The organism is Sinomonas notoginsengisoli (genome assembly GCF_021554725.1).
GTDB lineage: Bacteria > Actinomycetota > Actinomycetes > Actinomycetales > Micrococcaceae > Sinomonas > Sinomonas notoginsengisoli.
The window spans coordinates 1-88,011 of sequence record NZ_JAIZDP010000011.1; the positions used below are offsets into that span (position 1 = coordinate 1).

General features: G+C 66.3%; 79 protein-coding genes, 1 tRNA gene, 1 pseudogene and 1 other annotated feature. Of the genes and pseudogenes, 49 read left to right on the forward strand and 32 right to left on the reverse strand.

Features of this window, described 5'->3' with window-relative positions:
* Positions 1-438 precede the first annotated feature (438 nt).
* On the reverse strand, positions 439-1,188 hold the full coding sequence (locus tag LF262_RS14430; protein WP_235781103.1) for a hypothetical protein: 750 nt from the start codon (positions 1,186-1,188) through the stop codon (positions 439-441).
* A gap of 18 nt (positions 1,189-1,206) precedes the next feature.
* Between LF262_RS14430 and LF262_RS14435 the strand changes: the two genes are divergently transcribed.
* The 10 genes from LF262_RS14435 to LF262_RS14480 all read left to right on the forward strand — a co-directional run bounded on the left by LF262_RS14435 (position 1,207) and on the right by LF262_RS14480 (position 11,176).
* Positions 1,207-2,265, forward strand: coding sequence for a tetratricopeptide repeat protein (locus LF262_RS14435; protein ID WP_235781104.1), 1,059 nt, complete (start codon positions 1,207-1,209; stop codon positions 2,263-2,265).
* Between the two features lies 1 nt (position 2,266).
* The gene (locus LF262_RS14440) at positions 2,267-3,247 is read left to right on the forward strand and encodes an HAD-IIA family hydrolase (RefSeq protein ID WP_235781105.1); all 981 of its coding nucleotides are present in this window, start codon (positions 2,267-2,269) and stop codon (positions 3,245-3,247) included.
* Between the two features lie 41 nt (positions 3,248-3,288).
* Positions 3,289-3,444 carry a hypothetical protein gene (locus tag LF262_RS14445; RefSeq protein ID WP_235781106.1) on the forward strand — a complete coding sequence of 52 codons (156 nt, stop codon included), beginning with the start codon at positions 3,289-3,291 and terminating at the stop codon, positions 3,442-3,444.
* A 2-nt stretch (positions 3,445-3,446) separates the two neighbouring features.
* Positions 3,447-4,277 carry a TlyA family RNA methyltransferase gene (locus tag LF262_RS14450; RefSeq protein WP_235781107.1) on the forward strand — a complete coding sequence of 277 codons (831 nt, stop codon included), beginning with the start codon at positions 3,447-3,449 and terminating at the stop codon, positions 4,275-4,277.
* Entirely contained in the window at positions 4,274-5,293 is a 1,020-nt protein-coding gene (locus tag LF262_RS14455; protein ID WP_235781108.1) for an NAD kinase, read from the forward strand. Before LF262_RS14450 ends, LF262_RS14455 begins: the two co-directional genes overlap by 4 nt.
* The gene (recN, locus tag LF262_RS14460; RefSeq protein ID WP_235781109.1) at positions 5,290-7,038 is read left to right on the forward strand and encodes a DNA repair protein RecN; all 1,749 of its coding nucleotides are present in this window, start codon (positions 5,290-5,292) and stop codon (positions 7,036-7,038) included. The genes LF262_RS14455 and recN overlap by 4 nt, the downstream gene beginning before the upstream one ends.
* 84 nt (positions 7,039-7,122) lie before the next feature.
* Positions 7,123-8,949, forward strand: coding sequence for a CTP synthase (gene pyrG / locus LF262_RS14465; RefSeq protein ID WP_308190542.1), 1,827 nt, complete (start codon positions 7,123-7,125; stop codon positions 8,947-8,949).
* Between the two features lie 4 nt (positions 8,950-8,953).
* A complete protein-coding gene (locus tag LF262_RS14470; RefSeq protein ID WP_372462784.1) occupies positions 8,954-9,631 on the forward strand; it encodes an NUDIX domain-containing protein in 678 nt (225 codons plus the stop codon).
* Between the two features lie 80 nt (positions 9,632-9,711).
* Positions 9,712-10,680: a site-specific tyrosine recombinase XerD gene (gene xerD / locus LF262_RS14475; protein WP_235781176.1), complete on the forward strand. Its 969-nt coding sequence runs from the start codon at positions 9,712-9,714 to the stop codon at positions 10,678-10,680.
* Between the two features lie 13 nt (positions 10,681-10,693).
* Entirely contained in the window at positions 10,694-11,176 is a 483-nt protein-coding gene (locus LF262_RS14480; RefSeq protein WP_235781177.1) for an 8-oxo-dGTP diphosphatase, read from the forward strand.
* 27 nt (positions 11,177-11,203) lie between these two features.
* Here the strand turns inward: LF262_RS14480 and LF262_RS14485 are convergent, their stop codons facing one another.
* The 4 genes from LF262_RS14485 to LF262_RS14500 are packed head-to-tail and all read right to left on the reverse strand — an operon-like array spanning position 11,204 to position 15,498.
* Positions 11,204-12,355 (reverse strand): bifunctional 2-methylcitrate synthase/citrate synthase, encoded by a 1,152-nt coding sequence (locus LF262_RS14485; RefSeq protein WP_235781111.1) that lies wholly within the window; start codon positions 12,353-12,355, stop codon positions 11,204-11,206.
* Between the two features lie 33 nt (positions 12,356-12,388).
* On the reverse strand, positions 12,389-13,294 hold the full coding sequence (gene prpB / locus LF262_RS14490; protein WP_235781112.1) for a methylisocitrate lyase: 906 nt from the start codon (positions 13,292-13,294) through the stop codon (positions 12,389-12,391).
* Between the two features lie 22 nt (positions 13,295-13,316).
* On the reverse strand, positions 13,317-14,837 hold the full coding sequence (locus LF262_RS14495; RefSeq protein ID WP_235781113.1) for an MmgE/PrpD family protein: 1,521 nt from the start codon (positions 14,835-14,837) through the stop codon (positions 13,317-13,319).
* A 19-nt stretch (positions 14,838-14,856) separates the two neighbouring features.
* Positions 14,857-15,498, reverse strand: coding sequence for a GntR family transcriptional regulator (locus LF262_RS14500; RefSeq protein ID WP_235781114.1), 642 nt, complete (start codon positions 15,496-15,498; stop codon positions 14,857-14,859).
* 187 nt (positions 15,499-15,685) lie between these two features.
* Between LF262_RS14500 and LF262_RS14505 the strand changes: the two genes are divergently transcribed.
* The gene (locus tag LF262_RS14505; RefSeq protein WP_308190543.1) at positions 15,686-17,596 is read left to right on the forward strand and encodes a propionyl-CoA synthetase; all 1,911 of its coding nucleotides are present in this window, start codon (positions 15,686-15,688) and stop codon (positions 17,594-17,596) included.
* A gap of 32 nt (positions 17,597-17,628) precedes the next feature.
* Positions 17,629-18,171: an acyl-CoA thioesterase gene (locus tag LF262_RS14510; RefSeq protein WP_235781115.1), complete on the forward strand. Its 543-nt coding sequence runs from the start codon at positions 17,629-17,631 to the stop codon at positions 18,169-18,171.
* A gap of 118 nt (positions 18,172-18,289) precedes the next feature.
* Here LF262_RS14510 and LF262_RS14515 read toward each other — a convergent pair whose 3' ends face one another.
* On the reverse strand, positions 18,290-19,696 hold the full coding sequence (locus LF262_RS14515; protein ID WP_235781116.1) for a DUF1731 domain-containing protein: 1,407 nt from the start codon (positions 19,694-19,696) through the stop codon (positions 18,290-18,292).
* A gap of 9 nt (positions 19,697-19,705) precedes the next feature.
* The gene (locus LF262_RS14520; RefSeq protein ID WP_235781117.1) at positions 19,706-20,242 is read right to left on the reverse strand and encodes a MarR family winged helix-turn-helix transcriptional regulator; all 537 of its coding nucleotides are present in this window, start codon (positions 20,240-20,242) and stop codon (positions 19,706-19,708) included.
* A gap of 99 nt (positions 20,243-20,341) precedes the next feature.
* Between LF262_RS14520 and LF262_RS14525 the strand changes: the two genes are divergently transcribed.
* From LF262_RS14525 to LF262_RS14555, 7 genes are all read left to right on the forward strand, one after another.
* Complete coding sequence (locus LF262_RS14525) at positions 20,342-20,917, forward strand: NADPH-dependent FMN reductase (RefSeq protein ID WP_235781118.1); 576 nt, start codon at positions 20,342-20,344, stop codon at positions 20,915-20,917.
* A 167-nt stretch (positions 20,918-21,084) separates the two neighbouring features.
* Positions 21,085-21,930, forward strand: a complete 846-nt coding sequence (locus tag LF262_RS14530; RefSeq protein ID WP_235781179.1) for an NAD-dependent epimerase/dehydratase family protein — start codon at positions 21,085-21,087, stop codon at positions 21,928-21,930.
* A 155-nt stretch (positions 21,931-22,085) separates the two neighbouring features.
* Positions 22,086-23,426 carry an MFS transporter gene (locus LF262_RS14535; RefSeq protein WP_235781119.1) on the forward strand — a complete coding sequence of 447 codons (1,341 nt, stop codon included), beginning with the start codon at positions 22,086-22,088 and terminating at the stop codon, positions 23,424-23,426.
* A 111-nt stretch (positions 23,427-23,537) separates the two neighbouring features.
* Positions 23,538-24,185 (forward strand): GntR family transcriptional regulator, encoded by a 648-nt coding sequence (locus LF262_RS14540; protein WP_235781120.1) that lies wholly within the window; start codon positions 23,538-23,540, stop codon positions 24,183-24,185.
* A gap of 34 nt (positions 24,186-24,219) precedes the next feature.
* Positions 24,220-25,014 (forward strand): aspartate/glutamate racemase family protein, encoded by a 795-nt coding sequence (locus tag LF262_RS14545; protein ID WP_235781121.1) that lies wholly within the window; start codon positions 24,220-24,222, stop codon positions 25,012-25,014.
* Entirely contained in the window at positions 25,011-26,486 is a 1,476-nt protein-coding gene (locus tag LF262_RS14550) for a dihydroorotase (protein ID WP_235781122.1), read from the forward strand. Before LF262_RS14545 ends, LF262_RS14550 begins: the two co-directional genes overlap by 4 nt.
* 2 nt (positions 26,487-26,488) lie before the next feature.
* Positions 26,489-27,214, forward strand: a complete 726-nt coding sequence (locus LF262_RS14555) for a maleate cis-trans isomerase family protein (protein WP_235781123.1) — start codon at positions 26,489-26,491, stop codon at positions 27,212-27,214.
* Between the two features lie 13 nt (positions 27,215-27,227).
* Here the strand turns inward: LF262_RS14555 and LF262_RS14560 are convergent, their stop codons facing one another.
* The 6 genes from LF262_RS14560 to LF262_RS14585 all read right to left on the reverse strand — a co-directional run bounded on the left by LF262_RS14560 (position 27,228) and on the right by LF262_RS14585 (position 31,421).
* On the reverse strand, positions 27,228-27,893 hold the full coding sequence (locus tag LF262_RS14560; RefSeq protein ID WP_235781124.1) for an SGNH/GDSL hydrolase family protein: 666 nt from the start codon (positions 27,891-27,893) through the stop codon (positions 27,228-27,230).
* Between the two features lie 234 nt (positions 27,894-28,127).
* The gene (locus LF262_RS14565) at positions 28,128-28,331 is read right to left on the reverse strand and encodes a cold-shock protein (protein WP_235781125.1); all 204 of its coding nucleotides are present in this window, start codon (positions 28,329-28,331) and stop codon (positions 28,128-28,130) included.
* A 187-nt stretch (positions 28,332-28,518) separates the two neighbouring features.
* Positions 28,519-28,716: a hypothetical protein gene (locus LF262_RS14570; RefSeq protein WP_235781126.1), complete on the reverse strand. Its 198-nt coding sequence runs from the start codon at positions 28,714-28,716 to the stop codon at positions 28,519-28,521.
* Between the two features lie 44 nt (positions 28,717-28,760).
* Positions 28,761-28,913, reverse strand: a complete 153-nt coding sequence (locus LF262_RS14575; protein WP_235781127.1) for a hypothetical protein — start codon at positions 28,911-28,913, stop codon at positions 28,761-28,763.
* Between the two features lie 142 nt (positions 28,914-29,055).
* On the reverse strand, positions 29,056-29,781 hold the full coding sequence (locus LF262_RS14580) for a response regulator (RefSeq protein WP_235781128.1): 726 nt from the start codon (positions 29,779-29,781) through the stop codon (positions 29,056-29,058).
* Positions 29,778-31,421, reverse strand: a complete 1,644-nt coding sequence (locus LF262_RS14585; RefSeq protein WP_235781129.1) for a sensor histidine kinase — start codon at positions 31,419-31,421, stop codon at positions 29,778-29,780. Before LF262_RS14585 ends, LF262_RS14580 begins: the two co-directional genes overlap by 4 nt.
* 165 nt (positions 31,422-31,586) lie before the next feature.
* Here LF262_RS14585 and LF262_RS14590 point away from each other — a divergent pair, with 165 nt between their 5' ends.
* The 9 genes from LF262_RS14590 to betT all read left to right on the forward strand — a co-directional run bounded on the left by LF262_RS14590 (position 31,587) and on the right by betT (position 42,979).
* Positions 31,587-32,972: a cation:dicarboxylate symporter family transporter gene (locus tag LF262_RS14590; protein ID WP_235781180.1), complete on the forward strand. Its 1,386-nt coding sequence runs from the start codon at positions 31,587-31,589 to the stop codon at positions 32,970-32,972.
* Positions 32,973-33,494: 522 nt separating this feature from the next.
* Positions 33,495-34,418, forward strand: coding sequence for a ParA family protein (locus LF262_RS14595; protein ID WP_372462785.1), 924 nt, complete (start codon positions 33,495-33,497; stop codon positions 34,416-34,418).
* On the forward strand, positions 34,342-35,316 hold the full coding sequence (locus tag LF262_RS14600; RefSeq protein ID WP_372462786.1) for a segregation and condensation protein A: 975 nt from the start codon (positions 34,342-34,344) through the stop codon (positions 35,314-35,316). Before LF262_RS14595 ends, LF262_RS14600 begins: the two co-directional genes overlap by 77 nt.
* Positions 35,317-35,333: 17 nt before the next feature.
* Entirely contained in the window at positions 35,334-35,888 is a 555-nt protein-coding gene (scpB, locus tag LF262_RS14605) for an SMC-Scp complex subunit ScpB (RefSeq protein ID WP_235781131.1), read from the forward strand.
* Positions 35,889-36,002: 114 nt separating this feature from the next.
* Positions 36,003-37,058 carry a pseudouridine synthase gene (locus tag LF262_RS14610; RefSeq protein ID WP_235781132.1) on the forward strand — a complete coding sequence of 352 codons (1,056 nt, stop codon included), beginning with the start codon at positions 36,003-36,005 and terminating at the stop codon, positions 37,056-37,058.
* A gap of 16 nt (positions 37,059-37,074) precedes the next feature.
* Positions 37,075-38,175, forward strand: coding sequence for a prephenate dehydrogenase (locus LF262_RS14615; RefSeq protein WP_235781133.1), 1,101 nt, complete (start codon positions 37,075-37,077; stop codon positions 38,173-38,175).
* Entirely contained in the window at positions 38,157-38,936 is a 780-nt protein-coding gene (gene cmk / locus LF262_RS14620) for a (d)CMP kinase (protein WP_235781134.1), read from the forward strand. The genes LF262_RS14615 and cmk overlap by 19 nt, the downstream gene beginning before the upstream one ends.
* A 28-nt stretch (positions 38,937-38,964) precedes the next feature.
* Positions 38,965-40,515, forward strand: a complete 1,551-nt coding sequence (gene der / locus LF262_RS14625) for a ribosome biogenesis GTPase Der (RefSeq protein WP_235781135.1) — start codon at positions 38,965-38,967, stop codon at positions 40,513-40,515.
* A gap of 214 nt (positions 40,516-40,729) precedes the next feature.
* Positions 40,730-42,979: a choline BCCT transporter BetT gene (betT, locus tag LF262_RS14630; protein ID WP_235781136.1), complete on the forward strand. Its 2,250-nt coding sequence runs from the start codon at positions 40,730-40,732 to the stop codon at positions 42,977-42,979.
* Between the two features lie 43 nt (positions 42,980-43,022).
* Here the strand turns inward: betT and LF262_RS14635 are convergent, their stop codons facing one another.
* Positions 43,023-44,153, reverse strand: coding sequence for an ABC transporter permease (locus LF262_RS14635; protein WP_235781137.1), 1,131 nt, complete (start codon positions 44,151-44,153; stop codon positions 43,023-43,025).
* A gap of 117 nt (positions 44,154-44,270) precedes the next feature.
* Here LF262_RS14635 and LF262_RS14640 point away from each other — a divergent pair, with 117 nt between their 5' ends.
* Positions 44,271-44,867: a TetR/AcrR family transcriptional regulator gene (locus LF262_RS14640; RefSeq protein ID WP_235781138.1), complete on the forward strand. Its 597-nt coding sequence runs from the start codon at positions 44,271-44,273 to the stop codon at positions 44,865-44,867.
* Between the two features lie 123 nt (positions 44,868-44,990).
* Positions 44,991-45,067: transfer RNA gene (locus LF262_RS14645), tRNA-Pro, on the forward strand.
* Here LF262_RS14645 and LF262_RS14650 read toward each other — a convergent pair.
* The 12 genes from LF262_RS14650 to LF262_RS14705 all read right to left on the reverse strand — a co-directional run bounded on the left by LF262_RS14650 (position 45,030) and on the right by LF262_RS14705 (position 53,899).
* Complete coding sequence (locus LF262_RS14650; RefSeq protein ID WP_235781139.1) at positions 45,030-46,823, reverse strand: recombinase family protein; 1,794 nt, start codon at positions 46,821-46,823, stop codon at positions 45,030-45,032. The two genes, LF262_RS14645 and LF262_RS14650, sit on opposite strands and share 38 nt — an antisense overlap.
* A gap of 2 nt (positions 46,824-46,825) precedes the next feature.
* Positions 46,826-47,470: an ImmA/IrrE family metallo-endopeptidase gene (locus LF262_RS14655; RefSeq protein WP_235781140.1), complete on the reverse strand. Its 645-nt coding sequence runs from the start codon at positions 47,468-47,470 to the stop codon at positions 46,826-46,828.
* A gap of 25 nt (positions 47,471-47,495) precedes the next feature.
* Entirely contained in the window at positions 47,496-47,894 is a 399-nt protein-coding gene (locus LF262_RS14660) for a helix-turn-helix domain-containing protein (protein WP_235781141.1), read from the reverse strand.
* A gap of 162 nt (positions 47,895-48,056) precedes the next feature.
* Positions 48,057-48,368, reverse strand: coding sequence for a YlcI/YnfO family protein (locus LF262_RS14665; protein WP_235781142.1), 312 nt, complete (start codon positions 48,366-48,368; stop codon positions 48,057-48,059).
* A gap of 93 nt (positions 48,369-48,461) precedes the next feature.
* A complete protein-coding gene (locus LF262_RS14670; protein WP_235781143.1) occupies positions 48,462-49,454 on the reverse strand; it encodes a DNA-methyltransferase in 993 nt (330 codons plus the stop codon).
* A complete protein-coding gene (locus LF262_RS14675) occupies positions 49,447-50,421 on the reverse strand; it encodes a replication-relaxation family protein (RefSeq protein WP_235781144.1) in 975 nt (324 codons plus the stop codon). Before LF262_RS14675 ends, LF262_RS14670 begins: the two co-directional genes overlap by 8 nt.
* Positions 50,418-52,592: a type IV secretory system conjugative DNA transfer family protein gene (locus tag LF262_RS14680; protein ID WP_235781145.1), complete on the reverse strand. Its 2,175-nt coding sequence runs from the start codon at positions 52,590-52,592 to the stop codon at positions 50,418-50,420. The genes LF262_RS14675 and LF262_RS14680 overlap by 4 nt, the downstream gene beginning before the upstream one ends.
* Positions 52,585-52,791, reverse strand: a complete 207-nt coding sequence (locus tag LF262_RS14685) for a hypothetical protein (RefSeq protein WP_235781146.1) — start codon at positions 52,789-52,791, stop codon at positions 52,585-52,587. The genes LF262_RS14680 and LF262_RS14685 overlap by 8 nt, the downstream gene beginning before the upstream one ends.
* A gap of 172 nt (positions 52,792-52,963) precedes the next feature.
* Positions 52,964-53,161, reverse strand: coding sequence for a hypothetical protein (locus LF262_RS14690; RefSeq protein WP_235781147.1), 198 nt, complete (start codon positions 53,159-53,161; stop codon positions 52,964-52,966).
* On the reverse strand, positions 53,158-53,337 hold the full coding sequence (locus LF262_RS14695; protein WP_235781148.1) for a hypothetical protein: 180 nt from the start codon (positions 53,335-53,337) through the stop codon (positions 53,158-53,160). The genes LF262_RS14690 and LF262_RS14695 overlap by 4 nt, the downstream gene beginning before the upstream one ends.
* 2 nt (positions 53,338-53,339) lie before the next feature.
* Positions 53,340-53,546, reverse strand: a complete 207-nt coding sequence (locus LF262_RS14700) for a hypothetical protein (protein WP_235781149.1) — start codon at positions 53,544-53,546, stop codon at positions 53,340-53,342.
* A gap of 50 nt (positions 53,547-53,596) precedes the next feature.
* Positions 53,597-53,899, reverse strand: a complete 303-nt coding sequence (locus LF262_RS14705; RefSeq protein WP_235781150.1) for a hypothetical protein — start codon at positions 53,897-53,899, stop codon at positions 53,597-53,599.
* Between the two features lie 123 nt (positions 53,900-54,022).
* Here LF262_RS14705 and LF262_RS14710 point away from each other — a divergent pair, with 123 nt between their 5' ends.
* The 5 genes from LF262_RS14710 (at position 54,023) to LF262_RS14730 (ending at position 63,301) form a co-directional block, all read left to right on the forward strand.
* Complete coding sequence (locus LF262_RS14710) at positions 54,023-54,565, forward strand: hypothetical protein (protein ID WP_235781151.1); 543 nt, start codon at positions 54,023-54,025, stop codon at positions 54,563-54,565.
* Between the two features lie 226 nt (positions 54,566-54,791).
* Positions 54,792-56,360 (forward strand): type I restriction-modification system subunit M, encoded by a 1,569-nt coding sequence (locus LF262_RS14715; RefSeq protein WP_235781152.1) that lies wholly within the window; start codon positions 54,792-54,794, stop codon positions 56,358-56,360.
* On the forward strand, positions 56,357-57,613 hold the full coding sequence (locus tag LF262_RS14720) for a restriction endonuclease subunit S (RefSeq protein ID WP_235781153.1): 1,257 nt from the start codon (positions 56,357-56,359) through the stop codon (positions 57,611-57,613). The genes LF262_RS14715 and LF262_RS14720 overlap by 4 nt, the downstream gene beginning before the upstream one ends.
* On the forward strand, positions 57,610-60,720 hold the full coding sequence (locus LF262_RS14725) for a type I restriction endonuclease subunit R (RefSeq protein ID WP_235781154.1): 3,111 nt from the start codon (positions 57,610-57,612) through the stop codon (positions 60,718-60,720). The genes LF262_RS14720 and LF262_RS14725 overlap by 4 nt, the downstream gene beginning before the upstream one ends.
* Before the next feature lie 31 nt (positions 60,721-60,751).
* Entirely contained in the window at positions 60,752-63,301 is a 2,550-nt protein-coding gene (locus tag LF262_RS14730) for an AAA family ATPase (protein ID WP_235781155.1), read from the forward strand.
* Positions 63,302-63,336: 35 nt separating this feature from the next.
* Here the strand turns inward: LF262_RS14730 and LF262_RS14735 are convergent, their stop codons facing one another.
* Both LF262_RS14735 and LF262_RS14740 read right to left on the reverse strand, forming a co-directional pair.
* Positions 63,337-63,735 carry a hypothetical protein gene (locus LF262_RS14735; RefSeq protein WP_235781156.1) on the reverse strand — a complete coding sequence of 133 codons (399 nt, stop codon included), beginning with the start codon at positions 63,733-63,735 and terminating at the stop codon, positions 63,337-63,339.
* A gap of 456 nt (positions 63,736-64,191) precedes the next feature.
* Positions 64,192-64,821 carry an Ntn hydrolase family protein gene (locus tag LF262_RS14740; protein ID WP_235781157.1) on the reverse strand — a complete coding sequence of 210 codons (630 nt, stop codon included), beginning with the start codon at positions 64,819-64,821 and terminating at the stop codon, positions 64,192-64,194.
* A gap of 157 nt (positions 64,822-64,978) precedes the next feature.
* Between LF262_RS14740 and LF262_RS14745 the strand changes: the two genes are divergently transcribed.
* Positions 64,979-65,410, forward strand: a complete 432-nt coding sequence (locus tag LF262_RS14745) for a hypothetical protein (protein ID WP_235781158.1) — start codon at positions 64,979-64,981, stop codon at positions 65,408-65,410.
* Here the strand turns inward: LF262_RS14745 and LF262_RS14750 are convergent.
* On the reverse strand, positions 65,379-65,885 hold the full coding sequence (locus LF262_RS14750) for a helix-turn-helix domain-containing protein (protein ID WP_235781159.1): 507 nt from the start codon (positions 65,883-65,885) through the stop codon (positions 65,379-65,381). The two genes, LF262_RS14745 and LF262_RS14750, sit on opposite strands and share 32 nt — an antisense overlap.
* 117 nt (positions 65,886-66,002) lie before the next feature.
* On the opposite strand from LF262_RS14750, the gene LF262_RS14755 reads away from it, so the two are divergent.
* From LF262_RS14755 to LF262_RS14775, 5 genes and pseudogenes are all read left to right on the forward strand, one after another.
* Positions 66,003-66,251: a helix-turn-helix transcriptional regulator gene (locus LF262_RS14755; protein WP_235781160.1), complete on the forward strand. Its 249-nt coding sequence runs from the start codon at positions 66,003-66,005 to the stop codon at positions 66,249-66,251.
* Positions 66,252-66,635: 384 nt separating this feature from the next.
* Positions 66,636-69,377, forward strand: a complete 2,742-nt coding sequence (locus tag LF262_RS14760; RefSeq protein WP_268933915.1) for a helix-turn-helix transcriptional regulator — start codon at positions 66,636-66,638, stop codon at positions 69,375-69,377.
* Positions 69,378-69,450: 73 nt separating this feature from the next.
* Positions 69,451-69,762 (forward strand): hypothetical protein, encoded by a 312-nt coding sequence (locus LF262_RS14765; protein WP_235781162.1) that lies wholly within the window; start codon positions 69,451-69,453, stop codon positions 69,760-69,762.
* On the forward strand, positions 69,755-71,116 hold the full coding sequence (locus tag LF262_RS14770) for an FAD-binding oxidoreductase (RefSeq protein WP_235781163.1): 1,362 nt from the start codon (positions 69,755-69,757) through the stop codon (positions 71,114-71,116). Before LF262_RS14765 ends, LF262_RS14770 begins: the two co-directional genes overlap by 8 nt.
* A gap of 87 nt (positions 71,117-71,203) precedes the next feature.
* Positions 71,204-71,455: pseudogene (locus tag LF262_RS14775) on the forward strand (LLM class flavin-dependent oxidoreductase); the annotation flags it as partial.
* A gap of 281 nt (positions 71,456-71,736) precedes the next feature.
* Here LF262_RS14775 and LF262_RS14780 read toward each other — a convergent pair.
* A complete protein-coding gene (locus tag LF262_RS14780) occupies positions 71,737-72,231 on the reverse strand; it encodes a hypothetical protein (protein ID WP_235781164.1) in 495 nt (164 codons plus the stop codon).
* A 2,136-nt stretch (positions 72,232-74,367) separates the two neighbouring features.
* Between LF262_RS14780 and LF262_RS14785 the strand changes: the two genes are divergently transcribed.
* Positions 74,368-77,040 carry a hypothetical protein gene (locus LF262_RS14785; RefSeq protein ID WP_235781165.1) on the forward strand — a complete coding sequence of 891 codons (2,673 nt, stop codon included), beginning with the start codon at positions 74,368-74,370 and terminating at the stop codon, positions 77,038-77,040.
* A gap of 317 nt (positions 77,041-77,357) precedes the next feature.
* On the forward strand, positions 77,358-81,128 hold the full coding sequence (locus tag LF262_RS14790) for a TolB family protein (protein ID WP_235781166.1): 3,771 nt from the start codon (positions 77,358-77,360) through the stop codon (positions 81,126-81,128).
* A 132-nt stretch (positions 81,129-81,260) separates the two neighbouring features.
* Here LF262_RS14790 and LF262_RS14795 read toward each other — a convergent pair.
* Positions 81,261-82,519, reverse strand: a protein-coding gene (locus tag LF262_RS14795) for an IS3 family transposase (protein WP_235781167.1) whose coding sequence is annotated in 2 segments (ribosomal slippage) — positions 81,261-82,222 and positions 82,222-82,519 — 1,260 coding nt in all. Because the reading frame shifts where the segments join, the coding sequence is not laid out codon by codon here.
* Positions 82,092-82,226: a sequence feature (AL1L pseudoknot), on the reverse strand. Its footprint overlaps the gene before it by 135 nt.
* Here LF262_RS14795 and scpC point away from each other — a divergent pair.
* Complete coding sequence (scpC, locus tag LF262_RS14800) at positions 82,505-83,866, forward strand: succinyl-CoA:acetate CoA-transferase ScpC (RefSeq protein ID WP_235781168.1); 1,362 nt, start codon at positions 82,505-82,507, stop codon at positions 83,864-83,866. The two genes, LF262_RS14795 and scpC, sit on opposite strands and share 15 nt — an antisense overlap.
* An 18-nt stretch (positions 83,867-83,884) precedes the next feature.
* Here the strand turns inward: scpC and LF262_RS14805 are convergent, their stop codons facing one another.
* Complete coding sequence (locus LF262_RS14805; RefSeq protein WP_235781169.1) at positions 83,885-84,808, reverse strand: Fpg/Nei family DNA glycosylase; 924 nt, start codon at positions 84,806-84,808, stop codon at positions 83,885-83,887.
* A 167-nt stretch (positions 84,809-84,975) separates the two neighbouring features.
* Between LF262_RS14805 and gcvH the strand changes: the two genes are divergently transcribed.
* The 5 genes from gcvH to LF262_RS14830 all read left to right on the forward strand — a co-directional run bounded on the left by gcvH (position 84,976) and on the right by LF262_RS14830 (position 87,948).
* Positions 84,976-85,362: a glycine cleavage system protein GcvH gene (gene gcvH / locus LF262_RS14810; RefSeq protein WP_235781170.1), complete on the forward strand. Its 387-nt coding sequence runs from the start codon at positions 84,976-84,978 to the stop codon at positions 85,360-85,362.
* A 34-nt stretch (positions 85,363-85,396) separates the two neighbouring features.
* Positions 85,397-85,882 (forward strand): FHA domain-containing protein, encoded by a 486-nt coding sequence (locus tag LF262_RS14815; protein ID WP_235781171.1) that lies wholly within the window; start codon positions 85,397-85,399, stop codon positions 85,880-85,882.
* A gap of 13 nt (positions 85,883-85,895) precedes the next feature.
* Positions 85,896-86,621 (forward strand): transcriptional regulator FtsR, encoded by a 726-nt coding sequence (gene ftsR / locus LF262_RS14820; RefSeq protein WP_235781172.1) that lies wholly within the window; start codon positions 85,896-85,898, stop codon positions 86,619-86,621.
* Complete coding sequence (locus tag LF262_RS14825; RefSeq protein WP_235781173.1) at positions 86,621-87,121, forward strand: bifunctional nuclease family protein; 501 nt, start codon at positions 86,621-86,623, stop codon at positions 87,119-87,121. The genes ftsR and LF262_RS14825 overlap by 1 nt, the downstream gene beginning before the upstream one ends.
* A 233-nt stretch (positions 87,122-87,354) precedes the next feature.
* Positions 87,355-87,948: a MerR family transcriptional regulator gene (locus tag LF262_RS14830; RefSeq protein WP_235781174.1), complete on the forward strand. Its 594-nt coding sequence runs from the start codon at positions 87,355-87,357 to the stop codon at positions 87,946-87,948.
* Positions 87,949-88,011: the final 63 nt, after the last annotated feature.

Sequence of the window (88,011 nt, forward strand, 5' to 3'; positions counted from 1 at the left end):
AGAGCCACACCACGAGGATGTGGCGCCACGTAGACTTGAAGTCAGGTATGCCGGAACCCCCGGCCTCAGAAACGCATAGTGACGAGAAGCGGCCGACAGGTCGCCGATCAAAGGAACCCAGGAAGAGGAGCCACCATGGCAGAGCAGAACGGACGCGGTCCCGGAGGACGAGGATTCAATGGTCCCCGCGGCGGTTCAGGTGGTGGCCGGGGTTCCGATCGTTTCGGTGGTCCGTTCCGAGGAACGAGTAACTCCGGCGGCCGACCACGTGGCTTCCGCGATCGCGCCAGAGACGAGCAGCAGGGCGAACAGTCCGGTGAGCGCCGGCCGTTCGACCGCGATCGAGGCTATGGCGAGCGAAACGATCGCCGCCCGTCCGGCGACCGTGATGGCGGGGATCGGCGCGGCTTCCAGCGCGATGACCGCGGAGCCCGCGGCTCATTCGACCGTGAGCGCGGCGACCGGCGCCCCTACGGCAAGCGTGAGGGCGACGAGCGCCGTCCGTTCGAGCGTGATGACCGCGGTGGCCGCCGTCCCTACGGTGATCGGCCGCAGCGCGACGACCGCAGCCCCCGGGGCTTCGACCGGGAGGGCGGCGAGCGTCGTTCCTTCCAGCGTGATGACCGGGGCGAGCGCCGTCCGTTCCAGCGTGATGACCGGGGCGAGCGCCGTCCGTACGGCGATCGGCCGCAGCGTGATGACCGGGGCGAGCGCCGTCCGTACGGCGATCGGCCGCAGCGCGACGACCGCGGCCCGCGGCGCTTTGACCGGGAGGGCGGCGAGCGCCGTCCGTTCCAGCGTGATGACCGGGGCGAGCGCCGTCCCTACGGTGATCGGCCGCAGCGCGAGGACCGGGGCGAGCGCCGTCCCTACGGCGATCGGCCGCAGCGCGACGACCGCGGCGAGCGCCGCCCCTACGGCGATCGGCCGCAGCGCGACGACCGCGGTCCGCGGCGCTTTGACCGGGAGGGCGGCGAGCGCCGTTCCTTCCAGCGTGATGACCGGGGCGAGCGCCGTCCCTACGGTGATCGGCCGCAGCGCGAGGACCGCGGGGGGCGCCGTCCCTACGGTGATCGGCCCCAGCGTGATGACCGCGGTCCGCGGCGCTTTGACCGGGAGGGCGGCGCGCATGGGCCCCATGAGCGCGAGCACGGAAATGGCGGCCACGAGGACCGTACTGCTCGCCACAACGCAGCAGACCTCCGGGTGTCGAACCGCGCGGACCGAGAGCGTTCGCCCGAGATCGACCCCGATGTGACCGGCCGTGAGCTTGACCGCGCAACCCTGGGACAGCTGCGCACACTTGAGGGCAACAACAGCGATTGGGTCTCGAAGCACCTCGTGATGGCTGGGCGGCTGATCGACAGTGATCCGGAGGCCGCCTACCAGCACGCGCTGGCAGCGAGCCGCCGCGGCGGCCGTATCGGTGCCGTCCGCGAGGCGGTCGGCATGACAGCCTACGCAGCGGGCCGCTACGACGACGCGCTGCGAGAGTTCCGGACATTCCGCCGCATCACGGGCTCAAGCATCCATGTTGCGCACATGGCCGATTGTGAGCGCGGTCTGGGCCGACCTGAGAAGGCGCTCGAGCTCGTGCGCTCCGATGCCAAGGACATGCTGGACAACGCCGGCAAGGTCGAGCTGGCGATCGTCGCCTCCGGCGCACGGGCGGACATGCGTGACTTCGAGGGGGCCGTGGAGGAGCTCGAGATCCCACAGCTCGACATCAACCGCGCGTTCTCCTTCAGCCCGCGATTGTTCGAGGCCTACGCCGACGCCCTGTCAGCGGCTGGCCGTGCCCCTGAGGCAGCCAAGTGGTACCGGCAGATCGGTGTCGCCGAGAAGGCCCTCGGCGTCGGCGAGTTCGAGGAGCCCGAGATCGTGGACCTCGGCTGGGACGAGGAAGAGGAGCGCCGCGAGCGCGAGGAGCGCCGTGCCCGCGCTGCCGCGGCTGCCCCCGGCGGCTCCGAGGATCTGGAGGACGGCGGCGAGGACGAAGCGGCCGAGCGAAGCGAGTCTGCCCCGTCGGATGCACGGGCGGCTGTACCGTCGGCCGAGGAGGACGCCATGTCCGACGACGAGCCCGAGTCCGGGTTGGCCGAGGATGAAATCGGGATGCACGTGTCCACTCCGGAGGAACAGGCGGCGGCCGAGGGCCACGCTTCCGAGGCGCCAGCTTCTGAGGCACCCCGCGACGCCGAGTCCGGCCTCGATGCCGCGTCGACTCATGATGTCGACCGCGGCCACGGGGACGACCGCGCTTAGCATGGAGGACTTCATCGAGGCATTCGACGCTGTCCTGTCTGATCTGGACGGCGTCGTCTACACCGGTTCCCATGCCATTCCTGGCGCAGTCGAGGCCCTCCGGGCCCTCGCCCCGCGTGGCGTCCGGCTCGGCTACGTGACCAATAATGCGTCGCGCACGTCCGCTGAGGTCGCGGCACACCTCCGCGAGCTTGGCGCGCCCGCCGAGGATGACGACGTCGTGAGTTCGGCCCAGGCAGGCGCAGAACTGCTGGCGAAGATGGTCGCGGCCGGTACGCGCGTGCTCGTGACGGGGAGTGCGGCCCTGGCCCGCGAGGTAGAGGGCCGCGGCCTGCAGCCCGTACGCTCGGCCGACGCCGCGCCCGAGGCCGTGATCCAGGGTTTCAGCCCCGATCTGGGCTGGAGGGATCTCGCGGAGGCTGCGTACGCGGTTGCGGCCGGTGCCCACTGGGTCGCGACCAACACGGACATGTCGATCCCGCAGGCGCGCGGCTTGGCCCCCGGCAACGGAGCCCTTGTCGCCGCGGTGCGTTCCGCCACGGGGAGGGAGCCGCTCGTCGCCGGCAAGCCCGAGGCCCCGCTGTTCATCGCGGCGGCAGAGCGACTTGGAGCACGCCGTCCCGTCGTGGTAGGCGACAGGCTGGACACCGACATTCTCGGCGGCAACCGGGCCGGCTTCGCCACCGCGGTGGTCCTGACCGGTGTCGACACGCGCGAGTCGATCCTCGCCGCCCGCGCGGCCGAACGCCCGAACTTCATCCTCGGCACCCTCGACGACTTCTTCCGCCCCTACCCTGAGGCAGTGGAGGACGACGGCGCGTGGCGGGCCGGCTCTGCCTCGGCCCGGGCCGTGCAGGGCAGGCTCGAAGTCTCGGGCGCGCGTGAGGACCTGAACACCTGGCGCGCCGCCTGCGCGGCGTGGTGGTCAGCATACCCCGATGCAGAGGGACCCGCGGAGCCCGAGATTGCGTGGGTCGCCTAGGCTGACGCACATCATCCTCTCGCCTCGATAAGCTGGGGAGCATGAGCGAGGACCCACAGCTGCTTCAGCCTGAGGCGGAGGCCGCCCTCGCGGCCCTCGACGCCGCGGACGGACTTCCGCTCTCGGACCAGGCGGACGCGTTCGAGGCATTCCACGCCGCCCTCGCGGACATCCTCGATACGGAGCCGGCGGACTAGCGGTGCCCCGGCTCGATCTCGAACTCGTGCTGCGGGGCCTCGCCCGCTCACGCACGCACGCGGCGAAGCTCATCGCGGACGGTGCCGTGCGCGTGGACGGCACCACAGTGGCGAGGGCAGCGGCGCCGGTGGGGGACGCCGCCGCAATCCAGGTTGAAGCCACCGAGCATGACCGCTACGTGAGCAGGGCCGGCCACAAACTCGCCGGAGCCCTCGCCGCCTTCCCAGCGATCGACGCGAAGGGCGCCCGCTGCCTCGACGCGGGAGCATCCACCGGCGGCTTCACGGACGTACTCCTGCAGTGTGGTGCTGCGGAGGTCGTGGCCGTGGACGTCGGGCACGGCCAGCTCGTCGACTCCCTGCGGGCCGATCCCAGAGTCCGCGTCCAAGAGGGCCTCAATGTCCGGGAGCTGTCTCCCTCGGACATTGGCGGTACCGTGGCGCTGACAGTCGCGGACCTGTCGTTCATCTCGCTCACGCTGGTGCTGCGCCCGCTCGCTGCCTGCACATCTCCCGGCGGGGACCTCCTCGTCATGGTCAAGCCACAGTTCGAGGTGGGCCGTGAGCGGTTGGCGAAGAGCGGCGTCGTGAGTTCGGACAGCGAGCGACGCCGCGCGGTCACCGGAGTGGCGGAGGCCGCGGCCGGTGCGAGGCTCACCCTGAGGGGGCTCATCGTGAGCCCGCTGCCCGGGCAGGACGGCAACCTCGAGTACTTCCTGTGGCTCGGCCGGCCAACTGGGCCCGGGACCCACCCAGCGCCCACGGTGGCCGAGGCGTCCTGGTGGGTCGCCGCGTCCTGGCCGGCGCCCGATCCGAAGGAGGCTCCAGCATGACACGTCGCATTCTGCTGCTGGCACACATGGGGCGCGAGGACTCTATGGAGGCGACGCGCGAGGCCTCCGCGCAGCTCTACGGCTCGGGGCTTTCCCCGGTCATGCCGGCAGGCCAGCAGGCGCAGCTCGAGGCCCGTTTCAACGGGCTCGACCACCCCACCGAGGTGATTGGCCAGGACGTGGGACTGGCGGACATCGAGCTCGTCATGGTCCTCGGCGGCGACGGGACGATCCTCCGCGCGGCCGAGCTGGTGCGCCACGTGGATGTGCCGCTGCTGGGAGTGAATCTCGGTCATGTGGGCTTCCTGGCCGAGAGCGAGCGGGCCGATCTCGCGCAGACTGTCCAATGGATCGCCTCGCGCAGCTACTCGGTGGAGGAGCGCATGACCATCGACGTCACGGTATGGCACCGCGGGGCCAAGATCGCGCACACGTGGGCGCTCAACGAGGCCGCGATCGAGAAGGCCAGCCGCGAACGCATGATCGAGGTGGTCACGGAGGTCGACGGCAAGCCCCTCACCTCCTACGGCTGTGACGGGATCGTCCTTGCGACGCCCACCGGCAGCACCGCGTATGCGTTCTCAGCTGGCGGCCCCATCGTCTGGCCCGAGGTTGAGGCCCTCCTCATCACGCCGATCAGCGCGCACGCCCTGTTTGCCAAGCCACTCGTCGTCTCGCCCCGCTCGACCCTCGCGGTCGAGATCCTGGGGCGCACCGACGCGCATGCCGTCTTGTGGTGCGACGGCCGGCGCTCCGTGGACCTGCCGCCGGGGGCCCGCGTCGAAGTGACGAAGTCGCGGGATCCGGTCCGGCTCGCGAGGACCAGCACGACCCCGTTCTCGGCACGCCTCGTGCGGAAGTTCGAGCTGCCGATCCATGGGTGGCGCGGACCGGTGCCCGGAGCGCCCCTCGGGGAGCCAGGGCCTATGGTCCCCGAGGTCCCGCCCATCGCGTGGAGCCAAGGGGCAGATGAGGACGCGACCGGCGGCGAGGAACCGAGCCAGGAGCACGCATGATCGAGGAACTGCGCATCCACGACCTTGGCGTCATCACCGACGCCTCCCTCCCCTTGGGCCCCGGGCTCAGCGTTGTGACGGGTGAGACGGGCGCCGGGAAGACGATGGTCGTGACGGCCCTCGGACTCCTGCTCGGAGGTCGCTCGGACGCGGGCGCGGTCCGCACGGGGGCAAAGTCGGCCGTCGCGGAGGCAACCGTCCGGCTGGAGCCGGGCCACGCCGCCGTCGTGCGGGCCGAGGAGGCGGGAGCGGACATCGAGGAGCACGACGGCGCGGCCGAGCTCCTCGTGGCACGCACCGTCGGCGCGGACGGACGCAGCCGCGCGCACGTGGGCGGCCGTTCGACCCCAGTGGGCGTGCTCGCCGAGGTCGGCGCCCAGCTGGTGGTGATCCACGGCCAGTCCGAGCAGCTTCGCCTGAAGGGCCCCGCCGCGCAGCGGCATGCCCTGGATACCTTCGCCGGGGAGCCTTTTGCCCGCATGCGCAGGGACTACGCCGCCCTCTACACGCAGTGGAACGCAGCACGCCGCGAGCTCGAGCACCTCGTCTCATCCTCCCGGGAGCGGATCCGTGAGGCGGAGTCCCTCGAGGCGGCGCTTGCCGAGATCGCCGGGGTCGATCCGCAGCCGGGCGAGGACGAGGCGCTCAAGGCAGAGTCTGGCCGCCTCGCCAACGCGGAGGCGCTGCGCCTCGCGGCCCAGCAGGCGCACGAGGCGATTCTGGCCGAGGACTTCGGCGAGGGCTCGGACGCGACGACGCTGGTGGACGTCGCGCGCCGGGCCCTCGAGCACGTCGCGGAGCACGACGCCGCCCTCGCCGGTTCCGCGGAACGGCTCGCGGAGGTCGGCTACATCCTGAACGACATCGCCCAGGAGCTCGCGAGCTACGCGACGTCGCTCGATACCGAGGGCCCGGGGCGGCTCGCCGAGGTGGAGGAGCGCCGGGCCGCACTCGGCGGGCTCACCCGCAAGTACGCCCCGACGCTCGACGAGGTCATCGCGTGGGCCGAGCAGGGCCAGAAGCGGCTCTTCGAACTCCAGGACGACGACGGCAGGATCGAATCGCTCGCGGCGCAGATCGCGGAGGATGAGGCCCGGCTCCGCGCACTGGCGGCAGAGATGACCGATGCACGTCGCGCGGCCGCCGCCGAGCTGTCGGAGTGCGTCAGCGAGGAGCTCACGGCCCTGGCGATGCCGGACGCGACGCTCCAGGTCGACGTCGGGGAAACCGGGGAGCTCGGACCGGACGGCGCGGATACGGTCGCGATCCTCCTTCAGCCCCACGCGGGTGCGCCTGCGAGGCCGCTGGGCAAGGGCGCCTCGGGCGGCGAGCTCTCTCGTGTCATGCTTGCGATCGAGGTGGTCCTCGCCGCCGTGGACCCGGTGCCGACGTTCGTGTTCGACGAGGTCGATTCCGGCGTGGGCGGGCGGGCGGCCGTTGAGATTGGCCGCCGTCTAGCGATGCTCGCACGGAACGTCCAGGTCCTCGTCGTCACCCACCTGCCGCAGGTCGCCGCGTTCGCCGACCGCCACATCACCGTGATCAAGACCTCGGTGGTGGCCGGCCGAGATGCCAGCGGCGGGGAGGGCGTCACCTCGAGTGATGTCCGCGTCCTCGAGGAGGGGGAGCGCGTCGTCGAGCTTGCACGGATGCTGGCTGGCCAGGAGGACTCCGCCAGCGCCCGGGCCCACGCCCTCGAACTCCTCGAGGACGCCCAGTCCGCGAGGGCGGCGACCGCCCGCTGAGCCGAAGGGAGTGGCTGGGAGCTGCGAGGTGAGTGCAGGCTCACGGTTGACACGCCCGGTGCGTCAGGGCTGGTGCTGAGAACGGTGATATGCTCGAATTCCGTGGTGCAGCGAACTCATTCCCGTTTCTCAGACTCCGCCAAGACGACAAAGCAGATCTTCGTCACCGGTGGCGTGGCCTCCTCGCTCGGGAAGGGCCTGACGGCTTCCAGCCTCGGTCACCTGCTGCGCGGCCGTGGCCTCTCCGTGACGATGCAGAAGCTCGATCCCTATCTCAACGTGGATCCCGGTACGATGAACCCCTTCCAGCACGGCGAGGTCTTCGTCACCGAGGACGGCGCCGAGACGGATCTCGACATCGGCCACTACGAGCGCTTCCTCGACGAATCCCTCGACGGCTCGGCCAACGTGACCACGGGCCAGGTCTACTCGACCGTGATCGCCAAGGAGCGCCGCGGCGAGTACCTCGGCGACACCGTGCAGGTCATCCCCCACATCACCGATGAGATCAAGCGGCGCATGCGACTGCCCTCCGAGGACGAGAACGCCCCGGACGTGATCATCACTGAGATCGGGGGCACGGTCGGTGACATCGAGTCCCAGCCGTTCCTCGAGGCGGCCCGCCAGGTCCGCCAGGACGTGGGCCGCGGCAACGTGTTCTTCGTCCACGTCTCCCTCGTCCCGTACATCGGCCCGTCCCAGGAACTCAAGACCAAGCCGACCCAGCACTCCGTTGCGGCGCTGCGCTCGATCGGTATCCAGCCCGAGGCAATCGTGGTCCGCTCGGACCGCGCGATTCCGGACACCATGCGGGACAAGATCGGCCGCATGTGCGATGTCGACACCGACGCCGTGATCAACTGCCCTGACGCATCGAGCATCTACGACATCCCCAAGGTGCTGCACGCGCAGGGCCTCGACTCGTATATCGTCCGTGCCCTCGACATGCCCTTCAAGGACGTCGACTGGACCAAGTGGGACCGCCTGCTCGAGGTTGTCCACCACCCGGCCCATGAGGTCGAGATCGCGCTCGTCGGCAAGTACATCGATCTTCCCGACGCGTACCTCTCGGTCACCGAAGCGCTCCGCGCGGGCGGCTTCGCGAACGACGCCAAGGTTAACATCCGCTGGGTCGCCTCGGATGAATGCCAGACCCCTGCAGGCGCCCAGAAGGCCCTCGCAGGCGTCGACGCGATCCTGGTCCCCGGCGGCTTCGGGATCCGGGGCCTCGAGGGCAAGCTCGGCGCCCTCACCCTGGCGCGTGAGGGCAAGCTTCCTACCCTGGGCCTGTGCCTCGGCCTGCAGTGCATGGTGATCGAGTACGCGCGCAACGTGGTGGGCCTTGAGGGTGCCTCCTCGAGCGAGTTCGAGCCGGATTCGAAGTACCCGGTCATCGCCACGATGGCCGAGCAGCTCGACATCGTCGAGGGCAGGGGAGACATGGGCGGCACCATGCGGCTCGGGCTCTACGACGCCGTCCTGGACGAGGGCTCCGTTGTGGCCGAGACCTATGGGACAACCAAGGTCTCCGAGCGCCACCGCCATCGTTATGAGGTGAACAACGCCTACCGCGAGGAGATCGCGGCCAAGGGCCTCAAGTTCTCGGGAACTTCCCCGGACGGCAAACTCGTCGAGTTCGCTGAGCTGCCCAAGGACGTCCACCCGTACTACGTGTCGACGCAGGCGCATCCCGAGCTCGGGTCGAGGCCCACGCGGCCCCACCCACTCTTCGCGGGCCTCGTCAAGGCCGCCCTCGAGCACCAGAACCAGCCGGCAGCCCAGCGCCGCACCGATCCGGCCTCGAAGGCGATCGGAGCGGCAAAGGCTCCAGCGCAGGCGGGAGCCGCCGCGCCCCAGGGTACCGTGCCCGAGGCCGCCGAGGCGGGCATCGCCGCTGGCAAGGGCAAGTAGGCCAGTGGACGCCCACGCCCCGCGGCCCGGCGCCGACCCGGCAGTGCCGACAGGCCCTGTCGACGACGCGCCGAGCCAGCGGCACGTCCTGTCCTCGGACGTGGTCTACCGCGGCCGCATCTGGAATGTCCGCAGCGATGCCTTCGAGCTCGCAGACGGCGCCGATGCGCTGCACCGCGACTACATCGAGCATCCGGGCGCCGTGGCGATCCTGCCGATGGACGAGGACGGGCGCCTCCTCATGCTGCGCCAGTACCGGCATCCGGTGGGCATGGACCTCTGGGAGATTCCGGCAGGCCTGCTCGACGTCGACGGAGAGTCGAACCTCGGGGCCGCCGTGCGCGAGCTTGCCGAGGAGGCGGACCTGACGGCAGAGAGCTGGCACGTCCTCGTCGACTACTTCGCCTCGCCGGGCTCCTCCAGCGAAGCACTCCGCATCTACCTTGCCCAGGGCCTGAACGAGATCCCACACGGGGACCGGCACAAGCGCACCGACGAGGAGTCCGAGATCGAATTCGCGTGGGTGGAGCTCGAGGACGCAGTTCGCGCCGTGCTCGAAGGAAAGCTCCACAACCCGAGCGCGGTCGTGGCGATCCTCGCCACGGACGCCGCACGGCGCGACGGATACTCGTCCCTCCGCCCCGGCGAGGCCCCGTGGCCAGCGCACCCGGCCCAGCGCTGAGCGGAACGGGCGTGCAGGCTCCCGACCTCACCGGTGCACCCGCCCTCGACCGTTCGCCGAAGGGCGCGTCCGGGAAGGACATCTCCCGGAAGACGCAGGCCTCGGCAGACCTCCCGCGGGTCCTCGCCCAGGCGGTCGAGGACTACTTGCGCCACCTCGCGGTGGAGCGTGGCCTCGCGGCCAACACGCTTGCGGCCTACCGCAGGGACGTGGCCCGCTACGGGGCCTACCTTGCACGCGAGGGTGTCCACGCGCCGTCGGACGTTCAGCGGCGGCACGTGGGCGGCTTCGCACAGGCGCTCCGCGACGGGGCCGACGGCGGCAGTCCCCTCACCGCGCGCTCGGCGGCCAGGACCGTGGTCGCCGTGCGCGGTCTGCACCGCTTCTGGGCGCTCGAGGGCACGACGCCGGACGACCCGGCCGCAGACGTGAGCCCACCGCTGGCCGGCCAGCGGCTTCCCAAGGCGATCACGGTCCACGAGGTAGCGCGGCTCCTCGAAATGGCAGGCGCGGACACACCGTCAGGTCTCCGCGACCGGGCCCTCCTCGAGTTCCTCTACGCCACAGGTGCGCGCATCAGCGAAGCGGTGGGCCTCGACGTCGACGACCTCAGGCTCGATGCCCCAGACGGCGGCCCGGCGGTCGTGCGGCTGTTCGGCAAAGGCTCCAAGGAGCGCCTCGTGCCGATAGGCTCCTTTGCAGCGAGGGCCCTGGACGCGTACATCGTCCGCGCGCGCCCGGCACTCGTGGCGAAGGGCCCAGGCACCCCCGCCCTGTTCCTGAATGCTCGCGGCGGGCGCCTGAGCCGCCAGAGCGCTTGGACGATCCTCAAGGACGTCGCCGAGAAGGCCCAGATCAACCGGGACGTGTCCCCGCACACCCTGCGGCACTCGTTCGCCACGCACCTGCTCGAGGGCGGCGCGGACGTCCGCGTGGTCCAGGAACTCCTCGGCCACGCCTCGGTCACGACGACGCAGGTCTACACCCTCGTCACCGCCGACACACTGCGCGAGGTCTACGCGGCCGCCCACCCGAGGGCGCGCGGCTGATGGAGAGGGCGGGCTGATGGGCGCGCCGGTGGCGCTGTGCTTCCTGCTGCGCGAGGGTCCCGGCGGCCGCGAGGTCCTGCTCGGACGCAAGAAGCGCGGATTCGGACGCGGGAAGATTGTGGGACTGGGCGGGCACATTGAGGCGGGGGAGACCCCAGCGGAAGCCGCCGCCCGCGAGCTCGAGGAGGAGGCCCGCGTCGTGCTCGACGCCGCCGTGCTGGTTCCCGCCGGAACCGTGGACTTCCGCTTCCCCCTTCGCCCCGAGTGGGACATGGAGTGCACCATGTTCACCTCGAGCGTGTGGACCGGCGAGATCGGGGAGAGCGATGAGATAGCACCCGCGTGGTACCCGGTGGAAGCGCTGCCCGCGGAGAGCATGTGGCAGGACGCCGACCACTGGCTCCCCATCGTGCTCGCCGGAACGGTGGCCGACTTCTACGTAGAGATGGCCGAGGACAACGAGACGGTCTCCCGCTTCGTTGTCCTCGGCCAGTGACTCTGACGAGGACGCCCGCCGCCCGGCTCAGTCGATGTGCCGCTCCTCTGGGCCGTTGTAGGCCGAGAGCGGACGGATGAGCGAGTTGTTCTCGGCCTGCTCCATGACGTGGGCGGTCCAGCCCACGATTCGGCTCGCCACGAACAGCGGCGTGAACGTGGGGATGTCGAAGCCCATGAGGTGGTACGCCGGGCCGGTCGGGTAGTCGAGATTGGGCTTGATCCCCTTCGCCTCGTCCATGGACTGCTCGAGGCCGTCGTAGAGGCCCAGGACCTCTGGGCGGCCGTAGAAGGCGATCAGGTCGTCCAGCGCTGCCTTCATGGTCGGAACGCGCGAATCGCCGTGCTTGTACACGCGATGGCCGAAGCCCATGACCTTCTTCTTCGCCGCGAGCGCCTCGTCCATCCAGGCCTTGGCGCGGACCTTCGCCTGCTCATGCGTCTCGTCGGTGCGGATCCCGATCTCCTCGAACGTCTCCATGACCGCTTCGTTGGCTCCGCCGTGGAGCGGACCCTTGAGCGCGCCGATGGCCGCGGTCACCGCCGAGTGCAGATCGGAGAGCGTGGAGGTGACAACGCGCGCCGTGAAGGTCGAGGCGTTGAACGAGTGCTCCGCGTAGAGGATCATCGAGACCTCGAAGGCCCGGACCACCTCGGGAGCGGCCTCCTCGCCGAATGCCATCCACAGGAAGTTGGCCGCGTAGCCGAGGTCGTCGCGGGGCTCGATGGCCTCCTGGCCGCGGCGGCGGCGCTGGTCGTAGGCGACAACGGCCGGCATGGCGGCGAACAGCTCAAGGGCCTTGGCGAGGTTCGCCTCGTGCGAGGAGTCCCCCGCCTTGGGATGGCGGGCGCCGTGGACGCTGGCCGCGGTGCGGCAGACGTCCATCGGGTGGCAGGTGGCGGGAAGCTCGTCGACGACCTGCTTGAGGACAGGGTCGAGTTTCCGGCCCGAGCGCTCGCGCGCCTCGAACTCGGCAAGTTGCTCCGCGGCGGGCAGCTCGCCGTACCAGAGCAGGTACGCGACCTCCTCGAAGCTGCAGCGCGCCGCCAGTTCCTGGACCGGGTAGCCGCGGTAGAGCAGCGAGTTGGTCTCAGGGTTGACCTTTGAGATGGCGGTGTAGTCCACCACCACGCCGGCAAGGCCCTTCTTAATCTCTTCGGTGTTTGGCACCTGTGTCATCGCAGGACTCCTTCGTCAGTGGGCCCGGTGGTCTCAGTATCGGCCGGGAACCTGAAAGTTGAACACGCCGGTGTCGAAGCGGTTGTACGCCTCGTAGTCAACCAGCTCGTAGAGGCGGGAGCGAGTCAACATGTTCTCCACCTGGGCCTCTTGCGTGCCATCCGCCCGGATGCTATCCAATGTACGTTCTGCAGCGCCCATGGCAATGCGCAGGAGGGTCACGGGATAGATCACGAGGTTGATGCCGACGCCCGCGAGCTCGTCGCGCGTGAAGAGCCGGCTCTTGCCGAACTCCGTCATGTTCGCCAGGACGGGCACGTCCACGGCACCGCGTATGGCCTTGAACTCCTCAAGGCTGCCCATGGCCTCGGGGAAGATGGCGTCCGCCCCGGCGTCGACGAGCGCCCGGGCACGCTCGACCGCGGCGTCGAGACCTTCCGCCGCGCGGATGTCCGTGCGCGCCATGATGAGGAAGTTCGGGTCGCGCCGTGCATCCGCGGCCGCCCGGACGCGCTGGAGGGCCGTGTCGAGATCGACCACGGCCTTGCCGTCGAGGTGGCCACACCGCTTCGGGTTCACCTGGTCCTCGATGTGCATGCCTGCGAGGCCCGCGTTCTCGAGCTCCTGGATGGTCCGGGCCACGTTCATGGCCTCGCCGAAGCCCGTGTCGGCATCGACGATCGCGGGAAGGCTGGTCATGCGGGCGATCTGCCCGGCACGGGTGGCGACCTCGGTGAGAGTCGTGAGGCCGATGTCCGGCAGGCCGAGGTCATTGGCCAGAACCGCGCCCGAGATGTACACGCCGGGGAAGCCCTTCTCCTCGATGAGCCGGGCAGAGAGGGGGCTGAAAGCGCCCGGGAACTGCTGGAGCGCGCCGGAGCCGAGGATCTCGCGCAGCCTGATCCTCTTCTGCTCGGGGGTGGTGGTCGAGTAGAGCATTGGCAGTCCTCTCAGAAGAGTCTCAGAAGAGACCGTGCGGCGCGGAGGCGAGGTCGATCACGCCCTCCTTAGCCACGATGTTGAGCTGGTCGAGGTCGCCGGCGCCGAGTTCGGGCAGGCGCTGGACGGCGCTGAGGAAGCGGTCGATCTCCTCAGGTGCGACGGATTCCGACGCGAGGGTGCGGAACTTCATGATGTACTGCTCGCGGCCGAACGGCCGGGCGCCGAGCGGGTGGGCGTCGGCAACGGCGATCTGGTCCTCGAGCACGGTCGCGTCGGTCAGCGTGATGACCACGGAGCCGCCGAACGCCTTCTCGGAGATGTCGAGCGAGTGGTACCGGCGGGTCCACTCCGGGTCCTCCTCGGTGGTGACCTTGTGCCACAGGGCCACCGTGTCGGGGCGGCCGGCGCGCTCGGGGGAGTAGGAGTCGACGTGGTGCCACGTGCCGTCCTGCAGCGCCACGGCGAAGATGTACGGGATCGAGTGGTCCAGCGTTTCGCGGGAAGCCGTGGGATCGTACTTCTGCGGATCGTTCGCACCGGAGCCGATCACGTAGTGCGTGTGGTGGCTCGTCCTGATGAGGATGCTGGCCACATTGTCCGGGTTGATGGCCTCGGGGTGCTCACGGTGCAGCTTGCGGGCGAGGTCGATCCAGGCCTGCGCCTGGTACTCGGCCGAGTGCTCCTTCGTATAGGTGTCCAGGATCGCGCGCTTCGCCTCGCCCTCTGCCGGGAGCGGAACCTCGTAGGCCGCGTCCGGTCCGTCCAGCATCCAGGCGATGACCCCGTCTTCGCCCTCGTAGATCGGCACAGGCGACGTCTGCCCGCGCATCGCGCGGTCCACGGCCTCGACGGCCATCTTCCCGGCGAATGCAGGGGCGTGGGCCTTCCACGTGGAGATCTCGCCCTTGCGCGACTGGCGGGTCGCCGTCGTCGTGTGGAGGGCCTGGCCCACTGCTTGGAAGATCGTCTCGATGTCGAGGCCCAGGAGCGTGCCGATGCCGGCTGCAGCCGACGGGCCGAGGTGGGCGACGTGGTCGATCTTGTGCTTGTGCAGGCTGATGGCCTTCACAAGGTCCACCTGGATCTCGTAGCCGGTGGCGATGCCGCGGATGAGGTCGCGGCCGGTGGAGCTCGCGTGCTGGGCGACCGCGAGGATCGGCGGGATGTTGTCTCCCGGGTGCGAGTACTCGGCAGCGAGGAACGTGTCGTGGTAGTCGAGTTCGCGCACGGCCACGCCGTTGGCCCATGCTGCCCATTCGGGGGAGACGCGGTCCGTGATCCCGTAGACCAGCGCGCCCTTGCCGCCGGACGACGGCGCGTGGCTGAGAGCCTGGGCGCGCGCGGCCACGATGGGGCCTCGGTTGAGGGAGGCGATCGCTACCGAGGCGTTGTCGATGATCCGGTTGATGATCATCTCGCTGACCTCGTCGCTGACCTCGACCGGGTCGGCAGCGACCTTGGCGATCTTGTGTGCGAGCTGCTCCTCGCGCGGCAGGTTCTCTTCGCTCTTGTAGACGCGGACCTTGTGCATCTCTACCATGTCAGACCTCTTCGGATGGTTAGGGGACAGCGTGGGTGGACTTGATGTGGTTCAGGCTGTTGTGCAGGTGGACGGCCGTTGCCGCTGCGGCCAGATGGGCGTTGCCGTCGGCGATGGCGCCCGCAATGGCGGCATGCTCTGACGCCGCCTGCCGCAGCCGTGCGGCGTCGTCCTTCGCGAGGCGGCGCACGCGGGTGAGGTGCACGCGCAGGCCCTCGAGGGACTGCGCGAGGAACGAGTTGGCGATCGAGGAGTCGATCGCATCGTCGAGCTGCGCGGCGAGGGCGTAGTACTCATGCCGCTGCGGGTCGTCGTCGGTCAGGAGAGTCGGCGCCGCGGCGAAGCGGTCGCGCAGGTCGGCGAACCGCTCATGGTCGCCCCGCAGCGCGGCAAGGGCAGCAGCCTTGGACTCGAGTGCCTCCCGCAGCTCGAACAGCTCGTCGACGTGGGCCAGGGAGATGTCGCTGACAACGACGCCCCGTCCCCGCTGGGCCGACGCGAGGCCTTCGGCGGTGAGGCGCGCGAGCGCTTCACGCAGCGGAGTCCTGGAGACCCCGAGCCGTTCGGACTGCTCGACCTCGCCGAGGACGGTTCCCGGGGGGAGGCGCCACTCGACGATATCCTCGCGGAGGGCGGCGTAGGCACGGTCACTGGCCTTCATCGCTGCCTCCTCGCCGAACTGCCCGGAATCTTTCCCCACGAGGGGCTATGTATACATTGACAGCGACCACTTGGAATTGCAAGCCGGTTCTTGGTGAAATTTTCGGATAAATGTATACATCGGCCTTGTCGAAGCGAGCGATGCTGGCCTAGTCTGGGCTCATCACGCCGAGGTGAGGAGCGCCACAGTGACCAACGCGAAGAGGGAGACGACGCCGTCCGCCTACGCCGAGCTCTACCGTAGGAGCATCGAGGACCCGGATGCCTTCTGGCTCGAGGCTGCGAAGGCGGTCGAGTGGGACGACGCGCCGTCCGCTGCGCTCGACTCCACCGAGCATCCGCTGTACCGATGGTTCCCCGGGGGCACCCTGAACACGGCGTACAACGCGCTCGACCGTCACGTCGCCGCCGGGCGCGGCGAGGCCGCAGCGCTCATCTACGATTCTGCTGTCCTGGGTGTCCAGCGCACGTACACCTACGCCGAGCTCACCGGCCTCGTGGCCCGGTTCGCTGGCGCCCTCGCCGCACAGGGCGTCGGGAAGGGCGACCGCGTGGTGCTCTACATGCCGATGATTCCCGAGGCCGCCATCGCGATGCTCGCGTGCGCGCGCCTCGGGGCTGTCCACTCCGTCGTCTTCGGCGGGTTCGCCCCTCGCGAGCTCGCGGCCAGGATCAGGGACGCACGTCCCAAGCTCGTGGTGACCGCCAGCGGAGGCATTGAGCCCAACCGCCGCGTCGAGTACCTCCCGATGGTCGCGGAGGCGCTTGAGATAGCGGAGATGCCCGAGACCGCGGTGGTGGTCAAGGTCCGGCCGGGCTTCGCGCATCAGCTGGCTGACTATCCCGAGTGGCAGGACTTCGACGCGCTGCTCTCTTCGGCCGAGCCCGCCGCTCCGGTCCCCGTCGCGGCCTCGGACCCGCTGTACGTCCTCTACACGTCCGGCACGACTGGAACACCCAAGGGTGTGCAGCGCGACAACGGCGGCCACGCCGTCGCCCTCGCCTGGACGCTGAAGAACCTCTACGGGGTCGGGCCCGGCGAGGTCATGTGGACGGCCTCCGACGTCGGGTGGGTCGTGGGGCACTCCTACATCGTCTACGGCCCGCTCCTCGCGGGCGCCACGACCGTCCTGTACGAGGGCAAGCCGGTGGGCACCCCGGACGCTGGCGCTTTCTGGCGCGTCGTCCGCGATCACGGTGTCAAGGTCCTCTTCACGGCCCCGACCGCCCTGCGCGCGATCCGCCGCGCGGACCCGGAGGCCGAGCTGCTGGACGGGTACGACATCTCCTCGCTCGTACGCCTCTACGCCGCCGGCGAGCGCCTCGATCCCGAGACATACCGGTGGGCGGGGGAGAAGCTCGGCGTCCCGGTCGTGGACCATTGGTGGCAGACCGAGACGGGATGGGCGATCTGCGGCAATCCCAGGGGCCTCGAGGACATGCCGCTCAAAGCAGGGTCCCCGTCAGTGCCGATGCCTGGTTACGACCTCGAGATCCTCGACAGCGCGGGCAACCCGGTCGAATCGGGAGAGGAGGGGAATATCGTGCTGCGCGTCCCGCTACCGCCTGGGACCCTCACCACCCTGTGGCACAACGATGAGCGCTTCATCGCCTCCTATCTGACGGCGTTCCCGGGCTACTACGCCACGGGCGACTCCGGATACCGGGACGCGGACGGCTACGTGTTCGTCATGGGCCGCACCGATGACATCATCAATGTGGCCGGACACCGGCTCTCGACGGGCGCCATCGAAGCCGTCCTCGCAGGGCATCCCTCGGTCGCAGAGTGCGCGGTGATCGGCCTCAAGGACTCGCTCAAGGGTCAACGCGCCGTCGGCTACGTGGTCCTCAAGGCGGGGGTGGAGGCGCGCGAGGAGGAGCTTGTGCCGGAACTCGTGACACTCGTGCGGCGGCAGATCGGACCGGTGGCGGACTTCAAGCAGGCGATTGTGGTGGATGCGCTGCCGAAGACCCGCTCCGGCAAGATCCTGCGCAAGACCATGCGCCAGATCGCCGATGGTGTGGAGTACAGTGTGCCGTCCACGATTGAGGACCCTTCCGTGATCGAGCGCCTCATTCCGGTTCTCAAGGGGGAATGACGCCGCAGGTTACTCATGGGTAACATGGCGGCATGCACCTGCTCCTCAGAACACTCCTCCTCCTGCTCGCCTCGCGCCGCCGACGCCCACTGAGCCTCTGGGCCACCTCGTCGCTGAAGATGCGCGTGCTCCCCACTGACATCGACGTGGCCATGCACCTCAACAACGGGATGTACTTCTCGCTCATGGACCTCGGCCGCTTCGACCTCATGGTCCGGGCCGGGGCGTGGGACCGCATGCGCGCGCGGGGCTGGAGCCCCGTGGTCAATCTCGAGACGATCACGTTCCGCAAGTCGCTGCAGCTGTGGCAGGCCTACACGATCGAGACCAAGATCGTCGGCTTCGACGAGAAGGCCATCTTCTTCGAACAGCGCATGGTGGCCGACAGCGAGGTCTACGCGCGTGCCTACCTCGCCACACGCCTCGTCTCCGCGCGCGGCCCCGTCTCCAACGAGGAGATCTTCGCCGAGACGGGACGCCCGCCCACGGGCCTCGTTCTGCCCGAGTTCCTCCACCGCTGGCGCGAGGAGAACGCGCTCCCGAGCACCCGGCGGCCTGCGCCGCACCTCTGGTAAGGGCTGCGCGCCGAGTCGGGTCGGCCGCACTGACGTGGTGCGGTGGATTTCACGGCCTGATCTGGGGCGTTGCGCGGAGCGCGCGAGCAGCCGAGCCATCCCTCATCCCGACGGCGTGCTAAGCGGCCAGTTCGCGGAACGCGGCGGTGAGCTGCGGGTATCGGAACTCGAATCCGGCGGACTTGAGGACCCCGGGCAGCGCCCGAATACTCTCCAGAGCCAGGGCGGGATTGGTGCGCAGGACGCCGGCCGCCGCTCGCAGGAGCGGGGCGGGAGCCGGGATGCCCACCGGAATGCCGACGAGCTCGCGGATGTGGGCCATCAGCTCCCGGTTCTGCACGGGATGCGGAGAGGTGGCGTTCACGACGCCGTTCGGCAGCTCGAGCGTTCCCTCGGCGGCAGAGAGGGGCAGGCCCAGGCCGGCTCGCACGGCCCTGAGCCAGTCGGTGATGTGGATCCAGCTGAACCATTGGGACCCGGTTCCGAGATGGCCGCCGGCACCGAGTCGAGCGGGCGTCGTGAGCCGGGAGAGGATCGCGGCGTCGCGCTCAATGATGACGGCGGTGCGCAGCACGATCGAGTTCGATGCCGCCGCGCCGTCGAAGGCGTCCTCCCACTCGCGCACTACTGCGGCCAGTCCTGGCACGTTCGACGGGGGAGGGGAAGACTCGTCCATGGGCTCGGGGGAGTCGCCGTAGATGCCGACGGCACTCTGCTGGACCCAGCGCTCCACCGCCCGGTTCCAGGTGCGGCTCGCCTCGACGAGCGCGCGGGTTGGTTCTACCCGCGAGGCTCGGAGCTTTTCGAGGTTCTCGGGGGTTCCCGGCCGGTCCAGGCTCAGCCCCACGAGGTTCACCAGGTTCAAGCGCTCCTCGGCGCCGAGCTGGGTGCTCCAGTCGCCAGCGCTCTTCCCATCCCAGACGATCTGGCGGAAGGGGGAAGGCCTGAACGAGTGGGTCAGGAGCGCCACGTCGTACCCCGAGCACACGAGGTCTGAGGCGAGCAGCGTTCCGAGGTAGCCGTTGCCCCCGGCGACGACAGTGAGCGGGCCGGGCCGCGCGGCGTCGTGCGAAGGACCCGGGCGTGCCGGAACTGCCAGGCGGTAGAGGCGCGCGCACTGGGCCGCGAAGCCGCGCACGAGCGGCTCGCCCGCGGTGAGGCCGAACTGCTGCTCGAGGGGGCCGTCGAGCGAGACGCGCTGCGTGAAGACGGTGCCGCCGTCGCGCTCCTCCAGCGACCACACGATGTCCTGGCCGCCGCCCGGCTGGGGCTGTCTGAGGACGAGACTGCGCCCGGGTTCCACGTGCGTGACGGTGAAGGCGGGGGCTGTGCGGCGGTGGAGGGCACCGAGCATGCGCCGCGAGGGAGCGTAATGGCCGGTGGCGCCCTCAGCGAGTGGGCCGTCGAGATCCGCCTCGGCGACCGCGGGGTTCCAGTCGGGCCAGCGGCGCAGGTCGCTCACTACGTCCCACAGCACGCCTGCCGGGAGCTGGAACCATTGCGAGGCCGTTCGATGCCAGGTCACCGTGCCAGTCTAGTGATCCGCCTCGCATTCCTCGGCAGCCCCTTCGGTAGTTCCCTCAGGGGTGCCGTCGATGGCGGCGATTGCGGCGGCGATGCGCGCGCAGGCCTCACCGAGCATGTCCTGCTGGTCGGGGGTGAGGGGATCGAAGACCGTCCGGCGGACGAACTCCACGTGTCCGGGAGCCGCCTCGACGATCGCGGCGCGGCCGGCCTCGGTAAGGTGGACGTCCTGTCCGCGGGCGTCGTCCGCGGAGCAGGTGCGGTGGATGAGCCCCTTGGCCTCCATCCGGCGCAGGATGTGGGAGAGCCGGCTGCGCTCCCAGCCGAGCTCGTGCGCGGCGGTGCCGGAACGCAGCACGCCGTTGGGGCATTCGGAGAGGGTAGCGAGCACGGAGTACTCGGGTCCGGACAGGTTCGATTCCCGGGTGAGCTGTCGGTCGATCGCGGGTGTGAGGCCCCACATGAGGCGGCGCAGTGCCAGCCAGACGTCTTTCTCGCGGTCGTCGAGCCAGCGCGGACGGACCTCGGTCTCAGCAGGCGTGGTCACAGGTGCTCCTTGGTCCCGAGGTGTATTTGACACATCAATTATGACGTGGTCTAGTTGAAACATCAAGTTTTGATTGATGCGTCAATAAGGAGTTCCCCTATGAGCAAGATCGCAGTCATCACCGGCAGCACGCGCCCCGGCCGCAACAACCGCCAGGTTGCCGAGTGGACCCTCGCCCGTGCGCAGGAGCGCCAGCCCGAGGTCGAGTTCGAGCTCGTCGACATCGCCGACTTCCACCTTCCGCTCCTGAACGAGGCCGTCCCGGCCGGCTACCAGCAGTACAGCAACGAGCACACCAAGGCGTTCTCGGCCCGCATCGACGAGTTCGACGGCTTCATCTTCGTCACGCCCGAGTACAACCACTCCGTCGCCCCGGCCCTCGCCAACGCGCTCTCCTACCTCAACGCGGAGTGGGCCAACAAGGCCGCCGGCATCGTCTCCTACGGCTCGGCATTCGGCGTCCGCGCCGTCGAGCACCTGCGCGCCATCCTCTCGGAGCTCCAAGTGGCCCACGTCCAGAAGACCGGGATGTTCTCCCTCTTCGGCGACTTCGAGAACTTCTCCACCTTCGCCCCGACCGAGCTGCAGGCCGCCTCTGTCGACCCGATGATCGACCAGCTCGTCAGCTGGACGAAGGCGCTCGAGACCGTTCGCGCGGCCGCTGCCGTCGCCTGATCGCACGCATCCGCTTCCCACGACGGCGGCACCCGGGTGAGCTTTCCGGCTCACCATGGGTGCCGCCGTCGTCTGTATCCCGGGGCCACCCCGGGTAGCCGCCAGCCCGGAACGCTGAGAGCATGGCTGTGGCGCGCCTCGGCGCCGCAGCGAAGGGAGTCAGACGTATGGACATTGCGCTCACTGGCGGAAGCGGCAAGCTGGGCCGCGTGGTGCTGGCCCATCTGCGCGAGGCGGGCCACGCCGTCTGGAACCTCGACATCGCGGGGGAGCGGGATCCCGGTTTCATCCGGACCGACCTCACAGACTACGGCCACGTCGCCGACGCACTCGCGGGCGTGGACGACCGCCACGACGGCCTCGATGCAGTAGTGCACCTCGGGGCCATCCCGGCTCCGGGCCTCGCGCCGGACACGGCCACGTTCCGCAACAACATGCTCTCCACCTACAGCGTGTTCCAAGGTGCCCGCCGCGCCGGGATCAAGCGGATCGTGTACGCCTCCAGCGAGACGGTGCTGGGCCTGCCTTTCGACACCCCGCCGCCGTACATCCCCGTCGACGAGGAGTATGAGGCGCGGCCAGAGAGCACCTACTCTCTCGTCAAGCACCTCGAAGAGCAGATGGCCATCCAGCTGTGCCGCTGGGGCCCCGAGCTGAGCATCAGCGCCTTCAGGTTCTCCAATGTCATGGTGCCTGAGGACTACGCCGCCTTCCCGTCCTTCGACGCGGATCCATTACAGCGGAAATGGAACCTGTGGGGATACATCGACGCCCGGGACGGTGCCCAAGCCGTCGAGCGGGCGCTCGAGGCGGCACGCCCGGGCTTCGAGGCCTACATCATCGCGGCCGCGGACACTGTCATGTCGCGCAGCTCGGCCTCGCTCGCGGAGGAGGTCTTCCCCGGCGTGCGGGTCACGAAGGACCTCGCCGAGCAGGAGACTCTCCTCGGCATCGACAAGGCCCGGAGGCTTCTTGGCTACGAGCCCCAGCATTCCTGGCGGCACCACGTCTGAGCCACTTCTCGTGCGGCCCTTCTGCACCCGACGAAGGGATTCCGATTTAGGATCCCAAATTGGGATCCCAAAAAGAACGCAGTTGCGCAGCGCCCGTTCGGGCAGGCTCCCACGGCATCCGGGAGCCACCTTCCCATCGTTGTGAAGGAGGACGCATGTCCCTTCGAGAAGAAACCACGGACCAGTCCGGCCCGGCTGCTGAGGGCGAGGCCCCAGGCAAGGCCAAGCGCAGCAATGTGCGCTGGAAGCTGTTCGTCCTGCTCCTCGTCCTGGTCACGGTCAACTACGTCGACCGCGGCTCCATCTCCGTGGCCCTGCCGATCATCCAGAAGGAGTTCAACCTCTCGCCTGAGCTCGTGGGCCTCCTGCTCTCGGCCTTCTTCTGGACCTACGCCTTCATGCAGGTCCCGGTCGGCTGGCTCATCGACCGCTTCGGCCCCCGGAAGGTCATCACCGCCTCCTGCGTCGGCTGGGGCGCGGCGACCGCGGCGTCGGGCATGGCTGGCGGCTTCGTGAGCATGTTCATCGCCCGCATGGGCATCGGCGTCGCCGAGGCCGGCATCATGCCGGCGGGCGGTAAGCTCAACGCTCTGTGGATGCACACCAAGGAGCGCGGCCGCGGCGCCACGATCCTCGACGCCGGGGCGCCCCTCGGGGCTGGCGTCGGCGGCATACTCATCACGTGGCTCATCGCGGCGGCGGGCGGCTGGCGCGCGGCGTTCGTCATTGCAGGCATCGCAACCGTGCTCCTCGGTTTCGCCACGTGGTGGTACATCCGCGACAACCCGCGAGCGCACAAGGCGGTCAACAACGCCGAGGCCGAGTACATCGAGGCCTCGCACCGTGCTGAGGACGAGGCGGCCAAGGCCGCCGGGAGCACCTCCCGCCGCGCCCTGCTTCCGTACCTCAAGTTCCGCTCCTTCTGGGCCATGTGCCTCGGCTGGCTCGGCTTCAACGGCGTGTTCTACGGCCTCCTCACCTGGGGCCCGCTCTATCTCTCCCAGGCGAAGGGCTTCGACCTCAAGACCATCGGCTGGTCCACCTTCGTGATCTTTGGAGCGGGTTTCATCGGCGAGATCCTCGGCGGCGCGCTTGCCGACAAGCTCCGCGGCCGCGGCCTCGGCGCGAACGTCGTCATGCGCACGCTCCTCGGCATCTCGAGCGTCCTCGTGGCCGGCGGCCTTGTGGCCGTCACGATCGTCCCCGACCCGATCACCGCCGTCGTGCTGCTCTCGGTCGTCCTCTTCTTCCTGCGCTGGGTCGGCCTCTTCTGGGCCGTCCCCGCAACCCTGGGCGGCCGCACGAACGCCGGCGTCCTGGGCGGGGCGATGAACCTTAGCGGCAACATCGCGGGCATGGTCACCCCGATCGCCGTCGGCTTCATCGTCGGCGCAACGGGAGGCTACACGTGGGCCCTGCTGTACTTCGTCGCCTCGGCGATCGTCATGGGCGTCTCGGTGCTGGCACTGGACTACAGCAAGCGCCTGCCCGTCTGATCCACGGAGGTGGGGGGCGCACGTGCCGCCCGCCCCCCACCTCCATGGTCGAATGGACCACGAGGGAGCCGCGCCGGACAGGCGCCGGCCACACACCACGAGGAGCGCTCCATGGCACAGCCAGTCGATGAATCCCTCCGCGATCGCCCTCTGCGGGAGGTCATCCGCGACACCCTCCGGACGAGGATCTTCGAGGGCTATTACGCCCCGGGGACCCGCCTCATCGAGCGTGACCTCGCCGCCGAATTCAATGTTTCGAGGCTCCCGGTCCGGGAGGCGCTGCGGATGCTCCTCCAGGAAGGGCTGCTCGCCGAGCGGGCCACCCGCGGCTCCGTCGTCGCCGGGCTCAGCGAGAAGGACGTCGAGGACCTCTTCGATGTGCGGGCCTCCCTCGAGGTGCTCGCGTGCCGCCTCGCCGCCCAGCGGGCTACGCCCGAGGACATGGCCAGGCTCGAGGCCCTCCTGGACGCAGCCGCGGACGCCCTCGCGCGGGGCAGCGTCAACGAGGCCCACCGCTACAACAGCGAGTTCCACGACGAGGTGACGGCCATCGCGGACAACCCCTTCCTCCGCACCGCCCTTGAGCCCCTCCAAGGCCGCATGCACTGGCTCTTCCGCCATGTGACAGACCTTCCCGAGCTGATCCAGGAGCACCGAGACCTGCTCGCGGCGATCGCGAGCGGAGACGCCGAGCGCGCCGCCGCCCAGTCCGCCAAGCACATCGGGAAGTACAGAGAACAGTATCCGGACACGGTCTGAACGTCCGGCACGGTCCAAGACCCAAGGAACACCCATGAGACTTCTTGTCATCAACCCCAACATCAGCGAGGACGTCACCGCACTGATCCGCTCGGAGGCGCAGCGTTCAGCGGCCCCCGGAACCGAGGTCGTCGTCCGCACCGCGGGCCACGGCGTCGAGTACATCGAGACACGCTTCGAATCGCTCGTCGCCGCGGGGGCTGTCGCCGAGATCATCGCCGAGCACGCCGCCGGGGACGCCGAGAACCGAGTCGACGGCGTCGTCGTTGCGGCCTTCGGCGATCCCGGAATGCCGGCCCTGAAGGAACTCGCTGACGTGCCCGTCGTCGGCATCACCGAGGCTGCGCTCTGCGCTGCAGCCCTCCAGGGCCAGCGCTTCTCGATCATCGCCATCTCGGACCGCATCACGGCCTGGTACCGCGACTGCGTCGAACGGTTCGGGTTCGGCGGCCGGCTCGCATCGATCCGCTCCATCAAGGGGGCCCTGCGCGGTATCGGCAGCGTCCAGGAAGACTTCCGCCCGACGCTGGTCGAGCTTGCGCGGCTTGCCGTCACGGAGGACGGGGCCGACGTCGTGATCCTCGCAGGCGCGCCGCTCGCAGGCCTGGCCCGGGACGTCGCGGACGAGATCCCCGTGCCGGTGGTCGATGGGATCGGCGCCGGGGTCCGGCTCGTCGAGGCCGTTGTCGGTCTTGCCTCCGGCTCCCATCGCGCAGGTTCCTTCGCAGCTCCTCCCCTCAAGCACCGTGCCGGACTCTCGCCAGCCCTCAACGCCGCCATCGATGCGGCGCAGTCTGCCCGCCTCGCTGTTTCCGGGACCGCCTCATGACTGTCGAACGTGTTCCCGACGTCGCAGACCTCGTCATTTCCGGCGGCCTCGTTGTCAACGCGACGGGAAGCCAGCACGCCCACGTGGTTGTCAATGGCGGACGGATCGCGGCAGTCGTTGACGCTGGTGAACCCGTCCCCGCGGCGAGCCGCGTGGTCGACGCCACCGGTCGCGCCGTGATCCCGGGCGGGATCGACGGCCACTGCCACGTCGCCCAGATCACCGGGCGCTTCCGCACGCTCGATGACTATGGCGTGACCTCCATGGCGGCGCTGTGGGGTGGCACGACGACGATCCTTGACTTCGGCATCCCCCGGGACTCCACCGAGACCCCGCTCGAGGCCGCGAGGAACAAGCTCGCGCTCGCCGCTGAGTCGCGGTGCGACGTCGCCCTCCACGGTTCGGTGATCGAATGGGACGAGACCGTGCCAGCCCAGCTCGAGGAGCTTGCGGCCCTCGGGATCCGGAGCGTGAAGATGTACATGACCAACCGGGGCACGACGATGGCGGACAACGACACGGTCCTCAAGGTCATGCGCGAGATGGTGCGGCTCGACGGGCTGACCTACATCCACGCCGAGCACGACGCCATCATCGCTGCCTGCACGCAGACCCATGCCGAGACGGGGGAGATCGGGATCGAGCACCTGCACGAGACCCGGCCAGAACTCGCCGAGGAGGCCTCAGTCCGTGAGGTCCTTGCGCTTGCCGAGTACACGGGCGCGCCGGTCTACTTCGTGCACCAGTCGACGCCCGGAGCCGTGGACCTCGTCGCGGAAGCCCGGGCACGCGGCATCGCGGCGTATTCCGAGACATGTCCCCATTACCTCGTCCTCGACGACGGCGTGTACTCCGCGCAGTTCCCGGAGTGGTACGCGTGCTGCCCGCCCATGCGCTCGCCGGAGACAGTCGCCGCAGTGCTCGAGCGCTTCGCAGAGGGATCGGTCCACACTGTCTCGAGCGACCACTCGTGCTATGACCTCACCCAGAAGCGCGAGCGAACCGACGACATCCGGCAGATGCCCCACGGCCTGCCAGGCGTCGAGACGCGCATGCCGGTGGCCTTCACGGCCCTCGCCGAGGGCTGGGAGGCGCAGGGCGCGCACGACGGCGCGGGCCTCCTCGAGCGGTTCGTCGAGCTGTTCACGGCGGGTCCGGCCCGGATCAACGCGCTCCCCGGCAAGGGCGCCATCGCCCCCGGCTACGACGCGGACCTGGTCGTGTTCGACCCGGCGGAGGCGCGCACAGTCGATGGTGAGGGACTCCACATGGGCACCGACTTCTCGCCGTTCCATGGGCGCCAGCTGCGGGGCTGGCCGAAGACAGTGGTCGCTGGCGGCCTGGTGGTCCTGGACGGGGACGGCTTCCACGATCCGGGCCCGGTCGGCCGATTCGTGCCCCGCGCGGGCCACCGCGCTTTCCAGACAGGGGCCTATATGGCCGTATCCCCGTCTCTCACGGAGGGCCACTGACCATGGTGCAGACAGCGCGGCCCCGCCGCATCGGCATGATCGTCCCCTCGTCCAATACCTGCCTCGAGCCCATGAGCTACCGGATCCTCGGCGGCCGCGAGGACGTGACGATCCATTCCACCCGGATTCCCGTGACCCGCATCGCCCTCGACGCCGGCTCCGACAGACAGTTCGACGTCGCCGGGATGCGTGCCGCTGCTCGGCTCCTCGCAACGGCGGACGCGGACGTCATTGCGTGGAACGGGACGTCCGGCTCATGGCTCGGGCTCGAGCACGATCGGGCGATCGCGGCCGAGCTCAGCGCGGCCACCGGAATCCCAGCGACCACGTCAACGCTCGCCTACTTCGATGCATTCGCCCAGTTCCGTACGGAGTCGATCGGCCTCGTCACGCCGTACACGCCGGACGTCAACGTCCAGGTCATCACCCGGTACGCGGAGGCGGGCATCCGCACCAGTGGCCATCACGCGCTCGGCCTGAGCGACAACGAGTCCTTCGCCCGCGTCGCGCCCCAGGAACTGGTGCCCGGTTCACTCGAGCTCGCTGCGCACCGTCCGGACGCCCTCGTCTTCCTGTGCACGAACCTCTACGGTGCGCCCGTCGCAGCCAAGCTCGAGGAACGAACCGGGGTGCCGGTGCTGGACTCCGTGGCCGTCACTCTCTGGCGATGCCTCCAGATGGCCGGTGCGCCCCTGCTGGATCCGCGGTGGGGGAAGCTGCTCGCATGACGGCCTGGGCGGGCTAGAGCCCCAAGACCCGCACCATCTCGTCGCGCAGGTGCTCCTGGCCTGCAACCGTTGGGTGATCGCCGTCGGCGCCCTCGAACTGGTCCCCGGCGAGCCAGTTCTCGGCGAGCGGATCGACGAACTCTGCCTTGGCCCGTGTGGCAGCAGACTTGAGGGCGTCCCTGATCGCAAGGCGCTCGGGCTCGGGCTCGTCGGTGAAAGCGGTCGGACCGACCATGACCACCCGGGCATCCGGCGCGGCGCTGCGCACCGACTCGACGGCCGCCACCGCTGCATCGGCGATATCCGCTGGGTCCTCGCCCCAGTCGTTCTCCGAACCGAAGAACACCACCACCCTGGTCTCAGGGGTGACGGCATCCGCCGCGTGCGAGCCGAACGTGCCGTCCTCTTCGCCGAGGGCGAGGTAGCCGTCGCCGTTCTCGGACGCGTTGACTACGTCGAGCCGGCCATGCTCCTGCTGGGAGAGGAGGTGTGGCCAGGCCCAGCCCGCAGCCGTCCCGTAGCCCGTACTGAGCGAATCGCCCACGACCACGACACGAACGGCAGGGGCGGCGCTTGCCGGTGCGGCGCCCTGATCGGCTGCCAAGAAGGTGCCTGTGAGGGCCGCGGCGAGCATGAGGGCGGCGCCGCTGAAGAGGGCGACGGACTCCGGTCGTCTCATGTCACCCTCCTTCCACACCTCGGCGCGGCGTATCCGTGCTGTGGGCGCTCTGTGATGGGCCCGTATCCAATCGTCCCAGACTTCTGCTGGAGGATTCTTGTCAGGAAGCTATGTTCCAGCTGAGGATCGGCAGCCTCAGCGCGGAGAAGTGTGCGGACGCGCCGGAGGGCCGGCAGCGGGATGCTGCCGACCCTCCAGGCGATCAGTGCTCTCCCTCACGGGAGGCCGCGAGGATCAGAGCGGGCGCACGTTCGCGGCCTGCAGGCCCTTGGGGCCCTGCTGCGTCTCGAACTCCACCTTCTGGCCCTCGAGGAGCTCGCGGTAGCCCTTCGACTCGATCGCGCTGAAGTGGACGAAGACGTCCGCAGTGTTGTCATCGGGGGCGATGAATCCAAAGCCCTTCTCGCTGTTGAACCACTTGACGGTGCCAGTTGCCAATTTGCCCTCCTAGGACAATACGGTCCCCGACTTTCGGGGGCCGCGATGCAGCGGTGTTCGTAGGACCGCAAGGCAGCAGGCACAACGTGAAACACAACGACTACAGGATCAACCGTACATGAGTGGCAACACAGGAGCGAGCGCCACGCGGCATGTTGTCACCCAATCGCAACCTGCTTCGCGGAGCTCAGTCAATGCCGAGCTCGACGTCCGGATTCTCCTCGTCGTCCAATTCGATCAGACGCCGTGGATCGTGCAGCGGGTCGAGCTCGTCCATCGTCTCCGGGTTGTCGCTCGACCCTTCCGGGGCCTGGCTGTCGCGGCCGTCCAGGGGCTCGGTGAGGTCGTCGTCCTCGGTATTGCCAAAGTCGAGGCTGTGAGTCATGTCGATCCTCTCTCTAGTCCCCTCTGGTGGTGTGGCCGAGCGTATCAGCCTGCGTCGAAGCGTTCGGCGTCGGCCGTGTCCGGGTCACGGTCGTTGCCTGACCCATCCGGGATGGCATCGACGTCGAGCACGATCGCCGTCTCCTCGACGGACGTCTCCTCGACCTCTTCGACGAGGCGATCGGCATCCTCGCTCATGGCGCCTCCCTTCCGTCGTCGAAAACCGCACCTGGAGTTCGGCACTGCAGCGGTTTCCTTGCTTCCAATCTAGGCCGGTCGCGACTGCTTGGACAGGAGGCCGAGGGCCGATCTTTTGCGCACTACGGGACTCCCACTGGACTCAGCCCGTCCACCGGTATTCGTTCTCGGGCCGCCCGGGCGTGCCGTATCGGGCTGAGCGCGAGACCTCGCCAGTCTCGGCAAGGTGCTCGAGGTAGCGTCGGGCCGTCACGCGGGAAACACCGACGGCGTCCGTGACCTCGGCCGCCGAGACCGCGCCGGTCCTGCCCCGCAGGAACTCGCGGATCGACTCGAGGGTGCCAGCGGACAATCCCTTGGGCAGCGGCCTCGCGACGGGCGCGCGCAGGGCGGCGAGGGCCTCGTCCACTGCCGCCTGCGAGGCCGGCCCGCCACTGCCGGCAAGCGTCTGGCGGTACACGCGGTAGTGCTCGAGGCGCTCGGCGAACGCCGCGAACGTGAAGGGCTTGATGAGGTACTGGACGACGCCCACCGAGATGGCCCGACGCACCACGGGCAGCTCCCGCACCGCCGTGATGGCGATGATGTCGACGGCGTGCCCGGCGGCCCTCATGCGGCGCCCCACGTCGAGACCGTGCAGGTCCGGGAGGTTCATGTCCAGCAGGAGCAGGTCTACGGGGGTTCCCGCAGCGTCGAGCTGCCCCGCCAGACGGAGCGCCGCGGCGCCGTCGTGCGCAGTTCCCACGTGCAGGAACCCCGGTACGCGCCCGACGTAGGCGGCATGCGCGTCCGCCGTGATGGGCTCGTCCTCGACCACGAGGACGCGGATCGGTGCGTAGGGCGCCGCGCGCGAGGTGGATTGGCTCATGCTGGCTGCTCCTTCCGGGGAACGACGATCGTGAAGACGGCGCCCGCGCGCCGGGAGACGGTGAGCGTCCCGCCAAGCCGCTCCACCGAGCGCTTGACGAGGGCGAGGCCGAGGCCGCGCCCGTGGCCTGCGTGGGGTTTGGTCGAATAGCCGTACTGCAGCACCTGCTCGGCCTCGCCCTCGGGGATGCCTGGGCCGGAATCGGCGACCTCGATCACCACCGACCCTTCATGGTCGACGACCTCGAGCGAGACCCAACGGGGCGGTGCGGCAGAAACGGCGGCGTCGATCGCGTTGTCGATCAGGTTGCCCACGATCGTGATGAGGTCCGTGGCCTCGATGCCCGACCCGGCTATCGAGGCCGTCGCCTCGGCATCCAGCCGCACACCGCGCTCATTGGCCTGCGCCGCCTTGCCCATGATGAGCGCCGCCAGGACGGGCTCGTCCACAGAGACCACGAGCTCATCGGCGAGCGATTGGCTCAGGCGCAGGTCATCTGTAGCGAAGGCGAGTGCGTGGTCGGTCCGCCCCAGCTCGAGGAGCGAGACGATCGCGTGCAGGCGATTGGCGTGCTCGTGGGTCTGGCTCCGGAGGGCGTCGGAGAGGGTGCGCATCGTCTCGAGCTCGCTCCCGAGAGCCTCGATCTCGGTCCGGTCGCGCAGCGTCGCGACTGCCCCTAGGACCCTGCTGCGCCGGCCCTCTTGGGACACGGCGGGCTCCTGATTGACCACAAGCACGCGCTCGCCGGTCAGGTGGATTTCGTCACGGGCCGTCCGGCCGCTCGCGAGGAGTTCCCCCAGGCTGCCCGGGATGCCGAGCTCGCCCGGGCTCGGGAGCGGCGAACGGGAGAGCGGTGCGGGACGGAGCATGTAGCTGCGCGGGGCGTCCTCGTCCACGGCGATTCCGAGCAGGCGGGAGGCTTGGTCGTTGCGGATCACGACGCGCCCCTTGCCGTCCACGAGGATCACCCCCTCGCGCACCGAGTGGAGCACCGACTCGTAGTAGGCGAAAAGCTGCCCGAGCTGCTCGGGACCGTACCCTCGCGTCACCCGCGAGAGGTACCTCCCAACCGCGAGCGCGCCGAGCGAGCCGAGGGCCAGCACCACCGCTGCGATCGCCAGAAGCGCGGGAAGCCGGCCGGCGGTGGCCACCTCGATCGCGCTCACCTTCACTCCCGCCGCGACCATCCCGACCACCGTGTCGCCGTCCTTGATCGGCACGATCGTGCGTACGGACGGTCCCAGAGTGCCCTCGGTCTGCTCTGTGTGGGGGCGGCCGGCGAGCGCCTCGTCGACGCTGCCGATGTACTTTCCGCCGATCTGCTCGGGGTTCACGTGCGTCCACCGCGTCCGGTCTGGGGCCATGATCGTGACGAAGTCGAGGCTCGCGTCCTGGGTGACCTGGAGCGCGTACGGCTGGAGGACCGGCGTCGGGTCCACGGCGGCGGCGCCCTTCGCTGCGTCGCGCACGAACGGACTGTCCGCGATCGCCGAGGCTGCCGCGAGCGTGCGCCTGCCCGCCTGGTCGTGGGACTGGTCGCGGGCGTCGACGTACATGGCGGTGCCGATGAAGGCCGTGAGCACGACCACCGCGAGCACGAGCACCCAGAGCATTCGGGCCGCGAGGCTCAGCGGACGCATCCGGGCCCCTTTCGTCGCGCGGTCCTGTCTCGGGCTGTGACCAATATGACCGCAACGGTGAGATCGCTCACAGCATCGGCCAGAGTGGAACGTGAAGCGGCCCACATGCGGCCACTTGTCAAGGTATCAAGTCAACTGAACCCATCGAAGGAGTACTCCGTGGCAATGTCGCCAACGGCACGCGAGGCGGCGCCGGGCAAGAAGAAGTCCGTCGACCGCACGCACTGGCTCTACATCGCCGTCGTCGTCGCAGTCGTGCTCGGCGTCGTCGTCGGCCTGGTGTTCCCGGGCAAGGACGGCTTCGCTGCGAGCCTCAAGCCGCTCGGCGACGGATTCGTCGCGCTCATCAAGATGATGATCGCCCCGGTTATCTTCTGCACGATCGTCCTCGGCATCGGCTCGATCGCCAAGGCGGCCACGGTGGGGAAGGTCGGCGGACTGGCCCTCCTCTACTTCATGGTGATGAGCACGTTCGCCCTCGCGATCGGCCTCGTGGTCGGCAACCTTGTCCATCCCGGAGAGGGCCTGAACCTCAAGGACGCCACCTACAAGGCAACCCAGTCCGCGGACACCACGGACTTCCTGTTGGGCATCATCCCCAAGACGCTGATGTCCTCCCTGACCTCGGGCGAGATCCTCCAGACGCTCTTCGTCGCGCTCCTCGTGGGCTTCGCGCTCCAGCGCATGGGCAAGACCGGCAAGCTCCTGCTGGACTTCATCGCCCAGGCCCAGGCGCTCGTGTTCCGGATCCTCATCATGGTCATGTGGCTCGCCCCGATCGGGGCCTTCGGCGCGATCGCCGCGGTGGTCGGCGCAACCGGCTGGAAGGCCGTACTGAGCCTGCTGACCCTCATGGTCGCGTTCTACATCACGTGCATCCTGTTCATCGTCTTCATCCTCGGCACGATCCTCAAGGTCGTCTCCGGCGTGAACATCTTCAAGCTCATGAAGTACCTGGGCCGCGAGTACCTCATCATCGTCTCGACCTCCTCCTCCGAGGCTGCCCTGCCGCGCCTCATCGCGAAGATGGAGCATCTGGGCGTGTCCAAGCCCGTGGTCGGCGTGACCGTTCCGACCGGGTACTCATTCAACCTCGACGGCACGGCGATCTACCTCACGATGGCTTCCCTCTTCATTGCGACCGCGATGGGCCAGCCACTCGCGCTCGGCGAGCAGATCGGGCTCCTGGTGTTCATGATTATCGCTTCCAAAGGCGCCGCGGGTGTATCCGGTGCTGGTCTCGCGACTCTCGCCGGCGGTCTCCAGGCCCATGCCCCGCAGCTGGTGGGCGGCGTCTCGTTCATCGTCGGCATTGACCGCTTCATGTCCGAGGCCCGCGCGCTGACCAACTTCACCGGCAACGCGGTGGCCACAGTCCTCATGGGCACCTGGACCAAGGAGATCGACTCCGATCGGGCCACCGAGGTCCTCTCGGGCCGGCGCCCGTTCGATGAGACCACGATGATCGCCGGCCACGGCCATGGCGGCGAGCCCGAGGTCGAGGACGGGCCAGGGACCGAGGGCAAGAGAGAGGATCTCGCCCGGGCCTGAGCCGCCCTTGTCCCCATCACACTCCGACGTGCGACGGCGGGTGGGTCACCTCCCCAAGGTGGCCCATCCGCCGTCGTGCGCCCCGCCGCAGTGAGGCCGCCTCCGATGATGAGGGGTCATTTCCCTGATGGGGTCACGTCCTCGGTGAAGGGCACTTTCCTGAGGCGAGTGTCCGCGCCTCGCCACGCAGGCGTACAGGTCTCGCCAGTCTCGTCGCCGCGCAAGGGCAACTCGCCCTAGATATCCTCGAGACGCGCCGCTCGCGCGGGGCTCCGTGGTGAGACCTGGAGGGGCCGATGGTGAATCCTCCACGCTCTGCGGGACACGCGAAAGCACGCGGACCATGGCCGCCACTCTAGGAAGGCGACCCCTCAACCTTTAAGTTCCAGTTGAAGGTGAGGCGCGCCGAAAGGCCGCTTGTCAAGGTTCACGGGATGCGTGTTGCCCGGTGTGTAGGCTGGGGTGTCAAGAGGGCGCAGGCACGCGAAAAGCCGCTAACGAATCGAAAGTGTGGATGGATACGTGAGCACAGAGCAGAGCGCAGCGACTCTGGACGGCATCTCTGACCGCCTCGTCGAGGCAAGGGGCGAGGCGGACGGCAGGGCGGAGCTCGGACCGACCGGCCGGCCGCTGCGGGAGTTCCCCGTGCCCGTTCCGCTGGAATCCCATGGACCCGCGCGCATCATTGCGATGGTGAACCAGAAGGGCGGCGTCGGCAAGACGACGTCGACCATCAATCTCGCCGCCGCCCTCGCCGAATACGGCCGGAAGGTCCTCCTCGTCGACTTCGACCCGCAGGGCGCGCTGTCGGCAGGCCTGGGCATCAACCCCCACGAGCTCGACACGACCATCTACAACGTGATGATGGAGCGCCACGTCGACGTGCGCCAGGCAATCCGCACCACCGATGAGCCCAACGTGGACCTTCTGCCAGCCAACATCGACCTCTCCGCCGCCGAGGTCCAGCTCGTCACCGAGGTGGCACGGGAGCAGGTCCTCGCGAGCGCGCTGCGCAACGTCGAGGACGAGTACGATGTCATCCTCATCGACTGCCAGCCCTCCCTCGGCCTCCTCACCGTCAACGCGCTCACCGCCGCACACGGCGTGATCATCCCGCTGATCTGCGAGTTCTTCGCCCTCCGCGCCGTCGCGCTGCTCGTGGAGACCATCGAGAAGGTCCAGGACCGGCTCAACCCACGGCTCACCGTGGACGGCGTGCTCGCCACGATGTACGACGCCCGCACGCTGCACAGCCGCGAGGTCCTGGCCCGGCTCGTCGAGGCGTTCGGCGACAAGGTCTTCGAGACCGTCATCAAGCGCACCATCAAGTTCGCGGATGCGACGGTCGCCGCCGAGCCCATCACGCGCTATGCATCCAACCACCCGGGCGCCGAGGCGTACCGCAGGCTGGCCCGTGAGCTCGTGGCCCGCGGTGGGGCTCCCTGACACCGAGCCGGCCAACGCTGGCACCACCGGGTTCGAGGTCCGGCTCACCAACTTCACGGGGCCGTTCGACCTCCTGCTCGGCCTCATCGCCAAGCACCGCCTCGACATCACCGAGGTGGCGCTCGCGACCGTCACCGATGACTTCATCGCCTACACGCGCGCGCTCCAGGCCAATGGCGAGGACTGGGCCCTCGACGAGGCCAGCGAGTTCCTCGTGATCGCGGCAACTCTGCTGGATCTGAAGGCCGCACGGCTCCTGCCCGCGGGTGAGGTCGAGGACGAGGAGGACGTGGCGCGGCTCGAGGCCCGCGACCTTCTCTTCGCGAGACTCCTGCAGTACAAGGCGTTCAAGGAGATTGCCGGGATCTTCGCCGAGACGCTCGAGGCCGAGGGCCGCAGATTCCCGCGGTCCGTGACACTCGAGCCGGGGTTCGCGGCACTGCTGCCCGAGCTCGTGTGGCGGCATACGCCCGAGGATTTCGCGGCCCTCGCCGCGAAGGCATTCGCCCCGAAGGAGGCCCCGGCGCGCGAGGTCGGGATCGACCACCTGCACGCGCCGCCCGTGAGTGTGCGCGAACAGGCCGAGCTACTCGGTCTCCGGCTGCAGGCCGCGGGTCCCCTGAGCTTCCGGGCGCTGACGGCCGACGCCGAGTCGCGCCTCGTGGTCGTGGCCCGCTTCCTCGCGCTGCTGGAGCTGTTCCGCGACAGGGCCGTCGCGTTTGAACAGGCTGCACCTCTGGCCGAGCTGAGCGTGCGCTGGACTGCGGAAGAGGACTGGACGTCGGAGAGGGTCGGCGAGGAGTACGACGACGCCGGGTTACCGGCCGAGGCGGGCCTCACCGGGGCGGGGGCCACCGCAGCGACAGCCGCTGGCGGGGAAGCTTCGGACAGGGCGTGAGCGCAGGGAGGAACAGCATGCAGACTGAGGACCGGATCGCAGCCGCGCTCGAGGCGGTGCTCATGGTCGTGGACGAGCCTGTGGGCGCGGCCGAGCTGGCTGCGACGCTCGGGGTGCCCCAGCCCGACGTCGAGAAGGCCCTCACCGGGCTCGCAGCCGAGTACACCGAGCAGGGGAGGGGCTTCGAGCTGCGGGCCGTGGCCGGCGGGTGGCGCTTCTACTCACGCCCGGACTTCGCGGAGGTCGTGTCCCGGCACGTCCTCGAGGGCCAGAGTGCCCGGCTGACGCAGGCCGCGCTCGAGACCCTCGCGGTGATCGCCTACCGCCAGCCCGTCGGCCGTTCCCGTGTCGCGGCCATCCGCGGTGTCAACGTCGACTCGGTCGTCAAGACGCTCGTAGCCCGCGGGCTCGTCGAGGAGGTGGGAACCGATCCTGAGTCAGGTGCGATCCTGTACCAGACGACGTCCTACTTCCTCGAGCGGCTCGGAATCGGCTCGGTGGCGGAGCTGCCGAGGCTCTCCCCGCACCTGCCGGGGCTCGACGAGCTGGGATCCTTCGACGCCGCCTACTGACGGCCCGCGGAGGGGCGGAAGCGCGCTTCCGGTATCCTTGATGGGGGCATTCGCCCCTTTAAACCACCAACGCGGCCCCAAGATGGGCCGCTTCATACTGCAGAGGCATTGGTTATGGCACAGGCGGGACGCCAGGGTTCACCACGCAACGGGGGCAACCCTCGCAGGAACACTTCACGGGCAGGGCAGGACAGCGCGGGGTACGGCGGCCAGGGCCGCGGCAGCTCGGCGCGGGGCGGTGCGAAGGGTGCCCCGAAGGCGGCGCAGCGCAAGCGCGGCGAGCGTCCACTGCCCAAGGGCGCGGGTGCGGCCCCGTTCGCGTACGAGCGGTTCGGCAAGAACCTCGGACCCATCCGGAAGGGGAGCGCCGCCCAGGGCGGAGGCCGCAGGACGCCCTCTGGCCTGCCCCAGCACGAGCCGCGCACCCGGGCACAGATGGCCGAGGACGGTGTGCGCCTGCAGAAGGTCATGGCCAATGCCGGCGTCGCGTCCCGACGGGTGTGCGAGGACCTCATTGCCGAGGGCCGGGTCGAGGTCAACGGGCAGGTCGTCACCGAGCTTGGCACGCGCGTCAACCCGGAGACGGATGCGATCCATGTGGACGGCGTGCGCGTCCAGACCGATGAGCACCTCGTCTACATGGCGTTCAACAAGCCCCGCGGCGTTGTCTCCACCATGGACGACCCCGAGGGCCGGCCGTGCATCACGGACTACCTGCGCCCCGGTACGCCTGAGAGGCTCTTCCACGTGGGGCGCCTCGATACGAACACCGAGGGCCTGCTGCTGCTGACCAACGACGGCGAGCTCGCGAACCGCCTCACCCATCCTGCCTATGAGGTGCCCAAGACCTACGTTGTCCAGGTACGAGGCCCCATGCCGCAGGGCGTGGGCGCCCAGCTGCGCCGCGGCGTCGAGCTCGAGGACGGCCTCGCGAAGGTCGACTCGTTCCGGCTCGTGGACTCGACGCCTGGCTTCGTGCTCGTCGAGGTCGTGCTGCACTCGGGCAAGAACCGGATCGTGCGCCGCATGTTCGACGCTATCGGCTTCCCCGTCCAGCGGCTCGTGCGGGCCAAGATCGGCCCCATCGGCCTCGGCGACCAGAAGCAGGGCACGGTCCGCAAGCTCGGCAAGCAGGAGATCGGCCACCTCATGGCCGCGGTCGGCCTCTAGGCCGGGAGAAGAGAGCATGTCCGCAACGCACCTGCACGGTCCCGTCCTCGTCATCGGGACTGGGCTGCTCGGCACGAGCATCGGCCTCGGCCTCGAGCACCGGGGCATCCCGGTGTTCCTCGAGGACACGTCGCCCACCAACCAGGCCGTCGCCGTGGACATCGGGGCGGGCCGTCCCCTCTCGGAGCTCGAGGCGGACCGGGGCGCCCAGCCCGAGCTCGTCGTCGTGGCCACGCCCCCGGACGTGACCGTCGACGTCGTCGCCCGCTCCCTCGAGAGGTGGCCACGCGCCGTCGTCCTCGACATCGCGAGCGTCAAGGCATCGATCGTCGCCGGGCTGCGCGAGCGCAAGGCCGACCTTTCCCGGTATGTCGGAACGCATCCCATGGCTGGCCGGGAGAAGTCCGGACCTGTCGCCGCTCGCGGCGAGCTGTTCACATCGATGCCATGGGTCGTGTGCGCGGCCCCTGAGTCGGATTCCGCCGCGGTCCGGCTCGCGAAGGCCCTCGGGGCGGACCTGGGCGGCAACGTGGTCGAATTCGACGCGGACGAGCACGATGAGGCGGTGGCGCTCGTGAGCCACCTGCCGCAGGTCATGTCCTCGCTGCTGGCCTCCCGTCTGCAGGGCACCGACCTGCGGCTTCTGGCGCTCGCAGGCAATGGACTGCGGGACACGACGCGCATCGCCGCGAGCGATCCGGGGCTATGGGTCCAGATCCTCGGGTCGAACGCGCCGAAGATCGTCGAGCACCTGTACGGTGTGCGGGAGGACGTTGAACGGCTCATCCGAACGCTCGAGGCGCCCGTCGCTCCGGGCGCTCGGCTGGACATGGCCCAGCTCATGAGCGAGGGCAACGCCGGCGTGGCCCGCATCCCGGGCAAGCACGGAGGTCCGCCGCAGGCGTTCGCATGGCTGACTGTCCTCGTGGATGACCGGCCCGGGCAGATCGCCAAGCTCCTGACGGAGATCGGGGAGATCGGCGTGAACCTCGAAGACCTGCGTCTCGACCATTCGTCGGGGCGGAACGTGGGCATGGTGGAGATCTCCGTGCTCCCGAGCAAGCATGATGCACTGGTAGCGGATCTGGAGGAGCGCGGATGGCGGGTACTGCAATGAGCGAGCTGAACTCGCAGAGCACGGCCCAGGGGACGTCCGTCACGTACACCCCGGCGCCCGGAGCGGAGCCTCTGCGGCTCGGCCGGCCGCTCGTCGTCGCGATCGACGGGCCATCCGGCTCGGGCAAGTCCAGCATCTCGAAAGAGGTTGCCCGGAGGCTGCGGCTCGCCTATCTGGACACGGGAGCGATGTACCGCGCAGTGGCGTGGGACTGCCTCGCCCGTGGCGTGGACCTGGACGACGGTGCGGCCGTCGAGGCCGCTGCGAAAGGCCTTGACCTCGAGCTGAGCACGAGCGCGGATGCCGAGTACGTCCGGGTCCGTGGCATGGATGTGAGTGCCGCGATCCGCGAGCCGCGCATCTCGTCGTCGGTGAGCGCCGTCGCCACGAACCTTGGGGTGCGGGACGAGCTCATCCGCCGCCAGCGCGCCATTATCGCCGCCCACGGACGCCGCATTGTGGTCGAGGGCCGGGACATCACCAGCGTCGTCGCGCCGGACGCCGAGGTGCGGCTCCTGCTCACGGCCTCCGAGGAGGCGCGGATGCGTCGCCGCGGGGCCCAGCTCGGCGGCACGCAGACTGCTGAGCAGCTCCGCGAGCAGGTCGTTGCGCGGGACGCCAAGGACTCGGCGGTCGCAAGCTTCACCCAGGCCGCGGACGGCGTCTTCACCGTGGACTCGTCCGATCTGGACTTCGATGCAACAGTCGACGCCGTCCTCGGCGTCGTGCAGGCGGCCGTGAGCCGCCCGGCCGGCGCCTGAGCCGCCCTACACCTTCAAGGAGATTTCCATGACCGAATCCCTGGACACCGGGTCCGCGGGCAACACCGCAGCCGAGGAGTACGTGCCCGAGGGCTCCGACCAGGTCGCAGAGCACCTCGCCTCGATGGACGACGCCGAGGCGGACCAGCGTGCCGCGACCCTGCGGGCGGGGCTCGCGGACTACGACCTCGACGAGGACGACGCGCTCCTCCTCGCGGGCGAGGGCGAGGAGTGGGATCCCGACGCACCTACCCGGATGGATCCGGTCCTGGCGATCATCGGCCGCCCGAACGTGGGCAAGTCCACGCTCGTGAACCGCATCCTCGGCCGGCGCGAGGCCGTGGTCGAGGATGTCCCCGGCGTCACCCGCGACCGCGTCTCGTATCCTGCTGAGTGGACGGGCCGGAGGTTCACCCTCGTGGACACCGGCGGCTGGGAGCACGACGCGAAGGGCATCCACGCGATGGTCGCCGAGCAGGCGGAGATCGCCGTGAGCATGGCGGACGCTGTGCTCTTCGTCGTCGATGCGACCGTGGGTGCGACTGCCACGGACGAGGGCGTCATGCGTATGCTGCGCAAGTCGAAGAAGCCAGTGCTGCTCGTGGCCAACAAGGTGGATGACTTCGCCCAGGAAGCCGATGCCTCCGCCCTCTGGGGTCTGGGCTTCGGCCAGCCGTACCCCGTCTCGGCCCTGCACGGCCGCGGTGTCGCTGACCTCCTTGACGCCGCCCTCGAGGTGCTTCCCGAGTTCTCGGCGATCGCCGGCGTGGAGCGCACCGGCGGCCCCCGCCGCATCGCGCTGATCGGAAGGCCGAACGTGGGCAAGTCATCGCTGCTGAACAAGCTTGCCGGGTCCGAGCGGGCCGTGGTCAACGAGGTCGCGGGCACCACGAGGGACCCGGTGGACGAGTACATCGAGCTGGGCGGCAGGACGTGGCGCTTCGTGGACACGGCCGGCATCCGCCGCCGTCAGCACATGGCCCAAGGCGCCGAGTACTACGCCTCCCTGCGGACGCAGGCCGCGCTGGAGAAGGCTGAGGTCGCCGTCGTGCTCCTGGCCGCGGATGAGGTGCTGTCTGAGCAGGACGTGCGAATCCTCACGCTCGCGATCGAGTCCGGCCGCGCGCTCGTGATCGCGTTCAACAAGTGGGACCTGATGGACGACGAGCGGCGCCGCTGGCTCGAGCGCGAGATCGAGAAGGACCTCGCGCACGTCGAGTGGGCGCCCCGGGTCAACATCTCGGCGAAGACCGGCTGGCATAGGGACCGCCTCGTCCCTGCGCTCGAGAAGGCCCTTGCCGGGTGGGACACGCGGATCCCCACCGGCCGGCTCAATGCGTTCCTGGGTGAACTCGTGGCGGCGCACCCGCACCCCGTGCGCGGCGGCAAGCAGCCGCGCATCCTCTTCGGTACGCAGGCGCAGAGCCGCCCCCCGAAGTTCGTGCTCTTCACCACCGGGTTCCTCGACCCCGGCTACCGCCGCTTCATCACGCGCCGCCTACGTGAGACGTTCGGCTTCGAGGGCACCCCGATAGAGATCGGCATGCGCGTCCGCGAGCGCCGCTCGAAGAAGAAGTAGCGCGCACGCCGCGTCGAACCGGCGCGTACGACGGCGGTGACCCACCCTCGGGGGTGCGTCACCGCCGTCGCGCGTGAGGAGGCACTACAATGGATGGGTTGGTAGGACGCCCCCAGTCTTGGCGGGACCGTCCGAGTATCCCTTCTCGACAAGCGAGGCTGCTTCCGCGCGCTGGTTCCCCTCTCTGGCGTCCTGCCACAGATCAGGAGGATGAGTGGCAGAAACAGCGGACATTCAGGGCATCGACGGCGGATCGCCGAGGGCGGCGATCGAGCGCAGCCGGCTCGGGGGAACCGAGCGTCGCCGGACTGGCGGCGACGAGGGCCGGCCTCCCGTCTCCAGCAGCGAGCTGAGCAGGGGGCCGCAGGAACTCGCGGAGAGTCGAGGGCCCCGGGTCCGCTGGAGGGTGTTCATCATCGCCTCAGGCATCATCCTGGCCTTCTCAGCGTGGGCCATGGCCATGCCCGAGAACGCCGCCGGGACCCTGCACTCCATCGTCCAGTGGATCGCGACGAACCTCGGATGGTTCTACGTTCTCACCGTGGCGCTCGTGATCGTGTTCGTGCTCTGGGTTGCCCTGTCCAAGGAGGGCGGGGTCCGGCTCGGCCCCGACCACTCGCGCCCGCAGTATGGGCTTTTCACCTGGGTGTCGATGCTCTTCGCTGCCGGGGTGGGCATCGACATGCTCTTCTACTCGGTCACGGGGCCCATCACGCAGTACATGTCCCCGCCGTCCGGGGCCGGACAGACGCCCGCGGCCGCGCAGGACGCCGTGGTCTGGACGATGTTCCACTACGGGATCGCCGGCTGGGCCATGTACGCCCTGCTCGGCATGGCCATGGGGTACTTCGCGTACCGCTGGGGCATGCCGCTCTCGATCCGCGCGGCACTCTACCCCTTGCTCGGCAAGCGGGTCCGCGGGGCGATCGGGGACGCGATCGACGTCTTCGCGCTCGTCGGGACCGTGTTCGGCGTGGCCACGTCGATGGGCATCGGCGTGGTGCTCCTCAACGTGGGGTTCTCGCTCCTGTTCGGCCTCGAGCAGGGGCTGGGACTGCAGATCGCTCTCGTGGTCGTGGCCGTTGCCATGACGATCGCCGCGTGCACATCAGGGGTGGACAAGGGCATCCGCCTGATCTCGGAGCTGAACCTGTGGAGCGCCGGCGCGCTCCTGTTGTATATCCTCGTGACCGGCCAGACCTCGTTCGTGCTCAACGCGACGGTGGAGAACATCGGCCGGTTCCTTTCGACCCTGCCCGAGCGCACGCTCCAGACCTTCGCGTACGAGGACGGCGGCTCGTCCTGGATGGCCGTCTGGACGCTCTTCTTCTGGGCCTTCTGGCTCGCGTGGGGGCCGTTCGTCGGGCTGTTCCTCGCGCGGATCTCCCGCGGCAGGACGCTGCGCGAGTTCGTCATCGCCGCGATCACCGCCCCCGTGCTGTGCGACCTGCTGATCGTGGCGATCTTCGGCAACAGCGCCCTGTACGAGGTGATCCACGGCAATCTGGACTTCGCGAACCTCGCCATGGAGAGCCCCGAGCAGGGCTGGTACGCCCTGCTGCAGATGTTCCCCGGCGCTCCGTTCCTGATCGGCCTCGCCACGCTGTCCGGCCTGTTGTTCTACCTCACGAGCGCCAACTCCGGTGCCATGGTCATGTCCAACTTCTCCTCCTCCATCCCCAATCCAGCGCAGGACGGGGCAAAGTGGCTGCGCATTTTCTGGGCCGTCCTCACAGCCGTGCTGACTGTGGCCATGCTCGTGGCCGGCGGCGTGACGACGATGGAGTACGCGACGCTGATCTTCGCCCTGCCCGTGACGATCATCGCCTACCTCGTGATGGCCTCGTTCTCGAAGGCCCTCCGGATGGAGCGCGCCGAGCGGGAGGGTCACGTGCTGAGGCGGAAGACCACGGCGGCGGACGGCGGCGCGGTGCCTGAGCGCAGCTGGCGCCAGCGCCTCGCGGGGCTCCGCGCCTACCCGTCGAAGAAGGCCGTGGCCCAGTTCATGGAGCGCACAGTCCGGCCCGCGCTCGAGGACGTGGCCGTTGAGTTCACCAAGCAGGGCTACGAGGCGAGCCTCGTGACGGCCCCCGATGAGGGCACCGGCATCCCCGCGCACACCCTCACGGTCAGCATGGACGAGTACCGCAGCTTCCACTATCAGGTGGCCGCGGTGGAGGCCGCGGTGCCGATGTTCGGCGGTCGCGTGAACCCGGAGGAGGACGTCTACTACCGCCTCGAGGTGTTCACGCAGACCGGCTCCGAGGGCTACGACCTCATGGGCGTGGCGAGGCAGCAGATCATCGATGACGTGATCGACCGATACGAGGCGCATTTGGCCTTCCTCGCGTACTCGGCCGAGCACTCGTCGGCATCGATGCTGACCCCGCCGGCCGACGTGAACACCGGTCAGGTGCCGAGCGTGACCGAGCGGGTCCTTGATCTCGAGGAGACGGCGGTCTGACCCCAGTCGGGTCCGCCCCGCGTGCAGCCGAGCGCGGCCTCGGCTACACCCCTGCCACGGCCGGCTCGTCCCGGAAGTGGCCGACGGCGGTGAGCACCGCGCCGAGCACCGCCCACACTGCGAGGACGAGCCAGGGGAAGACGGCCGACGCGTCTGGGAAGTAGGAGAGGTCCCGCAGGAGGGTACCCGAGGCGCCGGGCACGAACCACTGGCCCACATCACCCCAAGGCGGTGGCAGGAATTCTTTGGGCTGGGTCAGCGCTGAGAGGGGGTTGCCGACGAAGAGCGTGATGATCGCGCCGAGGGCGATGCCGGCCCTGCCGATGAGGGCGTTGAAGCCCACGATGATCGCTGCCGTCCCGACGATCCCGAGGCCGATGGCCGCGGTGTTGGCCCAGAAGCTGCCCTGCAGGATGTGGAACCAGCCCTGCAGGACCCCCGCGAGTCCGAGGCCCGCGACGATCCCGTAGGCGAGGATCGCGGTGAGCCGTCGCCACGTTCCCGAGACGAGCAGCGAGATGAGCACGCCGCCGATCATGCCGCCCAGAGCGAGCGGAAGCCCGGCCACAGCGAGGCCGGTACCGCGCGGATCGTCCGGGGCGACGGGTACGACGTCGGTCACGGTCACCACCGGGAGCGCGGCCGGCGCCTGGGCGGGCGGGCTCTGCCCTGGCGGGGGAGCTTGGCCCTTCGCGGCGGCCTGTGCCGCTTGGGATGCCTGCTTGAGCGCGTCCTGGAGCCTGGCGATCGCCTGGCTGTTGATCTGGGCCTGCATCTGCGTGCCGATCTGGGTCAGGGCCTGCGCGGCCACTGGGCTCCCGGCGCTCGCCACGAGGATCTCCGGCGAGTCACCGAGCACCATCGCGCCGTACACCTCACGAGTCCGGATGAGGTCCAGGGCGTGAGCACGGCTCGAGGTCGCACGCACGTCGAGCGCGCCCTGCGGGGCCTTGGAAGTGACTTGGGAGACCTGATCCGCGCTGCCCACCGCTGCGACGGGCAGGTTCTGGGCCTTCGAGGTGATGCTCGGCCACGCGAATGCCACGAGGACCACGACGACGGCCACGGCCGCGAGCGTCGCAGTGCGGAGCGTGTGGGCCCAGGGGGTGTGCGGCCCCGTCACGATGGCACCCCGATGATCAGGGGCGACGGTGGGTTCGGTCGCTGTGGACATGTCTTGTCCTCTCTTTGTGGCTCGCGGACACCAACGAAAAAGAATGCTCGTTCTCCATTGTGCTCAGATGCATACCTCTGTCAAGAATGATCGTTCTCTTTGCTGTACCTTGGACGCATGCCGAAGGTCAGTCAGGAGCACCGCGCCGCGATGCGCGGACGCATCCAGAGCGCCGCGATTGCATGCGTGGCGCGCAAGGGCTTCTCGAACGTGTCGATGGCGGACATCATTGCTGAGGCTGGCCTCTCCGCAGGGGCGGTGTATGTCTACTACCGCAGCAAGGAGGAGCTCGTCGTCGACGTCGGCAGACGCGTCTTCGAGGAGCGGATGACGGCGCTCGAGCGGCTGGGCGCTCTCGATCCCGTTCCGCATCCCTCCGAGGCAGTCCCGGCGCTCATGGAAGGGCTCATGCAAACCGACTTCTTCCCGGGGGTCGCGGTCCAGGTGTGGGGAGAAGCGGTGCGCAATGACGGACTCGGGAAGGTGGCGAAGACTATCCTCGACGAGATCGCCGCTCATATCGAGTCCTACCTCAGGGCCTGGCTGGCGAAGTCGCATGGGTTGACAACTGATGAGGCGGCCACTGAGGGGCGGAGGCTTGCGCCTGCAGTCATGGGTGTGATCCAAGGTTTCGCCGTCCAGACAGCGCTGCGCGGCGAGGGCGCCCTGGAACGTTATATCGACTCCACGCGGGCGCTCCTTGCCCCGCTGTAGCGATTGATCCGGCGGATCGGAGGGGGCTCGCCGAGACCCGATCGATTCGCACGATCCGTCCGGTTCGGATATGCTGGAGCGGTTGCTTGGCCGGGTGCGAGAGCGTCAACGGCTGGCGATGTTCGGGCTGTAGCGCAGCTTGGTAGCGCACTTGACTGGGGGTCAAGGGGTCGCAGGTTCAAATCCTGTCAGCCCGACCAGAGTCGCTTTATTCGAACCATGGTTCGAGTAGACCGACCCAAGGTTGAACAACAGGGATGGCGTCGAGAAATCGGCGCCATTTTTGGTGTCCTGAAACCGGCGTTCCAGGCCGCCTGAGAGGCCGTCAAACGCCTTCTGAACGGTCATTTGGGCCGTGTGGACACCCATCGCTGTCTTCGATACCACGGCGGCGCGGTAGGCACGCTGGGCGGCGAAGATTCCGTCGAATGGGTCGTTCAACGTCGCCACTACGGCCCCGTGTTCGTCGACACTAAAGTACTTGTAGAAGCTCTCGTTGAGGAGCCGCCGCACCTTGTTGGAAGCACCGTCGTAGGCGAGCTTCGGGTTCGTTGCTTGCGTGAGCGCTGCGGATAGCGCGCGACCTCCGGCGAGCAACTGCTCAGAGAGGCTGCCCAATTGCTCCTCGACGCGTAGCCGCTGGACTCGGAGTTCGTGGAGCTTGGCCCGGACCTTCGACTGGGGCATGAGGTCATCGGCCAGCATATCAATGAGCCGGGTCTCCTTGAGTTCGACCTTACGGAGTTCATTGGTGAGCTGTGCCCGAACAGCCCTGAGGTCTCGCTGCTCGCCTTCTACAGTGGCCGCCAGCTTCTGTCGGACGTCCCGCTCAAAATCAGGATCGAGCTGAAGGAAGTTGTAGGTCCTGGCGACCTCGTCTTCGATAACGTAGGCCGGAATGTGCGGGAGGTCGCACGCCCCGTCCCGTCGAGCGCGGCAGAAGAAGTACTCGTACATCGTGCCGCCTCGGCCCGTTGTCTGGCTGTAGATGATGCGACTCACCCGCCCTGCCCGACGGCACTTGGCACAGAACAGCATGCCCTTGAGGTAGTGATTGTGGACGCGATCTCGCGTGCCCGCACCGCTGCGAGCAGCCATGACGTCCTGAACCTCGTCGAAGAGATCCTGACCAATAATCGGCTCGTGTCGGCCCGGGAAGATGTCGCCCTTGTAGACGACATAGCCGACGTAGTACGGGTCCTTCAAGATCTGGTGCAAACGGCTCGCCGAGACCGGCTTTTCCGGATGACGGGCGGTCTGCCGGCTGGTGAGTCCGAGGTCAGCCATCGTCGCCTCCAGCCGATCAATGGTGTACTTCCCCGACGCGTAGAGCTCGAATGCGCGGAGGACGAGCGGCGCTCGCTGTTCGTCAAGGCCGATGCTGTTGATCATGCGCCCGTCGACGTCTTTGCGAATGTTGAGATAGCCGATCTTCGCCTTCGTGACCGTTCCGCCGTTGACAGCCTTGTTGCGCATCTTGATCCTGATGTCTTCGCCACTGAGCTGGTTCTGGACTTGATTCATGATGTCGGTGACGGCTTCCATGGCTTCGGCGTAGGTGCCCTCACCGAAGTCTTCTCGAGCCGAGAGGAGCCTGACGCCGAGCTTGTCGAGGTGGCGGCGCGTGATGGCAGCGTCGACAAAGTTGCGGAAGGCGCGGGACCGGGCGTAGACGATGACGAAGTCGACGTCATGGTGCTCGCTCAAATACGCGAGAAGCGCCTTGAAGACAGGGCGCTTCTCGATGGTCTGAGCCGAAACACCCGGCTCGACAAACTCCTCGACGATGTCCGCGTTGAGGGCCTGTGCCTTCTGCCGACAGACGTCTCGCTGGGTGGCAATTGAGTTGCCGTCCTTGTCGATGTCGATGGCAGTTTCGGTTTGTCGCTTGCTGGAGACGCGGAGGTAGAGGACGGCCTTGCGGGGCTTGAGCTGGTCGATCTCTTCAATGGTCATGATCAGACTCCTTGCGGTCGTGCTGTGCGGTTGAGGCGGTACTGCCAAGAGCGGCTGAAGGGTGTGCTCGCGGGCGTGCAGCGCGCGGCGGGTTCGATGATGCCGGTCTGTCGGAGTCGGACGACAAGGGCAGCTTCGGAGACTTGGAACAGATCGGCGAGGTCTGTGGTGCGCTGGATGCCGCCGTAGTAGGCGCGCTTGAGAAGTTTCTTGGGCACGAGTAGACAGCCGGCGAAGTAGTCAGCGGCCTGTTCAGCCTGCTGTTGGGCGGTGGTGTCGCGGCTGCCGGTGTAGAGGGCATCAGCGCGGTTGTGGTCGATGATGTGCTTGTACTCGTGCGCGAGGGTGAAGCGCTGGCGGCGGTAGTTCTCGTACTTGTTGAGCTGGATGATCCAGGCGCTGCCGTTCCAGAAGCTGGCGCCGGAGACGGGCGCGTCGATGACTTCGATCTCGATCTTCGGCAGTTCCGGAATGAGGCCGCTCGGGATCGGACCGTCATCGATGCAATGAAGTTCGAGGAGCCGGCTGGCTTGATGTTCGGCAACGCGCAGGGCTTCACTCTGGCTGGTGATAATGCGGTTTGGGATGAGCGCCCGGAGACTGGCCAGGACGCTGCGCTCGGTGGTGATTGATGCTTTTGTGGTCATGGCTGTCTCCTTTCATATGAGAGAGTTATTCATCCTCGCCGGGTGCGGGACCGTTATTGAGATGGATGCCGTGGCGTTTGGCGACTTCTCGGAAATGGTCATCGATTTCCTTGAGGGCGCCTTCGGGCATGTCCTTGAATTTGGTACGCAAATACGGTGCGAGGGCTGGCAGGTCGGATTCGCGTAGCAGACTGGAGTCGGCCAGCAGTTCGGTCAACGAGACCTTCAGGACATCCGCGATGGCGCGGAGGTTGTCCATGCGGGGGCTTCCAATCTGCCCGAGTTCGAGCCGGGTGACGGTGCCTTTGGCTACGCCGGCTTGGCGGGCGACTTCGCTGGCTGAGAGGCCGAGCTTTTCGCGTTGGTTGCGGATGGCCTTGGCCAGTCCCTGTGCGTCGTATTCTTGCATTTCAATATTCTCCATCCATGATTATGGGCCGACCGTTCAACATATTCAACGATTTAAGCGAATTCTACAACGCAAATTCCATGGACGGAGGAGGCAAATTCGTTTTGTTTGATTGCCCGGCAGGGACAGCGGCTGGCCGACTTGGCCTGCCTGCTGTCGCCTGCCGGACCGGCTCGTCTAGCGTCCTCGGCCGCGGGGCTTCTCGGTGGGCTGTTCGGTGCCGAACAGACTGGCGATGGCTTCGCGGCGGGCGGCGGCTTCGCGTTCGATCTCCGCCATGGCGGATTCGGCCTGCGAGGCGAGGTCGGTGTTGTCCTTGACGTTGGCGATGTGCGCCATCAAGGCTTTTCTGATCTCGTCGGTGATGGTGCTGCCGCGCAGCTGGGCAATGAGCGTCAGCTGCGTGTGGACGTCCGGTTCGAGCCGGATGGCGAGAGTTTTCACTCCTGCCGAGTTGTGGCGGTCAGTGCCGCCTGCGGGGGTCGTCATGACAACTCCTCGGTGTGTGCGACCGGCGGGACTCCGGGATGGAGTCCTGGTCACCGGCCGCAGTGCACCGACGAGCTGCCTTGCCCTTTGGCGTCAGGCGGCGCGGACATCCTCGACACGTTGGGTAGCTTCCTTTGCATAAGTTGCATTGAGCTCGATGCCGACCCAGTTCCGGTCGAGTTCTTCGGCGGCGACTGCGGTGGTTCCGCTGCCGATGAAGGGGTCGAGTACGACCCCCGGCTCCGGGGCGCCGATGTGGCTGCACTGCGGCTGAACAGCAAGGCGGACAGCCGTCTGTCCGAGCCGCCTGATAGGGCTGACCCAGGGCATCCGGCAGGTGCGACAGCGGGCCGCAGGGGTTCCGGCAAGGATGCACCGTTCGGCCAACGCTCGCGGGAAGGCGGCGTGATGGCTGCCAGTGCCCGGGACTGTGGGGACGGTCCAGACGTCGCCGGGGTTCTTTCCGAGTGGATGGCCGATTTTTCCCTCCTGCTGCAGCCGTCGCAGCCCGTTGGTGCGGTTGGCATTGGGACCGCGCCAGTCCTGCCGCTTGGGTGGATGGCGACTGCCGGGCGGAGCCCTTCGTCCTGGTCTGCTGGCGTGCGGGAGGCGGATGGCGTCGAGGTCGAAGTGGTAGCGGGATTGCTTGGCGAACAGGTAGATGACTTCGTGAGCGGCGGTGAGGCGGTCACGAACGCTGGAGGGCATCGGGTTCGGTTTGGCCCACACGATGCTGTTGCGGAGGATCCAGCCATCCTGCTGCAGTAATCTGGCGACGCGTTCGGGAGCGAGCAGGAGGCTCTTGGTTGGCGCACCTTGGCGTGGGTGCATGGCGTAGGTGTCGCCGAGGTTCAGCCAGAGCGTGCCGGTCGGGACGAGGACGCGGTGGACCTCGCGGGCGATGTCCCGGATGGCAGCGGCCCAGTCGTCGACGCGGTGCTCCAGCCCCAATTGCTCGCCGTTGCCGTAGTCCCGGAGGCGAAAATACGGCGGGCTGGTCAAGCACATGTCCACGCTCGCGGTCTCAAGCTTCTTGAGGGTGGCGAGGGCATCGCCCACGAGAATGCGGTTGAGTGACTTAGCCATGGCTGTATCCCTCCATCAGGCGGGCGGCCGTTTCCTGGAGCGCCGTGACGACGTAAGCGCCGTGTGGGAACTGGGGGCTTCGTTCTAGCGTGGTGGCGAGGCTGTCCCGGCGACGCTCAGCAGTTTCTGGGCGAGCGGCGTCCATGGCCCAAACCACCTTCGGATAGCTGCCGTAGGCGCGTTGCTCTGCCCCGGTGGCGCGGTAGGCCTCGTAGGCGGCGCATTTACTGAGGAGCGTTGGCAGGCTCTCGTGCCCGAGGTCGACTTCGATGAAGAAGGCCTCGACGTCTTGATCACCGGGATGCTCGGCCAGCTCGACGTAGAGATCGGGGCGCAGGGTCTGGGGAGCACCGAGGAGATCGGTGTAGCGGCGTCGGGCTTCCCGCTCCGGGGCGAGGCGAACGACTTCAGCATCGTGCACTTCGGCTTCCTGTAGCAGCGCGACGGCGAGGTCTGCGACGGCCAGGGTGTGATCGACGAACCGCGCAGACGGTTCCTCAGGGCGCCATCGTCGGCGGCCGAGTTGCTGCTCGCGCAAGATGCGGTCGCCTGCGGCATCAACGTAGTAGACCATGCCTTCCGAGCCAGATCGGATGCCGCCGACGCGGCGCTTCAGGACACCGAGGATGCGCAGCTCTCGCAGCCGGGCAAGCACGCGGCGGCAGGTCCGGGCCGCCGAGGCAGACGTTTGGTGCGCTGTGAAATGGAAGGTGCGCAGATGCCCGGCAGTGAGGAACCGGTAGCGATCAACCGAGGCGAGGACTTCTATGTCCCGAGCGCTGAGGTTGGCGGCGATGTCACGGAGCTGACGGTGGCTGATGCGGTTCCCTGCATGAGGACCGGGATGCGGAGCAGCCTTGGTATTCGGCGCCACTATCCGGCCGGACTTGGCTTTGACCTGCGAAGACGTGTCCTCAGACCTCGACGCGGGCGGGTAGCCGATCGGTAGGTTATCGAGAGCGCTCATGGCTGACTCCTCCGTCGCTTGGTAGTGCCCGCAGTGGCATCGGATTGAGGAGTAATGGCATGTCTCAGGTGCTCGTCGACCTCGCTGATCGGCGTGCCGTAGGCGGTCCGACTAGCCCGCCGCACCCCCTCGGGCGAACTCGTCGAGCCGGGAATGTCGAGAGTGCGTCCCGATGCCCAGTCGGTCACTGCGCCGTGGTGGACGAGCTGGGCGTAGATATGCCGCGCCGGGAGAGCCATGAAGTCTTCTACTTCGAGACCCGGCGCCATGGCTGCAGCTGCTCTGGCGTCGCGAGCCGCGAGCTGGAAGAAGACCCGCGAGCGGCAATTGGCCTCGAAGGCCGTCCGCATGCTTTGGGGGAGTTGATCAAGGTACTGGTGGGCGACGTGGAAGGCCGCGCCGAGGCTCCTCGAGGTGGCGAGGGCATCGCCGAGATCCATTGGCAACCGCAGGTATTCCTGGACCTCGTCGAGTACGACGGTGACGACCTGGCGGTCGTGGGCTGGAACGCTGGCGCGCTCTTGGATCGCCTGCCATAGTTCGGCCACAACCAAAGCCCCGAGCAGTTGCGCAGATTCGGGGCCGATCACACCCTTTTGGAGTGGAACGAGCAGGATCTTCCCCTCGGTGAGGACCTGTCGGACGTTGAACCGAGGGGCGGGCTGGGCCAGGATGCGGCGCAGGTGCGTATCGAGGAGTGGCCGCACCTTGTTCATCAGCGGAGCGACAATCTGCGCGGTGGCGTCCGGCGAGAGCTGGTCGAACCAGTGCCAGAATGGTCCAGCCGAGATCGGATCGGCAGCGGCAATCGGCTGGACAAGGCGCGCGCGGAAGACACGGTTGCTGAGCAACATCGGCAGCTGAGCCAAACTCGCGCCGTCGGTCTGCGCGAGCGCAGCGAGGGCGTGGCGGAGGATGTCACTACTCCGTGGGCCAAGCTGATCGCCATAGAGGGCGCGGAAGGTACCGAAGAGCTGGTCGGCGACGAGTGCCGGGCTGCGGCCGTGTCCGTCGACTGGATTGATGCCAACCGGAGCGTCGTCAAGTGGGTCGACCAGGACGACGTCTTTGACTCGGTCGGCGGGGATGTGCCGCAGCAGGTCGCGTATGAGGTCCTTAGGTTCAACCACGGCTATGCCCCGCCCTGCTTTCATGTCGCCGATCAGCAGATTGAGCAGCATGGACGACTTGCCAACGCCGGTCGGCCCCATTGCCCAGACATGTCGGGTGCTGTCGGCGATTGTGAGCCCAAGTGGCGTGTGTTCGGTACCGGGGGCTGTCGATTCGGCGATGATTCGGTCACTGGCGGTGGCGGTAAAGGAAGGACGAATCGGGCGAGGATGGGCGGGCGGCTGCCCGGGATATACAGCATCGGTTCTCGTTGCTGGCCACGCGCTGAGGCGTCCAACTTCGGTCACCGTCAGATGCTGTCCAACGGGAGTGAGGAGAGGCCACGTATTGCTGGGTTGGTTGAGGCGGTCGGGGTGTTCAGGGCGAAACGTAAAGCGCATCCCAGGGGCGCTGAGCGAGCGGAAAGCGTTCACGACGTTCCGGACGAGGTTCAGAGCGCGCGCTTCATCGCCAGCGTGCACACCAATGCGGACAACCGCGGCAAAGCCGGGTTCGGCCCGTTTGAGTTCGACGCTGCGGCGTACCCCTGTCCGCTGCTCGGTCTGAACTCCGCTCGCGAGGAGCGATGCGAGGCCCTGATCGATTTGGGGCTGATCTCTTGGCGTCAGGCGCGGGCTGATGCGCGGGCCCAGGACGACTTGGACGACGAGCCGCTCCGAGCCCTGTACGGCCGTGAGTGCGGCAAGGATGGCGCGAGTTGAACCGTCGGCATCCTGAGCCTGGAGGGGTTGGGCTGCAGGGGAGAAGGCCACCCTGCCCGCCGAGGCAGACGGAAGGCGGTCTTCGTCCGCGTCGACGACGAGTGCGTCGTCTATCAGCTGTTCGATGTCGCGCCGAACAGCCCCAGCGTGGCGGCGCTGGGTGCCGACGAGGTACTGCACCCCTGTTCGGTCGGCCCGGGCCTCAAGCACAATCAGTGGAGCGTGGATTTGGGCGGCCCACGAGCGCAGCAGGCCGATTGTTTCGGCGTCGTCGAGGGGCTGGGGCCAGAAGATGCGCTGCCAAATGAGGCGGCTGAGATGATCATCGCGGCTACTCACGGTCGATGCCCTCCCGTGGGCGTCTCGGACGCGTGGCCTCGTACTCAGCTTGGGCCTCGCGCTCGGCTTCTGCCTGTGCCAGGGCGATGACGGCGCGGCTGAGCTTGCGCAGATCCGGGTGGTCCCGTTGGACCCCTTCGACGATGATTCGTCGAGGCTCGCGCCGCTGCGCGCTGCCCTTTCGGGTGTTCTTGGTCATTGTGTTCTCCCTCCTTTCTGCCGGTGCTGTGGTTTGGTCGACTTGGTCGTTCAATTCGTTGAACGGTGTCTGCAGTCCACTATGCGTTCAATAAGTTGAACGTTCAAGTGAATTTGTCCAAACCACAACACCGACAGGTAGGCCGTACTTGCGGACTATTGGCGGCGCGATTTCAGTAGCGGCTGCGCAGGTAGCGCACCAGTGCCCAGCCAGCCCACGCCAGCGTGACGACTCCCGCTGCCGCAATGAGGAACGGCAGGATAGCCTGCAGGACCTGCGTCGCGCAGTAGAGGGCGACAGCAGCGAGCAGGATCGACATGCACGCCCCAATTGCCCGGTCGAACCAGGACTTCGGCTCGTTCTCGCTCACTGGCAGCGTCCCATCTTCCGCAGGGCGTCGCGATAGCGATCGTGGAGCCGATCCACGGCGGCGTCAGCCGCACGACGTGCTCGCAGCCGACCGATATGGATGGCCAGGGCATTGGCCAAGCAGAGCGCGGCCAGGATGATGGCAGCCGCGGCGATCAGAAGTTCGAGGGTCACCATGGCTAGAGACGGGGCACCTTGGGCCAGGTTTCCAGCGCTGCGAGCGCCAGTGCGGCCATCTGTCGTGAGACCAAGGTCAGGTGTCGAGCAGTCGCCGGCGCCTCCGTCCGAAGTGTCGCGGCGGCAAGATCGAGCTCGTTGACGAGGTCAGTCAGACGGCCGATGAAGGACTTCACAACATCCTCGTGATCGAACTCCTCCGGCTCCACTGCTTGAGTGTGAAAGGGTGAATCGAAAAGGCGGCGCATGGTTCCCCGCCCTACCGCTGGAACCGACGGACTTCCCACGCCGCGTATTCGGCGAAGGAATCGGCAATGAAGTTCAGCCGCTCAGCTGACCGCGGGTCTCCGTTGGCTTGAAACTCAGCTTCACGACTCAACATCGCGGACAGGTGCATACCCGTTACCGCGACGTAGCCGGCCGCCTGCACACGGGCTGCTGTGACGAGGCCGTTGGCCACCTCGGTGTTCTGGCGCCGCTGGAGCGCTCTCCCCTCCGACCGGGAGAAGCTCTGAGGGTAGGGAGAAACTGTGCCGTCGGGACGACGAATGATGTCTGTCATGACAACCCTTTGCGAGTTCTAGGAGCGCCCGCTCCCGGATGGATTGGGCATAGCTCCAGCCTGCCGATCCGGCCGTCGTACCTTTTGGGACAAGAACTGGCAATTTTCGGGCAAAATCTGGGTATGCCGGAAGGTCCGTTGCCACTGCACCACTACCTCGTGCGAGAGCTCAGGGTTGTCCGGAAGTACGGCCTCCATCGACTTCGAGAGCATCTCGACGACCTACCGGCCCTGGCCGCGCTCACTGTGCGCATCGGTCGAGGAGACGGCAGTGCCGCCGCCATTGAGGCCCTACTGAGATCAGCTTGGGCGGCCCGGGCTGAAGGGGCGCAAGGCACGGCAATTGGCGTCCTGCTTGGACTCGAAGTGGGACGGCGAGGTGCGCGGCCATCGGTCCTGCGAGAAGCGGCGGCAAAGCGCTTGGGCTACGCGTCAGTCGATACGTTTCGCAAGGCCCCAGAAGCCAACGCCATCGACTACTTCGCCGATGTGATCGAGAGCTACTGCCTAGACTCGGCCTGGGAGGCCAGGAGCGTGGAGATGAGCGACGACCGTATCGAAAACGCGCTGCGAGCCGTCGAGAAGCTGACTCTCGTGGAGTATGGAGAATTCGTTCGTCGCCTCCGCGCCACTCCTCTGTTCTCTCGTCAGGAGCCTGACAGCTAGTCCGACGGCCAACATCCGGCAACGGTTAAATAATCCATCGATTTGTGTTATAAGTGAGAGCAAGAGATCCCTGCGTCCTGACTGGTTCCAACCGGGGCCCAAACGTCGACTGTGACAAGGCCGAGTCTTGCAGCAGAACTGTCAGTGCACGCTGCTAACTTGAGAAGCACAGCCTTAGGGGACCCAAACGTAAGCGCGCCCAGGCGCAAGGAGTACAGACACGACCATGGCCGAAACCACCAAGGAAGCGCAGCGCGCGGAGCTGCACAAGACGATCTGGCGGATCGCGAACGACCTGCGCGGCAGCGTGGATGGCTGGGACTTCAAGAGCTACGTGCTCGGCATGCTGTTCTACCGCTTCATCTCGGAGAACCTGACGGCCTACCTAAACGAGAGCGAGCGCTCGGCAGGCACCGCCAACTTCGACTACGCCTCGCTGCCTGACGACCAAGCAGAGTTCGGACGAAAGGAGACGGTTGCTGAGAAGGGCTTTTACATCCTTCCTTCTGAGCTCTTTGTCAACGTCCGCAATCGGGCGGCGCACGACGAGAACCTCAACGAGACCCTTGCCGCCATCTTCAAGAACATCGAAGGCTCAGCGACAGGTACCGATAGCGAGGATGACCTCAAGGGACTCTTCGACGATCTTGACGTCAACAGCTCCAAGCTTGGCAACAGCGTCGAGAAGCGCAACAAGAAGCTATCGGGACTGCTCGACGCCATCGGCGACTTGCCGCTCGGCAACTTCCAGGACCACACCATCGACTTGTTTGGCGACGCCTACGAGTACCTGATGCAGATGTACGCCTCACAGGCTGGCAAGTCTGGGGGTGAGTACTACACACCACAAGAAGTAAGCGAGCTGCTGGCCCGAATCGCCGTGGCCGGTAAGACCTCGGTAAACAAAGTGTACGATCCCGCTGTCGGCTCGGGCTCGCTTCTCCTAAAGTTCGCGAAGGTGCTCGGCAAGGAAAACGTCCGTCAGGGATTCTTCGGCCAGGAGATCAACCTGACGACGTACAACCTAGCGCGGATCAATATGTTCCTGCACGACATCAACTACGAGAAGTTCGACATTCGTCACGGCGACACGCTCATAGACCCTCAGCATGAGGACGACGAGCCGTTCGAGGCAATTGTGTCCAATCCGCCTTACTCTATCAAGTGGGAAGGCGACGCCAATCCGTTACTAATCAATGACTCGCGTTACTCGCCTGCTGGCGTGTTGGCTCCCAAGTCGAAAGCCGATCTCGCCTTCACCATGCACATGCTGTCATGGCTAGCGGTCAATGGCACTGCCGCTATTGTCGAATTTCCTGGCGTGCTCTACCGCGGTGGAGCGGAAGGCAAGATTCGTAAGTATCTCATCGACAACAACTACGTCGACACTGTCATCCAGCTCCCGCCTGATCTATTCTTCGGCACCACGATCGCGACATGCATCCTCGTACTGAAGAAATCCAAGAAGGACAACTCGATCCTTTTCATTGACGCCTCAAATGAGTTCGACAGGATCGGCAACAAGAACAAGCTCACCGAACAGCGCCGCCAGAAGATTCTCGATACGTTTATTGCCCGCGAGGACGTCGACCACTTCGCCAAGCTCGTTCCCAACGATGAGATCGCCGAACGCGACTATCTGATCTCTGTATCCTCTTACGTTGATGGTGAAGATAGCCGCGAAGCGACAGATATTACTGCTCTTAATGCTGAGATTGCCCGCATCGTGGCCCGGCAGACCGAGCTCCGTGTCTCGATCGATGAAATCGTTGCCGATCTGGAAGGTGCATCGTGAGCCGGATCGACGACCTGATTAAGGAATTGGCTCCTAAAGGAGTTCATTTCAAGACGCTCGGCGATACCGGCGAATTTATTCGAGGCAATGGATTACAGAAGTCTCACCTCACTTCTGAGGGTGCGCCGGCTATCCATTACGGCCAAATCCACACGCACTACGGAACCTGGACCGATTCTACGAAGTCCTTCACCGATCCTGCATTGGCGGCGAGGCTGCGACGCGCAAAGCCCGGGGATCTAATCATTGCAACGACCAGTGAGGACGATGCTGCTGTCGCCAAGGCCACTGCCTGGATTGGCGAGGGGGAGGTGGCTGTCAGTGGTGACGCCTACATCTACCGGCATACGCTTGATCCGCGCTATGTGGCGTACTTCTTTCAAACGGAACAGTTCCAGAATCAGAAGAGCAAACATATCACCGGCACCAAGGTCCGTCGCGTCTCGGGAACGGCGCTTGCGAAGATTCGCATCCCTGTACCACCTCTAAAGGTGCAGCACGAGATTGTGCAGATTTTGGACAGCTTCATCGAGCTCGAGAAAGGGCTCGAGAAAGAGCTCGAGAAAGAGCTCGAAGCGCGGCATCTTCAGTATGCTCACTATCGCGACGAGCTCCTTGCCTTCTCAAATAATGACACAAAACGAATACCCATGGGTGAGGCTGGCGTATTCTTCGGTGGGCTTACCGGTAAGTCCAAGGCAGATTTTAGCAACGGAAACGCTCGTTTTATATCCTACGTCAACGTCTTCAACAACATCGCTGTCGACCTCGGCCGCGATGACTATGTGCGGGTTGAACCAGGGGAGCGTCAGCGCGCTCTCGCTCGCGGGGATGTCATCTTCACCGGTTCGTCCGAAACACCCGAAGATGTCGGCATGTCCTCAGTCGTTACCCGCGAGGTGGCCCAGCCGACCTACCTTAATAGCTTTAGCATCGGATATCGCCTTCACGATCCTGAGTTGCTCGATCCGGAATTCGCTAAGCATTTATTCCGGTCGAGTTCCATGCGTCAGCAGATCGTTAAGACTGCAAGCGGCGTGACGCGTTTTAATGTCTCAAAGGCCCGTCTTGCTAAAGTCGAGTTTCCCGTCCCCAGCAGGGATGAGCAGTCGCACATTGCTGGGATTCTTGATAATTTCGAAGCCCTCGTCAACAAACTCAGCGCGGATCTTCCAGCTGAGCTTGCAGCTCGTCAGGCGCAATACGAGCATTACCGAGAGATGCTCCTAAGCTTCGAGGATGCAACGGCATGAGTGAGTCGCCTGCTCGCAAGTATGATCCGATCGCCGTCTCCTCTGAGAGCACCGTTGTAGCCGAGTACGACTCCGATGCCCAGTCCGCGACTAGTTATCAGTCGGAAGCGGACCTCGAACGTGAGTTCATTAAGCTTTTGGAGTCGCAGGCGTACGATTACCTGCCGATCAAGTCCGAAGCCGATCTCATCGACAACCTTCGGCACCAACTTGAGCTGCTGAACAAGATGACGTTCTCGGACGCCGAGTGGCAGCGATTTTTCAACGAACGGGTCTCCGGCGCGAATGACGGTATCGTCGAGAAGACGGTTCGAATCCAAGAGGATCACATTCAGCTCTTGACGCGAGACGATGGATCGCCCAAGAACATCGCTCTGATTGACAAAAAGAACATCCACAACAATCGGCTTCAAGTCATCAACCAGTATGAGGTTGCTCAAGGCGGCAATAGCGGAGGAAAGTACGCCAACCGGTACGATGTAACTGTTTTGGTTAACGGCCTACCTATGGTCCACGTTGAGTTGAAGCGTCGCGGCGTGGACATCCGTGAGGCGTTCAACCAGATCAACCGATACCAACGAGACAGCTTTTGGGCCGGCTCAGGGCTGTTTGAGTACGTCCAGCTGTTCGTGATCAGCAACGGCACCCTGACGAAGTACTACTCGAACACAACTCGCCGTCAGCACATCTCGGACAGCGCCAGTGCAAAGAAGGCCAAGCGGCCGACCTCCAACTCATTTGAGTTCACATCCTGGTGGGCCGATGCGACCAATCGACCAATCCAGGATCTAACCGCCTTCGGCAAGACGTTCTTCGCCAAGCACGCGCTGCTCAACATCCTCACTCGCTACTGCGTCCTCACGGCCGACCGCATGCTGCTCGTCATGCGCCCCTACCAAGTCGTCGCGACCGAACGCATCCTTCAGAAGATCGAGATATCGACTAATTACAAGCAGCTCGGCAGCGTCGCCGCCGGTGGGTATGTCTGGCATACGACCGGATCAGGCAAGACACTGACCTCCTTCAAAACGGCGCAGTTGGCGAGCAAGCTGGGAAGCGTCGACAAGGTGCTCTTTGTGGTCGACAGGAAGGACCTCGACTACCAGACAATGCGCGAGTACGACCGGTTTGAGAAGGGTGCGGCCAACTCCAACACATCGACGGCGGTACTCAAGAAGCAACTGGAGAACTCGCAGGCCAAGATCATCATTACGACGATCCAGAAACTGGCGACTTTCATCAACGCCAACAAGGGCCACAGCATCTTTGACGGTCATGTCGTCATCATCTTCGACGAGTGTCACCGCTCGCAGTTCGGCGACATGCACACCGCGATCACCAAGGCGTTCAAGCGCTACAACCTGTTCGGTTTCACCGGAACACCGATCTTCTCCGCCAACGCGGGCAGTGGCGGCAACCCGCACCTGAAGACTACTGAGCAGGCTTTTGGCGACAAGCTGCACACCTACACGATCAAGGACGCGATCAACGACAAGAACGTCCTGCCCTTCAAGGTCGACTACATCAGTACGATCAAGGTCGGTGCGCCTGACGACAAGCAGGTGTCCGCGATCGACACCGAGCGAGCGCTCCTGGCCCCCGAGCGGGTCAGCAAGATCGTCAGCTACACGCTTGAACACTTCGACCAGAAGACCAAGCGCGCCAGTGGCTACAGCCACTCGGTGATCACGAACGTCGAAGACCTCGTCGGGCGCAATCCGAAGGTCGCCGACGAGATCAAGCAGAGCAATCGCGTCAAGGGATTCAACGCGTTGTTTGCGACAGCCTCCATTGATGCAGCGCGTCGGTACTACACCCAGTTCAAGCTGCAGCAGGAGGACCTCACTCCCGACCGCCGGCTCAAGATCGGCCTGATCTACTCCTTTGCCGCCAATCCGGACTTGGAAGATGGTGCACTCGATGAGGAGGACTTCGACACGGATGCCCTGAGCGGCGACGCCCGCTCGTTCTTGGAAGAGGCGATCCAGGACTACAACCGCATCTTCGGCACCAGTTACGACACCTCGGCCGAGCGCTTCCAGAACTACTACAAAGACTTGTCGCTGCGGATGAAGAACCGCGAGATCGACCTGGTCATCGTCGTCAACATGTTCCTCACCGGGTTCGACGCGACCACGCTCAACACGCTATTCGTCGACAAGAACCTCCGCTCGCATGGGCTGATCCAGGCCTACTCGCGCACCAACCGCATCCTGAACTCGGTCAAGACCTACGGCCACGTCGTCACTTTCCGCGACCTCGAGGAAGAGACCAACGATGCGATCGCCCTCTTCGGTAACAAGGACGCCAAGGGCATCGTGCTGCTGAAGCCGTACGGCGACTACTACAGCGAGTACAGCGAGAAGGTTGACGAGCTCCTCACCCAGTTCCCACTCGGAACCCAGATTGAGGGTGAAGCCGCCCAGAAGGAGTTCATCAAGCTGCTCGGTGCCATCCTGCGGCTGCAGAACATCCTGACCTCGTTCGACGAGTTCGCCGGAAACGAGATCCTGACCGAGCGGCAGAACCAGGACTACCGCAGCATCTACCTCGACCTCTACGCCGAGTTCCGCAAAGACGGCGACTCAGACAAGGAATCGATCAACGAGGACGTCGTCTTCGAAATCGAGCTGGTCAAGCAAGTCGAGATCAACGTCGACTACATCCTGATGCTCGTCCAGAAGTACCGCGACGAGCACGGCGATGGCGAGGACAAGGAACTGCGCGCCGAGATAACCCGCGCGATCGACTCCAGCCCATCGCTCCGCAACAAGCGCGACCTCATCGAAGACTTCGTCGACCGCGTCTCGGCCAAGGGCGACGTCGACGACGAATGGCAGCGCTACATCGCCGAACGCCGAGAATCGGAGCTCTCCCAGATCATCGACGAAGAAAACCTCCGCCCGGAGGAGACCAGGAAGTTTGTCGACGCCTCGTTCCGAGAGGGATCGCTGCGCACCACCGGCACAGCGATCACAAAGGTGCTGCCACCAGTCTCACGCTTCTCTGCACGAGGCGGTCACGGTGAGAAGAAACAGCGCGTGCTGGCGAAGCTCGGCGAGTTCTTTGAACGATTCTTTGGTCTGAGTTCGAGTGAAGGAAACTAGTGTACGGGCGTGCGATTAGTAAGGACGAGGGATGACTAGCGAAGAGAGACCCGTCGTGGACCCTCGCATCAGCCTTTCTACTTGGGCGAACAAACAATCGGAGTGGGTGCGCTCCATCGTGAGGCAGGTCATAGCCACCGGACGTCCACTGACGCAGGACGATATCGACGGCGTATACGACCTGTTCCGGCAAGAAAAAGGACTCGACAGAAGGGAGCTTCCTTCTGAACCGCCGCTCTCAGTAGAGGCAAGTGCCGAATCGGCAGAGGCACCTTTGGTGATCACCCGTCTTTCGGATATCCACGGTGTGAATGCGCTCGTTTCTGGCTCAGTGATCGAGCCGCACGATGGTCTCACTATTCTTTACGGAGAGAACGGTACAGGTAAGACCGGATACTCGCGAATATTCAAGGCGCTTGCGGGAAGCCGTACAGCTGATCACATTCTGAGTAACGTAAACACCGCAACGCCAGAGGCGCAGTCGGCTTTACTCAGCTATCGGGTTGGCGCGATTGACGCAACCTTCACCTGGAAGGGTGAAATCGGGAAAGCCCCGTTTACAAGGATGTCTATTTTCGACAGCCCAAGTGTTAACTTCCACGTCGATGCAGACCTTGAATATGTCTATCGGCCATCCGCGCTAGCGCTGTTTGACCACATCAGTGCAGGCATACGTGGAGTTCAGAGCAAGATTAGTGATTCGACCAGAGAGCTCTCCTCTGGGTCTGCGTCTCTCCTAAGTCGCTTCGCGCGTGATAGCAGTATCTACCCGCAGATTGAAACCCTGGGCGCATCCACTGATCTCCCCGCGCTCGAAGCGAGGGCAGATAGCGCCCCCGATACAGATGAACGGATTGATAACGCGCGTCGGGCTGTCGCCGCGTTGGAGGCAAACACGATCGCCTCCGAGATCACTACGCGGCAACGGCTCGAAAGAGCGCTCGAGCAAGCGGAAGCAGCGGCCACCAAACTATCTGTCTTCGATGGAGGGGCATACGACGCAGCACTTGCTCAGCTCGTTGAGCTTCGCAGTGACCTCGCCACGTTCCGGGGGGAGCTATTTCAGGCAGCCAACCTGCCAGCGGAGCCTGATGATACCTGGAGCGCCTTTGTGGCGAGCGGCGATGCATACCGGCAACATCTCATCGACCTCGGAGTTCACAACCATGAGGTTTGCCTGTACTGTCGCCAGACGCTGTCAGCAGCCGCTGCGGAGCTTCTCGGAAAGTATCGGGAATTTCTCGAAGACAAGATCAGCGCCGACATCCGGGTGGTATCAGCGCGGATTGAGCGAGACAAATCTGCCCTCGTCGTCGCGACAAATGACCTCGAGTCGCTCGTCGCAGACTACGCCGAGGAGGCCGATACCCTCCCGATCTTAGTCGATCTCCGTTCCGTTGCGGATGTAGCCGCAGTAGCTCGGGATGTCAGCAAAGCTGGGACTTCAGTCGGTAACCAACTGGACGTCGCTGATGACGAGTTGATCGCTCGGCTTCATGCTGCCCGCGTCAAGATTCAGGGGGAAATCACACAGCTGCGGGAACAGGCTAAAGATCGCGAAAAGGCGCTCATCGAAAAGCGGATCGAGCTCCGTGAACTTGTTGCTGCTATTGAGCTTGCTCAATCGCTTCCGGAGATAAGGGTCCAGGTTGGCCGCGCGAAGGAAAGTGATCAACTTACGACGCTAGCAAAGCCCTTGGCTGGGCTTCTACGTGCTCTTACCGATCAGGCGAAGGCCGCTAGTGATGAGCTCATTAATCAGAACTTCGACATGCTATTCGACGAAGAGTGCAGGGCGCTGCGGGCGCCTGCCCTCAAACTGGAGTTTGTTGGCAGGCAGGGCAAAGCGCAGCGTCGTAAGACCATTGTGAAACATAAGCCCTCCCGGGTGCTATCTGAGGGTGAACAGAAGGTGCTCGCGATGGCGGATTTCCTGGCCGAAGCTCGGCTCGCCGGAATCACTGCACCCGTGCTCTTCGATGACCCAGTCTCGAGTCTCGACCACCGGAGAATCAACGAGGTCGCTCAGCGCATCGTTAATCTCTCGACAAGCAATCAGGTCATCGTTTTCACGCACGACATCCTCTTTGCCACAACTCTTCTGGCACTGTCGGAGAGTACGGGGCGTTGCAGCTATCTACACATCACAGACGATGAGGGCAAAGGCCAGGTTACAAGGGCGAGTGGCCCACGTTGGGATACGCTCAAGAATCTCACGTCGAATATCAACAAGACGATCCAAGCTGCAAAGGCCGCAACTGGCGAAGCCCGTGCTGCCCTTGTACGGGAAGGATTCGACTGGATTCGTTCATGGTGCGAGGTGTTTACTGAAGTCGAGCTGCTTCAAGGCGTATCTCAACGCTACCAGCCAAATATTCGTATGACAGTTCTGCCCAAGATCAAGGCCGGTGCTCTCCCTGATGCCATCAGCGTAGTTACTCGCGTTTTCGATGACGCGTGCCGCTACATCCCTGGACACTCGCAGCCGTTGGCGACACTTGGGGTGGCGCCAACCCTCCCGGAGCTCGAGGCCCGTTGGCAAGAGCTGCAAGAGGCAAGAAAGCAGTACTTGGCAGCCTGACGCCGCGCTTATCAGCGGTGCAGCAAGAGGGGCAACTACAAGTCGGCGGGGGGCCGTGACGTGAGGAAGGCCTGAGCAGTGCCGTAGCTACAGCCAACCTCGGCGGCGATAGCACGGATCGCCCTGCCCTGTCCGCGCAGCTGGAGCATGCGGGTCTTCTGCTCGGCGGTCAGACTTTGCTGGCGCATTGCAATGCCGCGTTCCTTAAGAAGACGTAGCAGCGAGGACTTGGCGATGCCGCACTCGGCAGAGAGGGCCGTGGTTGGCTCTCCTGCCTCGTAGCGCGCGATGAGATTGTCGAGCACGTCAGCGCCAAGCCGGTCAACGAGCCGATAGCGCTGGCGAGGAGCGGGCAGGGCTACCGCCGACTGGGTGTGCGAGGTGTCCGCGGTCTGGCTTTCGATTGCAGCAGCGATAGCTTCGAACTGGCTCATTTTGTGGAGGGCATGCTTGGAATACTGTGTAAGCAGCTCGACCAAGAATAAGAATCATTTTCATTAGACCTACCGGTCGCAACAGGGGTCGTCACAGCGTTGTGGCGACTCCTTTAATTTGCTGCGGTACAGATTTAGTGGCGATGAGGCAAGAATCGGAGCCTTTCACCACCCCTGTTAAAAGGTTTGAGTCCAGCCAGGTGTTTTGGCTGCGGTACGGGTTTTTGAAGCTAGCTCCACAACACTACCACCCCTGTTAGGTGTACCGCAGATGTCGTGCAACAAGCAACACCGAGCGGTACGTTAGCGCGTGCTGAGATTCACCAAGCGAGTGGACTGCATAACCGTTCAGTGGGACCCACTATTCGACAGGTACGGACACCACTATTGTTAGCTTGTTGCTCTTGCTTCCGTAGCTGCGCGTGAGATTTCATACGTCCCCTGGGCAGTCGCAACCTAAACAAGGAAACGTATCAATTTCATCTTCAAGGCAAGCTTGCGGACATCAGCTGGGCGGAACTTTGTGACACCAAGTGAGGGATCCATGTTCCATAGTCGTATCTTTCCGCCTACCGAATCGGGAGACGCCTTGCAGGCTTCTTTCATAGCATCGACTGCAAGTACATTACCTTCCGATAAAGTCATGTTACTGCGGTAGCCTTGCTCGAACGTATTCAATACTGACTTCCGGCCACTACCGCCCTGACCATAGGGCGTCTTGTACTCCTGGATCGCCCAATCGGGCTTCGCGATGCGATAGATGTGCGGAGATTGATCCGCGTCATAGCCTGCCACAATGAATTCCATCGATTGATACTCATTGCCGTCGAACGATCGACCAAACATGCGAGCTATCGGTGTTACGCCTCGTACCCCCTTTTGCCCTACAATTGAGACGAGTTCACTCATGCCATTCTCCAGCTCTCGAGGCATATGGCCGGCTGACATTAGAACACATTGGGGAGATATCTCGAAAATCTTCACCTGGTCATCAGCCACTAGTTCTCTCGATTCCGCATCAAGAGCTCTTCCATCAGCAATAAGAACCATGCCCTCTTTAGTGGTGACTGCGGCGATTGTCGTCATATAGTTTTAGTATATAGATAAAGACTCCAACTGGCTCCAAATAATAATCGAGTTTTCTTTCTCGCCCAATTCTTGCGGGCGAGAAAGCGAGGCAGCTATGCCACGAGTCACGAAGCGTGACCAATACAAGCGTTACCAGGAGCTCCGCCGGATTTGGTTGGAGCCACTAAGCGGATCATTCGGCGTCCTGACACCGACCGACCAGTGGAAGGTGCATGCCTTCTACCGGCCAAGCGAGCGACTGACGTTCGAGGAGTTCAATGCGAACCTGCGGGAGATCAAGCGGCGGCGGCCGGGGTTGGTGCATGTCGCCGGGAAGCTGAGCCGGCAGATCCTGACGGAGGCTGCCCGGCTAGCGGCAGTCAGACTAGAACCGATGCCGTCGGTCGTTGCGCGCGGATCGAAGCGTCGGGTTCAGCACGTTCGAGAAGTTACGGTCACCGGTATCGTGCGACCGACGCCGGATCTCCACAAGCTAGCGAAGGCGTACCTCGAGATTGCAAAGGGCATGCTCGAAAAGGAAGAGCGTGACAAGCAGGACACCGACGACAATTCGACTACAGACCCGTCAGATCCGACTGCATCTTGAGAAAGGCCTGGGCAGTGCCGTAGCTGCAGCCGACCTTGGCGGCAATGATACGAATCGCCATGCCCTGCTTTCGGAGTCGGAGGATGCGCTGCTTTTGCTTGGGCGTCAGGCGTTGCTGCCGCATCGCAACGCCGCGCGATTCAAGAAGCCGCAGCAGCGAGGACTTGGCGATGCCGTACTCGGCGGCGAGAGCCGTGGTCGGCTCGCCTGCCTCGTAGCGTGCGACGAGTTTGTCGAGCGTGTCGCCGCCTAGCCGGTCGGCCAGGCGGTAGCGCTGGCGAGGAACGGGTGGGGCTACCGCGGAGTGGGTGGGCGTGGTGTCCGGGGGTTGGTTGTTAAGGGCGGTTTGGATGGCTTCGTACTGTTCGAGATAGTGGCGAGCACGCTTTGAATAGTGTGTAAGGACCTCGACCACGAGGCCGCGGAAACCCAAGGGTTCCGCGGCTTCTGCGTTGGTGAGATCTGAACGCGCCATCTAATACCCATCGAAAGCCCCTCCCGCAGAGGGCTCTCGTAGCCCCGGCGTCCGGCCCGGCGGCGTTCCTCCCGGATGCTCCCGGATGGCCCGGGATGCCCGGTGCACCTGCCGGGCATGACCGCTCCAGCATCCCTCCCGCAGCCTCTGCCCGGACTGCCGCCGCTGCTCGACATCCGCGAGCTCTCGGCATATCTGGGCGCCCCGGTCTCGACGATCTACGACTGGCGCGCCAGGGGGCTCGGCCCTCGCGCGTACCGTTTCGGCAAGCACCTGAAGTTCGCGGTGGCCGACGTGACCGCCTGGATCGAGGCGCAGTGCGACCCGGCGTCGTCGTCGTCGCCGTCGTCGCCGGATCGGCGGTGACCCGGTGAGCCGCCCGCGCCTGACGATCGGCACCTACGGCGAGATCACCACCCGCCGCCGCCCGAGCGGCCGCATCGAGGGCCCGCACCCGCTACCGGGACTGGGACGGCACGGGATTCCCGCCGCATTAATTCCCCCTCGCCGCTTCCGCATACGCGGCGAGCGCTGCCTTCCGGTCGGGGTGCACGGGAATGAACAGGCCGACCGTCCGACCGTGCCTGGTCACGGTGACAGGCTCCGACGATGGACTTCTCGTTGCGGATACCGAGCTTCATCAGCATGGCGTCGCCCCTCATGACATCCGAATCGGTGTAGCAGACAATGCACAGGTGCATAGATGGCCAGTTGCTGAGGTCAACTACGAAGGCCACAATCGATGCTGTGATGGCTTCCGCGCCGGGTACGGTCGGGCGCGAGTCGGAACTCGCGTTGATCAGCGCATTTCTCGACTCGGCCAGCGGTCGCATGAGCGCTCTGCTCATCGAGGGAGAGGCCGGCATTGGCAAGTCCTGGTTGTGGCGCGAGACCTTGCGGGTGGCCGATGAGCGTGGGTATCGCGTGCTCGCCTCTCAGCCCACCGAGAGCGAGGCCGAGATCGGTTTCGCGGGACTGATCGACCTACTGGGCTCGTGGATGGACGAGGCGGCGACCGATCTGCCGGAGCCTCAGCGACTGGCTCTCGAGGCTGCCCTGATGCGCACTTCGTCCGACACGGCGTCCGGCAAAGGTGCCGTTGCCGTCGCGGTGATGGGTGTCCTTCGCAAGCTCGCCCGTTCGGCGCCAACGATGCTGGCTATCGATGATGCCCAGTGGCTGGACGGGCCGACGCGCCAGGCGCTGGGGTTCGCGTTGCGACGCCTCGACGCAGAGCCGATCCGCGTCGTCCTCGCCCGCCGGACGGACTGGCGCCCGGACGCGCTCATCGAGCACCTCGATGTGACTCGGCTGGCGGTTCCGCCGCTGTCACTGGGCGCGACATACCAGCTTGTACGTGCGCGGCTTGGGGTCTCCCTCGGGCGGCCGGCGTTGGTGCGGGTTCATAAGACCTCAGCCGGCAATCCGTTCTTCAGTCTCGAGCTCGCACGAACGTGGATTGACCGCGGCGGGGTTGCCGACGTAGGCCACCTTCCGGTGCCGGAACGGCTCGGCGATCTGCTGCGCAGTCGTCTGATCAACCTGTCTGAGGGCACCCGCCGCGTCCTGCTCCTCGCTGCGGCGATGGCGCCACCGAGCGTGATTGAACTCGGGCGGGCAATGGCCCGCCCGGTCGAGCTCGATATCGCCCAGGCCGAGAGGGCGGGGATCATCGACTCCAGTGGAGGGACGGTGAGGTTTACCCATCCTTTGATGGCTGCCACGGTGTATGAGATGTCGACTGCGGCTGAGCGACGGATGGTGCACCGGGAGCTTGCCGACGTCGTCATGGATGCCGAGGAGCGGGCGCGGCATCTCGCGCTGACGCCGCCTGTACCAGATGAGACGCTGGCTGCGGTCCTGGACGAGGCGGCCATCCGCGCGGCTATGAGGGGTGCCACGGACGTGGCGGCGGTCTTCGCGCAGCGAGCGCTGGAGTTCACCGTCCCTGGTGATCTCGATGCCGCCTTCCGGCGCGCGACCGCGGCGGGCGAGCTCGCCCTGGCGGCCGGTGACCGCTCTCGTGCCCGAGCGCTGTTCGAACGCGCCGTCGCGGATGCGCCCCAGGGTCCTGGACGAGCCGAGGCGCTGCGGTGGCTGGCCGAGCTCTCGACTCCGCTCGGTCACGGCCTCGCCTTGTGTGACCGGGCTCTGGTGGATGCGGGACCTGAAGCAGCCGTCGCGAGTCGGATCCACCGGACGAGAGGGGCGATCGCTTACTTTATCGGCGACGTCCCTGTCGCCGAGCACCATGCCAGGCTCGGCGTCGAGCTCGCGGAGTGCAGCGGTGACGACCAGGCGCTCGGCATGGCGATCGCCGAGCTTGCTCACTGGACCTACTGCGGCGGAGGAGGGGTACGCCGTGATCTCTTCCAGCGTGCGATAGCGCTCGACGGCTCGGCGGGGGCGGCCTCCCCGCGCAGCCACATGGCCAAGGTCGTGATGGACAACGATGGACACGTCGAAGCCCGGGGGCTCCTCGCCCTTCTGCTCGACGAGACCATGGAGACCGGCGACCTGTACTCGGCATCGACGCACCTGTTCCATCTGGCCGAGCTTGACGTGTGGGCCGGAGACTGGCGCGGCGCCATCGGGCATGCCGAGGAGAGCCTGCAACTGAGACAACACCTCGACCAGGCCAGCGCGCCCCTGTACGTCGAGGCCATGGCCCGCGCGTGCCTCGGTGACGTCGATCAGGCCCGACGCATTGCCGGGGCCGGCCTGGCCGAGGCTCGTCGCGCGGAGGACGTGGTCTTCTGCATGCAGAACCTGCATGTGCTCGGGTTCGTCGAGATCTCCCTCGGTAACCACCAAGCCGCGCAGGCCCGCCTGGGCGAGGCGACCGACCTGATGCGGGCGCGCTGGAACCGGGAGTTCGGAGACTGCCACATGGTCCCCGACGAGATCGAGGCCCTCGTCGCACTCGGGGACCTAGCCCGAGCCGACGACCTCGCGGCGTGGATGGACGAGGTCGCCCAAGCAACCCAGCGTGCCTGGACGCTGGCCACCGGTGCCCGCTCCCTGGCCCTGATCCAAGCTGCTCGAAACGACCTCGACTCGGCAGATGCAACCCTCGAACAGGCGCTGGCTGCGCACGAGCGACTACCCATGCCCTTCGAGCTCGGCCGGACGCTCCTGTCGCGCGGCGTCGTTCAGCGCAGGATGAAGCATCGAGCGGCCGCCCGCGACACGCTCGAGAGGGCGCTCGCGCTCTTCGAAGACCTCGGCGCAAATTTGTGGGCCGAGCGGGCACGCTCGGAGGTCGCACGCATCGGCGTACGGTCAGGCGCCCAGGTCGGCCTGACGCCAGTGGAGCAGCGGATCGCTGCCCTAGTCGCTGAGGGATGCATCAACGGGGAGATCGCCGCGAAGCTCTCCTTGAGCAGGAAGACGGTCGAGGCAAACCTGTCGCGGACCTACCGGAAGCTGGGCGTCCGCTCTCGGACGGAGCTCGCGGCGACGTTGTCGACGCGCCAAGGGCCGGCCACCTAACCGGGCGTCGAAAAGCTGACAATCGAGGGAGTTCCCCGATTACGGTTCAGCATCCGCGGCCTACTGTACTCACATGATGCATGCCCTGCAGAAGAGCTTCCTGATCGAGCGATATTGGCCCGGTGTCAGGCGATCAGACGTCGCGACCACCGAGGAGAACCTCTGGCGCGCCGCGGACGATCTCAACCGCGACGGTGTTCCGATTCGGATTCTGAGTTCCACCTGGATCCAGGGCGATGAGGTGGTGCTGACGCTGTTCGAAGCCGGCGAGCACGACGACGTGCTGGAGGTCTGCCGTCTCAGCGACTACGCGTTCGACCGTATGCAGCCCGTCGAAGTTGTCACAGCAGCGAGCCAGAGGTGGCGTGGTGAAGAGCATGGCTGAAATCCAAAGCGTCGACACAAAGGAGATCTCCGCCCTTCGCGAAGTCCTGCGCGGCCAGATGCTGGTGGCGGGCGACCCAGAGTATGACGAGGCACGTCGAGTGTGGAACGGCGCCATCGACCGTAGGCCGGCTCTGATCGTCCGCTGCGCTAACGTCGCTGACGTGCAGCAAGCGGTGGCCTTCGCGACGCGCCACGGCCTGCCGATCGCGGTGCGAGGGGGTGGGCACAGCGTCGCCGGGTTCTCCACCTGCGACGCAGGCGTAGTCATCGATCTCGGCCTGATGCGCAGCGTGTTTGTCGATGCAGACGCAAGGGTGGCTCGGGCCCAAGCAGGGGCCACCGGCGCCGATTTCGACCGAGCCACCCAGCAGCATGGTCTCGCCACCACGCTGGGCGTCGTGAGCACGACCGGAATCGCCGGGCTCACGCTCGGCGGTGGGATCGGTTGGCTGATGCGCAAGCACGGGCTCGCCTGCGACAACTTGCTGTCCGCCGAGCTGGTCACCGCTGACGGCTGCCTGGCCACCGCCAGCGCCACCGAGAACCCCGAACTCTTCTGGGCCCTGAAGGGCGGGGGAGGAAACTTCGGCATCATCACCTCGTTCGAGTACCAACTGCATCCGGTCGGTCCAATGGTGTACGGCGGGAGCGTCGCGTTCGCTCGCGAGCACCGGCGCGCCGTTTTGGAGTCCTACCGGGAGCTGGCCCGGAAGGCCCCAGACGAGCTGACGGCGTACGCGGCGATGACCTCAGCCCCAGACGGCTCACCGGTGGCCGCGATCGCCGCCTGCTACGCGGGCGACCCGGCCGACGGGGCACGCCTGCTCGACCCAACAAAGGCCGCGGTCGGCGAACCACTGCTCGACAATCTGGGGCCGCTTACCTACAGCGAGCGCCAGAGCCGCATGGACGCCAGCTACCCGCCCGGCGAGTACCACTACTGGCGCTCCTGCTTCCTCGACGACCTCACCGACGAGGTCATTGACATCCTGATCGAGCGTGCCAGCAACATCCAGGCACCACCCGTCCTGGAGCTCATCGTGGAGCAATTGGGTGGCGCGATCGCAGCGGGTGACGGAGCCTTCGCGCATCGCGACGCGAACTTCGACGTACTCATAGCGGCCAACTGGACCAACCCCGCCGATCACGACCGGTGCGTGGCCTGGGCGCGCGACACCGCTGCGGCACTAGGACCATACTCGCGCGGGGGCTACGCGAACTACGAACCCGATGCAGAGGGTGCCTATGTGTCGGGCGCCTACGGCGACCGCTTGGCCAGACTCGGCGCCGTGAAGGCCCAGCACGACCCGACCAATGTGTTCCGCCTGAACCAGAACATCCCGCCATCGTGACGGAGTTCCCGACCGAGGCGCTTCGCGACCAGCTCAAGACCGGGCTACCCCGAAATAACATGCAGATGCATGCAGTTGTCGATGCATGTGAAAGCCTTCGGATTTCTCTCCTTCGGACACTATGCACCGCTGCGCGGCTCGCAGACCGGAACCGCCACGGACATGATCCGGCAGGCGGTGGACCTCGGCGTGGGCGCCGACGAGCTCGGGGTCAACGGCGCCTATTTCCGTGTGCACCACTTCGCCCCGCAGCAGGCGGCTCCCATTCCGCTCCTGAGCGCCATCGCGGCGAGGACCCAGCGCATCGAGGTCGGCACGGGCGTCATCGACATGCGCTACTGCATGTCGGGGTCGCTGCATTGGTGACGGATGCGGCGTTCTCACCCGGTCGACGGCCCGAAGAACCAGGGTGCATAGCTGGAGCACCCAGAAGGAGCCGACACCTGGTTAGGTATCGGCTCCTTCTTCATCCCTCCGGAAGGGTTATTTGCCCTTTGGAGGTCGGGGCTGCGGCTGAGGCGTGGGCTTCGTACCGCTACCGCTCTTCGAGATGCTGGTTAGCGTGGAAGGCAGCTGGATCTTGGGCCGGGGGTCCGGCGGCGGTTTCGGCATGAGTCCTCCTAGATCTTCTTGAACTCGTGAAGCGTTGAAATGATCATACTGGCGATGAGGGCCATGACGAGGAACGAATAGCCCCACGTGATGGTCCGGCCGAGGAACTTGAGGTGGTCAGCGTCGTCATCGAGCGACTGTGCGGAGTCTGTCACGATGCTGTACCGCACGCTGTAGCTGTCTGCCACCAACCGCTCGTTGATGAACTTGGAAGCCAGTGCGTCCTTGCCCTGTTTGGGAACGAGCGAGAAGAGCCCGATGATGGCCGAGGTGGCACCCAGCAGCACGCTGATGTACTGCCATGGGGTAGCTGGCTGACTGGCCTGGACGACGCTCACTACCCCAGATGCCGTCACAAGGAGTGATCCCCTAGTGTGCATGCTGGCAATGCGTTGGAGCAGCAGTGGCCGCTCGCGGGCGATCTCTTCCTGGATGAGGGTCAGCTGCTCGATTGGCTCCGCTGGTTCCACCTTCGTGAACGGGAGCCGCAGTCTGAACGCCATGCCCCGAGACTATCGCGGGCAGGATACCGGGAGCCGGATCAACCTGCACGATCCGCAGCATCGTGGAGGAGGCCTTCTTCCAGGAGACCTGATGGACCGGCTCGGCGTGGGGCAAGGGCCGGCGCTCTAGGTAGTCATCGGCCGGTTGTGACGGGGCTGTGCACTCCCATATTGCGGCGAGTCCACCAGTCGATGACCTCCACGTCCCGGCCGGCCCTCGCGAGTCAGCAAGGCGCGTCGCCCATCGCTCCAGTCCCGCCCAACAAGACCGCCCGCACAGCGAACGTGCACAACATAACGGACATTATGGCGTGGATTTGAGGTGTGTCTTTAACCACCGCCCAACGCTCCGCCCACGGCGTGGATTCAGATGTGAGACCAGGGCAGCAGGGCCACGGAACTACAATGGGCGGATGGAGCACCGATCTGAAAGAGTCAGCGCATTTCCCTGCGATCCGGGCTCCTAGCTCTCTTAGAGTCCTCGTCCGTCCGGGAGTGTCCGAGCCGATAGCATACGGCGACCGGTTTACAGCGGACTGGCATGTCCCGCCCGTCCTCCGCCTGTTGTTCCTCCCGACCCTGTTCCTACGAGCAGGAGGCGAGTTTCAGGCTTCTGCACCTGCATTCAGTTCTTCCTCTGATGCAAGAAGACGTTCGACAAAGGCTTCGGAAAATGAGGTCATGCGATGAGGCAAAGAGAGCAGTTTGGGGTAGGCAAATGCGGCCAGATGGGCGTTCTTGTCACTGAATACGGAGCGTCGAGGGTTGGGCCTCCCGCCCCGCTTCCGGGCGGTTACGACGTCCCTTGGGTTAGTTATCAAGCTATTTGCGGTTGCCGCTGGCTCGCGGAGTCGCATGCCACGAGGGAGTCGGCTGTTGAGGACCTCAGGGAGCACTTGGACACGGGACATGGAGCGTACCCGCCCTTCAACTACCGGCCGTACAAGACCTTCTTCCTCGCAGCCATCCTGCCGCCGGGTGTTCTCGCATTTCTGGGGTTCGCACTGGGTGGCGAGTTCGGTCCATTTCTTTGGGGAAGCCTCTCTGCCTGCCTTGCAGTGCTGGGGATCAGCGTGCTGCAGTGGCGCTGGCGCAGCTATTACGCCTATGACCGGCCACGACCGCCGGGATCGCGCGAGCATGCTGCCCGGGGAGGGGAGCCTCCGACCCCGCGGCCTTCGCTCCTAGCGTTTCGGCGACGCTCGGCAGGACAGCCCAGCAGAAGGCCGAGCAAAACCGGACTTGTTCTCAAGGCTTCTTGTTCCGCCCTTTTCTTGGGCGGTGGGATCTATGACGTTGCGAAGCATTCCGGCGACCCCTCATCTTCATTCCTGATCGCGGCGGCGCTGGGGTTGTGGTTCGCCGTTTCGCTGCGCAGAAGGCGTAAATCCGCCTGAAACTGCGCCCTTGGGCCCCCGGCCCAGAGCGATTTGCGGGCTGCACCATCCCCTCGGAGCGGGCTACGCGGTCGAGTTCATGGCAAGGCCGCGCCCACGGCCTCGGGGGATGGAACGAGCCGGTACCCGGGGCGGCCCCGCCCGGGCCGGGCCTGGGCCGACCTCGGCATCGACGCCGGCAGGCGCCTCAGCGATCCCCGCTCATCGAGGTCTCCCATCGAGGTCTCCCACTCGCGCCCCCCGCACGAGGTGGTAGCCGTAGCGACCGCGTCCAAAGGTGAGATGGTCTCGCTTCCGCCGGGCGAACCCAAGCCCCATTGACAGTTGTCGGGGTGTGGAGGATGGTGGTGGGCATAGCATGCCTGCCGAGTGGTTGTGTCCTAGGATCCCACAACGTTGAGGGTCCGGCGGGGCAGCCACGGCCGGGGCGCTGGTTGTGGTTTGAGGGCTTTGACGTTCTAGCACCGGGCGCTCGGTCAGCGCCAGGCATCGGCGGTTCGGGGGTTCGGCATTCGCGCTTCCCTGCCGAGACCGCAGTCAGAAGATCAGGCGCTGGCTCCTTTCACGGGCTGCAGTTCAGGTGCGTTTCCAGCTGGGACCGGGTTCAGGGTCCGGACACCCCCGGGACGGTGCCTTCGGGCATCAAAGGGGTCTCTGCCCTCCACCGGAGCGTGACGCGGGGCCCTGTGAGCCGGGGTTGCCGGTGCCTTTGCGAACATGTGAAAAGGCGGCAAGTCAAATGGCCCGCGAACAGGATCCGCGTGAATCTGGTTCGAATGAAACTGCGGGCCCGCTTGGGCCCGCGATGGGGGCTGCGGCGTTTGCCGCATCCGCGGGTGCGGATGTGCCTGGGACTGCTGGTGGTGGCCGATCCGGTGCTGGCCTTCCGGGCGGTTCGGGGCGCTGGGTCCGGAAGGAAGATCTCCTGGCCGGTTTTAGCGTCAGGGCCCTGCGCTCGGGGGCGATCGTCGGGCTGGTTGCCTACTTCGGTTCCCTGATCGTGGCCCTGGTTCTGGTGATGCTCGCTGCGCTCGGACTGGGCACGGCCGATACCGACGCCCGGTACGGAGCTGCCGCGCCGGGTCCCGGCGGACCGGTCCCGTCACTGTGGACGGTAGTGTTCCCGTTGGCGGCCCAGCTGGTCAGCATGGGGATGCTCGCGATGCCCCATGCGAACATGAACGTCTTCCTGGGCATGGTCCATGGATCGGTGAGTATTTTCGCGGTGCCCTTGCTGCTCACCGCGGTGAGCCTGTCCGCACTGTTCTTCGGCAGCCGCGCCGCCGGCAGGAGGAACCCAGCCGCCGCCGGGACACTTGCGTGGGTCCCTGCCCTGGCCGCGGGAATCGTCTTCACCGTCCTCGTCAACGCTTTCGCCGCGATCTTCGGCCTCGCCCTCCCGATCCCGGGCGTCCAGGGCCTCAGCTTCTCAGCAGCCGACTTCGGCTCCTTCGTCCTGGTTTTTGTCCTCGCGAGCGCTGCCGCCCTGGCAGGGGCGAACCCGACCTGGCCGCACCGGAGGCAATCGCACCCCATCGCGGCACACCCCATCGCGGCACACCCCATTGCCAGCCTGGCGCGGCCGGCACTGCTCACCGCGGGGGTGCACCTGGGCATGTTCTCGCTGATCGCCGTCCCGGCCACAGTGATCGTGGTGGGATTGAAGTTCGGCTGGGCTGCCGTACTCTCGGCACCGCTCTGGGCCCCCTCGGCGGCCCTCTACCTGTTCGGGCTCGGACAGTTCAGTCAGGTCGGGTTCACCCGGGCCGCCGGTTCGCTTCTGCCCTGGGCAGGGGGCGGGAGCGAGTCCACCTTCGTATCGGCCTTCGGGCTGGACCAAGTCGGAGTTCCGGCATGGGCCGGATGGCTGCTCGTCGTGCTGGCGCTGGTATCTGTCCTGGCCGCGTCCATGCTCTGGTATCTCCGCCGCGGACGCCTTGACCGGCACAGCATCACCGGCTGGCTGCCGCTGCCAGTCGCGTTCCTCGCGATCGGGATCATCGTGACCTGGCTGAGCACCGTCTCCGTCTCCGCCGAGGCCAGTTCCACCCTCGGTTCCGGCCAGGCACCGGTCCGCGGCTCCGTCGGCATCGCCCTGGCATGGTGGGCTCCTCTGCTGATGTTCCTCTGGGGTGTCCTCGCCGAGGCCTCCGCCCGCTACGCCGCGCCGCGCGTGCTGGGGCTCCTTCCCGCCCGGGCCGTGGCACTGCTCGCCGGACACCGCGCACCAGCCCCCGGCGCAGCGCCGGTGAACTCCGCTCCGGCCGGCATCGCCCCGCACGGACCCGCCACACGGCCCTCCCCGACAACAGCCCCGGCCGGCACCGCGCCGCACGGACAGCCTGAGTACCCCGTGATACCGCCGCGCACGCCGCTGAACCCCAGGACAAGACGCCGGATCGCCCTGATCGGCGGTGCGTGTGCCGCCGTCGTGGTCCTCATCGTGGGAGGCTTCCTCGCGGTGAACGTCATCAAAGGCGCCAACGGCCCCGACAAAGTCGTGCACTCCTACCTGCAGGCACTCCAGGACGGTGATGCACGAAAAGCACTGGACATCAGCGACCCCAACATCCCCAACGAACAGCGGCTGCTGCTCACCAACCAGATCTTCGGGCAGGCAGCCAAACGCGTCGACGGTTTCGCCATTCTCGGCACCGACATCAGAGACAACGCGGCAACCGTCCATGCGCAGCTGCGCCAGGATGGCCGCTCAACGGACGTGGACTACCACCTGGCCAAGGCCAGCCCGGAGCTCCTGGACGACCACTGGAAACTGGGTCAGGTACCCGTGGAAAAACTGACAATCAGCACCGACAGCCCGTTCGCCAGCCCACTGACCGACACGGTCACGGTCAACGGCACCGACGTGAAGCTCGGGCCACCGGACAACGGCCAGGTCTCGAGGTACACCCTGCCTGCATTCCCTGGCAGCTACACCATCGGACTGTCCAGCAAGGAAAAGTATTTGACCGCCGCCGGCGGATCCGTCATGGTCACCGTCGGAACCGGCCAGCAGCAGGCCCCGGCGATCAAGCTCCAGCCCGCCCCCAACGACGCTTTCCTGGCCGAAGCCCAAACCCAGGTGAATCAGCTGCTCACCCAGTGCGCCCTCTCCACGTCTCTGCGACCGCCCGGATGCCCTTTCAGCCATTCCTCACTCTTCGACACCCGCAACGTCAAGTGGACCATCACGACCATGCCGACCGTCTCCATCACCGGCCCCTCGATTGATGTGCGCACCTCTGCCTGGCGTCTCTGGGCCCGGAACGGCACGGCCACGGTCAGCTACGAAGCCAAGACGGCCTCCAGTCCCCAGCCCCAGTGGAAGGCAATGACGGACAAGGCCAACCTGGATTTCTTCGGCACCGCCACGCTGCAGAACGGCCAGGTGTCCGTATCGATAGGCGGGTAGCGCAAATGGCCACGGCACGGTCAAGACAACCGAGGCTGGCTACGGTGCTCGCACTCGCCCTCCTCACAGCCTCTGGGATAGGGGCACCTGCCGCCGCGCGTCCATCCACCGTGACCTCGCCCACTCAAACGGGCCGGATCACGTTTGTCTGCCCTCAGGGTGTGTGCGCGATCAATGGCGACGGCACCGGAAGGGTCACACTCATCACCCCCACAACGCCACCAGGCTTGGGTCCAAACCCGATGATCAATAGGTCAGAACTCTCACCAGACGGCAGGAAAGTAACGTACTCCACCGGGCCCAACGCAGACTTGCACATGTGGGTAGCCGACGCGGACGGTTCCCATGCGATTGATCTCGGCCATGGAGCTCTTCCGTCATGGTCCCCGGACGGAACCCGCCTCGTCTTCATAAACAGTGCGAGATTCGGTGGTATCTCCGTAATCAATGCCGATGGCACCGGCGCCCGCCTGATCGTCGGCGAGGGTGGTAGCTCTCCCAGCTGGGCTCCGGACGGCAAAAAAATCGTTTTCACCACCAGACCCACACCCAACGGAAACCCGGCCTTGTCCGCGGGGGTCTACACGGTGGCAGTGGATGGCGGGTCGCCGACGCTGCTCATACCGGGTGACCATGAAGTGGCCCTTTCCCCGGACGGGTCGAAGATCGCCTTCGTGACCTTCCGCCGTCCTGGCAAGACGGGGGTGCTGGGTGTTGCGAATGCTGACGGTACCGGAGCGCGTGCCCTGGACAACGGCAAGGACTCCTCGCCGAGCTGGTCTCCCGACGGCACCAGCATCCTAGTCCAGCGGTACACGCCGTCCGGCGCAGGCCCCTTCATCGCGGTCAACGTCGACGGGACCGGCGAGCATCAGATCCTCGCATTCACACCGCCGGACTTCGGGGACGAACCCCGCTGGGGTGCACGTGGGCTCCCCGGCGGCCCGCAGAAGCCGACGCCGTCCTCTCGACAGGTCAGCTGGCTCCGCGGTGGAGGGCCGGCCCCTGCAGGGACAGGCAATTTCGCCTACGACCCGGCCCTCAAAGCCGCCGTCTACTACGCGGGAACCGGCGACCAACGAACATGGACCTGGGATGGAGCCTGGCATCCTTTCGCGGGTGACTCCCCGCTGCTGGGCAGCACCAGCGGAATGACCTATGACCCCGCACGGCAGCAGATACTGCTACTGGGCACCAATCCGTCGAACCCTTCAACCGGGCAGACGTGGATCTTCACGGCGAACCCACAGCCCGGATGGAAGCATCTGGCTCCGGCACACCAACCCTCGCCCCGCACGGCCGCTTCCATGGCCTACGACCCCGTAGACAAGCAGGTCGTCCTGTTCGGTGGAACCGGGCCGGACGGCAAGGACCTAAATGACACCTGGACCTGGGACGGCAGCGACTGGACGGAGCAGCACCCCGCCGCCAGCCCAACTCCGCGAAACCACGCCGCCATGTCCGACACGACGGTACATCCTGGCGCGGCAGGACCAGGCGGCGTCCTGCTGTTCGGCGGATACGCCCAGCCGGCCGCGCTGACCGATTTCTGGCGCTGGCAGCACCAGACCTGGAATCCCGTCCGGATGCCCCTGACACCCACGGCCGGCAGTTACTACATGATCGCCGAGACCGGCGAATCCCCGCCCAGGACCTCGCTGATCGGCACTGACAGCAACGGCTCGTTCAGCGAATGGAGCGGAGACGACTCCACCTACTGGCTCGCGCGCGAGCCAGCCCCACCCCCGGACCTGAAACACTTCCTCCTCACCTACGACAGCGACCGCCACCTCGCCCTCGCACTGGGCAGCCAGCCCGACCAGTTCTGGACCGGAAGAGAACCAAACTGGATACAGGCCGACTGCAAACCGCCGCACAGCGACTGCGGCACCATCAACGACTCCGACAAACGCCGACTTGGCCTGGACCCCTACTTCCAGTCCACCGCCGACGACGGCCTGTTGGACGCCTGGAAGATCCCATCCGACCCGCCCGTCCCCGGAGCAGGCTTCGTCTCCGACCCGTCGACGGGCCCCGACACTGCTTTCGTCCTGGGCCCATACAGCCCCCAGCCCCGGGACGACAACCCTCCACCCATACCCCGCTGCAAGGACCACCTGGCCCCTTCAACCGTTTCGGGTTGCGTGGACGACGACGGGCTGCCCTCCCAAGGCTTCAGCTGGTTCAACCACCCTCCTGATCTGTTCCACAAAGACGTCTACCTCGAAGTCGACTGGCAGCAATGCCAGAACGTGGACGCAAAACCCGGTTCCTGCCCCGGCGACTTCCACGCGCTGGCACTTGACGTGCGGGCAACGGACCCATTGCATCATGCTCCCTCGCTCGCGGGCATCCGGGACGTGATCATGATGTTCGCCAAAGCACCGGTTTTCAACCCGGACGGCACCCACGGGATCAACCTCAATGTTCTGCTGGACGAGCCGATCCCGCACACCGACTCTTGCCACCAGGCCTCCGAAGACACAGGCGGCACCGATGACCCCATCCGCCATTCCCTCAAGGACAACAAGGAAAGCTTCGGAACCCACTTAGCCCGCGTTATAGGTGAAGCTTCTGGCTACGATCTGGTGGGGGCCAAAGCCAAGGCAGTGCGCTACGTCTGGTCGGGCCACAGCACATCCATGACCACCTCAAGCGGCAACTGCCGGCCACCAGGTCTTGGTCCGTTACCACCAGCCGGCGATCTACCGTCCTACGACTACACACCGTACGGGGACGCCTGGGCCGGCGGCAGGGACATCCTCCTGTCGTTGAGCATCATGTGGACCTGCCCAGGCCGCCTCACGGGCTGCACCAAAGTCCTACCACTGCCACCACTGCCCAGAGACGTAATGCTGCCGCCACCATTTGGCCCACCATTGTACGCACTGCAACACATTCCCATTTATCCAAAGGCAACTGCCGACAAGGGCCCTACGACCGAGTTCCCGGTGAGCTACCTGCTTGGATTCGGTGATCCGGGCGATGCACCGCTGCCCGACCAATCCGGCCTGGAGCAGATGTGGGGCCGCGCTTTCGCCCACATGCTGGGCGTCTCCCTGGGGCTCAGGGACGATGAAGCAGCCAACGACCCGACCGCGCCCGCACTCATCCAGAACGGTCAGCCAGTACTGAGAGGAATCGATTCCTATTCGAGATGGACCGGGCTGCAGCTCGCTCCCAAGGGCGTCGGCAGTGCGCCGCGGGAAGCCACGGGGCCAACCATCAATGCTCCGGGCGGCCCCAGGGGAGCGGACTTCCAGGCGCTCCAAGTCTGCTCTCCTAGTATCAAGCATCCGGCACACTTTTGGGAGTCCGGCCTGCCCCCCGGCTTCTACCGCAACGACAGTGGCCAAGTAACCGACCCACGGGACCCTTGCGAGACGCGTTACCAGGCCCCGACAGCTCAGGGCACGGCCCTTCTCACGTCGCCCAACGTATCCTCCTATCACATCGAGACCGCCCAGCATTTGCCGGGGGCGCCACCGCCTTCATCCGGGGCTTCGGCAACGCCTGCATCATCACCCGCCGCCTGCACCAAGGACGAGATCCCGGTGATCAATGCCGACGACCGCACGGTCACCAGCGACAAGCCAGTCGACTCCACCATGGTCCTGCATCTTGTCGGCTGCGACAGCCCCGCCCCTGTAACCGTCCAATACACCGTGGCGGATCTTCTCGATCCCACTGATACCGGCACCGGGCCGCCCGATCAGCCAACCGCGCTCGCGACCGGAACCGTGACCTTCCCGCCCGGCTCCCACGAAGAACAGGTCACCGTTCACAGTCCAGCCCCCGCGGGGACCCAGCCGCGCGTGCTCCGGTTGGGCCTCCACGGCCCGGTCGGCGCACACTTGGAAAAGGCAGAAGGACTCCTCCTGGTCAAGGACTCCCAAACTTTCGCCACGACCACTTCTCCAGATAGCGGAACAGGTCAAACACCCAATGACGGCAAAGACCAACAACCAAGCGGTTCGTATTTCCCACTCCTAGCAGTTGGGACTGCGGCGCTGGTCCTGATACCGGCCGCGCTGCTCCTGTTTCGCCGTCATCGGAAAAACCCGACTGGCAGCAGCCACGGCGCTTAACCGGCTCTTCGCGTTTCGGCGGGAATGGTCCTGCTGGGTGAGTGTCACGCTGCTGCCTGAGCGGCGCTCCTGACACCGGGGGCTTGACCCTTGATCCAGGGTGAAGCGCACTGGGTCTGATGGAGACTCGCGCTATTTGATTTTGACCAGCTGGCTGCGGTCGGCTTGGTCAGCATAGAACGCCTGCTCGAACTCGGTGGGCGGGATGTCGCCGAGGTAGCCGTGGAGGCGCTCGGTGTTGTGCCAGTGGACCCAGCCGAGCGTCGCGAGCTCGAGGTCCTCGACGGTCTTCCACGGGCCGGGGCGTCCGGGGCCGCGGACGAGTTCGGTCTTGTAGTAGCCGTTCACGGTCTCTGCCAGGGCGTTGTCGTAGCTGTCGCCGACGGTCCCGATCGACGGGGTCGCGCCGATCTCGGCGAGCCGTTCGCTGTAGCGGATCGAGGTGAACTGGCTGCCTGCATCGCTGTGGCACCGCAGGTCCTCATGGTGGCGGCCACGGGACCAGCGGGCCATCTCGATCGCGTCGAGGACCATCTCGGTGCGCATGTGGGGCGCACAGCGCCAGCCGACGATCATCCTGCTGAACACGTCGATGATGAAGCAGACGTAGGCCACGCCCGCCCACGTGGGTACGAACGTCAGGTCGGTCACCCGGAGCCGGTTGGGGGCGGGCGCGGTGAACTGCCGCTTCACCAGGTCCGGATGCCGGGCAGCCGCCGGGTCGGTCCTGGTCGTCTTGACCCGTCTGGTCCGGGTCGCGCCCTCGATGCCGGCGGCGCGCATCAGCCGGCCGGTCTGATCGCGGCCGATGTCGATCCCGGACCGGCGGGCGGCCTTCCAGAGCTTGCGGACGCCGTAGACCCGGTAGTTCTCCTCCCACAGCGCCACCAGCTCGGGGATGAGGGCAGCGTCGCTCAGGGCACGCATCGAGGGGGCGCGGCCCTTCGCGGCGTAGTAGGTGCTCGGAGCCACCTGCAGCAGCCTGCAGATGGGCTCGACTCCGAGCGGGCGCCCTTCGACGACCTCGTCCTTGTTCGTGTCGATGAACGCGACTACTTCCGGTGTTGGCGGTCGAGCTCCGCCCCGAAGAAACTCGCGGCCCGCTTGAGGATCTCGTTCGCCCGGCGCAGCTCGCGGACCTCCTGCTCGAGCTCCCGCACCCGGCGGCCCTCCGCGGTGCTCACACCCGGTGCCGCGCCGTCGTCGATGTCGGCCTGGCGCACCCAGGCCCGCACAGACTCGACGCCGTAGCCCAGCTGCGCCGCGACCCGCTGCACCGTCCCGTGCTCGGTCCCCAGCTCCGCACGCAGGGTCCGCACCATCCGGACCGCCGCGGCCTTCTCCTCCGGCGAATACCGACGTGCCGTCGGCTTCCCATGACTCGCTGCCATGACTCCATCCTCGTTTCCAAGGTCAGGAGCCTCCAAGAAACCCAGTGCGCTTCACTCGACGGCGTGCTGGCGCGGGCCGACGGGATGGAGCTGCGCCTCCCGTACATGTCCGATCCGGCGCTGCGGAAGCGAATCAACGACGGCGAGCTGGACTACATGGACATCCACCTCAGCCATGTTGCCCAGCACACGTGGTTCGGCTTCTACGGCGACGTGGACGTCGCCGTCGTCGAGGTCGTCGGCATCCTCGAGGACGGGCGGCTCATCCCATCGTCCTCGGTGGGCAACAACAAGACGTGGCTCGATATGGCCAGCAAGGTCATCCTCGAGGTCAACGCGCGCCAGCCCGCGGGGATGGAGGGCATGCACGACATCTACTACGGCACTGCGCTTCCGCCGCACCGCAAGCCCGTGCCCGTCCTCACCCCGAGCGACCGCATTGGCGAGCCGTACCTCCGCGTCGACCCCGAGAAGGTCGTGGCCGTGGTCGAGACCGACGCGCCGGACCGGCTCTCGGGCTTCAGCGCGCCGGACGAGGCGTCCAAGGCCATCGCCTCCCACCTGCTGGACTTCTTCGACCACGAGGTCCGCCGCGGCCGGCTCACCGACCGCCTCCTGCCGATCCAGTCCGGCGTGGGCAACATTGCCAACGCGGTCCTCGCCGGCCTCGCCGAGGGCGGCTACCGCGGGCTCACCGCGTACACCGAGGTGATCCAGGACGGCATGCTGCACCTGATCAAGGACGGCACGATCGAGTTCGCCTCCGCCACCTCGTTCTCCCTCAGCGAGGCCGGTGTCGCGGAGTTCACCGAGAACGTCGAGGAGTACCGCGAACGGATCCTCCTGCGCACGCAGGAGATCTCGAACCACCCGGAGGTGGTGCGGCGGCTCGGCTGCATCGCGCTCAACGGCATGATCGAGGCCGACATCTACGGAAACGTCAACTCGACCCACGTGGCAGGCACGAGCGTCATGAACGGCATCGGAGGCTCGGGCGACTTCGCGCGGAACGGCTTCCTGAGCGTCTTCATGTCCCCGTCCACGGCCAAGGGCGGCAAGGTCTCCGCGATCGTGCCGATGGCGAGCCATGTGGACCACACCGAGCACGACACCATGATCGTCATCACCGAGCAGGGACTGGCAGACCTCCGCGGACTCGCGCCCAAGCAGAGGGCGCGGACCATCATTGCCCAGTGTGCGCACCCGGAGTACCGACCGGCGCTGAGTGACTACTTTGAACGGGCCCTGCAGGGCAGCTACGGCAAGCACACTCCGCACCTGCTCGGTGAGGCCTTGTCGTGGCACGAGCGGTTCGTGGAGACGGGGGACATGCGTCCCGCCTCGTGAGCTTCGCGGAAGAGCGGTCTACTTCAGGAACTTGGAGGTGCGCCGGTCCGCCAGCGGCCGGCCACCCGTCTGGCAGGTCGGGCAGTACTGGAGGGCGCTGTCCGCGAAGGAGACTTCGAGGATGGTGTCCCCGCACACTGGGCAGGCCTCGCCGGCACGGCGGTGGACGCGCATGATGCGGCGCTTCTCATCCTTGAGCTCCTCGGGCGGGTGGCCCATGTCCTCCGCCACTGCGTCGCCCAGCACCGTCCGCATGGCGTCGTAGAGCCGCGCCGTCGTCTCGTCGCCCAGCGTCGAGGCGATGGCGAAGGGGGAGACCTTCGCCGCATGCAGGATCTCGTCGCTGTAGGCGTTGCCGATCCCGGCAATCAGCTTCTGGTCGCGCAGGAGGCCCTTGACCTGCTTCTTGCGGTTCAGCACCTTGCGGAAGGCCTCGAGCGTGAAGCTGTCGTCGAGCGGCTCGGGGCCGAGTTCCGCGACCGCCGGAACATCCTGAAGCCGGCGGACGATGTGCAGCGAGAGGCGCTTCCACGTCCCCGCCTCCGTGAGCTCGATGCCCGCCTCGTCGCCGTCGTCGCGGACGAACCCGAAGCGGGCGGCCACATACCCCTTACCGCGCGGGGGAGTGGGCTCGGGAAGGCGGTCGAGCACGCGGATCCACCCGCCCAACGCGAGGTGCACGACGACGGCGACCGGCCCGCCGTCGTCCGCCTCGCCTTCCGAGGCGCTCCCGGCGCGGCCCGAGTCCGGCACGGTGATGACCACGATGAACTTGCCGCGTCGGCCCACAGACTCGACACGCCGCCCCACGAGCGAGGTGTACGGCGGATCCGCCGTCTTGAGCGCGTGCACGGCGCCGATCTGGACCCGATCGATCGTGGCGCCCGCGAGCCGCTCGTCAAGGAAGGCGGCCAAGGCGGTCACCTCGGGAAGTTCCGGCATGGGATGCCTCCTGATGTGGGCGGTCTTCTCCCTTGTCCATGGTGTCAGGAAATGCCCGCCGAACAGGAGAAAGAAGCGCGATTCCTTGTGCCTATACTTTCAGCGACACGCACCTTGAAGGGGCCCGCACCTGGTCAGGCCCCTCCAGTCGAAGAAAGGCGAGCCCTATGAGCAACGTCCCCGCGGAGCTGTCCTACACCGCCGAGCACGAGTGGATCTCCATGGAGCCTGGCGACGGGGTGGTGCGCATCGGCATCACGGATTTCGCCCAGGACGCGCTCGGCGACGTGGTCTACGTCCAGATGCCCGAGGTCGGCACTGAGGTGAGTGCGAACGGCGTGGTCGGCGAGGTCGAGTCCACCAAGAGCGTCAGCGACATTTATGCCCCCGTCTCCGGCAAGGTCGTTTCCCGCAATGAGGCCCTGGACTCGGACCCGGCCCTCCTGAACTCCGATCCCTACGGCGAGGGCTGGCTCATCGAGGTCCAGCTTTCGGACGAGTCCGAAACGGACAGCCTCCTCAGTGCCGCCCAGTACGAGCAGCAGGTAGGGTAGAAATCTGGATCCGGGACTTTTTCAGGAGGAACTGATGAGGAGCGACGAGCGCCGGAAGCCCGGCGCCGAGGAGATCACGCAGCGTCAGGAGTCGGCGTCGGAGACGACGTCGATCCAGATGCCGCCGATCGACGCCGGGACAGCGATGGCGCCACCCCTGAGCCGCGAAGAGGCCGGGGCAGTCGCGGCATTGCCGTACGGCTCGGCGCTCCTCATCGCCCATACAGGCCCGAACGCCGGTGCCCGGTTCCTGCTGGACTCCGAGGTCACGACCGCCGGCCGCCATCCGGACGCCGACATCTTCCTGGATGACGTGACGGTCTCGCGGCGCCACGCCGAGTTCCGTCGGGTTGGGAACGGCTTCGAGGTCGTCGATGCAGGCAGCCTCAACGGCACGTACGTCAACCACGACCGCGTGGACCAAGTGGCCCTCCGCAACGGCTCCGAGGTGCAGATCGGCAAGTTCCGGCTCACCTTCTATGCCAGCCCTGCACAGACTCCGGCGCGGCCCACCGCCTGAAGGGGCTGGTTGCATGGCAGTAGCCCACCCTGAGCGGAGAGGGTCCTCGGCCCTCAACATCGGCGAGGTCCTGGCCATTCTGGCCGAGGAGTTCCCCTCGATGACGGCCTCCAAGATCCGCTTCCTCGAGGAGAAGGGCCTCATCGCCCCGCACCGCACGCCCTCCGGTTACCGACAGTACGGCCGGGGCGATGTGGATCGCCTGCGCTTCGTGCTGGCGCTCCAGCGGGATCAGTACCTTCCGCTCAAGGTCATCAAGGACTATCTCGATGCGGTGGATCGCGGCGAGCAGCCGGAGAACCTTCCCGGCGGGATGAGCATCGCGCCGCGTCCCGTCTCCGGGGAACTGCACGCGCAGCTGAGTGCCACCCGTTCGCGGTCCCTCAGCGAGCAGCAGCTGCGGGAGGAGTCGGGGGCCAGCGCCGACCTCGTCGAGTCGATGCTCAGCTTCGGCCTCATTGCTGCCGAGGGCGGCCGGTTCGATGAGTACGCCCTCGCCGTCACCCGCTCGTGCGTGGCTCTCGCGGACCACGGCCTGGAGCCCCGGCACCTGCGCTCCTTCCTGAGCACTGCGGAGCGCGAGGTGGGACTGATCGAGCAGGTCGTCGCGCCCAGCGCTTCGCGGCGCGATCCAGCAGCACGGGCGCGTGCGGCCGAGGAGGCGCGGGAGCTCAGCGAGACGTTCCTGACCCTGCACCGCGCGCTGGTCCACGGGCTGATCTCGAGGATGGATGGCTGATGATCGAGCTAGAAGTCGTGGGGGTCCGCATTGAGCTTCCCTCCAATCAGCCTCTCGTGCTCCTCAAGGAAGCCAAGGGCGAGCGGCACCTGCCCATCTGGATCGGGACCGCCGAGGCCAGCGCGATCGCTCTCGCCCAGCAGCACGTTGTGCCGCCGAGGCCGCTCACGCACGACCTCCTGGTCAGCGTGGTGCACAGTCTGGGCCGTCAAGTGGTGAGCGCGACGATCGTCGCCGTCGAGGACAGTGTCTTCTACGCCCAGCTCGGCTTCGACGACGGCACGACGGTCGAGTCAAGGGCGTCAGACGCCTTGGCTGTGGCCCTGCGGGTGAACTGCCGCATCTGGTGCGCCGACGCGGTGCTCGAAGAGGCCGGCGTACAGCTCGCAGAGGGGAGCGACAGCACCGAGGAAGGAGGCTCGACCGCCGAGGAGGAGAGCGAGATGCGGCGTTTCCGGGAATTCCTTGCCGATGTTGAGCCCGAGGACTTCGACGAGTAGCGGTCCTGCGGGCACTGCCGTGGCCGGAGCATCCGACACGCCCCCGGTGCTGCGTGCGATGTCTTTGATTTCACCCCCGGACGGTTCTAACGTCGGTAGTGACGAGCTCCCATTGCTTCCCCGGAACAAACAGGCGACACTTGAAGGTGCGCGGGACTGTAATTACAGACGTGCGCTTCGGGTCCCCCTTCGGAGGACGCAATGCCCCCAGGGGAGCGGTGAAGGAGGGTTTAGTGAGTCCCAAGCGAGAGCACGGAGAGCTCAGACACGTATCCGCCCAGGGCGCCGAAGCGCCGGCGGGCACCCAGGGCCTCCTCTTCGACGACGACCTGCCCGACCTTGACGAAGAGGCGGGCTACCGCGGCCCGACGGCCTGCAAGGCGGCCGGCATCACCTACCGACAGCTTGACTACTGGGCGCGTACAGGGCTGGTCGAGCCGACAGTGCGCGGCGCGGCCGGCAGCGGTTCCCAGCGCCTGTACGGATTCCGAGACATCCTCGTGCTCAAGGTGGTCAAGCGCCTCCTCGACACCGGCGTGTCCCTCCAACAGATCCGGAGCGCGGTGGGCCACCTCCGCGAGCGCGGGGTAGAGGATCTCGCCCAGATCACGCTCATGAGCGACGGCGCCTCGGTGTACGAGTGCACCTCTGCCGATGAAGTCATCGACCTCGTCCAGGGCGGCCAAGGAGTGTTCGGCATCGCCGTTGGCCGCGTGTGGCGCGAGGTCGAGGGGAGTCTTGCGGAACTGCCCAGTGAGCACGCCGACGACCAGACGTTTCCCGGCGATGAGCTGAGCAAGCGCCGCGCGGCGCGAAAGACAGGCTGACCCCGGTCGTTGCACCGTCACATCCGAAACGCACGACGCCGAGTGGCCGCCTTCAGCGGGTGG

What these genes read in the sequence shown, in the direction of transcription:
- LF262_RS14440 (WP_235781105.1), top strand. Translation starts at nt 2,267, where the DNA reads ATGGAGGACTTCATCGAGGCATTCGACGCTGTCCTGTCTGATCTGGAC.
- LF262_RS14445 (WP_235781106.1), top strand. Translation starts at nt 3,289, where the DNA reads ATGAGCGAGGACCCACAGCTGCTTCAGCCTGAGGCGGAGGCCGCCCTC.
- LF262_RS14455 (WP_235781108.1), top strand. Translation starts at nt 4,274, where the DNA reads ATGACACGTCGCATTCTGCTGCTGGCACACATGGGGCGCGAGGACTCT.
- recN (WP_235781109.1), top strand. Translation starts at nt 5,290, where the DNA reads ATGATCGAGGAACTGCGCATCCACGACCTTGGCGTCATCACCGACGCC.
- LF262_RS14485 (WP_235781111.1), bottom strand. Translation starts at nt 12,355, where the DNA reads ATGACACAGGTGCCAAACACCGAAGAGATTAAGAAGGGCCTTGCCGGC.
- prpB (WP_235781112.1), bottom strand. Translation starts at nt 13,294, where the DNA reads ATGCTCTACTCGACCACCACCCCCGAGCAGAAGAGGATCAGGCTGCGC.
- LF262_RS14495 (WP_235781113.1), bottom strand. Translation starts at nt 14,837, where the DNA reads ATGGTAGAGATGCACAAGGTCCGCGTCTACAAGAGCGAAGAGAACCTG.
- LF262_RS14500 (WP_235781114.1), bottom strand. Translation starts at nt 15,498, where the DNA reads ATGAAGGCCAGTGACCGTGCCTACGCCGCCCTCCGCGAGGATATCGTC.
- LF262_RS14510 (WP_235781115.1), top strand. Translation starts at nt 17,629, where the DNA reads ATGCACCTGCTCCTCAGAACACTCCTCCTCCTGCTCGCCTCGCGCCGC.
- LF262_RS14525 (WP_235781118.1), top strand. Translation starts at nt 20,342, where the DNA reads ATGAGCAAGATCGCAGTCATCACCGGCAGCACGCGCCCCGGCCGCAAC.
- LF262_RS14530 (WP_235781179.1), top strand. Translation starts at nt 21,085, where the DNA reads ATGGACATTGCGCTCACTGGCGGAAGCGGCAAGCTGGGCCGCGTGGTG.
- LF262_RS14535 (WP_235781119.1), top strand. Translation starts at nt 22,086, where the DNA reads ATGTCCCTTCGAGAAGAAACCACGGACCAGTCCGGCCCGGCTGCTGAG.
- LF262_RS14540 (WP_235781120.1), top strand. Translation starts at nt 23,538, where the DNA reads ATGGCACAGCCAGTCGATGAATCCCTCCGCGATCGCCCTCTGCGGGAG.
- LF262_RS14545 (WP_235781121.1), top strand. Translation starts at nt 24,220, where the DNA reads ATGAGACTTCTTGTCATCAACCCCAACATCAGCGAGGACGTCACCGCA.
- LF262_RS14550 (WP_235781122.1), top strand. Translation starts at nt 25,011, where the DNA reads ATGACTGTCGAACGTGTTCCCGACGTCGCAGACCTCGTCATTTCCGGC.
- LF262_RS14555 (WP_235781123.1), top strand. Translation starts at nt 26,489, where the DNA reads ATGGTGCAGACAGCGCGGCCCCGCCGCATCGGCATGATCGTCCCCTCG.
- LF262_RS14560 (WP_235781124.1), bottom strand. Translation starts at nt 27,893, where the DNA reads ATGAGACGACCGGAGTCCGTCGCCCTCTTCAGCGGCGCCGCCCTCATG.
- LF262_RS14570 (WP_235781126.1), bottom strand. Translation starts at nt 28,716, where the DNA reads ATGACTCACAGCCTCGACTTTGGCAATACCGAGGACGACGACCTCACC.
- LF262_RS14575 (WP_235781127.1), bottom strand. Translation starts at nt 28,913, where the DNA reads ATGAGCGAGGATGCCGATCGCCTCGTCGAAGAGGTCGAGGAGACGTCC.
- LF262_RS14580 (WP_235781128.1), bottom strand. Translation starts at nt 29,781, where the DNA reads ATGAGCCAATCCACCTCGCGCGCGGCGCCCTACGCACCGATCCGCGTC.
- LF262_RS14585 (WP_235781129.1), bottom strand. Translation starts at nt 31,421, where the DNA reads ATGCGTCCGCTGAGCCTCGCGGCCCGAATGCTCTGGGTGCTCGTGCTC.
- LF262_RS14590 (WP_235781180.1), top strand. Translation starts at nt 31,587, where the DNA reads ATGTCGCCAACGGCACGCGAGGCGGCGCCGGGCAAGAAGAAGTCCGTC.
- LF262_RS14600 (WP_372462786.1), top strand. Translation starts at nt 34,342, where the DNA reads ATGCATCCAACCACCCGGGCGCCGAGGCGTACCGCAGGCTGGCCCGTG.
- scpB (WP_235781131.1), top strand. Translation starts at nt 35,334, where the DNA reads ATGCAGACTGAGGACCGGATCGCAGCCGCGCTCGAGGCGGTGCTCATG.
- LF262_RS14610 (WP_235781132.1), top strand. Translation starts at nt 36,003, where the DNA reads ATGGCACAGGCGGGACGCCAGGGTTCACCACGCAACGGGGGCAACCCT.
- LF262_RS14615 (WP_235781133.1), top strand. Translation starts at nt 37,075, where the DNA reads ATGTCCGCAACGCACCTGCACGGTCCCGTCCTCGTCATCGGGACTGGG.
- cmk (WP_235781134.1), top strand. Translation starts at nt 38,157, where the DNA reads ATGGCGGGTACTGCAATGAGCGAGCTGAACTCGCAGAGCACGGCCCAG.
- der (WP_235781135.1), top strand. Translation starts at nt 38,965, where the DNA reads ATGACCGAATCCCTGGACACCGGGTCCGCGGGCAACACCGCAGCCGAG.
- LF262_RS14635 (WP_235781137.1), bottom strand. Translation starts at nt 44,153, where the DNA reads ATGTCCACAGCGACCGAACCCACCGTCGCCCCTGATCATCGGGGTGCC.
- LF262_RS14640 (WP_235781138.1), top strand. Translation starts at nt 44,271, where the DNA reads ATGCCGAAGGTCAGTCAGGAGCACCGCGCCGCGATGCGCGGACGCATC.
- LF262_RS14650 (WP_235781139.1), bottom strand. Translation starts at nt 46,823, where the DNA reads ATGACCATTGAAGAGATCGACCAGCTCAAGCCCCGCAAGGCCGTCCTC.
- LF262_RS14655 (WP_235781140.1), bottom strand. Translation starts at nt 47,470, where the DNA reads ATGACCACAAAAGCATCAATCACCACCGAGCGCAGCGTCCTGGCCAGT.
- LF262_RS14660 (WP_235781141.1), bottom strand. Translation starts at nt 47,894, where the DNA reads ATGGAGAATATTGAAATGCAAGAATACGACGCACAGGGACTGGCCAAG.
- LF262_RS14665 (WP_235781142.1), bottom strand. Translation starts at nt 48,368, where the DNA reads ATGACGACCCCCGCAGGCGGCACTGACCGCCACAACTCGGCAGGAGTG.
- LF262_RS14670 (WP_235781143.1), bottom strand. Translation starts at nt 49,454, where the DNA reads ATGGCTAAGTCACTCAACCGCATTCTCGTGGGCGATGCCCTCGCCACC.
- LF262_RS14675 (WP_235781144.1), bottom strand. Translation starts at nt 50,421, where the DNA reads ATGAGCGCTCTCGATAACCTACCGATCGGCTACCCGCCCGCGTCGAGG.
- LF262_RS14685 (WP_235781146.1), bottom strand. Translation starts at nt 52,791, where the DNA reads ATGACCAAGAACACCCGAAAGGGCAGCGCGCAGCGGCGCGAGCCTCGA.
- LF262_RS14695 (WP_235781148.1), bottom strand. Translation starts at nt 53,337, where the DNA reads ATGGTGACCCTCGAACTTCTGATCGCCGCGGCTGCCATCATCCTGGCC.
- LF262_RS14705 (WP_235781150.1), bottom strand. Translation starts at nt 53,899, where the DNA reads ATGACAGACATCATTCGTCGTCCCGACGGCACAGTTTCTCCCTACCCT.
- LF262_RS14710 (WP_235781151.1), top strand. Translation starts at nt 54,023, where the DNA reads ATGCCGGAAGGTCCGTTGCCACTGCACCACTACCTCGTGCGAGAGCTC.
- LF262_RS14715 (WP_235781152.1), top strand. Translation starts at nt 54,792, where the DNA reads ATGGCCGAAACCACCAAGGAAGCGCAGCGCGCGGAGCTGCACAAGACG.
- LF262_RS14725 (WP_235781154.1), top strand. Translation starts at nt 57,610, where the DNA reads ATGAGTGAGTCGCCTGCTCGCAAGTATGATCCGATCGCCGTCTCCTCT.
- LF262_RS14730 (WP_235781155.1), top strand. Translation starts at nt 60,752, where the DNA reads ATGACTAGCGAAGAGAGACCCGTCGTGGACCCTCGCATCAGCCTTTCT.
- LF262_RS14735 (WP_235781156.1), bottom strand. Translation starts at nt 63,735, where the DNA reads ATGAGCCAGTTCGAAGCTATCGCTGCTGCAATCGAAAGCCAGACCGCG.
- LF262_RS14740 (WP_235781157.1), bottom strand. Translation starts at nt 64,821, where the DNA reads ATGACGACAATCGCCGCAGTCACCACTAAAGAGGGCATGGTTCTTATT.
- LF262_RS14750 (WP_235781159.1), bottom strand. Translation starts at nt 65,885, where the DNA reads ATGGCGCGTTCAGATCTCACCAACGCAGAAGCCGCGGAACCCTTGGGT.
- LF262_RS14755 (WP_235781160.1), top strand. Translation starts at nt 66,003, where the DNA reads ATGACCGCTCCAGCATCCCTCCCGCAGCCTCTGCCCGGACTGCCGCCG.
- LF262_RS14760 (WP_268933915.1), top strand. Translation starts at nt 66,636, where the DNA reads ATGGCTTCCGCGCCGGGTACGGTCGGGCGCGAGTCGGAACTCGCGTTG.
- LF262_RS14765 (WP_235781162.1), top strand. Translation starts at nt 69,451, where the DNA reads ATGATGCATGCCCTGCAGAAGAGCTTCCTGATCGAGCGATATTGGCCC.
- LF262_RS14770 (WP_235781163.1), top strand. Translation starts at nt 69,755, where the DNA reads ATGGCTGAAATCCAAAGCGTCGACACAAAGGAGATCTCCGCCCTTCGC.
- LF262_RS14780 (WP_235781164.1), bottom strand. Translation starts at nt 72,231, where the DNA reads ATGGCGTTCAGACTGCGGCTCCCGTTCACGAAGGTGGAACCAGCGGAG.
- LF262_RS14785 (WP_235781165.1), top strand. Translation starts at nt 74,368, where the DNA reads ATGGCCCGCGAACAGGATCCGCGTGAATCTGGTTCGAATGAAACTGCG.
- LF262_RS14790 (WP_235781166.1), top strand. Translation starts at nt 77,358, where the DNA reads ATGTGGGTAGCCGACGCGGACGGTTCCCATGCGATTGATCTCGGCCAT.
- scpC (WP_235781168.1), top strand. Translation starts at nt 82,505, where the DNA reads ATGACTCGCTGCCATGACTCCATCCTCGTTTCCAAGGTCAGGAGCCTC.
- LF262_RS14805 (WP_235781169.1), bottom strand. Translation starts at nt 84,808, where the DNA reads ATGCCGGAACTTCCCGAGGTGACCGCCTTGGCCGCCTTCCTTGACGAG.
- gcvH (WP_235781170.1), top strand. Translation starts at nt 84,976, where the DNA reads ATGAGCAACGTCCCCGCGGAGCTGTCCTACACCGCCGAGCACGAGTGG.
- LF262_RS14815 (WP_235781171.1), top strand. Translation starts at nt 85,397, where the DNA reads ATGAGGAGCGACGAGCGCCGGAAGCCCGGCGCCGAGGAGATCACGCAG.
- ftsR (WP_235781172.1), top strand. Translation starts at nt 85,896, where the DNA reads ATGGCAGTAGCCCACCCTGAGCGGAGAGGGTCCTCGGCCCTCAACATC.
- LF262_RS14825 (WP_235781173.1), top strand. Translation starts at nt 86,621, where the DNA reads ATGATCGAGCTAGAAGTCGTGGGGGTCCGCATTGAGCTTCCCTCCAAT.